General features: G+C 34.0%; 92 protein-coding genes and 1 tRNA gene (2 of these 93 cut by a window edge). 44 read left to right on the forward strand and 49 right to left on the reverse strand.

What is annotated here, in order from left to right; genetic code table 11:
- The 14 genes from BM296_RS05775 to BM296_RS05840 form a co-directional block, all read right to left on the reverse strand.
- Window positions 1-420 carry the 5' end (the start) of a hypothetical protein gene (locus tag BM296_RS05775; protein WP_091902047.1) on the reverse strand. It extends 519 nt beyond the left edge of the window, so 420 of the gene's 939 nt are visible here — the first part of the coding sequence; the start codon lies at window positions 418-420; the stop codon falls past the left edge of the window.
- Window positions 421-644: 224 nt separating this feature from the next.
- Window positions 645-1547: a glycosyltransferase family 2 protein gene (locus BM296_RS05780; protein ID WP_091902048.1), complete on the reverse strand. Its 903-nt coding sequence runs from the start codon at window positions 1545-1547 to the stop codon at window positions 645-647.
- Entirely contained in the window at window positions 1547-1936 is a 390-nt protein-coding gene (locus BM296_RS05785) for a putative colanic acid biosynthesis acetyltransferase (RefSeq protein ID WP_245786967.1), read from the reverse strand. The genes BM296_RS05780 and BM296_RS05785 overlap by 1 nt, the downstream gene beginning before the upstream one ends.
- A 191-nt stretch (window positions 1937-2127) precedes the next feature.
- Window positions 2128-3267 carry a polysaccharide pyruvyl transferase family protein gene (locus tag BM296_RS05790; protein ID WP_091902050.1) on the reverse strand — a complete coding sequence of 380 codons (1140 nt, stop codon included), beginning with the start codon at window positions 3265-3267 and terminating at the stop codon, window positions 2128-2130.
- Window positions 3264-4442, reverse strand: a complete 1179-nt coding sequence (locus BM296_RS05795) for a glycosyltransferase (RefSeq protein ID WP_091902052.1) — start codon at window positions 4440-4442, stop codon at window positions 3264-3266. Before BM296_RS05795 ends, BM296_RS05790 begins: the two co-directional genes overlap by 4 nt.
- Entirely contained in the window at window positions 4439-5356 is a 918-nt protein-coding gene (locus BM296_RS05800) for a glycosyltransferase family 4 protein (protein ID WP_143099044.1), read from the reverse strand. Before BM296_RS05800 ends, BM296_RS05795 begins: the two co-directional genes overlap by 4 nt.
- 162 nt (window positions 5357-5518) lie before the next feature.
- Window positions 5519-6589 (reverse strand): acyltransferase family protein, encoded by a 1071-nt coding sequence (locus BM296_RS05805; protein ID WP_091902055.1) that lies wholly within the window; start codon window positions 6587-6589, stop codon window positions 5519-5521.
- Between the two features lie 153 nt (window positions 6590-6742).
- A complete protein-coding gene (locus tag BM296_RS05810; protein ID WP_091902057.1) occupies window positions 6743-7999 on the reverse strand; it encodes a WcaI family glycosyltransferase in 1257 nt (418 codons plus the stop codon).
- A gap of 258 nt (window positions 8000-8257) precedes the next feature.
- Complete coding sequence (locus BM296_RS05815) at window positions 8258-9253, reverse strand: acyltransferase family protein (RefSeq protein WP_091902059.1); 996 nt, start codon at window positions 9251-9253, stop codon at window positions 8258-8260.
- Window positions 9254-9345: 92 nt separating this feature from the next.
- Complete coding sequence (locus BM296_RS05820) at window positions 9346-10920, reverse strand: hypothetical protein (RefSeq protein ID WP_091902061.1); 1575 nt, start codon at window positions 10918-10920, stop codon at window positions 9346-9348.
- A gap of 46 nt (window positions 10921-10966) precedes the next feature.
- Window positions 10967-12340, reverse strand: a complete 1374-nt coding sequence (locus BM296_RS05825) for a lipopolysaccharide biosynthesis protein (protein ID WP_091902063.1) — start codon at window positions 12338-12340, stop codon at window positions 10967-10969.
- Window positions 12341-12391: 51 nt separating this feature from the next.
- Window positions 12392-14686, reverse strand: coding sequence for a GumC family protein (locus BM296_RS05830; RefSeq protein ID WP_091902064.1), 2295 nt, complete (start codon window positions 14684-14686; stop codon window positions 12392-12394).
- A gap of 117 nt (window positions 14687-14803) precedes the next feature.
- A complete protein-coding gene (locus BM296_RS05835) occupies window positions 14804-16150 on the reverse strand; it encodes an undecaprenyl-phosphate glucose phosphotransferase (RefSeq protein WP_091902065.1) in 1347 nt (448 codons plus the stop codon).
- 541 nt (window positions 16151-16691) lie between these two features.
- Window positions 16692-17171, reverse strand: a complete 480-nt coding sequence (locus BM296_RS05840; protein WP_091902067.1) for a UpxY family transcription antiterminator — start codon at window positions 17169-17171, stop codon at window positions 16692-16694.
- A gap of 242 nt (window positions 17172-17413) precedes the next feature.
- On the opposite strand from BM296_RS05840, the gene BM296_RS05845 reads away from it, so the two are divergent.
- From BM296_RS05845 to BM296_RS05860, 4 genes are all read left to right on the forward strand, one after another.
- Window positions 17414-17680 (forward strand): hypothetical protein, encoded by a 267-nt coding sequence (locus BM296_RS05845; RefSeq protein ID WP_091902069.1) that lies wholly within the window; start codon window positions 17414-17416, stop codon window positions 17678-17680.
- Window positions 17681-18700: 1020 nt separating this feature from the next.
- Window positions 18701-20551: an IPT/TIG domain-containing protein gene (locus BM296_RS05850; RefSeq protein WP_177214922.1), complete on the forward strand. Its 1851-nt coding sequence runs from the start codon at window positions 18701-18703 to the stop codon at window positions 20549-20551.
- Window position 20552: 1 nt separating this feature from the next.
- On the forward strand, window positions 20553-22616 hold the full coding sequence (locus BM296_RS05855) for an IPT/TIG domain-containing protein (RefSeq protein WP_218157865.1): 2064 nt from the start codon (window positions 20553-20555) through the stop codon (window positions 22614-22616).
- 109 nt (window positions 22617-22725) lie between these two features.
- Window positions 22726-22947 (forward strand): hypothetical protein, encoded by a 222-nt coding sequence (locus BM296_RS05860; RefSeq protein WP_091902075.1) that lies wholly within the window; start codon window positions 22726-22728, stop codon window positions 22945-22947.
- 26 nt (window positions 22948-22973) lie between these two features.
- Here the strand turns inward: BM296_RS05860 and BM296_RS19695 are convergent, their stop codons facing one another.
- Window positions 22974-23384, reverse strand: coding sequence for an integrase core domain-containing protein (locus BM296_RS19695; protein ID WP_091902077.1), 411 nt, complete (start codon window positions 23382-23384; stop codon window positions 22974-22976).
- Here BM296_RS19695 and BM296_RS05870 point away from each other — a divergent pair.
- From BM296_RS05870 to BM296_RS05880, 3 genes are all read left to right on the forward strand, one after another.
- Window positions 23344-23640, forward strand: coding sequence for a helix-turn-helix domain-containing protein (locus BM296_RS05870; RefSeq protein ID WP_245786969.1), 297 nt, complete (start codon window positions 23344-23346; stop codon window positions 23638-23640). The genes BM296_RS19695 and BM296_RS05870 overlap by 41 nt on opposite strands.
- Entirely contained in the window at window positions 23634-23852 is a 219-nt protein-coding gene (locus BM296_RS05875) for a hypothetical protein (protein WP_091902081.1), read from the forward strand. The genes BM296_RS05870 and BM296_RS05875 overlap by 7 nt, the downstream gene beginning before the upstream one ends.
- A 131-nt stretch (window positions 23853-23983) precedes the next feature.
- Complete coding sequence (locus tag BM296_RS05880; RefSeq protein ID WP_091902083.1) at window positions 23984-24829, forward strand: rolling circle replication-associated protein; 846 nt, start codon at window positions 23984-23986, stop codon at window positions 24827-24829.
- Between the two features lie 493 nt (window positions 24830-25322).
- Here BM296_RS05880 and BM296_RS05890 read toward each other — a convergent pair whose 3' ends face one another.
- From BM296_RS05890 to dnaE, 7 genes are all read right to left on the reverse strand, one after another.
- A complete protein-coding gene (locus BM296_RS05890) occupies window positions 25323-26852 on the reverse strand; it encodes a hypothetical protein (protein ID WP_091902086.1) in 1530 nt (509 codons plus the stop codon).
- A gap of 252 nt (window positions 26853-27104) precedes the next feature.
- Window positions 27105-27731, reverse strand: a complete 627-nt coding sequence (locus BM296_RS05895; protein WP_091902088.1) for a hypothetical protein — start codon at window positions 27729-27731, stop codon at window positions 27105-27107.
- Window positions 27732-28052: 321 nt separating this feature from the next.
- Window positions 28053-28271 carry a hypothetical protein gene (locus BM296_RS05900; protein ID WP_091902090.1) on the reverse strand — a complete coding sequence of 73 codons (219 nt, stop codon included), beginning with the start codon at window positions 28269-28271 and terminating at the stop codon, window positions 28053-28055.
- A 500-nt stretch (window positions 28272-28771) separates the two neighbouring features.
- Window positions 28772-28845 (reverse strand) — tRNA-Asp (locus BM296_RS05905).
- 72 nt (window positions 28846-28917) lie between these two features.
- Complete coding sequence (locus tag BM296_RS05910; protein WP_091902092.1) at window positions 28918-29847, reverse strand: DUF58 domain-containing protein; 930 nt, start codon at window positions 29845-29847, stop codon at window positions 28918-28920.
- Between the two features lie 119 nt (window positions 29848-29966).
- A complete protein-coding gene (gene trxA, locus BM296_RS05915; RefSeq protein ID WP_027065108.1) occupies window positions 29967-30284 on the reverse strand; it encodes a thioredoxin in 318 nt (105 codons plus the stop codon).
- A gap of 212 nt (window positions 30285-30496) precedes the next feature.
- Entirely contained in the window at window positions 30497-34933 is a 4437-nt protein-coding gene (gene dnaE, locus BM296_RS05920) for a DNA polymerase III subunit alpha (protein WP_091902093.1), read from the reverse strand.
- A 412-nt stretch (window positions 34934-35345) separates the two neighbouring features.
- Between dnaE and BM296_RS05925 the strand changes: the two genes are divergently transcribed.
- The 8 genes from BM296_RS05925 (at window position 35346) to BM296_RS05960 (ending at window position 45880) form a co-directional block, all read left to right on the forward strand.
- Window positions 35346-35921 (forward strand): 30S ribosomal protein S16, encoded by a 576-nt coding sequence (locus BM296_RS05925; RefSeq protein WP_027065106.1) that lies wholly within the window; start codon window positions 35346-35348, stop codon window positions 35919-35921.
- Between the two features lie 13 nt (window positions 35922-35934).
- Entirely contained in the window at window positions 35935-36462 is a 528-nt protein-coding gene (gene rimM, locus BM296_RS05930) for a ribosome maturation factor RimM (RefSeq protein ID WP_091902095.1), read from the forward strand.
- Window positions 36463-36652: 190 nt separating this feature from the next.
- A complete protein-coding gene (locus BM296_RS05935) occupies window positions 36653-39004 on the forward strand; it encodes a PSD1 and planctomycete cytochrome C domain-containing protein (RefSeq protein WP_091902097.1) in 2352 nt (783 codons plus the stop codon).
- Window positions 39005-39006: 2 nt separating this feature from the next.
- The gene (locus tag BM296_RS05940) at window positions 39007-40500 is read left to right on the forward strand and encodes a DUF1501 domain-containing protein (RefSeq protein WP_091902099.1); all 1494 of its coding nucleotides are present in this window, start codon (window positions 39007-39009) and stop codon (window positions 40498-40500) included.
- Window positions 40500-41534 carry an NHL repeat-containing protein gene (locus tag BM296_RS05945; protein ID WP_091902101.1) on the forward strand — a complete coding sequence of 345 codons (1035 nt, stop codon included), beginning with the start codon at window positions 40500-40502 and terminating at the stop codon, window positions 41532-41534. The genes BM296_RS05940 and BM296_RS05945 overlap by 1 nt, the downstream gene beginning before the upstream one ends.
- On the forward strand, window positions 41531-42337 hold the full coding sequence (locus tag BM296_RS05950) for a chitobiase/beta-hexosaminidase C-terminal domain-containing protein (protein WP_091902103.1): 807 nt from the start codon (window positions 41531-41533) through the stop codon (window positions 42335-42337). The genes BM296_RS05945 and BM296_RS05950 overlap by 4 nt, the downstream gene beginning before the upstream one ends.
- A 1-nt stretch (window position 42338) precedes the next feature.
- Complete coding sequence (locus BM296_RS05955) at window positions 42339-44396, forward strand: chitobiase/beta-hexosaminidase C-terminal domain-containing protein (protein WP_091902105.1); 2058 nt, start codon at window positions 42339-42341, stop codon at window positions 44394-44396.
- Between the two features lie 35 nt (window positions 44397-44431).
- The gene (locus tag BM296_RS05960) at window positions 44432-45880 is read left to right on the forward strand and encodes a sulfatase family protein (RefSeq protein ID WP_091902107.1); all 1449 of its coding nucleotides are present in this window, start codon (window positions 44432-44434) and stop codon (window positions 45878-45880) included.
- Window positions 45881-45912: 32 nt separating this feature from the next.
- Here the strand turns inward: BM296_RS05960 and BM296_RS05965 are convergent, their stop codons facing one another.
- The 5 genes from BM296_RS05965 to BM296_RS05985 form a co-directional block, all read right to left on the reverse strand.
- Entirely contained in the window at window positions 45913-49173 is a 3261-nt protein-coding gene (locus BM296_RS05965) for a VCBS repeat-containing protein (protein WP_245786970.1), read from the reverse strand.
- A 191-nt stretch (window positions 49174-49364) separates the two neighbouring features.
- Window positions 49365-50846: a SusD/RagB family nutrient-binding outer membrane lipoprotein gene (locus tag BM296_RS05970; RefSeq protein WP_091902111.1), complete on the reverse strand. Its 1482-nt coding sequence runs from the start codon at window positions 50844-50846 to the stop codon at window positions 49365-49367.
- A gap of 9 nt (window positions 50847-50855) precedes the next feature.
- A complete protein-coding gene (locus tag BM296_RS05975) occupies window positions 50856-53960 on the reverse strand; it encodes a SusC/RagA family TonB-linked outer membrane protein (RefSeq protein ID WP_091902114.1) in 3105 nt (1034 codons plus the stop codon).
- A gap of 147 nt (window positions 53961-54107) precedes the next feature.
- On the reverse strand, window positions 54108-55232 hold the full coding sequence (locus BM296_RS05980; protein WP_091902116.1) for a family 10 glycosylhydrolase: 1125 nt from the start codon (window positions 55230-55232) through the stop codon (window positions 54108-54110).
- The gene (locus BM296_RS05985) at window positions 55216-56319 is read right to left on the reverse strand and encodes a carbohydrate-binding family 9-like protein (protein WP_091902118.1); all 1104 of its coding nucleotides are present in this window, start codon (window positions 56317-56319) and stop codon (window positions 55216-55218) included. Before BM296_RS05985 ends, BM296_RS05980 begins: the two co-directional genes overlap by 17 nt.
- A 337-nt stretch (window positions 56320-56656) precedes the next feature.
- Here BM296_RS05985 and BM296_RS05990 point away from each other — a divergent pair, with 337 nt between their 5' ends.
- From BM296_RS05990 to BM296_RS06005, 4 genes are read left to right on the forward strand one after another with little or no spacing between them, the layout of a single operon-like run.
- Window positions 56657-57742 (forward strand): sensor histidine kinase, encoded by a 1086-nt coding sequence (locus BM296_RS05990; RefSeq protein ID WP_091902120.1) that lies wholly within the window; start codon window positions 56657-56659, stop codon window positions 57740-57742.
- Window positions 57739-58452 carry a LytR/AlgR family response regulator transcription factor gene (locus BM296_RS05995; RefSeq protein WP_027065092.1) on the forward strand — a complete coding sequence of 238 codons (714 nt, stop codon included), beginning with the start codon at window positions 57739-57741 and terminating at the stop codon, window positions 58450-58452. The genes BM296_RS05990 and BM296_RS05995 overlap by 4 nt, the downstream gene beginning before the upstream one ends.
- A 35-nt stretch (window positions 58453-58487) precedes the next feature.
- Window positions 58488-59201, forward strand: a complete 714-nt coding sequence (locus BM296_RS06000; protein WP_091902122.1) for a tRNA1(Val) (adenine(37)-N6)-methyltransferase — start codon at window positions 58488-58490, stop codon at window positions 59199-59201.
- 55 nt (window positions 59202-59256) lie between these two features.
- On the forward strand, window positions 59257-60435 hold the full coding sequence (locus BM296_RS06005) for an acyl-CoA dehydrogenase family protein (RefSeq protein ID WP_091902124.1): 1179 nt from the start codon (window positions 59257-59259) through the stop codon (window positions 60433-60435).
- A gap of 131 nt (window positions 60436-60566) precedes the next feature.
- On the opposite strand, the gene BM296_RS06010 is transcribed toward BM296_RS06005, so the two are convergent.
- The 6 genes from BM296_RS06010 to BM296_RS06035 form a co-directional block, all read right to left on the reverse strand.
- The gene (locus BM296_RS06010) at window positions 60567-61928 is read right to left on the reverse strand and encodes a GH1 family beta-glucosidase (RefSeq protein ID WP_218157866.1); all 1362 of its coding nucleotides are present in this window, start codon (window positions 61926-61928) and stop codon (window positions 60567-60569) included.
- Window positions 61925-62944 (reverse strand): glycosyltransferase family protein, encoded by a 1020-nt coding sequence (locus tag BM296_RS06015; RefSeq protein WP_091902126.1) that lies wholly within the window; start codon window positions 62942-62944, stop codon window positions 61925-61927. Before BM296_RS06015 ends, BM296_RS06010 begins: the two co-directional genes overlap by 4 nt.
- Window positions 62941-63804, reverse strand: coding sequence for a UDP-2,3-diacylglucosamine diphosphatase (locus tag BM296_RS06020; protein WP_091902128.1), 864 nt, complete (start codon window positions 63802-63804; stop codon window positions 62941-62943). Before BM296_RS06020 ends, BM296_RS06015 begins: the two co-directional genes overlap by 4 nt.
- Before the next feature lie 229 nt (window positions 63805-64033).
- Window positions 64034-66331, reverse strand: a complete 2298-nt coding sequence (locus BM296_RS06025; protein ID WP_091902130.1) for an FdhF/YdeP family oxidoreductase — start codon at window positions 66329-66331, stop codon at window positions 64034-64036.
- An 81-nt stretch (window positions 66332-66412) separates the two neighbouring features.
- Complete coding sequence (locus tag BM296_RS06030) at window positions 66413-66778, reverse strand: DUF7009 family protein (RefSeq protein ID WP_091902132.1); 366 nt, start codon at window positions 66776-66778, stop codon at window positions 66413-66415.
- A gap of 266 nt (window positions 66779-67044) precedes the next feature.
- On the reverse strand, window positions 67045-67974 hold the full coding sequence (locus BM296_RS06035) for a nucleotidyltransferase family protein (protein ID WP_245786971.1): 930 nt from the start codon (window positions 67972-67974) through the stop codon (window positions 67045-67047).
- A gap of 92 nt (window positions 67975-68066) precedes the next feature.
- Between BM296_RS06035 and BM296_RS06040 the strand changes: the two genes are divergently transcribed.
- Complete coding sequence (locus BM296_RS06040; protein WP_091902134.1) at window positions 68067-69419, forward strand: Gfo/Idh/MocA family protein; 1353 nt, start codon at window positions 68067-68069, stop codon at window positions 69417-69419.
- A gap of 3 nt (window positions 69420-69422) precedes the next feature.
- Here BM296_RS06040 and BM296_RS06045 read toward each other — a convergent pair whose 3' ends face one another.
- The 4 genes from BM296_RS06045 to BM296_RS06060 form a co-directional block, all read right to left on the reverse strand.
- Window positions 69423-70610, reverse strand: coding sequence for an AEC family transporter (locus BM296_RS06045; protein ID WP_177214924.1), 1188 nt, complete (start codon window positions 70608-70610; stop codon window positions 69423-69425).
- Window positions 70611-70728: 118 nt separating this feature from the next.
- The gene (locus BM296_RS06050; protein ID WP_027065083.1) at window positions 70729-71919 is read right to left on the reverse strand and encodes a pyridoxal phosphate-dependent aminotransferase; all 1191 of its coding nucleotides are present in this window, start codon (window positions 71917-71919) and stop codon (window positions 70729-70731) included.
- A gap of 28 nt (window positions 71920-71947) precedes the next feature.
- Complete coding sequence (locus tag BM296_RS06055; RefSeq protein ID WP_143099048.1) at window positions 71948-72448, reverse strand: hypothetical protein; 501 nt, start codon at window positions 72446-72448, stop codon at window positions 71948-71950.
- Window positions 72449-72478: 30 nt separating this feature from the next.
- Complete coding sequence (locus tag BM296_RS06060; protein WP_177214925.1) at window positions 72479-75421, reverse strand: TonB-dependent receptor; 2943 nt, start codon at window positions 75419-75421, stop codon at window positions 72479-72481.
- A 535-nt stretch (window positions 75422-75956) separates the two neighbouring features.
- Here BM296_RS06060 and BM296_RS06065 point away from each other — a divergent pair.
- Complete coding sequence (locus BM296_RS06065) at window positions 75957-76427, forward strand: Lrp/AsnC family transcriptional regulator (protein ID WP_091902140.1); 471 nt, start codon at window positions 75957-75959, stop codon at window positions 76425-76427.
- Window positions 76428-76431: 4 nt separating this feature from the next.
- Here the strand turns inward: BM296_RS06065 and BM296_RS06070 are convergent, their stop codons facing one another.
- A complete protein-coding gene (locus tag BM296_RS06070; RefSeq protein ID WP_091902142.1) occupies window positions 76432-77823 on the reverse strand; it encodes a Gfo/Idh/MocA family protein in 1392 nt (463 codons plus the stop codon).
- 231 nt (window positions 77824-78054) lie between these two features.
- Here BM296_RS06070 and BM296_RS06075 point away from each other — a divergent pair, with 231 nt between their 5' ends.
- On the forward strand, window positions 78055-78513 hold the full coding sequence (locus tag BM296_RS06075; protein WP_027065078.1) for a COG2426 family protein: 459 nt from the start codon (window positions 78055-78057) through the stop codon (window positions 78511-78513).
- Window positions 78514-78618: 105 nt separating this feature from the next.
- Window positions 78619-78972, forward strand: coding sequence for a hypothetical protein (locus BM296_RS06080; protein WP_027065077.1), 354 nt, complete (start codon window positions 78619-78621; stop codon window positions 78970-78972).
- 185 nt (window positions 78973-79157) lie between these two features.
- Here the strand turns inward: BM296_RS06080 and hutG are convergent, their stop codons facing one another.
- From hutG to hutH, 4 genes are all read right to left on the reverse strand, one after another.
- Window positions 79158-80114 carry a formimidoylglutamase gene (gene hutG, locus BM296_RS06085; RefSeq protein ID WP_091902143.1) on the reverse strand — a complete coding sequence of 319 codons (957 nt, stop codon included), beginning with the start codon at window positions 80112-80114 and terminating at the stop codon, window positions 79158-79160.
- 172 nt (window positions 80115-80286) lie between these two features.
- Complete coding sequence (locus tag BM296_RS06090; protein WP_091902145.1) at window positions 80287-82287, reverse strand: urocanate hydratase; 2001 nt, start codon at window positions 82285-82287, stop codon at window positions 80287-80289.
- Between the two features lie 125 nt (window positions 82288-82412).
- Window positions 82413-83660, reverse strand: a complete 1248-nt coding sequence (hutI, locus tag BM296_RS06095) for an imidazolonepropionase (protein WP_091902147.1) — start codon at window positions 83658-83660, stop codon at window positions 82413-82415.
- A gap of 4 nt (window positions 83661-83664) precedes the next feature.
- Window positions 83665-85239, reverse strand: a complete 1575-nt coding sequence (gene hutH, locus BM296_RS06100; protein ID WP_091902149.1) for a histidine ammonia-lyase — start codon at window positions 85237-85239, stop codon at window positions 83665-83667.
- Window positions 85240-85323: 84 nt separating this feature from the next.
- Between hutH and BM296_RS06105 the strand changes: the two genes are divergently transcribed.
- Both BM296_RS06105 and BM296_RS06110 read left to right on the forward strand, forming a co-directional pair.
- Window positions 85324-86226, forward strand: coding sequence for a LysR family transcriptional regulator (locus BM296_RS06105; protein ID WP_091902151.1), 903 nt, complete (start codon window positions 85324-85326; stop codon window positions 86224-86226).
- A 79-nt stretch (window positions 86227-86305) separates the two neighbouring features.
- Window positions 86306-86863: a nitroreductase family protein gene (locus tag BM296_RS06110; RefSeq protein WP_091902152.1), complete on the forward strand. Its 558-nt coding sequence runs from the start codon at window positions 86306-86308 to the stop codon at window positions 86861-86863.
- Window positions 86864-86865: 2 nt separating this feature from the next.
- Here the strand turns inward: BM296_RS06110 and BM296_RS06115 are convergent, their stop codons facing one another.
- Window positions 86866-87381, reverse strand: a complete 516-nt coding sequence (locus tag BM296_RS06115) for a DUF456 domain-containing protein (protein ID WP_027065070.1) — start codon at window positions 87379-87381, stop codon at window positions 86866-86868.
- Between the two features lie 144 nt (window positions 87382-87525).
- Between BM296_RS06115 and BM296_RS06120 the strand changes: the two genes are divergently transcribed.
- The 18 genes from BM296_RS06120 (at window position 87526) to BM296_RS06205 (ending at window position 102916) form a co-directional block, all read left to right on the forward strand.
- Window positions 87526-87888, forward strand: coding sequence for a BlaI/MecI/CopY family transcriptional regulator (locus BM296_RS06120; RefSeq protein ID WP_027065069.1), 363 nt, complete (start codon window positions 87526-87528; stop codon window positions 87886-87888).
- On the forward strand, window positions 87885-89351 hold the full coding sequence (locus BM296_RS06125; protein WP_091902154.1) for a TonB family protein: 1467 nt from the start codon (window positions 87885-87887) through the stop codon (window positions 89349-89351). Before BM296_RS06120 ends, BM296_RS06125 begins: the two co-directional genes overlap by 4 nt.
- Before the next feature lie 3 nt (window positions 89352-89354).
- Window positions 89355-90494 (forward strand): tetratricopeptide repeat protein, encoded by a 1140-nt coding sequence (locus BM296_RS06130; protein WP_143099049.1) that lies wholly within the window; start codon window positions 89355-89357, stop codon window positions 90492-90494.
- Between the two features lie 42 nt (window positions 90495-90536).
- Entirely contained in the window at window positions 90537-91013 is a 477-nt protein-coding gene (locus tag BM296_RS06135) for an energy transducer TonB (protein WP_091902157.1), read from the forward strand.
- Window positions 91014-91018: 5 nt separating this feature from the next.
- Window positions 91019-91573: a crossover junction endodeoxyribonuclease RuvC gene (gene ruvC, locus BM296_RS06140; protein ID WP_027065066.1), complete on the forward strand. Its 555-nt coding sequence runs from the start codon at window positions 91019-91021 to the stop codon at window positions 91571-91573.
- 98 nt (window positions 91574-91671) lie between these two features.
- On the forward strand, window positions 91672-92037 hold the full coding sequence (locus tag BM296_RS06145; protein ID WP_091902159.1) for a four helix bundle protein: 366 nt from the start codon (window positions 91672-91674) through the stop codon (window positions 92035-92037).
- Window positions 92038-92096: 59 nt separating this feature from the next.
- Entirely contained in the window at window positions 92097-93230 is a 1134-nt protein-coding gene (gene hemW, locus BM296_RS06150) for a radical SAM family heme chaperone HemW (RefSeq protein WP_091902161.1), read from the forward strand.
- A gap of 79 nt (window positions 93231-93309) precedes the next feature.
- Entirely contained in the window at window positions 93310-94056 is a 747-nt protein-coding gene (locus BM296_RS06155; protein WP_091902162.1) for a cyclase family protein, read from the forward strand.
- Window positions 94057-94058: 2 nt separating this feature from the next.
- Complete coding sequence (locus BM296_RS06160) at window positions 94059-94418, forward strand: DUF4260 domain-containing protein (RefSeq protein ID WP_027065062.1); 360 nt, start codon at window positions 94059-94061, stop codon at window positions 94416-94418.
- The gene (locus tag BM296_RS06165) at window positions 94411-95031 is read left to right on the forward strand and encodes a DUF4230 domain-containing protein (RefSeq protein ID WP_027065061.1); all 621 of its coding nucleotides are present in this window, start codon (window positions 94411-94413) and stop codon (window positions 95029-95031) included. The genes BM296_RS06160 and BM296_RS06165 overlap by 8 nt, the downstream gene beginning before the upstream one ends.
- Before the next feature lie 24 nt (window positions 95032-95055).
- The gene (locus BM296_RS06170) at window positions 95056-95451 is read left to right on the forward strand and encodes a Dabb family protein (protein WP_091902164.1); all 396 of its coding nucleotides are present in this window, start codon (window positions 95056-95058) and stop codon (window positions 95449-95451) included.
- Between the two features lie 9 nt (window positions 95452-95460).
- A complete protein-coding gene (locus tag BM296_RS06175; protein WP_091902165.1) occupies window positions 95461-96003 on the forward strand; it encodes a GNAT family N-acetyltransferase in 543 nt (180 codons plus the stop codon).
- Between the two features lies 1 nt (window position 96004).
- Window positions 96005-96358: an MmcQ/YjbR family DNA-binding protein gene (locus BM296_RS06180; protein WP_027065059.1), complete on the forward strand. Its 354-nt coding sequence runs from the start codon at window positions 96005-96007 to the stop codon at window positions 96356-96358.
- Between the two features lie 131 nt (window positions 96359-96489).
- Window positions 96490-97107, forward strand: a complete 618-nt coding sequence (locus BM296_RS06185) for an ExbD/TolR family protein (protein WP_091902167.1) — start codon at window positions 96490-96492, stop codon at window positions 97105-97107.
- Between the two features lie 4 nt (window positions 97108-97111).
- Window positions 97112-97594, forward strand: a complete 483-nt coding sequence (locus tag BM296_RS06190) for an ExbD/TolR family protein (RefSeq protein ID WP_091902168.1) — start codon at window positions 97112-97114, stop codon at window positions 97592-97594.
- Between the two features lie 89 nt (window positions 97595-97683).
- Window positions 97684-99456, forward strand: coding sequence for a MutS-related protein (locus BM296_RS06195; protein ID WP_091902170.1), 1773 nt, complete (start codon window positions 97684-97686; stop codon window positions 99454-99456).
- 98 nt (window positions 99457-99554) lie between these two features.
- Window positions 99555-101906: a DUF3426 domain-containing protein gene (locus BM296_RS06200; RefSeq protein ID WP_143099050.1), complete on the forward strand. Its 2352-nt coding sequence runs from the start codon at window positions 99555-99557 to the stop codon at window positions 101904-101906.
- Between the two features lie 8 nt (window positions 101907-101914).
- Complete coding sequence (locus BM296_RS06205; protein WP_091902174.1) at window positions 101915-102916, forward strand: metal-dependent hydrolase; 1002 nt, start codon at window positions 101915-101917, stop codon at window positions 102914-102916.
- Window positions 102917-102919: 3 nt separating this feature from the next.
- Here the strand turns inward: BM296_RS06205 and tamL are convergent, their stop codons facing one another.
- The 5 genes from tamL to BM296_RS06230 form a co-directional block, all read right to left on the reverse strand.
- A complete protein-coding gene (tamL, locus tag BM296_RS06210; RefSeq protein ID WP_317041480.1) occupies window positions 102920-105244 on the reverse strand; it encodes a translocation and assembly module lipoprotein TamL in 2325 nt (774 codons plus the stop codon).
- On the reverse strand, window positions 105234-110240 hold the full coding sequence (locus BM296_RS06215) for a translocation/assembly module TamB domain-containing protein (RefSeq protein WP_091902175.1): 5007 nt from the start codon (window positions 110238-110240) through the stop codon (window positions 105234-105236). The genes tamL and BM296_RS06215 overlap by 11 nt, the downstream gene beginning before the upstream one ends.
- 518 nt (window positions 110241-110758) lie before the next feature.
- Window positions 110759-111862 (reverse strand): DUF4407 domain-containing protein, encoded by a 1104-nt coding sequence (locus BM296_RS06220; protein ID WP_091902177.1) that lies wholly within the window; start codon window positions 111860-111862, stop codon window positions 110759-110761.
- Between the two features lie 113 nt (window positions 111863-111975).
- Window positions 111976-113946: a M56 family metallopeptidase gene (locus BM296_RS06225; protein WP_177214926.1), complete on the reverse strand. Its 1971-nt coding sequence runs from the start codon at window positions 113944-113946 to the stop codon at window positions 111976-111978.
- Window positions 113947-113981: 35 nt separating this feature from the next.
- Window positions 113982-114347 (reverse strand): BlaI/MecI/CopY family transcriptional regulator, encoded by a 366-nt coding sequence (locus BM296_RS06230; RefSeq protein WP_091902179.1) that lies wholly within the window; start codon window positions 114345-114347, stop codon window positions 113982-113984.
- 220 nt (window positions 114348-114567) lie between these two features.
- On the opposite strand from BM296_RS06230, the gene BM296_RS06235 reads away from it, so the two are divergent.
- Window positions 114568-115146, forward strand: coding sequence for a PhnA domain-containing protein (locus BM296_RS06235; protein ID WP_027065050.1), 579 nt, complete (start codon window positions 114568-114570; stop codon window positions 115144-115146).
- A gap of 108 nt (window positions 115147-115254) precedes the next feature.
- On the opposite strand, the gene BM296_RS06240 is transcribed toward BM296_RS06235, so the two are convergent.
- Window positions 115255-115343 carry the 3' end of a dipeptidase gene (locus tag BM296_RS06240; protein ID WP_091902181.1) on the reverse strand. It continues 1303 nt past the right edge of the window, so 89 of the gene's 1392 nt are visible here — the last part of the coding sequence; the start codon falls outside the window, past its right edge; the stop codon is at window positions 115255-115257.

Consider the following 115343-nt stretch of genomic DNA (forward strand, 5'->3'; position numbering starts at 1 on the left):
TACAACTAAAAACATAGCAGCTGCATTAAATGTGCCTTTCTGTTTTAAGTAAGCAGCACAGTTATCAGGACCCCAACTACCAACTGAAATGTTTAACATTTGATAGTTAGGCATCTGGTTATTGAATATAGATGTTGCTATATTATTTTGGTCGGATTGAGTACCGCCTGACAAAACAGAATCACCTAAACCAAGTATCGTAATTTTTGTGCTATCAGGTTCGTTACTTCTTTGCGAGAAAGAATTAATCTGAATTTGATTTCCAAAACGGCTATTATCTTGGTTAGGAGCGAAAATATATTCGTACTTGCTACTTTCTTGATAAAGTGGAGCATGACATAAACCTAAGAAAAAGCGCAGTGAGAATTCGCTTATTAAAATAAAAATTAAACCGCGAAAAATAATTTTAGTTTTAATCAAAGTGTATTTTAATTATATGCTATAGTTTAATAAAGTGAGAAACAAATATTTTTTACTTTTTAATAACTCTATTTTTGATAGGGGGTGACAAAAAACCTGATTATTAAATATAAATAATTGTTAACACAAGTAATTTATATACACATATTTGAGAAGCAATTTTTTATAGTTTATATTCTGTTTTAATCGATAAAGTGTAGGGAAGAGGAAGAAAATTGAATTTATTATAATCTTATATTATAGTTCTGATTTAAGAATTTTTTTATTTTTACTTTATCCGAGCCACAAGCCTTTTTTATTTCAAATACTTTTGCATCTACTAATGTTCGGTACCACCAGCCTTGTAAAAAATGCCATAGAAAACCTTCTTTGCCTTGTGTAAAACCAAATTTGAAAATATATCTGTAGATAAAGTAGATAAAAGATCGCCAGAATAGTGGCATGCTGGCATACTTCTCTTTCTTGTCCCGTTTAGATTGCGCATCATCAGACATTGCAAGTGTTACAGTTTGATTTGATGGTTCTATTAGTTGGAACTCCAAATTCAGTAACTCTACTGCTTCTCGAATAGAATAATTATTATGTTTTTCTATCCACCAACCTAGAGGATTTAAGTTATGATCAATGAAATAACCATCAAACATTATGCTTTCGCCCTCTGTAAGAACAATATGTTCATCCATCCAACGGTCTTCGCAAACTCCTTTTTGATAACGAAACATTCGCAACATATACATCTGAATCATACCTTTAGTCATCAACTTGTCTAGAAAATACATTTTCCTTTCAAATACAATACCCGAAATATTTGCTTTTAGTTTGTGCGTTTTTTCGTTGATTTCAAATATTAACTCATCTGTTAAATATTCATCGGCATCTAATCGAAATACCCATTCTGTTGTAATTGGTAAATTTACTAGGGCCCAATTAACTTGTTTTGCATGATTATTTTCCCATTTATTTTGGTATACTTTTGCTCCTAATGATTCCGATATTTCTACAGTTTTATCTGAAGAGTAAGAATCTACAATGTATACGATTTTAGAAAATCGTTGTGCATTTTTGATGCAACGCTCAATATGCTTTTCTTCATTATAGGTCAGAATAAATGTAGAGATTGGTGGCATTAGTCTTTAATTACGCGTTTCTTAATAAATTTTGAAGGATTACCACCTACAATTGTCCATGAGTCAATATTTTTAAAAACGCATGCTCTCGCTCCCACAATAGCGCCTTTTCCAATTGTAACACCTGGTCCTATAAAAGCCTCAGCAGCAACCCATGCGTTTTCATCTATAACAATTGGAGCTACGAATAAATCATGAGATTTACTTGTGTAATCGTGGCCAGATGCACATAAAGAACTATGCTGCGAAACCGTCACATTCTTCTTTAATGTAATTCTTCCTTGATTATAACAATTAACCCCCTGTCCTATACAAGAATAGTCACCTACCTCTAAATTCCATGGGGCCCATATCTTTACATTGGCATGGACGATACTTTTATAAGACACTTTTGCTCCAAAGAGTCTCAGAACAAAAATTCTCCATTTTCGAAAAAATCTAACAGAAAAGGGTCGAAAAAATAATAAACTTATAGTTATCCACACCAATCTTCCCATCTTATTCGAAAAAGAGAATTGATGTCTAGTCTTTGCCATGTTGTAGTCATCGCTCATAGTCTAATCTTTATTTACGTTAATAATTAACCTAGTGACCGTTTTAGAAACTCTATTGAAATATCTATTTGATTGTCTAATTTTGACTTCACATCATGAAAATCTATACTCTTCAACTGTGTCAAATCAACATCATCTCCTTCTTGCAATAAACGATTTTTAAGACCGACAATATTCATTAGACTTTCTTGTCTACTATTATTATTTTTACTCGTTGGGGTTATCGTATAAAATGGTTTTTCAAAAATCAAAGAAAATATACTTCCGTGAAATGAAGTGGTTAAAACTACACTTGCACCATTATATAAACCTAGAAATTCTGCTGGACCAAAATCTCTAATATTCAATATTTTGTCATCTGATTCTAATGGCATTTCATTCTTACAAATACGGATGATTTTATAACCAGTGTCTTTTTGGATTTTATAAGCCAAATCTTCAGCGTATTTATTCTTCTTAAATATAAAAACCAAAATATAAGGTTCAGATTGTTTGTAGGGAATCATTAAATTTTTCCAATCATTTTTTGAAAGTAAAAGAGTGGGGTCTACAACGTGTGTAGCATTCTTTCCTGTGCTACTTTTTATTATATCTACGCCGTCTGCTTCCCTGGTACTAATATGTTTTAAATTATTAATCCACTTTTTGTATTGAGGGTAATAGACTTCGTTTATACTGCCTACACCAAAGCTGGATGCATATGAAACCTTATTAGATTCATTTGGTGCAAATGTGAGAAAGTAAGGTGCTATGTTGGTCCCATTATTAGGATTCCAAACCTGATCACTACCAACGATATAATTCTCATATTCTGGTTTAGCATTATATAATTCCGAATAGCTCCTATATGCCTTAGATGTTGCTGTGTGCTTTTTATGAAAGTCATCAAACCGTTGCTTTCTCCTCTTTGCTATTTCAGGATATTTTAATGCACTATATTTATCCAGCCATTTTAAAACTAAATCTTTTAATTTATTTTTAGCTGAAGTCTTGATTAATGGTCGAGATGAATTTTCACTTTTATATTCTGGATTCTTGTAATAGAGGTAATTAATAATTTCATTTTCATAGCCCATCTTTTTAAGTTTATGGTGTAAGGCAAATGCCTGCAACTCGGCACCATAATTATTGACATTGAGTATTGTAATTATTCCTATTCTTTTCATTCGGCTAGTTTAATGCTAATTCCTTTTATATATTGTTGAGCTGCTTGCTCCATAGTAAAACATGTGTGGTAAACTTCACGTGCGGCTAACGCCATCTCTTCTTTCTTTTCTTTACCTAAAAAAAACCATTGTTTTAGGAGGTTATAAGTATCTTCTTGAGTATCGTTCTTTACTATACCGCCCAGTCCTTTTTCAATTTCCCTCCATATATTTATCTTATTACTGATTAAAACAGGTTTATTGCAAGCCAAGGCTTCCACAACGGCTATTCCAAAATTCTCTTGGTGGCTAGACAATACAAAAGCTTCACATTCATAAAAAGCGCCCCATTTGGCATCCCCACTTAACATACCCGCAAATATGATATTTGGCGAGGCAGTCCCTAATGTCTGCATTTCTTTACCGTACTCATGCTCATTAGGTCCGGCAATAATTAATTGCGGCACCTCTTCTAACTCTTTTTCTAATTTACGGTAAGAGTTGATGAGCATGTCTATCCCTTTTTTAGGATGTATTCTACTTAAAAATAGAAGAAAGGGTTTTCCATTCCATTTTGGTACATGTGAGGTAAAAGCTTCACGCATACCTTCTTTTTTAGCTGATGGCGGCTGTATGCCATACCCTACGTTTATCTCTCTTTTGGGTTTGTAATTGGAGAATGTGGTGCGAGCGAGCAACAATTCTTCTTCACAAGTAAATAGTATACCGTCTGCTTCGTTCACTACTTTGTTTTCTATCACTTTCCAATATACGTCATTACGCAATGCCTTTAACTTCCTGTCTTTTGCTGTTTGGAAATAGGGGTCCAGCATACCATGCGTCATGACATAGATCTTAGGAGATACATTATGTGTCTTTCTATATACTAACATGGCTTTTATAGCAGCATGGCTTTGGTACAACCATAAACCGTTTACTACCACCGCATCATACTTGCTAAAATTAGCCAGTAACCAAGGAATGAGGTCTTTGTGGTATCCCCAAAGTTTTTTGCTTTTACCTAAGGGATGAATTACGAATGAATCTTGCCCTAAATAATCTGACTCAGGATCATCCAAACAAACTACTTCACTCTCAATACCCATTTTCTTCAGTTCTGGAACAGTATTACGTATACCTTGGCATACACCACCATGTTTTGGGTCCATACTTGCTATCACTTGAAGTATTCTCATTTTTCACTCAATTTTTGGTATAAGTCTAGATATTGTTTTGCTATCGTTTCTACAGAAAATCGTTTTGCATTTTCTATTCCTAAATCAATTAAAGAATTCCTGTAGTCGGTATCTTCAATAACTTTTAAATATGCCAATCTTATAGATTCTATATTACTAGGGTCTACATAAGCTACTGCGTTGGCACTTACCTCAATGATTGGCTCTATTTTAGAGGTTACGACTACTCTCCCGGTTTTATGTCCTTCAATGACGGGCATACCAAAACCTTCATATTCAGATGGAAAATTTACGATGTCACACTTTATGTATTCTACCATTATATTTTCGTCTGTTAGATTATACTGATTTGAGAAATCTATCTTATGATTATTAAGAAGCTTTAGCTGATTATCATTTAGCTTTCCAATAATTCTTAAGTGACAAGGTATACCTTCTAAAGCCAAAATTGTGCGGTCTAAATTCTTGTTCCAACCTGTTCCGATATGCAGAACAATAGGTTTCGCACTATTAAATGGTTTTAAGACTTGTTCGAATTTTGGGTCTATTGCATTATATATAACGGTGAGTTTATCCGTTTTCATTTTTTTTAAAATGGATTCTTTAGTTTGATTGGAAATACATACCACTTCATCTGCTATTTTAATGGGAATTTTAAGCCAAAATAACCATTTGTAAAATCGCTTAATAGGATTTTTTACGTTGTCTAAAAAAACCAAATCATGAATGGTTAAAACAGTTTTTGTGTTTTGTAACGCCATTAGGACATCATGAATATGACCAGTAACGTGGTTAATTGCTTGTTTGTCCCTTTTTTTATAGGAATAAATATTGTTAATAATTACGTCAAGTGGCATTGAACCTTGATTTGGAACATTATGTGTTTGTACTTTTTCTGATTTAGAAATTTCCACAATTAATGTTCTGAACACTCTATGTATAGAATGACCAATCTTGGGATTTCGAAAGAAAAAATTAATTTTCACTATTATTTAATTCTTAAATTAAAGAAATGTCGGGCGTAGCAAATAATAAATATTTTCTATTCTTTATTGAATGCTTTGATTAATTTAAATTTATCTACCTCCAGTTATGATAGAGTACAATTTATGTGCATTTTTTTTAATAAAATAAGCCAATGTTATGCTTATAAGTATTGTAATTATTGGAGCCAAAATATAGGCTGAAATTGATGATATTTCAGAAGCTCCCAATAAATTTTGAAAGCCTTTTCTAAAAATACTTAACAAAGGTTCGTGAAAAGCATATAGAAAGAAAGAATATTGAAATATCGGAAAAATTTTACTTCTCGATATATCTGTATTCTCAAATTTATAGTCATAACACCCCCATAAACTTAGTACACCAATTAATATACTTAGTTTATTCAAGCCTATTATTATACATTCATTTTCAACTTTATATAGAATTAGCGTAGTTTTTACCAAAACTATAGTTATCCAGAATAGAATTAAAAGAGCATAGTTTTTTTTAAGAATTGGTTGATACAAGCTAATTTTATTAATGGCTATGTATAAACCAACCGTAAAAAAGAAAAGCGCTTCATTTGAAAAAATGACAAAGTTGAATTCAAATAACCATGTACATAAAAACAATACTAGACTTATTGTTTTAAAAACTTTAATTAATCTATATAAGATTGGTGATAGAAGAATAAGAATTATTAAGTCTCTTACAAACCATAATTGATAGGGTACCGGATTTATAAATATGGCATTAAGCAATTTAAGTAATGAGTATTCTACAATTAACTCATTATTGAAGTAAGGTCTAGAAATTGGAATGGTTTGTAGAATAAAAATAAATGCTAAACCATATAATGACCAAAACAAATAGGGGACTACTAAGGTTTTTAGTCTTTTTTTAAATTTTGGCAGAAATGTTTTTAATTTTCCATTTGTTAAATTTAAAAAAAGTAAATACCCCGAAATGATAAAGAATAATGGCACCGCAATTATAGTAAACCCTTTACTAATAGCGTTTTGTAAAAACCAATTTATATCTTGATCTGTTTGGACTATTTCAGTATTATACTTTATACCAACATTATAGGAATGTAAAAATACTACCATAACCATTAGAACAAATGAAATGGATTTTAGTTTATCGCTTAAATACTTATTCATTCAATATACGATTTGGTTTGTTTTCTATTAGTAAATTGGATGGTGTATGCTAATAATAGTTTACGTGAATACAAATTATTTTATCTAAATTTAATTTAACTATTATTGCCTAATTTGTTTAATTAATCGATGAGAGGCAATATTTGTTTACCATTAAGCTGTGATTTCTTCGATAAAATTATCCATAATAGTATCAATAGCTAAATATTGTTCAGCATATGTACGAGCTGCATTTTTAATATCTCGATTATCTAATGCACCAAGACCTATTAGAATACCTTTATCTAAAGCTTCTTGATTTTCTGGAGCAACTAAAATACCCATTCCATGTTTGCTAACTACGCGATATAAACTAGATTCTGGGTTCGCCGTGATTAATGCCAAACCACCTACGGCTAGTATAGTCGTTAATTTAGATGGCATCACTAAATCACTAGCTTTTTCTTTCTGAATGACTAGATGTATATCTGCAATATTTAAAAATTTATTGAAGCATTCTTTTGGTTGCAAAGGCATAAAATGGACATTGTTTAAATTCATAATTTCTGCCTTTTCTTTTAAAACTTCTTTGTAAGGGCCTGTTCCACAAATTATGAACTGTAAGCGTTGATGTGTTACTAAGTTTTTTGCAGAAGTTAGTATGGCATCCAGACCTTGTTTTTCCCCTATACCTCCGGAATATAACACAATATAATCGGTAGATTTAAATCCGAATTCTTCTTTTAGTTTAGAGGCATCCTCAATGGGGTAAAATTTTTTGGTTTCTGTCCAGTTTGGGAAAAATGAAATTGGTTTGTCAGCTTTACGTTCAATTCTTTCGATCATGCCATCAGAGATACTACTGATGATATCAGTGTTTTTATAAATGTATTTTTCTATACCATATAATGCTTTTATAAGCTTTGGAGACTTAATCATACCCAAATCTTGTGCAGCCTCTATTTGCATATCTTGAACATGATGTATATGTTTGGCACCTTTTATTTTTTTGTATAAAACACCAAGTAATCCGAATTGAAAAGAAGGTGCTATAGTAATTATTTTACTGTATTTTTTGGCAAATAATAGCGGAATACCTACTAAAAATGCTGACATAGAGAATGAGGTATCCAATATCATCCGTTTAGCGCCACTTGGCTTGTTAGGTACATACATTGGGCAACGAATTACTTTTAGTTTACCACCAGACTCAAAATTAGTGATCTCTTTCTTATACCAAAACCGATTTTTTCGAAAGGGCTCTTGAATTTTCCAATATGGATAATATGGATAAGAAGTAAGAACAGTACATTCGTGCCCTTTTTCAGCTAGCCAATGCATCATTTCCCCAGAATATTTTCCGATACCAGTAAGTTCAGGTGAGAAATTGTAACCTACGAAAAGTATACGCTTAGTGTTTTTTACTTTCATAAAAAGAAGTTATGGGGGATATTTAAAATAAATTATTTTGAATGTTTACTTTAGAAAAATTGAGTGCTGATTAAAAAAAATAAATCTTTTTCTTTCTTAGTTCTTTAGCAGTAAGTTTAAAATTTTATAAAACCCGCAGGGTGTGCGTCTTAAAGTAAACAACATTTTTAAGTTGCTAATGAATATTGATTATAATAGTATTTTGGAATATGAGTACATATTATATATCATGATAACACTAAAACATGTTAGTTCTGATTAACCTAAAAATTTAATAAGCTTAGTCTTATGTAGAAAATTAGTGATTATCAAAGTTCCAGAGAATACTATCATTACTGTTAATAAAGAAAGACAAATTCTTAACCAAGCAGGAAGTAATATTATGCCTGTAGTTATATTAGAATAATCAATTAATTCTTTTAAAACTATAATTAATAGTGGGTTGCTAACAAATATAACCAGAGTGTTTTTAGCTATGAAATCTATCAGGGTATGGAATTTTTCAGATAAATTAAAATTTGCTGATTTCAAGAAAGTAATACAAAATAAAATTGAAAAAAGTAATGTTCCTAATGTAATATAATCAAAATGGGCTATGTGGTTTTTACGTAAAATATATATTTCTAGCCCAATTAATAGAGGTGATATGATAAATATTTTCGAAAATGATTTTATTTTATTTCTTGCTAATGCAATACCTAAGAATACATACGGTACCCAAAAATAAAAAGGACGGTAGCCTAATTTTTTTAAAAATTCTGGAACAATATTAAAATAATATTCAAATACTATATAAATCGAAATCGAAATCAAAACAATTACTACCTGTAGAAATTTAGAGTTATACATTTTTCTCAAAATTGGATAGATAGGAATAAGTTGGAATAATAAGATAAAAAAATATTGACCAGCCCAGCCATAACCTGAAAAATATTTAGAAAAAAAAGTTTTGATATTTAGCGAACCCCAGTCTACAAATAAAAAAAAATACAGCACACTCCATATCATAAAAACTCTAAATAAATGTAAGAAGCGTTTTGTTAGATATTTTATTCTTTGTTTAGGTACTTTTTTAGAAATCGATTTTTCTAAAAAGTATGCCCAAAGAATTATAAAGCATGGTACTGCAAATCTAAAAATGTCACTTAAGAAAATTAGGCTATCCTCTTGTCCTAAGATTGGATATGAATGGATATAGACAACACCAATTATTGACATACATTTTAGAGTATCTGCATTAATATTGCGGGACATTTTTATCGAATTTAAGACTCTAATAATAGATATAGATGAAAGATTAAATTAATTATTGAAGCTTATTCTTTTGACAAATCAAACATCTAGATTTATTGAGTTAGGTTATATTTCGGACTTATTATTTGAAAGATTTTTCTTATTATCATATAAATTATCATGTAGGTCACAATATTCTGTAGAAAACCTCTCATAATATAACTAATGTCACTCGATATTCCATTTGCATTTCTAAACATTCCTAGAAAACTGAAAATACTCATTATTGCTAATGGAGCGTATTTTAAATTGTTGCGGTTATAGTAGACAAAGGTGTTTAATAGCTTAAAGACGATAAAGAATACTATTGCTTGCAAAGGAAAATACCAATATCCAAATGTAACAAGACCGTCACCAACATGACTGGTAACTCTATAACCACCTAAACTTTTGCCAGATAGTACGTCTCCCCTAGAAAATTCAAATAATGATTTATTATAGTTAATATCGAAAAATTTGAGAATAGTAGAAGGTAATTGACCTATAATTCCGTTCTTAAGTAAATCAAGCATTTGTTTATTAGCGTAGCCTTTTTTCTCTGCCAAATATAGCGTCTCATCTGTTATACGCATATTGGCGTATCTCGCTAATAAAAAATTGTCGACATAATGTTCTGACCAATCTTGATGATAATTGGTCAATGGCTTATATTCTTTTTTATTTTTTTTCTCTTTCAAACGAGCCATTAAACTTTTGTTTTGCAAAATTTCAATAGTCTTTTCAAATGCTTTTAGTTTATCGGCATTGTTTCGTTGTTCAGCATTATACAACATAACATCTCTAGTATGTAGCATAGCTGTTGATAAGTTACTCAACATATTTAATACAAGAATGATAAGTATTCCACCCCCAATTAACTTAAAAGGAGAAATAAGTTTTGTTAAGTTGATATTTTTAAGGATAACATGTAAGAAGAAGAGAAGGCCAATTGTGCCGATTGGCGTTATGATTAAATGTCTTTTATTAGACGCTATGTTTAAAATGATTACAAGAATACTGTAAGCCCACACTATTTTTTTATGTTTGTATTTTAATTTTATAAGGTCTGGGAACAACAAACAGATTGGGGCGAACATTAAATATTCTAAACCTATTAAAAACTTACCGGCAACATCACCATATTCAGCTGCTCCCGTACTTAGGTTATAAGCTTTTATTATAAAACCTATTAGACCCATAGCCCAAATTATGCGAATGTTAATCTCATAAAAATTTACTTTTTGTAAAGTCTTTTTTATTAGGTTATTTTGAAATGATACCTTGTTAGGGTTACATGCGAAATAAAAGGCTATTGAGGAAACCAAAAATAATATGATTTCGCTAATAAAGGTTTGGTATGGGCGTTCAAAACCATAGGTTATTGGTTTACCTTCTGCTAGGGTTGCTATTAAAGGCAAAAAACGATACATGAACATAGATAGGTACATGAGAAAAGCAAATGGGAAAAGTCGAATATATTCTTCTTTAAAGAAATATGAAAACACCATATAGCTAATTATTGCCATTACGCAGCCAAAAAAATTTGGTACAGAAGGGAAGAAAATTAGCTCGCCAATAACCCCAACTACAAGTAAGACCCGTAGTACCCAGTTTATTTGTCTTATGCTATGATTTTTTGAGTTTATCATTCGATCAATGTAATAGTTGTAGACTCTTTTTACTACAAATACCTTCTTAGTTTTTTAAACTTTTAAGTTTACTTTTTAGTTGCTGATTTAACGATGTAAAATCTTCCAAACCATGTTTAAACAGTTCTCCAATAGACATATGCATAAGTTTACAGCCTAAAGGAAGGATTAAAATCACTAATAATATATCTAGCATAAGGGCACCTAATGCTGCACCGACCAAACCAAGGTATTGAGCAAATACATATGTAAAAGCAACAGAGATTACAGCACTTACTATACCGAAAACGCCCATTTTTTTAGGTTGATTTACCGCTCTGAATACCATTTCTGCACTGTACCATAATGCATTGAATATTAAACCTGAAATACTTATGTACCACATTGCCTTAGGTAGGTATAATTCGTTTTTAGTCCAGATGGCATAAAACCAAGGTCCGAATAATGCTAGTAGTATGCACCCTATAATTGACATTAGAAATACACCTAAAATTGAAATGCGAAATATTTTTTTTGCAGTTTCCCATTGGTTCTTGCCAATATAATATTGTAACTCAGGAAAAACAGTGGGCTCGACCAAGTATAAAAATTGATTAAATGAACGACTTAGTGTTCTTACAGTATTGAATATGGCAACAGCTTCTGGTCCTAAAACAATTCTTACAACAAATGTGGAGCCTTGAAAATAAATAATTTGCCATACTGGAAGCATTAAATAGCTTAGCCCTTTTGAAGTAATATCTTTTAAAATTGCTTTATCTTTTATTCCTTTATGTGTTTTGAAAAGACCTATAACTTTTCTTCCTTTTAAGCCATATAATAGTATAAAGACTAGTATTACTATAAATTGGGTGAGTGCAAATTCAATAACCCCGTACCCTAAAACCAAGACCAATAAACCTGTGCCGATTAGAAATGCAGATTTTAAGGTTATCAGATTTATACTTAGTGCTGCTTTTTGTGCTGCTCTGTAATATGCTTCCATTAGCTGCAAGTAGAACATGAGTAATTGTGCAACTATCATGAATGAGACGGCTATTATGGCATCGCTTTTTTCGATTAACGATTTTTCAAAAACATTGAAATAATCTAAAGCTACAATAGTCAATGCACTGACCAAAATAGCTACAAGAATCATAATTGTAATAATGTAGAAACCAGTTTTGCTTATGCTTGCCGCTTTTTGCTGATCTCCAGATGCATATGTCAATACAAAGCTATTACCTGCTGCAGAACCAAAGCCTAGATTACTGAAAGCCATTACACTTGGTATAATAGTAAGGGTTAGCCATTCACCGTAATAGGCAGCACCCCATGCCGTAATAAAAAAGGGTACTAAAAATAACTGCTCTACAACCCTAATTATTTTTTGTAGAATCGAAGCTAAGCCGTTACTTAGTATTCTATTTTTTAAGGCCATGTATAACTTTTAGTTGTACTAAGATTACAATTAAGGTCTGTTTGTTATTTGCTAGTTATAAGTTTCTTTAGGATCAGTTTCGTTTAATAAAATCATACAATTGTTAAGCTTACTGTTTTTGTAAATATTGTCTACTATACCAATATGCTCTTTTTTAGTAAAGTCTTTTCTAACTACATAAATGGTGCTATCAACAAAAGGATTTAATGCATAAGCATCAGATACTAAACCAATTGGTGCTGTATCTATAATAATTCTGTCAAATTCGCTTTTCAATTCATTAATTAAAATTCCGACACGTTCATGTAATAATGTAGTGCTAATTTGCCCTATTACCATACCAGATCCCATTAACTTTAAATTCTTTATTTCATTGTAATTTTGAAATAATGAATCTTTGTCTATTCCTTTTTTAATGATGAAATCGGTCACACCTATCTTTTCATCCAAATTAAAGCAACTCATTAAAGTAGGTTTTCTTAGATCTAAAGAAAGTAAAGCTACTTTTTCTCCTATAGAAGCTAGAGACAAGGCTAAATTAGAGGCGATAAAAGTTTTTCCTTCACCTTTAACAGAAGAGGTTATCAGAATAGTCTGGTTTTGTTGATCATGTTTTAGATATTCTAAATTAAAGCGTAGTAGTCTAAACAATTCTAAGGTATGAGATTGTTCTTCACGTTCTTCTTGTTTAGCAACGATTAATTTGGAACCTGAATGTTTTGATATTTCACCAACTACGGGAGTTTCTGTTAGATTGTTAATTTCTTCAATAGAAGTTATTTGAGTATTAAATGCATTCTTGAAATATATTGCTGAAATAGGTAGAAAAAGACCTAATAACAAGCCTGCTAAATAAGTCAGTTTTTTATTAGGACTAATTGGGTAGATACCCGCTTTTGGTCGATTAACAACTCTTGTAGAAGAAGCTGGCACAGCTAATGATAATACTTCTTCTTCTCTTTTTTGTAGTAGATAAAGATAAAGACCTTCTTTAGTGCTTTTGTCTCTACTAATAGTTAATAATTGTTTTTCCATACCAGGTACTCGTGCTAATTGAGCGTCATATCTATTTGCATTATCTTGTAGATTACGTTGAGCCAAAGAAAGCCCATTTTTAGAACTTTGCACATTTCGTAATATCGATTGACGAAGATTCGAAAGATTGGCATCAAGCTTTACAATCATTGGGTTAGAGGTAACTGCTGATTGAGATAGATTTTGACGTTCTACTAGAGTAGAATTATAAGTGCTTATTTGATCTGTAAGTGTTCTGTCATTAATTGAAAACCCACCCCCTATTGAATTTTCAATGGTACTGTTTAATAATGTTTGTTCAATTTGACTTAAAATATTTATTTGGCTTTGATAGTCGGAGGCCTTTTCTTTATAGTCATTAGCTTGTTTTATATAGCTGTCAGCATTGCTAGCAACATCGGTAACAACATTTTTAGTTTTAAAGTCAACAACAGATTTTTCTACATTTTCAATTTCGCCAGATAATAATTTAAGTCGATTGTCAATAATTTTGATAGTATTTTCAGCTAATTCATTCTCGTATTTTATAGTTCTTTTTATGTAAGTGTCAATCAACTTAGAAAGAATGTCTTCGCCTTTAGTTTTATGAGACGAAACAAATGTCATTCTAAGGAGACTGCCAGTGTCATTATCAGGATATACACTTAGGTTATTTAAGTATTCACCTACTAATTTTTCTTTATCAGCTAAGACAAAGATCATTGGGTCAAATTCCGTAATATTTCTTACTTCAGGTTTTTTTAAAACTGTAATTGTACCGTATTTTGTTTTTATGGTTTCACCGAAAGCATGTGTGCTGGTAATTTTTTCTTTCTCAAATTCTGTTTTCAATTCGTATGAAGTCTCATCAATAAAAATTAAATCAATGAAGAGGTCATAGGGTACTATATCAGTGTTTTCATCAACTAAGATTTGAACAGGTACATCTTCACCATAAATTTCTACATCCTTTATGCTCCCTTTATGATAAAATTTAATGTTGAAAAAATTATCTGTGATTACTTCCTCCATGATACCAGAAGATGTGATAATGCCAATTTCATCTTCTAAACTTTGTGAAGTTTTAATTAAGCCAAAATCTCGAAAACCTTCAATATCTCCAGTATTTTTTCCAGCACTGCTGTTTTTTAGGAAAATGGTACTGTTAATTTCATATTGGTTTACTGCTTTATATCTTAAGTATAGAAAAACAAGTGCTAAACAAATGATAATTGAAATTGTAATAAGCAGCCAGTGTTTGAAATAGGACTTAAAAACTTGACCTAAATTTTTATTCTCAGAAGTTTTTAAATCAAAATTGATATCATTCATCTTTATGGATATGTCTTTTTAATGCAAACTTAGAATTTGCCTTGGTATAATGCACAAACAAGTTCTTATGCATTTGTTATTTTGTTGATAATAAATGTAGTGAAGTTTTGAGCAATTTTAATACGCATTCTTATCAGCAACAAAGATATTGGTAACGGTGCGTATAATTATTTGAATATCTAATAGTATAGACCATTTTTCCATATAAAATATGTCATAACGAACCCTATTTATAATATCAGATTTATGTATAATTTCACCTCTATATCCTTTAACTTGTGCTAATCCGGTAATACCAGGTTTTAAAAAATGACGTACCAGATATTTTTCTACGGAAGTTTCATATTGCCTGGTATGTAATTCCATATGTGGTCTTGGGCCTACAATACTCATATCACCCTTTAATACATTAAAGAATTGTGGTAATTCATCAATACTAGTCTTTCGTAATATTCTACCTAGTTTGGTAATACGCATGTCATTTTTGGTAGCCATTTTCGTGTCGCTATCCTTATTTTTAGCCATAGATCTAAACTTATAGCACCAAAAGGTATTCTTGTTAACACCATGTCTTTTTTGTTTAAAAAACAGCGGTCCCTTTGAATCTAGTTTCATTAAAATGAATACGACTGGAATTAACCAAGATAGCACAAAAAGTATAGCAAAAGAAGAAAATATTATGTCAAAAATTCGCTTGAGAAGGTTTGAGTATTCTAAGTCTAAAGGTGAGGCCCTTAAATTTAATACGGGTACAGAATCGTACAACTCTATTGACATGGCTCTAGAAAACAACTCTTTATTATCGGGTATTATTTTTATTTTTTTTAGGCTGTTATCTGCAATATTCATAAGATGCTTAATCTCATCTTTACTTAAGCGAGAGGCTAAACAATATACTTCTTCAACATTATTCTTGAATATGTAGTCATAACTGTTTTCAATAGTACCTAAGTATGTAGGACTATTGGATTCAGAATTATCAAAATAGCCCATATATCTGTAGCCATATTTAGGGATATCAAAAATGCGTCGAATTTTTTTGAGGTTCTTATCTCTGCCTATAACCACCGTTCTTGTATGAACATATTCTTTGGTTCTGACAAGATTTCTGGACCAGTAGAAAATTATTCTAAATAACATTAGTAATGAGCAGATTACAAGATAAACCAAGAACAGGTATTGCCAAGAATATGAGTAGGGTTTCAAAAATGCAAAGGATGTAAAATAGACTAAACCAAATAGTAAATAAAGTTTAAAGAAATTTTTAAGGCTTTGACCAAAACTTTCTCTTCTTGCAGTAGGATAAAAATCTAAACTATAGGTAATCAAAAACCATGATATATTTAAAAAAATAATACTGAAAGTGTTTAAATAGGTTGCAGGCGTTAAAGCATATAAAGTTATATTAACAATCAAAATATGTGCTAAAAACGATAGTGGAATAACAAAAAATGACTTTTTCAATTTGCTAAGGATAAAGTTTGATTAAGGACGGTAATCTTGCGACTATAATAGGCTTTAAAATATAAATATGGAATTTATTCTATTGGCTACTTTATGAAAAAGGGATATGGATTCTTTATTAAGAAAATATCTGAATTTTTAAAATAGGATATAGCGCTCCGCATCGTAAGCCCCATTTTCTAGAACCTACCTTAGGTGTGCATTTTAAAAACGAAGTATACCTAATACTTCATTAAACTTTTACGGGGGAGTAAATTGCAGGAACAAACTTAAGTAGCATAAAGTTACATTCCAAAAAATATCGATAACGAAATAGGGATTTATGAAAAAGAAATTTTAAATCTCTATTTACGTGTACTTTGGTATAAATTGATAATTAATATTGTCATTTTCTAAGTGTAATTTTTAAATTGATTAGGATGAGATAAAGATTGATATGCTGTGATGCATTTAGTTCTCAACAAAGGATAAAAAGTAAAATATTTTGAAATAATATGAATGGTTTTAAAAAGGTGTCATAACTATACGTGGAGATGAAAACTTATGCCAAATCTCTAATTTTCATATTAAGAACAATACCCATACCTTCAAGAACCAGTCTTACGCGTTTTTTACCTACTTCTATGACTTCGGCTTTTTGGTCTTTTAACGCCCCATATTTAATGGCAACTTTGTCTCCTGATTCTAATTTGCATAGACTGTAGTTTTCTACCGTATCATTAGATAACCACTTTTTTAGTGTCTCCATCTCTATATCTCGCACAACGGCAGGTTTGCCAAGCCAGTACAAGTATCGTACAACACCGGGTACTTCAAATACTTTCTTTCGATCTAATTCTGCGATTTGTACAAATACATAGGATTTGAATAAGGGAGCTTCAATAGTTTTTTTTCGGTCACTCCATTGTTTAACCTCCTTAACCATCGGGCAGTAGACTTCAATTTTATGACTCAATAGTCTTTCTGCTACCTTTTTTTCATTCTTAGGTTTTACATAAAGTACATACCAGTTTTTCAACATAAATATAGATAAGGGATTCTCTAATATGGTAACTATTTTTTTGCTGTTGTAGTATTTTAGAAGCTCTAAAATAAGAATTTTGCATTCATACAGGTATTGTTAAAGGTTAATGAGTTAATTATAGTTTTTTAAAGTTAGTACAGAATATTTAAGCATAAATACAATATGTAAGAAAAAGATTACTTTAAAATATACTATTTTAGTATTGGTGTCGTTTTATACTAAACCCCAAATCAATACTTATGACATTTTTAAGCCTATTCAAATCTGTGGTCTTTAAAGAAAATACTGTAACACTATCTGAAACTGAAGTTTCTAACGAGTTAAATCTATTGTTGAACGATTTAACTATCGACAGTCAAAAAGATGAAGAATTTTCTAGTGCTCGTATAAGTGACGAATCTGTATTTGAGGTTTCTGATCGAGAAAGACAAATTGAAGAAAACCAAATTCTATATGCTCAAATAATGAATGAGAGAATGCTAAGAACCAAGAGGAAATTGATTTAAATCTTTTAAGTTACTCATCCAATATTACTTTAAGCAAAGCTAAAATTATTTATATACGCAAAAAGCTCTCAATTTCTTGAGGGCTTTTTTAGTTTTGGATCTCGGTAGAGTCATGACATGTAGGAACTCGAACCCTCGACCCTCTCGGCTGAGCTGAGATATGTATTCTAAGCTATTTTATAAGGATAGGTTTTTGCTTGAAAAGCCACAGTAAATATTGTTTATGTTGTTTTTTAACATATTCTCTTTTATAAGCGCTTCTTTATTAGGATCTAATTCTTCTGCATAAACCAGTTTCCACGGTCTTTTGTTTTTGGTATAAGTGGTTTAGCCTTTATTATGTTGTTCTAATCTCAATATGTAGTTTGTAGAATATCCTTTGTAGTAGACATCATGCGAAATAGAATAAATAATGTAAACGTAGTGGTTGGTCATAAAACAGTTTATAAACGAAAAAAGCTCTCAATTTCTTGAGGGCTTTTAGCGGTCTGGACGGGACAAATACCAATTAAAATTGGATTTGGACATTGCATAAAATACTGTGAAGATGATAATTAGGAATAAGATAATAGCAAAAGCTATCTGGGTGTCTTTAAGGTAGTACCATGTATTGATTCGCTTCTTGAATTTACCAAAAGCGTCGAGCCAATCTATTATTTTATCTATTAAGTTCAACCTTAAAGAAGTTATAGCTTGAACTAAAATTAATGAAAAGAAAATTGGGCTTTTAGAATTGTTGTACCTGTTAAAAAAATAAGCCTCACAATTGCTTAAAAGACTTATCATTTATTTGGTGATCTAGAATGGAATTGGTTTATTTTTTCAAGAACTAATATTAAAGACCTACAAATATTAGATTTTCATTATAGTTTTAACTTCACAATACGAAACTTTTATTACCCTACAATTTTATCGGGAAACCATTTTGCTTTAAAAGCTTATTCTGGGTTTTTAACGATTAATCTTGCAAACGTTCAAACTAAATATGATTTTTGAATTGTTTAAATGAAAATTATTGCCATGAAATTTCAGCTAATTGTTCTCTTAATACTTACTTTTTTATCCTGTAGTGAGCCTGAAGAAATTATTTCAGAGCCAGACAACCCAATAATCGCCGAAGAACCTAAAGAACAGGAACTAACTGAGAGTCAAAACGACTCTTTAACCATAAACTCTGTTTTTCCACAACTTGCAGATTTAGGAGATACTTTAAATTTAAAGGGTAAAAACTTTAGCAGAGATGTGCGCTTAACTTTAGGCTATAAACAATTGAAAATTCTTTTCAACAATGACAGTATAATTCAATTTGAACTACCCTATTTTGGCTTTGAGCCAGATAGCCTAAATATCAAAATAGACAATCGTGATACGATAATCGATTATAAAAACGCCTTTCAACTATATCTTCCGGAAATTGATTCAATACCGAGTAACTTTGGACTTAAGGACACCGTAGTAGTTTATGGAAAACACCTAACCAATCAACCAGAGGCAAGAGACGGAATTATTGAACTTAACAATAATAGAATTAGTGTGTTAGATCATAACAAAGATTCTATTCGGTTTATTCTACCGTACAACGTAAACAAACATGAGAATAACTTGCTACTTAAAGCTCAATTGCGAGAATTATCAAAAGAGAAAGCTGTTATCATACAAGATCCAGTTATTTCAGGAGTTTCTAAGGATAGTCTGTTGATTGGAGAAAGTATAACTATTTACGGTTCTAATTTTTTTGAATTCAAAGATTATTTACATGAAGTATATATTGGTGAAAAACGAGCAGAAATCGAACAAGTTTATGGGGATTCTATAATTGTAAAAGTTCCATTGGGACCTTATGAAGATCGAGATATTGATGTTGTAACAGTTAAAGTCGTCGATAAAGAGGTGACCCAAGATTTAGGCCTATATTTAAAGAACATCTGGTATTTATACGGATACAAGAGAAACGGTGAAATCTCTAGAACTGCAGGTCTTGCGCAAATCTCTAACGAAAGTTTCTACCACGATAATGCATATTACTTTAGTGTTTATGACTATGATGATAAGGTTGTGAATTCTACACCAAATAACTACCGTCTTTATAAATATACACCTGAAAATAACACTTGGGAGAAACAAATTGATATTCCTCTTTCCGTTGCCGGGAGACCCGAGCAAATCCAAATATTTCCGAAAGCTAATGGAGAGCTGTATTTATATGTCAATAGAGAGTTTGATAATTTTTACAAATATAATTTTTTAAATGGAGAGTTATTGAAACTTGAAGATTTCGATTATGACTCATATTTAGGAGATGTTATAGGATTTTATCAAAATGATAGTTTTTATTTTGGTGGTGGGTATGCAAATAAATTTTCTGGTACTTCAGTTTTTAAAAATAGAAAATTTTGGAAGTATTCAGAAGTGATGGACTCTTGGACGAATATTTCTGAAATACCTGATGTGCCAGGACAATATCAATATTCATCTTATTCGAATTATTTTGAAAATAATGGTAAGATTTATATCTGTAATGGAGATAAGGCTTATGAAACCTGGGAGTTTACGCCTGATGAAACCTGGGTACGGAAGGCTGATTTAAACAATCCAATTAGTCAAACAGTGTTTACACAGATTGGGGATAAAGGTTTCTTCTACCATTATTTGGATAGATTGTTTTATGAGTATGATATAACAAATGATATATGGTCAAGGAGGGAGGCGCTTAAAGTGGAAGGGTATAATCTGTATAGAGAAACCATGTTTGTCCATGATGGATACGTTTATCTTGTTGGGTCACAAAATAGTTATACTCCGGATTATACTGATTTTTTCAATTATGATCATATTATTTTACGAACTGAAATTTCAAACTTTACCAATTAAAGTGAAACAATATTTCATCCTTTTTATTTGCTCATTTCTTCTTTTTTCATGTACTGATGACGATTCTAATGAAGAAGTAGTTCAGACAGAACCCGACCAAGAAATAAGCGAGCCCCTAAAAGTTCTGAATTTTGAATTGGAATTAGAAGTCTTTGATGAGGGAGGTATACTACTAGAGGCTTCTGCAGACGAATTGGATGCCACCAAAATTACTGAATATGGCTTTTTAATCTCCCAATTTGAAAATCTTACTTTTGAAAATTCTCGAATAATCGAATCTGATGGGTTGGATACCAATATGTTCACTCAAAACGTTGAAAACGATTTAGATTTTAATAAAGAATACTATGCTGTTGCATACATTAAACAAGCCGAAAAGTATGCTTATACAAAAGCAGAATCTTTTGTTTCAACAGGCAGTAAAACTCCAGAAATAAGAGCTATTTCGCAAGCACATATCGGTGATACTTTAGAAATCAGAGGGGTAAACTTTTCGGCTCTTTCTAATAGAATAAAGGTTTTATTTGATGAAGAACAGAGTGTGGTACTGGAATCATCAGACACCATAATTAAGTGCATAGTTCCCGAAACCTTGAAAATATTTGACCCAAATGTTTCAGTGGAACTCTTTAATAAGTCTACTAATTTTGATAATTTCTCATTGTATAGGCCAGCTATCGAGAGTATTTCAAATACCTTAGTCTCAATAGGTGACACATTAACTGTTTATGGTAAACACTTTGATTTCCAAAACCAAAGAAACTCGGTTATAATAGAAGAAAGGCAAGCAGAAATTTTATTCTCTTCGAGAGATTCAATAACATTTGTATTACCGCAGCCTTTATCTTTTTCCAATAATTCTTTCATCCTTAATTCACAATTGCAAAATGTTGCTTCTGAAATATCATTTACTATCAAATCTCCCATCATAAATGAAACTCCTTTAAGTTTTCGTTCTTTTGAAACCATTGAGATTATGGGTGACGAGTTTAGTCCAAATATTGAAGATAATATTGTTTTATTCGATGGTCATGAGGCCAGAATATTAGAAGCTACTAAAACAAAACTCATGGTTAGAGTGCCAATTGGTCCTTATGATGATAAAAACCCTATCCTTCAAATTAAAGTTATGGACCAAGTCTATCAATTTGAAGAGGACCTAGAGTTCATTGACACTTGGTTATTGTATAAAGAACTTCCTGATAGTTATTTTTCACACTTTATTGATAATAATAATACTGCATACGTTTTTACTGAAGATGATACGAACTCAAGATTTCTTGTCAAGACTATGGATTCAGATTTAAATTTGTTGTCTTCTTTTAATATAAACTACCCTAGAACAAGTATGCGAGACGAACCATACTCCATTTTATTTAATAAAGACTCAAATCGAGTGTTTTTCTATTTTGGCGAAGAAGAAGAGCATAATTTTTATGAATTATTAATGGATACTAAAATGTTGGTTGAAAGAGCTAATTATCCGGATACACTTAGAACAGGGCCTGCTATATTTACTATAGATGGTTTAATTTATATGGGACTTGGTAATTATTATGGTTCTAATCCTTATGGTGATTACGAGGCTTTTTCTCATTTTTGGACTTATAATGATCAGACGGATATATGGATTCGAGTTGCAGATTTTCCTGGTAACTTAAATCGACGAGATAGTTCAGTCTTTGTTATAAATAATAAAGGTTATGTTGGTAACGGGGCTACTTCAACCGGTCATTATGATTTTTGGAAATTTTCTCCCGTAGCTAATGAATGGATTCGAATTGATAACTTCCCAGATATAAGAAAAAATTCAGCCTCATTTGAGTATAATGGTAACGGCTATGTGATTTTTGGTGGATGGTTAAGTTCTTTAGATGATGTCTTTAAATACGTACCTAACATAGATGACTGGTTAGAACTAGAAGATATTAATGAGTTTTATTTTCAAGATTACGGTAGAGCACCTGAAAAATCGACCGCTCTAAAATTTTCAAATGCTATTTATTTAATTGTAAATAAATATCCTAAAGATTTATGCTTTAAAGTTGATTTAGGTAAGCTTTAGATAAGCTGATAATTAAGGAACATAGAAAAGTTTATTATGTCGGTTTACTGGTTATTTTGGGAGTATTTTTTTTAACATTCTAGTAAGATTGTTTATCAAATCTTATCGAATGAAAATTATAAAATATTTGTTGTTTTGGTCTATCATAATCCATTCATGTAAATCGGACGATTCCGTCAATATAATGGATGACGTTGTAAGCTCGGGCCAAGACCGAAGTACTGAAAACGAGGAGGATGAAACAAATAATGAAAACCAAGATACTGTTAATGACCCTATTTTGAATAGGTCTCCCAAAGCATTTAATCTAATTTCAATTGTCACGTCCTAAAATACGGCTACAGATTAATATTAGCTTTAAGCGGCATATTGATGCACGTAATTAGGTGTTTTATAATCTAAAGATAAATGCAATCTTTTAGAGTTGTATAGTTTGATTGCATTTTTGGCTGCTTTTTTAGCATGTACCACGCTGGTAAAGGTTTGGTCTAGATAAAATTCATCTTTTAGAATACCGTTTACCCTTTCGGCTAGGGCGTTTTCATAGCAATGTTTTTCTTCAGTCATACTGATTTTAATTTTCTTTCTTTTCAATACTTTAGTATACACATTACTGCAATATTGAATACCCCTGTCGGAGTGATGAATAAGCCGGTCAATGTTCTTGGCATTGTAAATGGCTTTATTAAGAGCACTTACACACCCTTTTTGTTCTAGGTTATCACTTATGACAAAAGTTATGCTAAGTACATTAGAGCTTTCTGACATTAAAAAAGTAGTTGAAGAAGCTTTAGAAAACAAACTGAAAAATTTAAACCAACCTGAAAAGGAAAGTTTAAAACTCCTATCAAGAAAAGATACTGCTGAACTTCTCTGTATCTCTTTGCCGACACTTCACGACTGGACGAAAACTGGAATTGTCAAAGCACATCGCATTGGTAATAGAATTCTGTACAAACTTGATGAAGTTACCCAAGCCCTAAAATCTATACAAACTTCAAACGGAAGGGGGCTGTCATGTTAAAACAGAAAAATGATTACTCCGTTATTGTGTTTTTTGAAGAAGGAACAAAGCCTAAAAAATGGCAATATGTTCATAAGCTTAATGGCTTTTCAATGTTCTTAAAAAAGAAGCATCCTACTTGGAAGTACATGAACGTTTATAATCGTCGTGCGGGAACTTACATGCGAAGATTTCACCGAGATAGTTTCGTTCCGCCATTCATCACAGAATAACAGTCTTTTTTTTAACCTTTAAAATCTTTGCGTTTCTTTTTTTTAACCTTTAAAAATCACCTTTTAATGGTTTTAATAAATGTACAACGATTCAGATTCCAGAGATTAAAAACAACCTTTAAAATTTTAAAATGATAGTCAAAAATTCATACGGCATTAGCGTTGCCTTTTCAACACGCATGTATGGGGTTATTCCCAAGGATGAATTTTCAGGTTCTTCTTTACAGCGTAAGAAAAAAGAGAAAGAACCCGAAGAGGAAAAGCCAAAATCAAAAAGTACCAATAAGAAGTCAAATACTCCAAAACCTAGAACACTTTCCAGACGTTCAAAGCAAAAAATAAGAAAGAAGATTACTTGTTTTGCTCGTTGTTATAAGCGTTTAAGTTTCGTCACCCTTACCTTTTTGAACAAGGTAGATGATGAGAAGGCAATTATTATTCTTCGCAAATTCTTAGATAATGCCAAAAAGCGAAATAACGATTTTCAATATGTGTGGGTTGCTGAAAGGCAAACCAAGAATGACCAGTTTAAGGGGAACGTCCATTTTCATATTATCACCAATAAATATTGGAAAATTCAAAAGTGGTGGAACTATTGGATTGATTTACAAATTAAAAACGGTGTCAAACCTAGAAATGAAAAATTTCGACCTTCTAGTGCCTTTGATGTAAAGCAATTGAATTCTAGTAATATTAAATCTATTGCTTCTTATGTTACAAAGTATGTGACCAAGAACAATGCAAAATTTAAGTGTCAGGTATGGAATTGCTCTAAACGTATTTCAAGGCTGTATACTGATTTTTATACTACAGTTGAGTATGTAGAACAGTTTGAAAGATTAAATGCCATAAGAGGTACTTTCAAGGTCAAAGACACAATGGAACGTACTTTTTTAGAGGTAAAAAGTATAGACTTAAACAGGAGGACATTACCACTTTATAAAAGATTAGACGATAAGAATAAAGCAGTAAAATAGAAATTATGATAAATCCAAATTATAAATACGACCATCAAATTAACGACGCGATATTATTAACACTTGATAAATCAAGTATTTACCAAAACATTAAACTGCCAGAATCACGCTGTGGTGATGTAACGGAATTTCTCCACAATCAATATGATATTGTGACTTATGATTTCAACAATTATTCTATGTATATAATAACTACATATGCCGGAATGCCCTGTTGTCAAATGTTAGTACTTAATAATAAAATCTATTTGGAAGAGTATAGAGATAATCTATACAAATACTTGAAAAGACCAATCGCAAATCTGCTAATTGATTATATAAGTGATTAATTAATAAAAGAGCCTGTAATTTTTTATAGGCTCTTTTATTATGTCTGAATGTTTTTTATGAAATTGCGAATTTGTATAAATTGAATCTTTTATTTAATATTATTTCTTCTTTATAATTAATCTCGATTTATATTTTTGAACAATTTTTAAATCCGTTGATATTTTTAAAAAGGAGTGTTTTTTATAGATTTAATTTCGTCAATATCTACTCCAAAATGGTACTTAAAAGTTTCTCTTATAATAGGTGCGTTTTCATCATTTCTTTTATTAAAGAGCCACTTATAATCAAGTTTGAAATCCCCATCTTCTGAAATCCATTTTAAGATAAGTTCGTATAATATTGTGTGTTGATAGAAATTGTTAAATGTTTTGTATAACGTTTCTTTATCAACATTTTTTTGAATTACTGGTTTAATTTCACCGTCCTCTGAATCAATAAATAATGCTTTATGTTTTTCAAATAACTGAATAACCTCATTGGATTTGGCATTGGGAATATGATGTCCAATCCAGCAGAAATAATGTGGGTTTTCATATTTGTCTTCTTGAAATCTTAAATATTTTGAAAAAAATAACCTAAACGGCATGTTTACATTTTCATATAAGTAATTCGATTCTTCCTCAAGCAATTTAATAATGGATTCGTTTTCTTTCCAGTTGAGAACATCTTTAATAGAAGAATAACTGCATTTACACCCAATTTTTTTATTCAGTAATTTGCTAAGGTCAATGTATGTTTGCTTAGATAAATCAGTGCACTTGGTTAAGTAATAATCTTTATTTTTATTTATTGCTTTAGCAATCCCTATAAATCGTATGCCTGGGTCATTTTTATTTATAAAATTTTTATAGTCATATATGTCTAAAGGGAAACCATTGTTTGGATTAATGGAAATATCACACACAAGTAGAAAAAGACCAATAAGTGGGTCTTCCAAAAAAAATGGTCTCTCCTCTTCTAAAATCTTCAAAAATATATCAAACGCTTCGATATAGATTCCATACAACATCCCATTTTCTATAAAATCTTTGAAAATGATTTTATTTTCTTTAAAGACATTTTTAAGGTACAATATTTGGTTAAAAATAGCTTGACCTTCATAAATTGCTTTTATTCCTAATGAGGAAATTGCATAATCTGATTCGGTATGAAAACCGTTAACTTTTTCTTGTTTTAGTTTCTCGAAATTTGGAATCCAGTCGTTCATTTTTGGTAGAAAATCAAAATCTTGATCCAAAGTTTGTGAGTATATAAAGATTGAATTAGTCCAAAGTATCATGTAGGAATGACCAACATTGAGGAAGAATCTTTTGTCTTTAATAATTTGATGAATATTTTTATTATCTAGGCTGAACAATTTCGCATATTCTAAATCATAAAAATTGTTAGTTAGAATGTTAAGTTCTGGGATGTCAGATTTGCCATTTTTTTTATAATATTCCTCATCATATTTAAGTAGTGACTTGTATTTTATTTCTTTTTCTACTAATTTTTTTAAATGACCAAACGAACTAATAGCGTTAGCTGGGTATGAAGTGCTTAAAAGAAAACCGAAATTAGAACCAATGTGTTGCCACCAATGGATATTCTCGTGTAGATATGTCGAAAAGGCTTGTAACTTCTCTGGAGTTATTTCTACTTTTGAATTGAGTTGAGATCTAATGTCATCTCTTAGTCTAATAACAAATTGCATAGTATTGTAACACCCTTTAAACGAGGAATTGTAATTCAAAGTTTCTTGCTCTTTCGTGGTAAGTAGATTACTGTTGAATTTCATTTAATTTGAATGAATTTTAGATTAGGACTTTCGATGCTAAATGTTATTTTGTTCGTGCACTCGACAATAGCTTTTTACTTAGCTTAATTTGAATCCATACATTTTATGTTTAATTCAAGCTCGCTATTGCAGTCAAATGTTGATTTAACTATTTATTCTTTCATAGATTTAATCTTTTAATTCAATGAGAGACAAGAAGCTGTTTGGGATAGCATTAATTATTTCATGAGCATGGTATTTGTGTGGATTTATAATAACTATACCTTCTAAATTATTTTGGATTTTGTTCTTATGCATAAAGTAAAAATCGCCTTCAACCGTTTTGTTTTCTCCACTTTTTAAAACAATCGCTATTATTTTATAATATTCATAATTTTCAGCTGGCTGGTTAAGTGTAGGTTTTAAATCACATTGTCTTTTTAATATAAACCTACATTGATAAAGGTCGTTTTCTATTGCAATATTCTTGTTTTTATTAGGATTAAATATTTCATTTAAGTAATGTTTAATAATGAATTCTAAACCTTGAAACCAGATTAATTTATCTAGAGTAGAGTGATTTTGAATAAGGTTATCGTCTAGACCTGTTGTTCTAATTAATTCAAATTTCGTATCATCTACAGCAGAGCCTTTCTCTGAGCAATAACTACATACTATTTCCTCATTAATCAAAACTTCTTTAAAAGTGTTAATTCCAATATATGCTTCATCAGGTGCGGTTAAGGGAAAATGATTGGTTGAACAGTTTCTGCATTTACAGCAAATTACTTCAAAGCTGATTTTTCTATTGGTCATATGTTTTATATAGTTTCCTCGGTTTAGCAAAACATAATACAGAGGTAATCAAACTTTTTGTTTGTGAATTATGTTAAGGTTAACTGCTTTTTTTGATTTAAAGCGAAAACAAAGGTTATAGTGATTCTATAAGTATTGAATAAGTTTTTAATCTAGATTTTAAATTATGCTTTTTTGCCATATACAGCAAATGTTGGTCCATCTAAATCTTTGTTTTTAAAGAATACATCTATCTTGTGTAGTTCTTTAAGGTCTTGATTCATTAACGATATTAATTCCTTTTTAAATGCTCTAATTTTTTCATAATGTAAAATCCCGAGTTCATGATTTTTTTTTCTTCATCTCTGAGGGTAATTCCTCCTTAATATAGTTAGATATATTATTGAAAAGAAAAATATGTAATTCAGTTACTTTTTGTTCAGTTTTATTTCCTAACCAAAATGAATTGTCCAATAAGTTGATCAATTGATATAAATAGCTGTTAAAAAGTTCGTCATCAAATAGAATTGCATGAATTACGTTGTCTTCAATCTGGGTCATATTCGATAATTTATTAACATATTCAAACTTTCATATGCTATAAGTCGTTTGTCTAAAATTTTTTTATAGTAATCTTTTTTATAGTTAGAGTTGTGAAGTCTCCAATTAAATATAGAAGTAAATATTGCTGATAAAATAGAACTTGAGATTATAGCTAAAATGATTTCTAAGTAGGACATTTAAGTTTTGATTAAATATTATCTTTTCTTTTAAACCAAACTTTTACGAGGTAAGTTAAATAGGTTGGATATGTATTGCAACAAGTGAATATGTTCAATGATTATATCGTACTTGTTGGGACTAAGATATTAAATAGGTGAGAAATTACTCTAATGAATTTGAAGTATCTTTCATTTATACATTTCAAATAAATCATATCCTAAAATAGACATTCTATAAAATATTAAAGAATTTTAATTTTAGTCGTCCCCTCATTCATCCCCTAAAAAGAAAAAAGCCTTGTAAACTTAGTGTTTACAAGGCTTAGCATAATTGCTTTGCGGTCTGGACGGGACTCGAACCCGCGACCCCCTGCGTGACAGGCAGGTATTCTAACCAACTGAACTACCAGACCGTGGCGTTTAGCGAGTGCAAATATATGTAGTTATTTGTATTGCGCAAACATTTTTTTTACTTTTTTTTCTGTCTAGAGAAATTTATTTCTTTCTACAAGAAAAGTATTGAGCACTGTAGAGAAATCTCGCTGTATATCTATGTCAACATATTTGATTTTATATTGAGCGCATTTCATTTTAATATCAGATAGATACGTAGTAATTCGTTCGTTATATGCTTCCTTGATATTGTCTGCATAAAGGTCTAAATGCTCCCCCGTTTCTACATCAACAAATCTTTTAGGTGTATTTTCAAAATCGAAAAATAATTCACGTTGCTTGTCCATCGGATGAAAAAGTACCACATCATGCTTGTTATATTTTAAATGACGTAGAGCTTCGAACAATTCTTCATCATTTTTTTCTGTTTGAAACATGTCCGTAAATAAAAAAATGAGACTTCTACGCTTAATATTCTCTGCAATTTGATGTAAGTAGGTGTATGTTTTGGTCTCTTTTGGTGGGTTTTTTGCCAGGCTCACTTCATTCAATTGTGCTAATAGCATTTGAAAATGACGTTCACTTCCTTTTTCAGGAGCGTAGTAGTTATATGCATCAGCGTAAATACTTAAACCTACTGCATCACGCTGCCTTTTAAGCACGTTCATTAATGCGGCTATAGCTAATACGCTAAAACCAATTTTATTTAAAGAGTCAATGCTTAAATTATCTATTTTCGGATAATACATAGATGCTGAATTATCCAATATCATATGGCATCTTAAATTTGTCTCTTCTTCGTAACGTTTGGTGTAGAGTTTGTCTGTTTTGGCAAAAAGTTTCCAATCTATATGTTTGGTGCTTTCGCCATTGTTATAGATTTTGTGTTCCGCAAATTCCGCAGAGAAACCATGAAAGGGACTTCGGTGTATGCCACTGATAAAACCTTCTACTACTTGGTTGGCAAGTAGCTCTAGATTTGAAAATAGGGTAGACTTGTTTAATTCTGATTGTAGATTCACAATATTAAAGATAGTAAAGACAAATCAACTATAAGGATAGGTCTAAATAAAATTGACCCAAATAAAAAGAGCTGACATATGCCAGCTCTTTTTATTTATAATATTATACTTAGTAGTGCTTACAAAGCTGCATCAATAGCATCTGTGTAAACTTTCTTAGGTGAAACACCTACTTGTCTGCTTACAATTTCGCCATCTTTGAATACTAATACGGTAGGTATGTTACGTACCCCGTATTTAGCAGCAAATTCTTGATTTGCATCTACATCAACTTTACCAACAACAGCTTTGCCGTCATATTCAGTACTAACTTCGTCAATGATAGGACCTACCATACGACAAGGACCGCACCATGCTGCCCAAAAATCTACTACTACTGGTTTATCGCTTTTTAAAACTACCTCGTCAAAAGTAGCATCTGTTATTTCTAATGCCATCTTATTTACTTTTATTGATTATGCAAATTTAGTCAATTATTCTTCTGTTTCCTTACGGGCTTACAATTCGTTTTACCTATAACGGTATCAAGCTAATTTATTAATCTTTATCGTTATTTTCTTACTTTTTGCTGCTACATGAAAGTTATAAGTGTGTCAAGATTTCATTGATTTTTCATTAAAATCATGTAAAAATACCACAAGAGGTATGTCTAATTCAGCTTAAAGTGAACGTCTTGTTTTTCTAAAAGTTGTAATAACTCACTTGAAATATGCACTTTTTGTTTCCTACTATTTAAATTCACTTTTATTTTTTCTTCCATCTCATAAACAATAAAATTGATAGCGTGCTCTCCTTTATGATTGGTGAATGTGTCTTTTAAAGCTCTTACTTTTTCTTCTTTCAGATCGGCAATGTTCAGTTTTATGGTAAGCTTTTTAGCGTAGGTTTCCATTACTTCCTGTAATAGCATGAAGCTATTAAATTGCATTCTTGGGTCCCCTTTTTTGCCAGTATCCTTATTCATCCACCCATCACGAACAAATAACTTCACGTAGGCGAAGGAATTGATCATTAAGAAGTGCCTAAATTTAAGATACTCCTCCCCAAATATTCTAAACTCATAAGAATCCGTATAATCTTCCATGGTGAAAGCTGCCCAACCTTTTCCGTTTTTGGAAACCCTATGTTGCACGTCTGTGATTACCGCGGCGAACGTAAGTTCTCGGTTTACATAAGTAGGTAAATCATGCACACAAGCTATGTTTGCATTACAAAATGCTTTTACTTCGGTTTTAAAATCATCTAATGGGTGACCGGAGATGTAAATACCAACAACTTCTTTCTCCCTTCTCAGTTTTTCCATCGTACCCCATTCTTCACATGGTGGTACTACAGGTTCTGGTATTTGTACTTCGCTGGCATCACCAAATAAACTTACTTGACTAGAGTTTTCGCTCTCTTGAAATTTGGCACCATACTTAATAGTTTTTTCTAAAAATGTGACCCCATCTCCCTCATCATGAAAATATTGTGCTCTGTGAGTGTCTCCAAAAGAATCAAATCCACCGGCAACTGCTAAACTTTCAAATGCTTTCTTATTGGCGGCACGTAAATCAATTCGTTTAGCAAAATCGAACACAGATTTATACGTTCCTTCTTCTTTTCTATTTTCTACAATAGTCTCTACGGCACCTCGACCAACACCTTTTACTGCGCCCATTCCAAAACGAACAGCACCGGCATCATTTACCGCAAATTTGTAATACGATTCATTGACATCTGGACCTAATACATCCAATCCCATACGTTTACATTCTTCCATGAAGAACGTAACTTGTTTAATGTCATTCATATTATTACTCAGTACCGCAGCCATATATTCGGCAGGGTAGTGGGCCTTGCAATAAGCAGTTTGGTATGCGATCCAAGCATAGCATGTAGAGTGAGATTTGTTAAAGGCATAGGCTGCAAATGCTTCCCAATCTTTCCAAATTTTTTCTAATTTATCGGCTGCATGGCCTTTTGCAGAAGCTTGTTCAATAAACTTAGGCTTCATTTTATCTAGAACATGCTTTTGCTTTTTACCCATTGCCTTACGCAAGACATCGGCTTCACCTTTTGTAAAGTCAGCCAATTTTTGCGAAAGCAACATCACTTGCTCTTGGTATACGGTGATACCATAGGTCTCTGCTAAATATTCTTCACAAGCATCAAGGTCATAAACAATTTCTTCAGTACCATGTTTACGGGCAATGAAACTTGGTATGTACTCCATTGGACCAGGACGGTATAATGCGTTCATTGCAATAAGATCTGCAAAAACAGTAGGTTTAAGGGATCTCATGTGTTTCTGCATTCCGGGAGATTCATATTGGAATACACCAACTGTTTCTCCTCTTTGAAAGAGCTCGTATGTTTTTACATCATCTAATGGAAAATTCTCTGGATCTAATTCAACACCATGTTTGGCTTTTACAATTTTAACGGTATCCTTGATTAAGGTTAGCGTCTTCAATCCCAAGAAATCCATCTTCAATAACCCCGCATCTTCTACGACCGAGTTATCAAACTGGGTGCAATACATTTCGGAGTCTTTCGCCAAAGCTACCGGAACGAACTTAGTAATATCATCTGGGGTGATAATTACACCACAAGCGTGTATACCTGTGTTACGTACAGAGCCTTCTAGAATATATGCTTGGTTTAAAGTTTCAGATTCCAGTCCGTCACCTTCAGAAATCGCCAAAAGTTCATTTATCTTAACTAAATCTTCTGCCCTAAATTTTGCCTTTAAGATTTTTTCATCAACCCCAATAATCTTTTTTAGCTTAGACATATCGGGTATCAACTTCGCCATGCGGTCAGAATCTTGCAAAGGCAAATCTAAAGCACGAGCCGTATCTCTAATTGCAGATTTGGCAGCCATGGTACCGTAAGTGATAATCTGTGCTACTTGATTTGAACCATATTTGTCAATTACATAATCCATCACACGACCACGTCCTTCATCATCAAAGTCAATATCAATATCGGGCATACTTACACGATCCGGATTTAGGAAACGCTCAAAAAGTAAATCGTACTTAATTGGGTCTAAATTCGTGATCCATAAACAATAAGCAACAGCGGAACCTGCTGCAGATCCACGCCCAGGACCTACAGATACATCCATAGCTCTTGCGGCCCTTATGAAATCTTCCACAATCAAGAAATAACCAGGGTAACCGGTTTTCTCAATAACTTTAAGCTCAAAGTCTAGTCGTTCATCAATAGCAGGTGTTATTTCCCCGTATCTTTTTTTGGCACCTTCATAGGTGATGTGACGTAGAAATTTGTTTTCCCCACGTTTACCGTTATCTAGTTTGTCTTCTTCAAATTGAAATTCTTCAGGAATGTCAAAGGCAGGTAATAATACATCACGTGCTAATGTAAAAGTTTCAACCTTATCTACAATTTCTTGAATATTGATGATTGCTTCAGGAATATCCTTGAATAGCTCCTTCATCTCTTCCGATGATTTAAAGTAGTATTCCTGATTTGGTAAACCGTAACGATATCCACGACCACGACCTATAGGTGTAGCTTGTTTTTCTCCATCCTTTACACATAAAAGGATGTCATGAGCATGGGCATTTTCTTTAGCTGTGTAGTAGGTATTGTTTGTAGCGACTAATTTTACATCGTGTTTTTTTGCAAATTGAATCAATACTTGGTTCACACGGTCTTCATCTTCTTGACCGTGGCGCATGATTTCAATATATAAATCATCACCAAAAGTTTCTTTCCACCAAATTAGCGCTTCTTCAGCTTGGTTTTCACCAACATTTAAAACTTTGCTAGGTACTTCACCGTATAAGTTACCGGTAAGCACCATTACATCTTCTTTGTATTGCTCAACAACTTTTTTATCTATTCGGGGAACGTAGTATTTTCCGCTGACAAAGGCGATAGAAGACATTTTAGCCAAGTTTAAGTACCCTTTTTTACTCTTGGCAAGCATTACTATTTGATACCCATTGTCTTTTTGTGATTTATTGGTGTGGTCTTCACAAACTTGAAATTCACAACCAATAATAGGTGTAATCTCTATTTCTGGCTCTGGTAATTCGTTTAAAGGTTCTTGACCTTCTTCTAAAGTTCCATTCTGGGTAGCTTCATATCTTTTAAGATTTGCTTCATTTCTAGAAACAACACCTTTATTATGATTAATGACACCGTTTACAAAGTGAAAGGCACCCATCATATTCGCATGATCCGTCATTGCAACCGCAGGCATTTTAGCTTTAGCGGTATTGGCGATTAAATCTGGAATACTTGTGGTGGACTGTAATATAGAGAATTGAGTGTGATTGTGTAGATGTGCAAAATTAGCGGTCTCTAGCGTAGCTAAGTTCTCTTGAATTTCTTCTTGAGAAACTCCGCCAGTATCTTTTGCCCAAAGTGCATCGGCAATTTTTTTCGATGCTTTTTTAAGGTTTATGTGCTTTAAACCAATAAGCTCGATCTCTTTCGGATTCGCTTCAGAGAAATTCTTAAAATAATCTGGTTGAACATCTAATTGTTCAATGGTGTATTGCTGCTTACGGATAAGTTCAAGAAAACAACGTGTAGTTGCCTCAACATCGGCAGTCGCATTATGCGCTTCACCGAACGGTTCGCCAAATAAAAATTGGTGTAATTCTGTTAGCGTAGGAAGTTTAAATTTACCACCTCTACCACCGGGAATTTGGCAAAGTTGGGCCGTATGTTCGGTACAGGTATCTAAAATTGGTAATTCTTGTAATGGGTTTTCAACACCTAACCGGTGAAATTCAGCCCCCATAATGTTAAGGTCGAACCCTACATTTTGCCCGACTATAAATTTTGTTTTGGACATGGCAATGTTGAACTTCTCTAATACTTCAGATAAAGAAATACCTTTTTGCTCTGCTAGTTCAGTAGAAATTCCGTGAATTTGCTCTGCATCATAAGGAATATTGAATCCGTCAGGGCGCACCAAATAATCTTGATGTTCAATACAATTACCCATTTCATCATGCAACTGCCATGCAATCTGTATACAACGTGGCCAGTTGTCGGTGTCCGTAATAGGTGCATTCCAGTTTTTTGGAAGACCGGTAGTTTCGGTATCAAATATGAGGTACATAGCGAATTTTCTGAGTGTTCAACGCGGTCAGATGATTGACCTAAAAAGTGCCTATAAAATTACTAAAAAGGACTTGTTTGATGAAGCAGAGTTGCTAAGAGTTATTAACGAATGAATTTATTGGGTTTTTTTTGATGATTATTTCATTGAAATTCACCTTCTTGTAATTTCATGTATTAGTCTAGAACCGATAGCATTTATTGATGTTTTATGAGTTTTAAGTTTCTTGTAAATTTTAAATGAAATATTTTTCAGTAATCACTGTTTAAATAACTGCAATTGTTAATTGTCAGTTCGTTAAAATCAATTATATTTGCACCCGCTTTGAGATTAGCTTTGCTGGTTGATGGCGAACGAGTTAAAAAAATAGAATTAATAATCAAGGGTCGGGCACCCTACAAATTAATGTGATATGCCAGTAAAAATTAGATTACAAAGACACGGTAAAAAAGGAAAACCATTCTATTGGGTAGTTGCTGCAGATGCAAGAGCTAAAAGAGATGGTAAATTCTTAGAGAAATTAGGTATCTACAATCCTAATACCAACCCTGCAACAATTGAACTTAATGTTGATAGTTCAGTAAAATGGTTGCAAAACGGTGCACAACCTACAGATACAGCAAAAGCTATTCTTTCTTATAGAGGTGTACTTTTAAAGCATCACTTATTAGGTGGTGTTCGTAAAGGAGCATTAACAGAAGAGCAAGCAGAAGAAAAGTTCAACACTTGGTTAGCTGAAAAAGAGCAAGCAATTGCTGATAAAGTTGGTGGTTTAGATAAAGTGAAAGCTGATGCTAGAGCTGCTGCATTGAAAGCAGAAAAAGAAGTAAACGACAAGCGTGCCGCTGATGCTGCCGCTGCTGCTTTACCAGAAGTTGCTGAAGGTGAAAACGCTGAAGCTGAAGTAGAAGCTGTTGAAGCTGCTGGTGAGCCAGAACAAGCTGTTGAAACTCCAGAAGCTCCTGCTGCTGAAGAAGATAAAGCATAATTTTTAAGAGACGATGCGCAAGGAAGATTGTTTCTACCTAGGTAATATCGTTTCAAAATATAGTTTCAAAGGGGAGGTGCTAGTAAAACTAGATACCGATGATCCCGAGATTTACGAAAACATGGAATCAGTATTCGTTTCTTTAGGAAACAATCTGGTTCCATTTTTTATTAAAAGATGCCGCCTCCATAAATCAAACTTACTTCGTATAGATTTTGAAGAAGTGAAATCAGAATCTGATGCAGATCGCATTATGAAATCTGGACTCTATTTGCCTCTTACTATGTTGCCAAAACTTACCGGTAATAAATTTTATTATCATGAAATAGTAGGTTTTACTATGATAGACGCTGTTCATGGAGATATTGGTATTGTGCAAAGCGTAAATGATACTACGGCACAAGCATTGTTTGAAGTACAAAAAGAGGATAAGCAACTGCTTATTCCCGTAAGCGATGATATCATTACCAAAGTAGATCGCGCCAACAAAAGTATTTTTGTAAAAACCCCCGAAGGTCTGGTAGACCTATACTTATCTTAATAGTACAATACCCGCTATTTATTATTAGTCTTTTACTAATAGTAGTGAGATTTTGTAAGACTGATAATATTTTAATTCATTTTTGAGAATTCTAATATTATTTAGCTTCTTTACTTCGTTATTGGTCGAATTTTAACTGTATGTGGTTGGTAAACTTTGTAAGTTCATGACAGTTTAAAAACCACCACTAATGACCAAGAACTTTACGACTGATTTTTTCAGGTTTACCACCGTAGCTTTTATCTGTTGTATTTTGTTGAGTTGTTCTTCTAAATCTGAGAAGACAATTGCTTTAGCAAATAATAGTACTCAGAATAGTGTGCCGGAAAAAATCGATTTTACCTTTCATGTAAAACCAATTTTATCTGATCGTTGTTTTAAATGCCACGGTCCAGATAAAAATGCGGTTGAAGGCGACCTTTCTCTACATTCTGCCGAAGAGGCTTACAGAGCTTTAGGTAAATTAAAAGTTCATGCTGCAATTGTGCCAGGCGACCCTTCTAAAAGTAGCTTGGTGGAACGAATTTTTACGGAAGACAGTAATTTAATGATGCCCCCACCAGAATCTAATTTGGTTTTGGAAGATTTTGAGAAAGCCATCCTAGAAAAATGGATAGCGCAGGGAGCTGAGTATAAAACACATTGGGCGTTTATTCCTCCAGCTCCACAAGAAGTGCCTAATAATGAAGAAAGTAACGATTGGGGTACTAATGAAATAGATGCTTTTGTTCTTAGTAAGTTAACGGAGAAGAATATGAGTCCGAGCGATAGGGCTTCTAGTGAGAAATTATTAAGAAGGGTTACGTTCGATTTAACTGGACTACCACCTACTATAAGTCAGCTAGAAGAATTTAAAGCAGATCCATCTAAAGAAAAGTATGAAGAAATAATAGACTCATTATTATTGTCTGTGGACTATGCTGAGAATATGGCTGCAGAATGGATGGATATTGCAAGATATGCCGATACTCATGGATATCAAGATGATTTTGAACGTACAATGTGGCCTTGGAGAGATTGGGTAATTCATGCATATAAACAGAATATGCCTTATGATCAATTCGTAACATATCAATTAGCTGGGGACTTGTTACCCAATGCCAATTTAGAACAAATATTAGCTACCGGTTTTAACAGGAATCACAAAATAACTGCCGAAGGTGGGGTGATTCCTGAAGAATACCGGGTTGAATATGTAGAAGATAGAAATACAACGTTAGGTACGGCATTTTTAGGTCTTACCTTAGAATGTGCCCGTTGTCATGATCATAAATATGATCCTATAAGTCAAAAGGAACATTTTCAATTTTATAGCTTTTTTAATAATATTCCTGAAAAGGGATTGTTGGCTAATGCAGCGGAATTACCAGAACCATATATAAAAGTAACCTCAAAAGAAGTAGATGATATCTTAGGATTTATCAATCTTGAAAAAAGTGAAATGAAAGAGGTGCCTGTAATGGTGATGAAAGAAATGGATAAGCCTAGGTCAACTTTTATATTGGAAAGAGGAATTTACGATCAATATGGTGCTGAAGTGTTTCCTGATACTCCTGAGTCCATTCTTCCTTTTGATGAGTATCCTAAAAATAGATTAGGCTTGGCGCAATGGTTGTTTGAAGATAAACATCCACTTACGGCCAGAGTTGCAGTTAATAGATTGTGGCAGCGTATGTTTGGTAGTGGTATTGTAGCTTCATCGTTCGATTTTGGTAATCAGGGGTCGTTACCTACGCATCCGGAGTTACTAGATTTTTTGGCTATTAAATACAAGGATGAAGGTTGGGATACGAGAGCAATGTTGAAATATATTGCCATGTCTGAAGCCTATCAGCAGGATACAAAATCAACAATAGAAAAATTAGAACAAGATCCAGAAAACAAATATTTGGCTCGTGCATCTCGTCTACGTCTATCTTCAGAGTCCATAAGAGATCAGGCTTTAGCGTTTAGTGGATTATTAAATAAAGAAGTTGGCGGACCAAGTGTTAAGCCATATCAGCCAGAAGGTATTTGGGAAGAAACTACCGGTGGAGGTGGTGGTAGCACGGCTTCTTATACTCTAAGTGAAGGTGATGATGTCTACAGAAAAAGCTTGTATACTTTTTGGAAGCGTACCGTGCCACCACCAAGTATGATGACTTTTGACAGTAGTTCTAGAGATTATTGCTCGGTAAAACGACAAGAAACAAATACGCCGCTACAGGCATTGGTTTTACTAAATGATCCCCAAATGGTAGAAGCTGCTAGGGTTGCTGCAGTGGGTGAGATGATAGCAAACCCTAATGCTGAAAATGAACAGATAAAAACATTATTCTACAAGGCTACATCTAGACTGCCAAACGAGATTGAAACCCAGTCTTTAGTGGATTATTATGATGATATGTTGGCTAAAGTAGAAAGCGGTGAAATCTCTGCAGAAGAATATTTAAGTATCGGTAGAAGCGAAGTACCAACAGATATAAACAAACAAAAGTTGGTCGCCATGACGTTGACGGCACACACAATATTGAATTTAGATGAAACTATAAATAGAGGCTGATTATGAGCGAAAAGAAAATAGTTGAGGAGCGGTCCCTTATATTAAATAGAAGGTCTTTTTTAGGTAAAGCGGCAATGGGTGTTGGCGGAATAGGTCTGGCATCTTTATTGGGAACCAATTTATTTAGAAAAGGTGAAAATGGTTTGTATACTGCCGATAGTGGTCCTGCGGGTGTAAAAGGAGTGTTAGATTCTTTACATCATCCATCGAAAATAAAAAGAGTTATATACCTGTTTCAAAGTGGAGGACCTTCACAATTAGAATTATTCGATTATAAACCACTACTAAATCAACGTAGGGGCGAAGATTTACCAGAATCAATACGTAATGGACAACGTTTAACGGGTATGACTTCTGGGCAAGATAACTTCCCTTTGGTTGGCTCTAATTTTGGTTTTCAACGTTATGGCCAAAACGGGACTTATATAAGTGATTTGTTGCCGTATACTGCTAAAATGGTAGATGATATCTGTATTGTGAAGTCTATGTATACAGAGGCCATTAATCATGATCCAGCGGTAACCTTTTTTCAGACTGGATCACAACAACCGGGTAGACCAAGTATTGGTTCATGGCTAAGTTATGGTTTAGGTAGCGAAAATGAAAACTTACCTGCCTTTACAGTATTATTATCAAGAGGTTCTGGTAGACCAAATGGTCAGCCATTATATACTAGACTATGGGGTAATGGATTTTTACATTCCCTTCACCAAGGTGTGCAATTTAGGGCGGCTAAAGATCCAGTTCTTTATCTTAATGACCCTAAAGGTACTACTGCCGATGTTAAAAGGTCAATGTTAGATAAATTGGCTGAACTCAATGATCAACATTATCAAGAATCTAACGATCCAGAAATTCAAAGTAGAATAGCACAGTATGAAATGGCTTATAGAATGCAAACTTCTGTGCCAGATGTAATGAATACTGACGGTGAACCAGATTATATTTATAAAATGTACGGTTCAGATGCTAAAATACCTGGTACGTTTGCTGCAAACTGTTTGTTGGCTAGGCGCTTGGCAGAAAAAGATGTTCGCTTTATTCAATTATATCACATGGGGTGGGATCAACATGATAACCTACCTGGTGCTATACAAAAGCAAGCCAAAGATGTAGATCAAGCATCTGCTGCATTAATTGCTGACCTAAAACAACGTGGTATGTTAGAAGACACGTTAGTGGTTTGGGGTGGCGAGTTTGGAAGAACAAACTATTCTCAAGGTTTACTTACAGATACTACTTATGGTAGAGATCACCACCCAAGATGCTTTACCATGTGGATGGCTGGTGGCGGAATTAAACCTGGTATTGTTTATGGCGAGACTGATGAATTTGGATATAATATTGTAAAAAATCCTGTGCACGTACACGATTTTCAGGCTACTATGCTTCATCAATTGGGTATTGATCATGAAAAATTCACCTATAAATATCAAGGTAGACGCTTTAGACTTACCGATGTAGAAGGAAAAGTAATCAACGATATTTTAACGTAATGGAGAGAAGAACCTTTATAAGAAATACTGCTGCTGCATCTGCGGGATTGTTAACATGTTCCTCTGTAGGTGCAAGCTTACTCGAGTATAAAGATGCCATTATTGGTCACGGTAGTCATAAATATAAGATAGATCTAAATTGGGGAGCTTTGAATCCTAATTACTATCCTGTGAACGATTGCCATGAAATGGTACAAGATTCTAAGGGCAGAATTTTACTACTAACCAATCACACCAAAAATAATATCATAGTTTACGACCGTTCCGGTAAACTGTTAGAAACCTGGGGGACAGATTATCCTGGTGCTCACGGGTTAACATTGAATGTTGAAAATGGCGAGGATTTTCTTTATATATCAGACAACAGCAGGCATGAGGTTATAAAGACAACTATTGACGGGAAGGTGGTACAAATTTTTACCTATCCTAAAGAATCTGGAAAATATAGCGCTAAAGAACAATATATACCTACCGAAACTACCATAGCTGAAAATGGAGATGTGTATATAGCAGACGGTTATGGTACTCAATATATTATGCGTTATAATGCAAAAGGGGAGTTGCTGCAGACTTTTGGAGGGAAGGGAGATGCTGACCATTTATTTAATAACGCTCATGGTATTTGTATGGACACAAGAAATGGGAAAAACCCAGAGCTATTAATAACGGCTAGGCAACAGAATAAATTAAAACGTTTTACGATGGATGGTGAATTTATAGCGAGTATAGATTTACCTGGAGCTTTTATTTGTAGACCCGTAATTAAAGATGATACTATTTATTTGGCAACGATTTGGTCTGGTGATGGATCAGATGGTACAGGCTTTATTTCTATTTTAGATAAAGATAATAAGCTGATTTCTGCACCAGGCGGATGTAAACCGGTTTATGGTAAGAATGGTTTAAATCCGATGTTTCAATCTATTAAAATATTTACTCATCCGCACGATGTTTGTGTTGATGAAGATGATAATTTGTATGTAGCGCAGTGGAATTCTGGAAAGACATACCCTATAAAATTGAATAGAATATGATGAAACGTACATTCTATTCTTTGTTCGCAATAATTATGTTGTGTCAGGCATGTATTTCTCAGAATACGGTGTATGCATCTACTGATATGTTTCAATTATCTGACCCGCGCATAAATGTTTCGGCTATTTTTTTTGAATCACATACTACGGTAACTATCAATGTAGATTTAGCTAATTCTGTAGTAAAATATGCTATAGACGGTAGTCCTGTTAATCAGAATTCTAAAGTATATACTACACCGTTGAAAATGACGGAGAGTGCTGTAGTTAAAGCGAAAGTTTTTCATCCGGATTATTTGGAAAGTCAGGAGGTTCAAATTGAAGTAGTGAAAATTGCGAATAAAAGGGTAATTAAAGAAATGGTATTATCTACAAAGCCTAACGATAGATACCCAGGTTTGGGCTCTGCGGGTTTAATGGATTTTACTAAAGGTAGCGCTCAATTTGGTGGTGATAAACAATGGATGGGTTTTCAAACAGATACTATTTCCGCTGAATTGAAACTTGATGAAAATGTTGAAATTTCTCAAGTTATTATTAGTGCTTTGACAAATCAATCTAACTGGATTTTTGCTCCTGGAAAAATTGAGGTTTTTGATGATGGAAAAATCGTTGGTACAACAACTTACCCTAAGAGTGATAAAGAAACTTCAAATAGCGCAACTTTTCTTAGTGTTCCTTTAGTAAAGGGCAACTATGATAAATTAGAGGTTGTGGTTTATCCATTAAAGTCAATACCGGAATGGCATCAAGGAAAAGGTACTACACCATGGGTTTTTATAGACGAAATAATTATACAATAGCATGATTCAATTAGGTATACAAATAGGGCATCTTCACCCGCTTTTCGTTCACTTGCCCATTGGTATTATTATGCTTGCCTTTATCTTAGAAGTATATGGTAGAATAAGAGCAAAAAAATCTTTTAGTGAGGTGGTTGAATTCACGCTATTAGTTGCGGGTATTACGGCATTATTGTCTTTAGGTACAGGTTGGCTTTTAGGTGAAGAAAGTGGCTATGATGAAGATTCACTTTTTTTACATAGATGGATGGCGGTAGCCTTTACCGTTACTACAGTATTACTTTATTTAGTGAAGCGCAGTAAAATAGGTTGGGTAAGCAAAACATACATCCCAATGTTCTTGATGGTACTTGGCTTAATTAGCCTAACCGGACATTTTGGTGGGAACATGACCCATGGAGAGGATTATTTATTTATTGAGGAGCAAGAAGAAATTGTTATAACCAATATACAGGAAGCTCAAGTTTATGCTCAAGTTATTCAGCCAATATTAGATGATAAATGTGTTAGCTGTCATAATGCTAACAAAGCAAAGGGAGGCTTGTTAATGAGTAATCCTAACGAGATAACTAAGGGTGGAGATAGCGGCAGTCTTTTCGATACCATTTCTGGAGAAGAACATTCGTTATTTTTAGCGCGAGTTCATCTTCCTTTGGAGAATGAAGACCACATGCCGCCAAAAGGTAAGGTTCAATTGACCGATAATGAAAAAGCATTGTTAGAGTGGTGGATAGAAAATAAAAATTGTTTTGAATGTAAAGTAAACGAACTGCCAAGAGAAGAGAAAATGATTGCTGTTTTATCTTCGTTAGAAAAAGATACTTCTGCTATTGCGGTATTAGCCAAAGAAGCGCAAGAAGTGCCAAAAGAATGGATACTAGGAGTTAGAAGTGCAGGTGTATCTGTACAGACTCTATCTGCAAAAAATCATTTAATAGCTGTTTCCATGGCTAGTATGGATTCAATAACCGCGGATCAATTAGAGCTGCTAGAAGAGTATGCTCCTAATATTATTGAGATGGATTTTGGATTCAGTAATTTTAATGACGAGCTAATGTCTAGCTTAAGTCCGTTCAAAAATCTACTTAAATTGAAGTTGCAACATACCAAGGTAACGGATGCTATTAGTGAAGAATTAAACGAATTTGAATTATTAGAATCTTTAAATCTTTATGGTACTGCCATAACCGATAAATTGATATTTAAGTTAAAGGATAATAAAAAGCTTCAGAATATATATTTATGGAAAACAGATGTAAGTACAGACGGGTTAGTCCAACTCCAAAAAGACTTACCTGGTATCACTATACAGCAAATAGGAGCTGATGTTTTTAAGGCAACTGTTTTAGATCCGCCAACTATCATTAGTGAGGCTAGTTTTTTTTCTGATAGTTTAAAAATCAGTATAGAAAGTCTTTTTGACGGTACGGACGTATATTATACGCTTGACGGTACTGTACCCACAGAATCATCTTTGAAGTACGACAACGATATTATTTTAACAACTACCGCTAATGTAAAGGCAATAGCGGTGAAGAAGGAGTGGGAGCCAAGTTTTGTAACGGAAAGAACGTTTATCAAGAATAATATCGCTTACGCAAATGTAAATCTACTGTCGACCCCTAACGAAAAATATAAAGGACAAAAAGGTAAAACCTTAATGGATCAAAAACGTGGTTCTACAAATTTCGTGGATGGTAATTGGCTAGGTTTTGAAGGTAAACATCTAGATGCTATAGTAGAATTAAAGGAACAAAATTCAATTTCCAAAGTATCTATAGGAGCATTGTCTGCACCTGCCAGTTGGATTTTTTATCCAACTGCATTTGTAGTATCTGTTTCAAATGATGGTACAAGTTTTAAAGAGATTGGCAGAAAGAATATGGGAGAAGAAGATCCAAATGCAGAAGTAAAACTTACTTTTTTCGATTTAGATGTAACGCCAACCAATGCCAAATACGTAAAGGTGTCCATTAAAAGCCCACTAAAGAACCCTAATTGGCATACGGATCCAGGTGGTAAAAGCTGGATTTTCATTGATGAGGTGGTGCTAAATTAAATTTTGTCTATCCATACTGCTAAATCTTATAAAAGATGAAAAAATATAATATGATTACTAAATTGAATTGTTTACTCGTACTATCAATTTTTATTGGACAGCAGATAATAGGTCAAAATGCTAATGTAAAAGAGTCTATTCAACCAAATATCATTTTAATATTTACGGATGATCAAGGCTATAATGATGTAGGTGTTTTTGGTGCCGATGATATTGAAACTCCGAATCTTGATCAAATGGCAAAAGATGGGGCAAAGCTAACTAATTTTTATGCCGCCCAAGCAGTTTGTTCAGCTTCTAGAGCTGGAATCTTAACAGGCAGTTACCCAAACAGAATAGGCGTACATAATGCTTTTATGCCTAATAGTAAGGTTGGGTTAAACCCAAGTGAGACTACCCTTGCCGAAATGTTGAAAGATAATGGATACGCTACCGCTATTTTTGGGAAATGGCATTTAGGCGATGCACAAGAATTTATGCCGAATAATCAAGGTTTTGAGGAATATTATGGAATACCATATTCTAATGATATGTGGCCCTTGCATCCACAACAGGGACCTATTTTTGATTTTGGACCTTTACCTTTATATGAGAATGAAAAGGTGATAGATACGCTTACGGATCAAACGAATCTTACCACCAGAATTACAGAGCGTAGTGTAGATTTTATAACAAGGAATAAAGATAATCCGTTCTTTTTGTATGTTCCGCATCCACAGCCACATGTGCCTCTTTTTGTCTCCGATAAATTTAAAGGTAAATCCAATCGAGGGCTTTATGGCGATGTAATTATGGAGTTAGATTGGTCTGTTGGTGAAATTATCAAGGAAGTAGAGAAAAATGGTTTAACTGAGAATACAATTATTATTTTCACTTCAGATAATGGTCCCTGGTTAGCATACGGAAATCATTCTGGTAGTGCTTTGCCATTTAGGGAAGGTAAAGGAACCGGATGGGAAGGCGGACAACGAGAACCTTTCTTAATTAAATATCCAGAGAAAATAGAAGCGGGTATAACTATTGATGCGCCTGTTATGGCAATTGATATACTGCCTTCTATAGCAGAGGTAACGAATGCAGCGCTACCAACTAATATAATAGATGGCAAAAGTGCATGGAGCCTTTTTACCGGAAAAACAGATAAAAGCCCCCAAGAGGTATATTTCTTTTATTACAGGGTAAATGAATTGTTTGGCGTTAGGTATGGTAAATGGAAATTATATTTTCCACATAGGTATAGAACAATGTATGGTCAAGAGCCGGGAAAAGATGGTTTGCCTGGTAATTATAAGATGATAGATTTAAACCAAATAGAATTGTATAATTTGGAAACCGACATTAGCGAAACAATGGATGTTGCAGCAAAGAACCCCAAGGTAGTCGCTACCATTCAAAAATTGGCAAATGATATGCGAAATAGACTGGGAGATTCTCTCTTGGATATAGAAGGTACCGAGAATAGATTACCTGGTAGAATAGACTAATTCATTTCTAAATTATCTAACAGCTGTAATTGCTACTTTTGAAGTTCAAAAAACTGAAGTGCATCATTGTTGTTTCCTACTAAATAATAATCCTTTTTATTATTGGTAATCGTTATTAATTTTTTGGCATCTTTAGCGGCATAAAAACCAATTTCTGAGCCACGCTTTTCGGTAAAGCTGCCTTTTCCATCACCTAATAACAAGACACCTGTGCCAGCGTCGTTTCTAGGGGTTTCTATTTCCGATACATATAAGTTACCTACAGCAAGAACATCTAACGATCCATCGCCATTAAAATCGCTTATAAGCATGTCGTTGAGGTTGGTTAACTGAGCTAAGTTTGGTAAGTTGGTCATTTTAAATTTTCCATCACCAATATTCTCAATATAGACAGAAGCGAAAGTATCTGCGCTGTAATGCAACGAGTTCTTTAATTTTTCCTCGCCGTAAACATCTTTTAATTCCATGGATGCAAAAGCGTCATACTTTACAATTTTTTTCTTTAAATCTGGAATCTGCTCAGAGGAACAAGAAAAACCTCTAAGTGGGTAATGCTTTTCTTTATTATAATAGCCTAGAACAATATCTGCGTTGCCATTGGCATCAAAGTCATTGTAATACACATCAAAAGGTTTATCAGAGCTAGTTTTGTATTTGTAATTAAGGCCTAAATTACCAGCTATATAATCCATGTCGCCATCATTGTCAAAATCTCCTTGTTCTATGCTAAACCACCACCCGTAAGATGATTTAAAATCTTCCATTTCAAGTTTTGATAAGCTTCCATTGTTGTTTTCGAAGATGGTGATAGGCATCCATTCACCAACTACAATTAAATCTAAATCACTGTCATTGTCATAGTCGCTCCAAATAGCATCGGTTACCATTCCCATGTTTAATAACTGTGGGGATAATGATTCTGTTTTGTTTGATAATTGTCCGTTATCATTAATAAGCAACATACTAGATGCCGGATTAGGGTATTGCTGTGGTGTGTGTCTAGCGCCTATAAAAAGGTCCAAATCGCCATCACCATCATAATCTGCTGCTTTTACAGTAGAACCACTAATTCTAGCGCTATTTAAAATTGCACCTTTTTTAAAAATTCCATTACCTTGGTTTAGATAAATTCTGTCAGTGTAATGGAAATCGTTTTTTGGGTATTCGTTACCACCGCTTACCACATACAAATCTGTAAATCCATCATTATTAATGTCTACAAAAAGAGCGTCGATATCTTCATATGCCGCTTCTTTTTTCCAGAATGCCGTCTCAATTTCTTTGAAACTTCCATTTTGTTCTTGAACAAATAGAGAAGGGGATTGATTTGCGGCACCACCAATATAGAAATCATCTAAACCATCATTATTAATATCACCAGCAGTTAATGCTGGTCCGAACTGCGATAATTTATGAGGTAGTAAAATCTGTTTTTCAAAATCATCAAAGCTATTTTCTATATGGTTGAATTTAGCCGGAAATGATGAAGTCCTATCCGCAAAAAGGTATTTGGAAGATTCTTCTGTTTTCGGTGTTATTTTTTTAGAATCACTAGATGAAATTTTTAAGATTTGATTTGTCTGAATGTTCTTTTTACTAGTAATGTTTCCATTAGGCCATAGTACGGTAAGACTATCTATTTTATTAAGATTGTTTAGTCCAAAATGTAGGGTAGATTCACTTGTAGAATAGATGCCCCTAACATTGGTAGTTTCTAAAGTCTGCACACCTTGTGAGGTGTAAATTTGAACTCTAGCGCCAAAGGTAGGTTTGTAATTATCATCAACTAATTCAATTCTTAGAAAATTTCGGTCGTTAGCCGTTTCAGAGTTGTTTCTGTAAATGAAAGCCTCGTTGTTTATGTTGTTTACTACTAAATCTAAATCACCATCATTGTCAAAATCTGCATATGCAGAACCATTGGAAAATGATTCATCATCTAAACCCCATTCTTTTGAGCTGTTTTCAAATTCAAGTTCTCCTTTGTTTTTATAAGCATAGTTTCTTAAAGGTTGGGAAGGGACCATGCTTACTGCTTTTTCTAGGTCAACTACGTCCCATATACTTTTAATGTTCTGTGCATTAGGGTTTTTCTGAAGCCAATTTGCCCTAGTAGTATTTATGTAATTAGCTACGTTTTTATCAGCATCGGTATTTCTAATATCTCTTAAAAGACCGTTGGTTACGTAGGTGTCTTTTAACCCGTCATTATCAAAATCAGCGATGAGGTTAGACCAGCTCCAATCGGTTGCTGCCATACCGGAAAATTGTGCAATGTTACTGAAGGTTTCATTACCGTTGTTAAGTTGTAACGTATTGTACATGTATTGGAAACCCCCACCATCTTCTACAACCTTCCAGAAAGAACCAATGTTCATTCCGCTCATGTTAGATTTTAATCTAAAGTTGTCTTCCGAGACCATGTCAAGTACAAAAATATCTAGGTTTTGGTCGTTGTTAATGTCCGCAACATCAACACCCATACTGTAATAAGAAGTCTGTTTTAAAGCACTTTTTTCAATACTGGAAAAAGTACCGTCTTGGTTGTTCATGAATAAAAAATCTGGAGCATAAAAATCATTGGCAACATAAAGGTCTGTCCAGCCATCATTATTTATGTCACTTGCAGAAACAGCATTGGGGAATCCGGTTCTATCGACTCCTGCCATTTTAGAAACATCTTTGAAAGTGTCTCCGTTATTTTTATAAAGTTTTAATGCATATTCAGGTATAAGAAGATTATCTGCATTGTGGTATTGAGAAAGACTACCAGGATTTGGTGGTTGCGTTAAAAGAAATAAATCTAACAACCCATCTTTATCATAATCTAAAAAAGTAGCATGTCTTGTTCTTTCAGTATTTGCTATCTGATATGCTTCTGCCTTTTCTTCAAATGTACCATCACCTTTGTTGACGAATAATAGGTTTCTTCGCCATTCAGGATTTTCATCATAAAGCTCTCTACTGACATAAATATCTAAATGTCCGTCATTATTAATGTCCGCAACGGTAACGCCGGTTGACCACCCGTCAAAATTTATGATACCCGCTTCTTCAGTCTTGTCAATGAAGCTTAAATTACCTTGGTTGATGTATAATTTGTCTGGCACCATATTGCCTGCAAAAAAAATATCTTGAAGCCCATCATTATTAAAATCGCCAACACCAACACCGGCACCGCCATAGAAGTTGGCGTATGCAAAAATGTTTTTATCCTTATCGTCTTTTATACGGTTGTTAAAGTCGATTCCTGTTTCATCAGATTTTAGTGAAGTGAAAAGTTTTTCATTCACTTCAATTTCTTTAGTGGTAGTGTTACAGCATATTAGCAGTAAAGAACAGCAATAAAATAAAAGCCTGGTTTTCATGATTACAAGATACTATTTTACACAAAAAAAAGGAGAGTTTCCTCTCCTTTTCAAACTCAATATAAATTAACTCAACTATTATGAGAGGTTTCACTCAAAAACCTGTCGTAATATTGTTATTGTGCATCCCACCAAACTCTAGTGGTAAGAACATCTGGCCCTTGAGCTGCTACTGCAGCTGCATAATTATCAGGGTTAGTACTTTGTTCACTCTCAGAATACGTAAGTCTTCTTGGTATAGTACCATTGGTAACATTACCAGGGTAGTTTACAGGGGTAAGATTAGGGAAACCTGATCTTCTCCAGTTAGAAAACGTTTCATATTCATTTAAGAATGTTGCTGCCCAATATTGGGTATTTATTTGCTCTATGGCATTTGCAGCATCATATGGGTTCGCAGTTAAATAAGCTGTAATGTCTTCATCAGCTATAACTGCATCTTCTCCATATAGAGATAAATGTTTCATAGCAGCGGTAACACCATTGTTATAGTGTGTAGCGGCATCACCAGCAAGACCCCAACGTACATTTGATTCTGCTAACATAAATTCCACTTCGGCATATGTTTGGAAAATCATTGGAGTTGTTTCTCCTGTAATGATACTTCTATTTGGTTCTGCATAAGCATCTGTATTGTCCTCACCTGTTAACTCCAATAACATTGGTGAATCTAAACCATTAGGAAAACCTATTAGATCTTCAGGAGCAGTACTACCATCACTTCTTCTTGCTGCCAAAATTGGTAATCTTGGGTCATTACCACCTTGTAAAAAGTCAATGAAAGTCTTACTCATTCTTGGATTACTGTCTGCTGTAAAAACTTCTCCTATTCCATTTTTGTTGTCAGCGTCATGTTGAAGGTAGAAAATATCTTCATTTGAAGTCATTACACCACCAGCGATAGCTTTGGTTGCCCAAGCTTGTGATGCTGCTGGGTCAACTTTTATCAATCTAAGGCCTAAACGTAACATTAATGAATTTGCTAGTTTTTTCCATTTAGCTTGGTCACCTCCGTAAACTACATCTGCAGATCCAAACTCTGAAGTTCCAGTACCTAAAGCGGCAGCTGATTCTTCCAATTCTTTTAATAAATCTGGATATATTTCACTTTGTGCATCATATTTTGGAAGGAAAATACCGTCTATTACAGCTTTACCAGCTTCACTATAAGGTACATCACCATATAAATCGGTTAGTCTTGAATATGCAAAAACACGCAATATTCTTACAATAGCCTTCATTTCTTCCGGGGCACTCTCTTCTTCTAATTGAAATTGCAAATCTTCTATAGATTTTATGGCGTTGCCATAATAACGATCTAATAAAGAAGAAGCATAGCCTCTGTTCCAAGTATATTTATCTCCACTCCAGTATCCTGCAGTTGTAGAAATATGCTGCATCATTGTTGATTGGTAAATCATACCAGCTCTCCAATTGTCATATCGCTCACTAGAGATAAATTTTATAATAGCAGTTAGCTTATTACTAGCTGCAACTTGACTAGGTTTGGTAGGATTGACATTCAATTCCTCAAAACCATCGTCACATGCACCAACAAAAAGTAGTGCGAACATTAGTATAAATATTGATTTTTTCATAGTTCTCTTTTAAAACTTTACATTGATAGTTAGACCATAACTTCTAGCTGAAGGAACCCCGAAATATTCTAAACCTTGAGAGTTACCTGCAGTATATGCACTTTCAGGATCGATGTTATCTACACTTCTTTTAATGTAAAATAAGTTAGAAGCGATAAGGGAAACATTTACATCTGTTAAGAATACATTGTCCAAAGATTTCTTTGGTAATGAATACCCGATGCTCATTTGTCTGAATTTGATATAATCTGAATCTTCAACGAATTCTTCAGCGATATCATTTATTTCACCATAGTAAGTTTCTAAATCTTCTGGTGCAACAGTTGTTGTAAAAGGTTGCCCATTTGCAACATCAATACCTGAAACGGTTAAACCATTTTCTCGACCTTCTAAAGTGTTTTTATGTAATCCTGTTCCATAAAGTATAGTATTGGTTCCAGAAAAAATCTGACCACCAAATTTACCATCGATCAAGAAATTTAAATTGAAATTCTTATACCTAAATGAGTTTGTGAAACCAACTGTTAATGGTGGTACACCTTCACCTAAAATTTTACGTTCACCTTCTACCGCTCTAGGAACACCATCACCGTCTATTTCATAAACGATAGTACCATTATCATCACGTTCGTAAGATACACCTACGATAGTACCGTAAGTTTCGCCTACGATATGTGTAATTCTAACATTTTGAGTTCTTGGCTCATCTAAATTAACATCAGAATCAACATTATCTGTAGCAACAACTAAACCTTCGTTGTATGCACCGTTAATTGTCGTATTCCATGAAAAGTCTTTTGTTTGAATAGGAGTACCACTCAAAAGAAATTCAACACCTTTATTTGAAACCTTACCTAAGTTAGCACTTGCGCCAGAGAATCCAGAGTACTCAGAAGTGGCAACATTTACAATGTCATTTGTAGTTTCATTGTTATAGTAAGCGAAATCTAATGAAAGTCTGTTATTGAATAATCTCATATCCAAACCAATTTCAGTTTCGTTTTTACTGAATGCAACAAGATTTGCGTTTGGAACCGTACTACCAGAAATTCTACCTAATGGTTGACCTTGAATAGGGTTTCCGAATATTTCATAAGTTAACGCAAGAGAATAAGGATCCTGAGCACCACCGGCAACTTCAGAATAACCACCTCTTAGTTTTAAGAAGCTTACGAAATTTGGTAAGTTCAAAGCATCTGATAAAATTAAACTAGCATTTATAGATGGATAAAAATCATCATTAGGCGTTGTCTTTCCAGGGAAAGATAAGGTAGAGAACCAGTCATTTCTACCTGTAAAAGTTACGTAAGCCCAACGATCGTAAGACAATTCTAATGAACCATATACAGAACCAATTTTTCTTTCAGAATATTCTCTGCTTCTTGATTGGCTAACAGTGTTACCTATATCTTCTAAACCAGGAACAATAAAATCATTACCACCTAAGAATAAGTTTTCAGATTTTACGTGGTTGTTGTTCGCTCCTACAAGAGCAGAAATTGCAAACTTGTCTGTAATGTTCTTTTCTGCAGCTAATATTAAATCAGCATCAACTTGGTTATATCTTCTTTCTTCTTCATTGATACCACCTAAAGGTTTGTATGCTGTACCAAATGGCTCTACAGATGTTCTTCTGATAATGTCATTATCTATACCAACTCTACCGGTTAGGGATAACCAATCTAATATATCATAACGTAAAGAAGTAGATGCTATAATTCTATTTCTTACATCTTGATTGTTGAAGTTATAAGCAGCAAAATATGGATTCGTAGAGAACGTGTTGTTTGAAAAGCCTCTTTCACTTCCATCAGGATTTGTTGATGGTTGTAATGTTGTTACATCAATATTACCTGGTAACAATGCAACTGAGAAGTTTGCGTTACCTGGTGAATCTGAAAGTCTAGGTCTATTCTGAACCTTTTCTATAATATATTTAGCATTAACGTTACTTGTAAGTTTCTCGCCTAAAATTGCACTAGAGTTAATAGAAAATGATTTTCTATTTAAACCTGCATTTGGCAATACATCTTCGTTTGTTAAGTCTGATGCAGAAAGTCTATACGTTAAGTTTTCAGAAGCATTGGTGATTGCTACAGTATTAATAAATGTAGTACCAGATCTGTAAAATTTATCTACATTATTACCTGTGTATGAGTATGGTCTAGAAACACCATCAAACTGAGGAGTACTAACACCGTCGTAAGCCTCACCCCAAGATGAAGTGCCTGCTTCAAGGGCAGCTTGCTGCGACCCTGGTCTTACACCTCTTACACCTTGACCGTATTCTTGTTGAAAGTCTTGTAAGTCGGTATTTACTTTATCAAAAGTTACCGAGCTACTAAATTCAACTCCAAAACCTTCTTGTCCTTTACCAGATTTGGTTGTAACGATAATTACACCACCTGCAGCACGAGAACCGTACAGTGCAGAAGCCGCACCACCTTTAAGAACCGAAATAGATTCGATATCATCAGGATTTAAACTAGAGATACCATCTCCACCATCAGATCCACCCCATAAACTAGCAGAGCCATTGTTTCCATTACCTATAGGAATACCATCTACAACATATAAAGGTTGGTTATTACCAGATAATGAACTTGCTCCTCTAATTACAACTCTACTTGAACCAGCAGCACCTGTTGCATTTTGAGAAATGTTCACACCCGCAATTTTACCTTGTAATGAGTTGATTGCGTTTGGTGTTTTAACCGTAGAAATTTCATCGGCATCAACCTCTGTTAAAGAATAACCTAATGCTTTGGTTTCTTTACGAATACCTAAAGCCGTTACTACAACTTCATCTAATTCGCTAGCATCTTCAGCGATTGAAGTGTTTACTGTTGACCTTCCATTAACGCCAACTTCCTTAGTCTTGTACCCTAAAGAGGAGAAAACTAATGTTGCGTTTGCATCAACGCTAATTGCATAATTACCATCAAAATCGGTAGAAGTTCCGTTCGATGTGCCTTTTTCAACTACGTTAACACCCGGCAAAGGTGATCCTGTATCATCTGTGACAACACCGGATACGTTTTTATCTTGACCTGTTACTCCTTGAAAAAAAAGCAGTAATGTAATGGTCAAAAAACTTAAGAATTTTTTGTTCATAAATGATTGAGTTTAGTTAGTTTGTATAAAATACGAGGATAAGTTGAGCTATATTCCATCTAATGTTCAAAAATTTCGACTAATAACTATTGTGATAAGCTTAACAACGTGTTAATAAAAAGTAAATTTTTAAATATTAAACATTAATCATGGGTTTTGTGATGCACTAATAACACGCCATTGGTCATCTGTTATAGCAGGTCCATCAAAGAAAGAAACTCCCTTTGCACCATTGCTTTTAGCTTGGTAAATAGCTTCTTTTAATTGCTCAGGGGTCATTTCTGGTACATATATACCAGTATGTAGTTCTGTATCTTTTCCTTTTAAATCTTCAACACCTTGTTTGGTAGCATACCCGATCCAATCTATTTCTTCGTTGTAGAATACATTGTAAATCATTGGTAATACGGCATCTACTTGCCATTTATCCCATCGTTGGCGTACCATGTGATCTGCCATTTCTGGATAAGGAAATACGGCGGCGGTTAATTGTTTGCCATTCTCATGTGTAATTTTGTATGCCTCGTCAACAATAGCTTTAACCTTATTCAATCTAAAATTTTTCCATTCCATATCTATCGCAGGATTTCTGAAATCCTTAGGATTCTTATGGTGTTCTTTTTCAAATTCTGACGTACAAACATCACAATAGCAGAAGTCATATCTCGCTAATTCTGTCTCTTGTTTTAAATCATATTTGGGTAACAAACCAATTGGAAGGAAAATATCGGAATATCTAATATAATCTAAATGGAAACTAGCTACGCCTTCTACTTTAACTAGACCTTCTATTAAACTAAGTACATGTTCGCGCGATTCTTTTCTGGTTGGGCAAAGCCATTTGTAATAACCAACATAAGGTGGTTCGTCAAAACAAGATTTTCCATCTCTACTTACAGCGTACCATTCTGGGTGTTGTTCCGCAATTTTATCTCCGGGGCGGTTCATGGTAAACATCCAAGCATGTACTTCTAAATTATGCTTTTTTGCAATAGGTACAAGTCTAGCAAGTAATTCTGGGTCTCCATACGTATTTATTAAAATAGCATCTAGACCATTGTCTCCATACTTTTCAAATTCTTCATCAAAAGATTCGTCGGTTCTAGTTTTTTCTGCAGTAATCCAAGTCCATAACTTAAATGATTCTTCTTTGATCGTAGAAGATTTTTCAGTAGTTGAGGATGCTGTTTTTTCTTTTTTTGATTCGCATGAAATAGTCAAGGCGAATATAAAAAGGACTATAAATTTTAAAAGTTTAGTTGGTTGTATCATTATATGTTTCGAATTTTCCGTCTGTGTGTATGACTAGTTTTTTGTTGGTGAAAGGGCTTTTGATCCAAATGTCAAAACCAAAATTATTCTTTTCTAAAATAGCGGTAACTGACTTTCCTAATATTAGTTTAGACTCTTTTTGAAGAATCCCTTTTTTTAAAATCCACCCATCTTCGGTGCTATTTTTATTTATTTGATTTCTATATAATTCATACAAATACCATTTAATATGCTCGTCTTCTGGTACGGTGAAATCAGTAGTAGCTCCCATTGAATTTTTATCAAAATAGACATAACCCCAATGTTCTGGCTCATGCATATTAATAACACCTTGTGGAGACCATACCCAGTTGTATTCTGGTAAAAACTTGCCTGATGGGTCTTTTTTTCTACTATAACGACCATTTTTAAGATCAAAGTCCCAATTTACACGCGAAAAATTCATTCTCCAAAAGTCATTTTCTGGTATATTGGTGGTTCCCCCCGGGGCAGTTGTAAATGACCAAGGAATAGCAATTTCTATAGTCCAGCCTTCGTCTATGTCGGTAGAATTATTCAAAGTTCCTTGTACTTGAACAGCTGATTTTAAGCCTTTAAAATCCCATCCATCCATAATATAACCGTTATTTCTATAAGGTTTAGATAGGTATAGGTCCCAAATTGTATTTAGAGCGTTCATTTCAAACTCATAATAATTATGAGTGTCGCCATCTGGGTCAAAAAAGATTTCAAAATCATTATTGTAAAAAATAATAGTGTCTTTCTGTTTTAAGGTAGCCCAAACATGAGGTTCTTTTAATTTTACAAAGAAATAAATATTGGCATCGTCCCAAAGCATTTTAAACTTTGTTTCGTATGTTGGTTTTTTATCCCCTTCTATATCTATAAAGTTGCTGGACCATGCTGTTTTTTGCCATGAAGATTCGTTCATTTTGCCATCAATTTTAATATTTTCAATGGTGTTATGAGCCACGTAAGTTCTTGGTGTTTCTTGTGCTAGCATTGAAATTGCACCTAAGTATAACATAAACAATAGTAGTGCTACTGCCTTTTTAGCTTTCAATGATTTTTTATTGAAAATTTCCATAATCTTATTTTTTAGCACTTAAAGTCTTAACTTCTTTAAAATCAACAACTCCGAGCTTTTTTTCAATCTTATTTTTTATCGATTTAATATGAGATGAAGTTTGAATAATGTTGAATTTTAATCAATCAACTTAACCCTTTTATTAAGCTCATTTTAAAATGAAGCTGTGCAAATGTTGTTTTTAAGTACATTTAACAACATATTTGAGTTTTCGTTATTCTGTATATTTAGATTGAATATTTTCATAATTATTAGTAATCTGAATATTTTTAGCCTAACAACTAAAGATTAGTGCCCAACGTCATATTATTGAAAAGTATTAGAGTTTTTAAAACCTATGGATGTTAGATTAAGAAAGTTTTTAAGTAGGCCTAAGTTTTTTGGCACAAGTGAGATAAAACCTTGGCATCATATTTTGTTTTGGTTGGTCTATTTTGTCTTCAATACTTTTCGTTGGACTTTTATTCACGATGATTTTTTACTTTCCTTACGTACCAATTTAATTGGTTTTCCTATACATATGTTCTTGGCGTATTTAAACGCGTATTATTTAATGCCAAAATTTATATACACTAAAAAATATGTTCAGTATACAATATGTATTCTTGCATCATTGTTTGTAATGTTATTGGCCAAATATAATCTTACTTATTATTTGGTAAGTACTAATGTAATGCCAGAGGGCTTAGAGGTTATTAACACTTTAACAATTGGTTATGCGGTACAAACCATGATCGGTGAGGTCTATGTAATATCGTTTTTTACAGCTATAAAATTAACGGTAGATTGGCTTAGGGAGAGTAGTAAGCTTCATGATTTGGAAAAACGACAATTGAAAACCGAGCTTCGTTTTTTAAGGTCTCAAGTATCTCCACATTTTTTCTTTAATACCTTGAACAATATATACTCTTTAACTTTGGAGAAATCTGACCAAGCACCAGAGGTCATCTTAAAGTTGTCTGAACTTATGAGGTATTTGTTATATGCCACTAAAAAACAGCGACAAGATTTAACAAGTGAAATCAATTGTATTAGAAATTACATAGATTTGGAACGTATTCGTTTTGATGATTCTTTAAAGATAGATATGAATATTTCTGGTAATCTAGATAATTGTAAGATTCCACCTATGTTATTAATACCTCTTATAGAAAACTGTTTTAAACACGGTGCAAGTAAAAATATAGGAGAGATGAAAATTAAAATTGATATAAAAGTAGATGAGTTTTTTATGGATTTTAAAGTCTCTAATTCCATACCAAATGTCAATAAAGAATTTGTTTATCCTGTAAAAAGAGGTGGTATAGGCCTCTCTAACGTTAAAAAACGTTTGGAGTTGGGATATGGTAAAAATGATTATGATTTAAAAATTTTCGAAGAAAATAAAATGTTCAACGTTTTTTTAAAGCTAAAGGTAATATGATTTTGAAAGTGATAGTAGTAGATGATGAGCCATTGGCAGTAAATGTGATTAAAAATTATATACTTCGTGTTAAAGAATTGCAGTTAGAAGGCACTTTTTCCAATGCCTTAGATGCGTCCACCTTTTTAAGGGATAACGAAGTGGATATTATGTTCTTGGATATTAATATGCCATTTTTAGACGGACTGGAGTTTTTGAGTACCCTTCATAAAAAACCTTTTGTCATTATGACTACTGCTCATGAAGAACATGCACTTAAAAGTTTTGAGCTTGAAGCTATAGACTATTTGGTGAAACCAATTTCATTACCAAGATTCTTTAAATCTGTAGATCGTGTAATTGGTTTAAAGAAAGGTGCCAATAATGGTACATCAGATAAAGATGAAAAGCCTTCCATTTTTGTAAAAGTGGATAAAAAGAAATTACAGAAGATTTATCTAGATGAAATAATGGTGATAGAAAGTCTCAAAGATTACATCAGAATTATAACACCAACATCTAAGTACATTATCCATAGAACATTAAGTAGTTTTACTGATGAACTGCCAGGAGATAATTTTATTAGGATTCATAGGTCTTATACCATTGCTGTAGACAAAGTAAGCGTGGTTGAAGGTAATAGTGTAGAAATTGGCGGTATCAGATATACCATTGGTAGAAGCTATTTGACAGATGCGAAAAGTAGAATATTAAATAACCTGACCGACTAAACATCTAGTTCAATCAACTACATATTTAATTTATTGTGAGCGAGTTATTTAAGTTTAAACAGTTTGAAATAAATCAAGACCGTTGTGCTATGAAAATTGGTACAGATGGCGTTCTACTAGGTGCGTGGGCTAACCTAGATAACGCTCCTGAGACTATTTTGGATATTGGTACTGGTACTGGGGTAATTGCATTAATGTTGGCTCAAAGAGGCGCGGCAGAAGTTATTGATGCTATTGAGATAGATGCAGCCGCATATGAACAATGTGTTGATAATTTCGAATTATCACCATGGGGAGATAGATTGTATTGTTATCACGCCGGTTTAGATGAATTTGTTGATGAGATTGACGATAAGTATGATTTAATTGTTTGTAATCCTCCATTTTATTCAGAAACAGTTACATCTGGTAATTTGCAACGTGATCAGGCAAGGCAGAATGAGTTTTTACCTTTCAGTGAATTGTTAGAAGGAGTTTCTAAATTGTTATCTGACAATGGTACTTTCGCCACCATTATACCTTTTAAAGAAAAAGAGTCGTTTCTAAAAATGGCTACTGAATTAGGTTTGTTTGTAAACGAATGTCTTCATGTAAAAGGCAACCCTACGGCAGAAATTAAGCGTACGTTGTTATCCTTCTCACGAAATGATTCACCAAGTAAGGTGACTGATTTAATAATTGAAACAGACCGACATGTCTATACTACTGAGTATGTGGAGCTGACTAAAGATTTTTATTTAAAAATGTAACTTTAGTATTACATATTGTTATATTTCTTTAATTATCTTTGATAAAAGCATTGTTATGAGACCAGATTTATTTGAAGCACCAGATTATTATAATTTAGACGATTTACTATCTGAAGAACATTTGTTGGTACGCGATGCTGCGCGCCAATGGGTGAAAAGAGATGTATCTCCTATTATTGAAGAATATGCCCAAAAAGCAGAATTCCCAAAGCAGATTATTAAAGGTCTTGCAGAAATTGGTGCTTTTGGTCCTTACATACCAGAAGAATACGGTGGAGCAGGGTTAGATCAAATTAGCTACGGACTTATCATGCAAGAAATTGAAAGGGGAGATAGTGGTGTTCGTTCTACGGCTTCTGTACAATCATCATTGGTAATGTATCCTATTTATACTTATGGTACAGAGGAACAACGTAAGAAATATTTACCAAAATTAGCTTCTGGTGAATGGATGGGGTCTTTTGGATTAACAGAGCCTAACCACGGTTCTAATCCAAGTGGTATGGAAACTAAATATAAAGATATGGGAGACCATTATCTTTTAAATGGTGCCAAGCTTTGGATTTCTAATTCACCTTTCTGTGACATTGCCGTTGTATGGGCAAAAAATGAAGAAGGGCGTATTCATGGATTAATTGTTGAGCGTGGTATGGAAGGATTTACAACACCTGAAACACATAACAAATGGTCATTAAGAGCTTCAGCTACTGGTGAGTTAATATTTGATAATGTAAAAGTGCCTAAAGAGAATCTTTTGCCAAATAAATCAGGTTTAGGAGCTCCATTAGGATGTTTGGATTCTGCTAGATTTGGAATATCATGGGGTGCAATTGGTGCCGCAATGGATTGTTATGATACTGCCTTAAGATATGCTAAGGAACGTGTACAATTCGGTAAACCTATTGCAGCTACACAATTGCAACAAAAGAAATTGGCAGAAATGATAACAGAAATAACCAAGGCGCAATTACTGGCGTATAGATTGGGACAATTAAAGAATCAAGGTAAAGCTACTTCTGCGCAAATATCAATGGCGAAAAGAAACAATGTAGAGATGGCTATAAAAATAGCTCGTGAAGCAAGACAAGTATTAGGTGGTATGGGTATTACTGGTGAGTACAGTATTATGAGGCATATGATGAATTTAGAAAGTGTTATTACTTATGAAGGTACGCACGATATTCATTTATTAATTACAGGTGCCGATATTACGGGAATGCCTGCTTTTCAATAAATTAACAGTTTGCTGTAATAGGCTTAACATACCATACGAAAACAAAAATTATCTTTGAACTGCACGGGTAAGATGTGTGTATGTTTTTTGAAATAAGCTATAGCCGATGGGAGCATCGGCTTTTTTTATGCTTAATTTTTAGTAGAAAAAAACTCACTAAACCATTTTCCAGATTCTTTGATAGTCCGTTTCAAGGTATTAAAATCAATATGTACGAGACCAAATCTTGGAAAATAACCTTCAGCCCACTCGAAATTATCTGTAAAGGTCCAAACAAAATAACCATGTACATTTAATCCTTCTTTCTTAGCTTTAAAAACTTGATTTAAATACTGCTGAAGAAAGTTTAAACGTTCAGTATCTGCAATACCGCTTTTTACTACTTTGTCTTTAAAAGCGGCGCCATTTTCTGTAATGATAATTTTCTTTATCTGTGGATAATCGCTGTACTTCTTAATCATGTTATAAATACTAGGTGGATACACCTCCCAGTCCATTAGCGTAGTTTTTACATTTCGTGTGCTCGCTTTTATAATTTTTGCTCTTATGTATGGCACTAAAAGACTGTACTTGACTTTTTCCCTTGTATAATTTTGAATACCGATGAAATCAAAATCGAACTTACAATCTAACATATCGGTTGGTAGAATATATGGTTGTAGTTTCTTTAAAACAGTTGCATCGTCAGTTGGGTATCCCAAGCCTAAAACGGGTTCAATGAACAATCGGTTTAATAGGGCATCAACCTTAATAGTTGTTTTTTGATCTCTTTTGTTTTGTCTGTACGGGTCAATTTGAGAACATGAAAAAGTGGATCCTATTTGTGCGTCAGGTATTAATTGGCGAAGTAATCTGCCGCCTTTAGCTTGGCAAAGAACTGCATGATGTGCTGCTGGCAAGAAATTTTTTAAACCTTTTTTTCCAGGAGCATGTACTCCTAGAAAATAACCGGCTCCAGTAAAAACCATAGGCTCGTTCAAAACCATCCAATGTTTTACTCGGTCGCCAAAAGAATTGGCGCAGAGCGTTGTGAATTCCGAAAACCATTGAATAATAGTTCTATTGGTCCAACCTCCTTTCTCTTCTAGAGCTTGTGGTAAGTCCCAATGATAAAGTGTAATCCAAGGTGTTATTCCTTGTGCTAGGCAAAAATTGATAACGTCATTGTAGAATTGTAATCCCTTTTCATTCACAGTTCCAATACCATTAGGTAATACTCTTGCCCAAGATATTGAGAATCGATAGTTATTTATATTCATTGACTTCATCAACAGAATATCTTCTTTGTATTTATTGTAAAAATCACAAGTGGTATTGGCATTTTCCCCGTTATAAATCTTTTTCGGATTTTCGGTAAATTTGTCCCAAATGGATTGTCCTTTGCCATCAGAATTATGACCACCTTCAATTTGATAAGCAGCAGTAGACACTCCCCATGTAAAATTTTCCCCAAAATGGGATGCCTTCAGAAAAAACTCTTTTTGTTTTTTCAATTTGATACCGACCTTTCATTGCAGATTACAGAGGCTTCCTCTAATAGTTGAGAAACAATTTTGTCGGTAATATCTGGATAGTCCACTAAAACAGTAGAATCTGAATCTACCCATTTTTTTAATTTATCTAAATGTTTCTTCTTGAGAGATTTGATCATAGGTACTCCCATTTCTGATAAAGCTGCTGCATTACATTGTTGTTCATATTGCCCTTTCATTGGTATTACCAATAGTTTCTTTTGCATGAACAGACTTTCTGCGGGCGCTTCAAAACCAGCACCACATAAAACACCTTTGCTAGTAGCCATACTATTTATAAAGGCTTCATTGGTAATAGGTTTAATGTGAATGTTTTTACTGAAGTATTCATAGTTATTATGCTTTGAGAATACCTCCCATTTTGTGCTTTTCATTTGACTTAAAAAGTTCAATAATTTTTCATCACTGTATGAAGGAAGGTAGACAGTATAATGTTCACCTTTTGAAATTTCAGCAGAGCGTATGTCATTTCTAATAATGGGTGTATAAATGTTGGATTCATAAGATTTAAAATGAAGCCCATATTGATGAGTGGTGGGGGCATAATTATTCAAAATCCATTTACCCATTTTATCCTTTTTCTTAGGTTTTGGAGCTTGGGTAGATAATACAGCTGCTTGATGACTAAAACTATAGCATGGTTTGTTTTTTAATTTACATGCCCAAGCTGTAACAGGTTCAAAATCATTTATAATTAGATCATAATTTTCAATCGGTATACTTTTAATTTCTTTTTGCAAACGCATAGAATTTGCTTTGTAATAGGTCTTCCAAATGTCTACTCCACCTTTTTTGCCAAAAATAAAGCTCAAGCCTTTTAATTGATATTTAATAGGATTAGGTAGCTTGATGTCTGCCTGTATTCCACTAACCAATAGGTCTAATGAAATATTATGTTTTAAAAGCGCAGGAATTACATCGCGAGCCCTACTTAAGTGACCATTGCCCGTACCTTGTATTGCGTATAATACTTTCATTTGGTTGCTTGGGTCATTCCACTAATTTTAAATTCTTCTAAAAGACTAGCAAATAGTTCAGCTTTCTCTAAAACATAGGTTTCTTCCTTGATATCTTCTGTATGGTCAATTACCAATTGATCATCGAGGTAGGAGTATAGTTTCCATTCTCCCTCATAGTATTCTAAGGAAGTTAAATTCTCTATCCAATCACCTGAATTTAAATAGGTGACCTCGCCTTTATCGGTTTTTATTTTACGTATTTCCGGTTGATGAATATGCCCGCATATCACGTAGTCATACCCATTTTCTATTGCAATTTCTGCTGCAATCTGTTCAAAATCGTTTATAAACTTCACGGCAGATTTTACGCCGTTCTTTATTTTTTTGGACATTGAAATAGGACCCTTACCCATTTTCTTGCTGATAAAGTTTATCGCTCTATTTAAAAGGATCAAGAAATCGTACCCTTTAGCGCCTAGCTTTGCAACCCATTTGGAGTGTTGCATGGTAACATCAAAAACATCACCATGAAAAATCCACGCTTTTTTATCCTCTAAAGGAATCACCATTTTATTAACGATACTAAGAGAGCCCATATTATTTCCTGAGAATTTCCTTAAGAGCTCATCGTGGTTACCGGTTATGTAATGAACGGGAATACCTTTGGCTACCCATTCAAGTAAAAGCTTTATCACCTTCATGTGAGATTTAGGCCAATAACGCTTGTTAAATTGCCAAATATCTACAATGTCACCATTGAGGATAACTTCTTTTGGCTTAATAGATTTTAAATATTTTAGAAGTTCTTTGGCGTGGCAACCATATGTTCCTAAATGAACATCTGATATGACTACGATGTCTATCGATCTTTTTTTCATAAGTATAATGCAGGTTCCTTTTTCTTAATTTTTGACAGAAGTAGAATCAGCATATACTTGAAGTTTTTTACAAGAAAAGCTAAAATGAAAAAGGTCAATTTGATAGATTTCATATACTGAAACTTATGACCGTAAAGATTCAATAAATCTATTGATGAAAAGGTTATTACTAACTTATGTTTGAGTTATGGGAGTGTTAAACTATTGACTATGAATGTATTTTTGTTAACTATTTCTTTACCAGTCTTACCTTTATAGACTTGCTAATTGGTGTCTTACTTCTTTCCGCAAAATGATTGTAAGGTACTAGCACGTTCGTCTCTGGAAAATATGAAGCTAAATTACCAGATGGAATGTTATAAGGTACAACCTTAAAATTATGTGCTGTTCTAACCTTATCATCATACGTACTGGTAATATCCACTACATCTAATTTGTTAAGTCCAATCGCTTTCATGTCATTTATATTCATGAAAATTACTCGTCTTGCATTATACACGCCTCTGTATCTATCATCTAAACCGTAAATAGTCGTGTTGAACTGATCATGAGAACGAATGGTCATCATCATATACTCATCTTTTTCAAGGTCGTGATGAGGTAATCTATTGATAGAAAACTGCGCTTTGCCATTTGGTAACATACTAAAGTCTAGTTCTCTTACATTGTTTGGCAAATAATATCCCGCTCCTTTAGAGCGTTCTTTCGTTTTGCTAAACCCTTTGGCTACTTGATCAATTTGTGTTCTGATCAAATCATAATCTTCACCTAAAGTTTTCCATTTCATGGGGTGGTCGTCACCAAAATAAGCATGCCCAATATTTGCTATTATTTCTGGCTCGCTCATAATTGTATCTGCGGCAGGTTTAAGAATCCCTTTAGATCTTTTAACCCTGCCCATACTATTTTCTACAGTAAAGTGTCTTGCCTTACCATCTTTTATGTCTTTTTCAGATCTGCCAATAGTAGGTAAAATTAATGCTGTCTTTCCGGTAATTAAATGTGTTCGGTTTAATTTGGTGCTAATCTGTACGGTAAGATCACAATTTTGAATTCCCTTTGCAGTGTACTCCGTATCAGATGCCGCCATTAAAAAATTACCGCCAAGGCACATAAATATTTTTGCATTGCCTTCATACATTGCTTTCATAGAACCCACAACATCTACACCTTCTTGATCTGGAGGTGTAAATCCTAAGTGTTTTTTAATACGCTCATTCATTTCTTTATCAATGAAATGTTGTATACCTACGCTTCGGTCTCCTTGTACGTTACTATGGCCGCGAACAGGGCAAGTACCTGCATTTGGTTTTCCTATCGCTCCTTTTAATAATAGAAGATTTATGTATTCTCTGATGTTTTCTACTCCATTTTTATGTTGAGTAAGTCCCATTGCCCAACATACTATAATCTTAGATTTATTTGCTAATAGCACTACTGTTTCATTGATTCTTTCTTCAGATACTCCTGTTTGTTTTAAGAGATCTTCTGAATCGTAATTTTTTAAATCATTGATTAAAGCATCGTAACCGTCTGTATATTTTTCTATAAAAGCATGATCAAATACATCTTTAGATTGTTGGTCTAGCACAACTAGTTTTTTCAATATCAATTTTACCAATGGTATATCTTGGTTGATATTGACAGGCAAATGGATGTCTGCCATATCTTCACCACCACCAATCCAACCGTTAAGGTGTTGCGGATTTTTAAAATTGACCAAACCTGATTCCTCAAGCGGATTTATACTAATAACCTTACCGCCATTTTGCTTACATTTCTCTAACGCAGATAGCATTCTGGGGTGATTCGTACCCGGATTTTGACCGGCAATTAAAATTACTTCTGCTTCATAAAGATCTTCTAACGTAGTTGATCCTTTACCAATGCCTAAAGTTTCCCCTAATGCAACACCACTACTTTCATGGCACATGTTAGAGCAATCTGGTAAATTGTTGGTACCTAATGCACGGGCAAACATGCCATATAAAAAAGCAGCTTCATTGCTGGATCTACCAGAAGTATAGAAAATAGCTTCATCTGGGTTATCAAGTTTTTTTAATTCAGATGCGATTAAATCAAAAGCGGCTTGCCATGAAACAGGTTCGTAATGAACACTACCAGGTTTTAAAACCATTGGTTCTATTAAACGTCCAAATTTATTAAGTTCATAATCAGTTAACCGAGAAAGATCTTCAACTGAATTTTTTTGAAAAAAACCGGAGCTTATTTGTTCTCTAGTTGCTTCATCTCCTAAAGCTTTAGCACCATTTTCACAATATTCAGCTACGGGAGATGGATGTTCTGGATCAGGCCAAGCACAACTAGGGCAATCAAAACCGTCTTTTTGATTCATGCTAAGTAATGTACGCATGGATCTAAGTACGCCCATTTCCTTAAAAGTATGCTTTAGTGCCTCACGTACGCCTAAGTAACCTGCAGCATGTGTAACAGGTTCTTTAATTTCAATATCTAGAAATTCCTCTGATCCTCTAAACGATACGTTGCGTTCGGTTTTGTTGTCCATACTTTAAACTTAATAAATGTTAGAGTAATGGCAGTGTACATTTCTATTAAAATGTACTTTATACAATTATAAAATTACGCTTTAGCTTAATTTAGGGTTTGGGTAGTTGTCAGATTGATCTTCAATAGTATTATCTAAACACGTAAAATCTTTCTCTAATAGCAAGTATAAATCGTTTCCTGAAGTTGTTTTTATAGTATGGTCAAATGTTATTATGTCATTTGAAAACCAAGACTTACCATTGGCTTCCGGCATTTCTAAAACTATACTATTATTTTCATGCTTGATGCTTAAATTTTCTGCTTCACTCGTAAGAACTACACCATAGCTAAATTTTGTAGTCCCAAAGTTCGTGGAGTCATAAATCTTTCCATTATTTGAAAGTGCTTGCACTTCAGTTTGTGTCAGTCGAAACCGTATGGAATCACCTTTTATTCTAATTTTCATAGCTATAAATTGAGTTCACAACAAAAATAGACCATCTCACCACATTATTTAAGGTGTTGACATCAATTTGTTTTTAGTACTTAACCTTACTACTATATTTACCATGTAATAAAAAACGAATTAAAATTTTTTCATTTTCATATAGTGTTCTCGTAAAAGAGTCCAATCTCAAAAGATTGGACTCTTTTTAGTTTAGGTCAATTTTGGGTATAAAAAAACCCGTTAAATAAAATTTAATGGGTCTTAATATATTTAAGTGAATACGCTTATTTCCAAATAGGAGCAGGGTATTTACCTGAATCAGATTTTTCTTTTAAACTGTTCATTGCTTTTTCTTTATCACTAGCGTAAGTAACGCCAAACCAATCTCCACCAGAAGGAATACACTTCACTTCAATTTCTTTAGCTTGTAACATTTCTTGTATCATAAAAGGAATGTAAAGCTCGCTATTTGCAATACGATCTTCATCTTTTAAGAATATTCTAAATTCAGATTCTATCTTATCAAAAATAGATGGTCTACAAACCCAGAAATTCATACTAGCTTGTTCGTCACCGGTAAATTCTAAGTTAGTATCCTCGTCAACGATATTATTTTCTTTCTGTACTAGTTTTAATCGTTCTTGTACAGCTACAAGATTATCACCTTTAACTTCACATACACCTCTAGATACAGATCCATGTTCAGATAAGGTATCTTTCAATGTATATCCTAATAATGCATAGGCATCATTATCCGATTTCATGAAGTCGGCTGCTTTTTTGTAGGCAGATTGACCGTAAAAATCATCGGCATTGATAACTACAAATGGTCCGTCGATTACTTTTCTTGCGGTCCACACTGCATGTGCCGTACCCCATGGTTTTTTACGCTCTCCTGTAAAAGTTACTCCATCAGGTAAATCTGTAAGTTCTTGAGCAAGAACATTAAGCTCTATGTTGTTCGGTATTCTTTTAGAAAGATGTTCCTCTAAAAAAGCAACATTTTCTTTTTTTGTGATAACCACAATTTGTTCAAAGTTATTTTGGATGGCGTCATAAATGGCAAATTCCATTAAAAACTCACCGTTAGGACCTAAATCATCAAATTGTTTAAGTTTCCCATATCTACTACCGCTACCGGCAGCCATTAAAAGTAATGTCATGATTTCTGTATTTACAGGATCAAAAATAGCGAATGCTATTAAAAATTCCATCAAATATTAGATGTATCCTCATTAAAGTTGATGATAAGTTAATGTGGATCAAGAACTTTTTATAAATTCAAAGTTCATAATCATCGCACATAATGACAACAAGAAGAAATTTTATCAGAAATACATCTATAGCAGGTTTAGGTTTAGTTGCAGTACCTGGTTTTGCCAATAACAGTTTTAGTGCTGCAGATAAACTAAATGTAGGTTTAATCGGTGTAGGCTTAAGAGGAACTAATCATTTACAGAACTTACTGTTGCGAAAAGATGTGAATGTGACTGCTATTTGCGATGTGGATGATAATAGAATTGCCATTGCGAAAAAACATATTGCCGACGCTAAAGGTAAAGCGCCAAAGGTATTTGGGACCAATGATTTAGATTATAAGAATCTACTGGCACTACAAGACGTAGATGCAGTTATTATTGCCACTCCTTGGTTATGGCATACACGTATGACAGTTGATGCTATGGAAGCTGGTAAATATGCAGGAGTAGAGGTTTCTGCATCTAATACTTTAGAAGAATGTTGGGATTTAGTGAATACCCATGAGCGAACCGGTACGCATATGATGATATTGGAGAACGTAAATTACCGTAGAGATGTACTTGCTGTACTTAATATGGTAAAGCAAAATGTTTTTGGTGAAATGGTACATTATAGATGTGGGTATCAGCATGATCTAAGACATGTAAAATTTAATGATGGTAAAACGGCTTATGGTAAGGGCGTAGAATTTGGTGAAAAAGGAATTTCGGAATCTAAATGGCGTACCAATCATTCCGTAAAGCGAAATGCGGATGTATACCCAACGCATGGTTTGGGACCCATTGCGGTTATGGCAGATGTAAATCGCGGTAATCGTTTTGTGTCAATGACATCTCATGCATCTAAAGGTATTGGCTTACATAATTATATTGTAAAGGAAGGTGGTAAGGACCATGCCAATGCAAGTGTCAAATTCAAACAAGGCGATGTTATTACCTCTACTATTGGTACTGCTAACGGAGAAACTATAATTATTACTCATGATTGCAATTTACCAAGACCTTATTCTTTAGGATTTCGTGCGCAAGGTGCAAATGGACTCTGGGAGGTAGACGGTAATCGAATTTATGTGGAAGGAAAATCTGAACCACATAAATGGGACGAAGCACAACCTTGGCTAGATACCTATGATCACCCATTATGGAAAAAATATGGTGAGTATGCTTTAAATGCCGGTCATGGCGGAATGGACTTTTTTGTACTGAACTCTTTTGTAGAATCTGCAAAACAAAATATCGCACCACCATTGGATGCTTATGATGCGGCTGCCTGGAGTGCGGTCACACCACTTTCAGAGCTTTCTATTGCCAATAACGGTGAGCCTCAAGATTTCCCCGATTTTACTCGCGGTCTTTGGATGAAAAGAACACCTTATCAGTGGATGAAAGAAATGTATTAGAATTTAGCTTGCTTTGGCTTCGTTCAAAGTTTTCTCCTCTTCATAGTTGCCTTTAGCAATGGTCATTTTAGATTTTCTTTTCAATAGTTTGCTAGTAATTTTACGTTCTCTGTCTGCTCTAAAACTGGTGGTTTTGAAAATATCTGGGGCAAAGGAAATCGCTAAAATAATTAAGCCTAAAGCAAGTAACGTAATCGGATTTATAAAGTAATCGCTAAAAGAGAATATACCTATAATTAGTAGTGTTGAAAATGGTAGAGAACATGCTAAGATGTTTAAACCGAAGTTAACATCAAAAGTAGGATTCGGTTGTTCGTCTTTGTCTTCCATTGACTGTATAGCGCTCATATGGGCAAATGGCCAGAAACTACATGCGCTTTGAGGAAATACAACCAATAATAAAATCATAGCCGGAGTTAAAGCGGGTATGGCATATGCAAAAAGTCCACTAAGTAAAAATGCAAGTCCCATTCTTCGAAACAACATAGAAATTATCAATTTAAATTCTCCTTTGTTGATTCTAACCGCCATACCAATAAATAGCAGTACTAACGGAGTCATTAAATCTTTAATGCTCAAAGCTGTATTTTGAAAGAATGTAGGTAGAGATGAAAGATTCAATCCAAAGCCCAACATGACTAAACCTACTACTATGACGATGTTTATAGGTTCATTGATGAGAGATATAAACAGCCCTTTTAATTTGGCAGAAGATGATTCTTGTTTTTCTACAACAGCGTTTTTTCGATACCAGTGCATGGCTAGCATGTAAAGAAGTATCAGAACAAAAATTTTATTTCCAATATCTGCAAGTGCAGCCAATGCTAAGGTATCGTCACCTAAGTATGCTACAATAAATGGAAAGCATGAAAGACCAGGTGCAGTAGATGGTAAAAGCATCATCAAGGTCCGTTTTTTACTTTTCTCTTCTTTATGTAATGATGCCGCCAAAAAATATTTAGTAGCCAATAACATGAGAAGGTTAAAAGTTAAAGCTGCTAATGGAAAAACTAATAGGGTGCCATTCAGCTCTATTTTTAAGAGGGCTACGAAAATAGTCGCTGGTAAAGCCACACTTAAAATAAGAACTTTTACTCCTTTTAAATCTTGTTTGGCTACTTTCTTTTGTAAAAGCACGCCAAGACCAATGATCAATATTAATTCGAGGGTTTTTTGTAGTGCAAAATTCATTTTTCGAGTGTTTTGGTTTGAGTAGATAGATGAATTATGAATAGTCCGAAGGAGTTGAATTCAGGTTTTTTGTGTCAAGGCAATTATCCTTTCTTCCAACTCCTGGACTAATTCAAACTTAAACTAGCACTTTTTCAAGGGCAGCTGTAAACAACTTCATTTCATCCATAGTACCCATGCTCACACGGCACCAGTTTTTACCGTAGATTTCAAAAGCTCTTACACCAACACCTTCGGCGGTCATTTTTTCTAAGAAAGGTTTACCGTCCATTTCTATTGGGAATATTATAAAGCTTGTAGATGAAGGCACATATTCAAAACCTAATCTATTAAGGTTTTCATATACATATTCTCTACATTCCTTATTCAGTTTTCTCGATTTATCTTTAAAGGCTACATCTTCCATACTGGCCATTGCAGCATAAACAGATGGTAATGAAATACCCATACCGCCACGCGTAATTTTTTGAATAATATCTAATGTTTCAGGTTGTGCAACTACATAACCAACTCGTAAACCTGCCATTCCCTGAATTTTAGAAAAAGTACGTGCAATGATTACATTTTTACCCTCATTGATAAGTGAAACCATACTTTTTTTAGCAGCATCATCTAAAAAACCTAAGTATGCCTCATCAACAAAAATTGGAGTCTTTTCTGATACACGAGAACAAAAATCTACCAATTCTGCGTGGTCGGTCATGCTACCTGTTGGGTTATTAGGGTTACAGATATAAACCAATTTTGTATCATCATCTACAGCAGCTTCCATTGCTGCTAAATCATGAGACCAGTCTTTTTTCAGCGGAATAGGTTTCCATGTTGCGCCAGTAGCTTCTGCAACTTTGATTAATGACATATACGCTGGATCTGCAGAAACTATATTCCCTCCATTTTGAAAGAAAACCATGGCTGTTTTTTCCAATAGATCAGATGACCCCGGACCCATCATAATATTCTCTTGTTTAACACCTTCTTCTACAGCAATCTTATCCATTAATTGATATAGTTCTTTCCAAGCATATCGGTTTCCTTTTGGTGCATATTCTTGCATGGCAGAAACAGCCATAGGTGAAGGACCGTACGGATTCTCGTTTGCATTTAATTTTGCTGCAAGCTCTAGAGGTTGCGTTGGTGCATATGGTAAATACTCTTTGAAAAACGGAGTGTACGGTATGTTTCCTTTTGCATCTAAAGCAATAGGTTGCGAGGGGAAAGCCCCGTAGGTCAAATAAGGTGCTGCCATTACACCTGCTGCTGTGAGAACGCCTCTTTTAAGCCAATCTCTTCTGTTTACATTTGTTTTCATATTGTGCTATGTTTAAGTTAAAAAATCTCTAATTCGTTTCAACAGGATCTGCATTGATTCCTAAATCTCCAGTAGCAACTATTGTATCATCACTAGGGCTAAGGCTAATGCTTACATGGGCATCTAGCGTCATAATAGAATCATAGAAATCGGTATCTGTTATGACAAAAAATTTATTAGTCATAAATTCACCCGTACTTCCACTTACATCGTCTAATGCTATAATAGTAGTGCTACCCATATCGGCTGCGCCATCTACTATTAATGCAGGGTGCATTTCACCATCAATTGTATTGTATAATGATAATTGGACCAAGGTTTGATCTAAGGTTGTTTCGTAAAAAACAATTCTTCCATATACATTAGAACCCATGGGGTCTGTTGAAATAACGCTATACGCTATGTAGTTATCTAAAGTTCCTCCACCTTCGGCAGTTGTAAGTACTGGATCTAAACGCTCTTGCTCACAAGAGATCAACAAGCCAAAAATCATTGTTAATAATAGTATGTTATTTATATATTGTCTCATAATTTTATTTTTAACGGTTTAACTAGTTGATTATAGGCTAAATGTTAGTCTGCCAAAATAATATGAACCTGCTGAACCTTGCTGATACTGAGAGTAAAGGTTAAAGGTGCGTAGCTCATATCTTATAATTTCTGGATACTCATTGAAGATGTTGTTACCACCTACAGTTAAACTAATCGCATCAGAAAATTTATAAGTAAGTCCTATATCCGTTGTAAATTCTGGTGTAAAATATTGATCGGCGTAATCTGTTGTGCCGTCTAAAAGAGTTCTAGTTCTACTATCTCTTGTTTGTACAGATCCGTAACGTGTACCTCTTAACATTGCAGAGAACTTACCTACAGAGTAATTCAACGTACCGATAACTTTTGAACTTGGTGTACCTGTTTCAAATTGTCCAATAAGAGAACGGCTAACATAAAGGTCTACCAATTCATCATCTGTAAGTGTGGTGTTCAAATCTGGCACATTAGCTCCTTCAAATTTATTTTCTCTAAAAGTACCTGCAAGTACTAAACCTAGTTTACCAGCACCAAGATTAGTGTTATAGTTAACTACTGCCTCAATACCCTGGGTACTAACATCGCCACCATTAATTCTAAAACTAGCTAAACCACTACCAATAATAGGTTCTAGCACAGGTGCACTAGCAGAATCAAATTCACCGGTTTCAAAAATTCTGTCTAAAATGTCAATTTTATAGGCATCTAATGTAATATCAAATTTTCCAATTTTCGTAGTAAATCCAAGACTTACGTTTCTTGATCTTTCTTCTGTTAATTGACCTATTCCTAATGCTTTTGCTGCAGAACTACTATTAGGATAAAGTGTACCGTCAAAAGGAGTTAGACCTAAGAAGAACGTGTAGCTATGAGAGTAATTTAATTCTTGTAAAGAAGGAGCTCTAAAACCACTACTGTATGAACCTCTAATAGCAAAATTTTCTCCAATTTTATAACGACCCGATATTTTACCTGTCATTACATTACCAAAATCTGAATAGTTTTCTACACGTACAGCTCCAGATAATAATAGATTCTCATTAACATCTAATTCCATATCTAAATATGCAGCCATTACAGATCTCCAACTATCACTCTCGTTTTCAGGTGCAAAACCTCTAAAACACTGACAGTTCAATGCATAATTTTTAACTAATAACTGGCTTACACCTGCATATTCTAAAATTTGTGGGGCACCACTATCATCTACATATGGGTTTCCGCCAAGGTCTTCTAAAGGAAATCCGTCAGGACCAACCAAAGCTTGATTATCCTCTGTAGCGGTTACTACACCGTAAGTGCCAGATGTCCAGCTTTCTTCTTGTCCTGCTTCAATAGCATAGTTTTCAAATCTAAGTTCTCCACCAAATGCAACATTTAATCCAGATAAGATATCCTCATAGAAATGCGATGCATCTAAGTTGATCGTATTTTGTAAAAAGCTATGCGTACCCAAGTTCATGTCTGTAGGTGAACTTGGACCAATACTAGCGTTCCACGTATTGAACATACCAAATTTTGCGGAATTATTACCGAAGGTATTACTTAGGTCAAATTCGTAATCTCCTAACATACCTGTTATACCGGTTGCAAGAGAAATATTATATTGGTCATTATATATTTGTGGTCTAAATCCGTTAGGGTATAAATCAAAACTTGCTCTATCAGATTGTGCCGCTCTCCTGTAAAAACAGCTATAAGCATCTGAATATTGATAACCTACATCGCCAAATGCATAAAAGCTTGCGGTATCTGAAAACGGAGTTTCTAAGTTAAATGCGAAACTCATATTTGTTTTTGCCGGTAGGCCAGAATACGTAGCTACATCTATTTGTTCAATATCTCTAGCGTCCATTAAACCTCTTACGGTTTGTAAAGAAGCTATAGATGCAGCATCGCCCGCAGCTTGTGCGGCAATTAGTTCTGGGTTTGTAATTATTGGCAAACCTTGTGTTGTTGTTCTGCCATTAGATAGGTACAGGTCATCATAAAGTGGTGCTCTGTCGATACCTAATACTGTTGGTCTAACAGTACGTTCAGATTGTGCTACCATTATTGAAGCATTGAAATAGCCTCCGTTCTCAAAACCGATACCGTAATTACCATCAAATTGAAAATTCTCACCATCCCAACCATCTAAAGAACGTGTTAGTTCGCGCTCACCATCTGTTAGGTCAGATTCGTCATAATTGGGTTTGTTCGTGTAAGCACCAGCGGTTAAACTACCAGTAAACTCACCAGTACCTTTTTTCATTACCATGTTTATTACCCCTGCAATGGCATCTGAACCATATTGTGCAGAAGCGCCATCTCGTAATATCTCAACACGTTCTACTCCAACAGATGGAATAAAACGCATATCTACACCAGGACCAGGTGTTCCTGTTTGGTTACCTGCGAGTATTGCCGAAGCATGTCTTCTTTTTCCATTTACAAGTACAAGCATTTGACTTGCTGCCAAACCTCTTAAACTTGGTTGGCTTACAAAGGAGGATAAATCACCACCACCACTGGTAAATGCGGTAAATGATGGTGCTGCTGCAGCTAACATTTGTGAAATGTCTTGCTGTGGCATGTTGATAGCATCTTGTGCTATATTAATAACGTCTACAGGTACAGGAGTGTCAAGTTTTGTGCGTCCTTGTCTTCTTGACCCCACTACCACTGTCTCTGTCAATTGTTGAGCAGATTCTACCAGTGTAGCGTTTATTGTTGTTTTACTATTAACTGGAATTTCTAATTTGGCATACCCTATAAAGGAGTACACTAAAATGGCGTCACTATCTGCAGTAATGGAATAAAGACCGTCAAAATCTGTAATGACACCTTTTGTGGTTCCTTTGACCAAAACGTTCACACCGGGCAATGGGCCTTGAGCATCTGATACTTTACCGTTAATTGTAATTTCCTGTGCTTGTGCTACGAATAGTGTAAATAGTAACAAGAAGGTTAATGTTAGAATTTTCTTCATAATCATGTGAGTTTAGTTGTTGCTCAATAGTATGCCTACCTAAAAAGCGTTTCTGTGGTTAACAGAAATACTAATGGGGGAATACATTATGCGTAAAAGAAAAGTTCCGGACACTTTACAGGTCAATAAATCAGGTTATTAAGTGATTATATGACTTAGACAATATTATAAAATGTTAAAGAAATATAAAAACTTCATACTTGGCTAAGTGTCTGTAATAAAGTATGTTGTGAAGTTTTATTTTAAAAAATAGTTAGGTTTTTTTTAAAAATCTATTGATAATGCAGCTTTTTGTATATATAGGGTTCAAAAAGTGTCAAATTTATATTATTGCCTAAAAAAGTGCTTTTTATTCTTTTGTCAATTTGATTAGGGAATAATAAGTAATACCTCATTTTTTGGTCTTTTTATTGTCATATTTTTACTAAAAAAACTATAACTATAAATTAAATTTGTTAAAACAGGCTAAAACCTTATAATAGTTCAATGATAGTTGAATTTTTATGCAGTTAATGATTTTAAACTTTTAAAACAGATGAGGAATAAATTAGACCAAGTTGATTTTAATATTTTAAATATTTTGGCAGAAAATGCACAGACACCTTATACTGATGTTGCCAAAAAATTGATAGTTTCTCCAGGTACGGTGCATATGCGAATGCGTAAGATGAGAGAAATGGGCTTAATAACTGGTGCAACCCTAAGTCTGAACTATGCTAAAATGGGATGGAAGATGACCATATTCCTTGGTATATTTCTAAGTGAAATAAGTATGTTTAAAAAGGTAATGGAGCAATTAAATGATATAGAAGAGGTGGTGAAAATACACCACGTTACCGGCAAATACGACATTTTCATCAAAATGCATGCAAGAGATAGTTTCCATTATAAACAAGTTTATCAAGATGATATACTTGGCATTGCTGGTATACGTGGTATAGAATCATTTATTTCAATAGAAGAGAATTTAGAAAGACATATTCAATTTGTTGAAGTAGAAGAATAATAAATTATAACAATTTCATTTCGGTTGGGTTCCAATCAACTGGCTGTTTTCTAGAGTAACTTTCATTTGCCAATAATGCAGCTCCGGCAGCTCTAAGACCAAATTTTGGGTCTTGTATTACTTTACCGTTTGTTCTTATGTTGGTAAAGAAATTATAAAAATGATCATAATGTGCTCCCTTATAATCTCTTGGTGCTTGCCAAGTAGTTGTACCAGTGGCTAAATTGCTTAATCTGGTATCTAGTTTTTTAGAGGCGTATTCTTTTTTTATTTGTGCTTGCATGTCTTCAGTAAAGGAAATTAAAGAATACCCACTTGGTTCCATACCCAGCTTTGAGCGTTTAACAGTAACTGAATTTTGACCTATTTCCATTTCACCTTCGGTGCCAATTAGTTTAAAGCCACCACCACCGCCACTACCTGCAATGAAGTTAATACGAAAAGCAGCGTTAAAAGGCGCATGTGTTTCTGTTTTTGGATAATCATAAAGGGTAATAGATACATCCGGCACATCTCTACCATCTTTCCAATAACGGAGGCCGCCAGTCGCCAAAGCTCTATTTGGTCCATCAGAACTTATAACATAGTTTAATGTAGAAAATGCATGGACAAATAAATCACCTGCAACTCCGGTACCGTAATCTTGATAGTTTCTCCATCTAAAAAAACGATTGTTGTCATAAGCTACTTTTGGTGCACTACCCAAAAATGTATCGAAATCTACTGTTTCTGCATCCGCATCTGTAGGTATTGGATATTGCCAAGCTCCTTCTGACGAGTATCTATCATTATACATATCTAGCATAACAATATCACCAATTGCTCCATCTTCATACAATTCTTTTGCCTTTTCATTACCTAAAGAAGACATTCCTTGGCTACCTATTTGACAAATTTTGCCAGAACTTTTTTGTGCTTTTATAATTTCTTGTCCTTCATTAAAATTTTGTACCATTGGTTTCTCACAATATACATGCTTACCCGCTTTTAAAGCGGCAACGGTAATAGTTTGGTGCCAATGGTCTGGTGTAGCAATTAAAACAGCATCAATATCTTTTCTATTTAGAATTTCGCGATAATCTCGTGTCACGAAAATATTTTGTCCCCATAGCTCTTTTGCACGTTCAAGTCTTCCTGTATATAAATCGCATGCTGCAACTATTTTAACGCCATCAACCTGTAATGCAGATTGTGTGTCGTATATGCCTTGAATACCTGTACCTATTAAGGCAATGTTAATTTGATCATTATTTGTATAGTGCTCAAAAGAATAATTTCTTTTTAATATTTGAATTTTATTTGTAGCGGCAGCCAGTAAAAATGGTGATGTACTTATTGCAGCTGAGGTAAGCGAAGCGCGTTTTATAAACGATCTTCTCGTATTTTTTTTATTCATGTTTTGGTTTGAGTTGAAATTAGTTGTTGTTAGCTACTAAAAATACCAAATTATTATGGTGCATAAGGTAGCCTAAACGTGATTATCGGGTAATGTTACAATTTCTAGATAACATATATATTAAAATGAAGTCGTTGGTCTTTATTATTGACCAATGAGCAATATTTATGATTTAAATGGCATAATCTTTTTTTAGATCAACGTAATTTTGCATTCGCTTAAAAAAGAGATTTGTTGAAAGATTTACTTATAGCAGCACTTTGGAGCATCTCCCCATTAGGAGAGGCTAAGGTGGGTATACCTTATGGTCTTCTTCACGGGGCAAATATTTATATGGTCTTCGTAGTATGTTTTTTAGCTAACGTTATGGTTTTTCCTATCATGATGTTTTTTTTGAACACCGTTAATAGATCGTTGCTTAAGTGGCATTTTTATAAAAAGAATGCACTTTTTGTAGCAAGAAGAGCAAAAACAGGCTCTGGCGATAAGATAAAAAAATATGGTTTTTATGGACTCATATTTTTTGTAATGCTGCCTGTGCCTGGTACTGGTGTATACGCGGGTAGTATTGCTAGTTATCTTTTTAAGTTTGATAGAAAAAAAGCATTCTTGGCTAATACTATAGGTATATTTTTATCATCTTTAATTGTTTGGGCCACTACTTTATTGACCATGAAGGGTATGGCTTAAACCAATAAGGTCTTTTGATTTTATCTTTACATTTTGTGAATAACTAAACCTTGTAATAATTCCATTACCAAGCTTAGCCCTTTAAATTTGCAGCTTTTTTAAGCTATGGATACCCTAAAGATTGGTGATAAATTATATAATGTTGAACAGGACGGATTTAACGATTTTGCAAGATATTCCTTTTCAGAAGTAGTACGACTTACCGAAACTTTGGCGGTATTAAAAAATGGAGTTAGGCTTATTAATAGACCTAAACAATCATACATAATGGAAGATGTTGGCTATTCTGTTTCTCGTAACAAAGGTTCGCATTGGCATATTGTTTCTTTAAAAGCTATTAGAAATGCACAGATTGAAAACGAAAAAATTAAGGTGCATGATTGGTTCGAATCAAAGCAATTTACTTTTAAAGAGAAGCAATATATTTATAATCTTTTTAAAGCAGATGAGACCCAGTAAAATTCAGAGGCAGCTTAAGTTGTTATAAGAAATGAACAGACCGTTTTTTTATTAAAAAACCTTTATTACCTTTGCAAGGTTGTGTTGTGTCTCAAAGAATATTTGAGGCAATTGTGTTTATCGGATTACACCGATAGAACCCAATGAAAGGCTTTCCATTAAGGGAGGCTTTTTTTGTTTTTACCCTATAGTCTATGAATGATGTAATGTATTAAAGAGGCTGCTAGTTTTGCGGTTTGGTCATCAATATCATAGGTAGGGTTAAGTTCCACTACATCTACACCTAACAATTTGCCAGAATCGATGATTAGTTTTAGACTTTCTAATACCACATCTGGTGCAAATCCCATAGGTGATGCTGCGCTAACTCCGGGTGCAAATGCCGAAGAAAAACCATCTAAATCTATTGTTGTGTAAACATAGTCTACATCTTCCATAAATTGAATGAGCCGTAGTTGAACGTGCTCTAAATAATTTATACCAAAATGTTTTTGCAGAAGATAATTCACTTTGTGCTTTTCTGCAAACTCGAATAAATCTTTGGTATTGGCATCTTTTCGGATACCAAGCGCCATATATTTTATAGCCTCATTTTTAGCTTCATGTTCCAGTGCAATTTGATAAAATGGTGTACCTGAATTATTCCCATTGGTATTTGCCCTAAGATCAAAATGGGCGTCGAAATTGATAATACCTAGTTTTTCGCCATTTTTTAAATGTTTGGCTAATCCGATATAATGACCATAGGCAAGATCATGACTACCTCCTAGTATAATAGGCATTGTGTCACTTTCTAATAAAAATGAAACAGCCTTAGCTAAATCATTTTGTAATTTTTCTAAATCTTGATTTTCACATTCTAAATTTCCAAAATCTACTAATTGGGCTACTTCGCTAAGATGGTTAGACATTTTACCTAATTCTTTACGAATAGCGTCAGGACCCATAGCTGCACCAACCCTGCCTAAATTTCTCTTTACACCTTCGTCACTGCTATAGCCTAATAAAGCAATGGTCTTCGTATTAGTAGCTGTAAAAGACTCTTTAATGCTTGATAATTGTACTTTCTCGTGCAGATAGAGTTGCTGATTAGAAGAACGTCCTTTCCAATTTGCTTTATCCGCTAACTTATAGTTTGACATATAATCCTAAATTTAATGAATTATAAAATCTTGAATTTCTTGAAATTCGGGGGAACCTTAAGATTTTACATTTTCTGACAACAGAACTGTAAAGTAATACTAATCTTACATTTTTAAAATATTAAAAAGTAATTAAGCTAATTTTTATAGCAATAAAGCAATCACAACCACCTTAAAATAAATTATCTAAAAGCTTATTCTCAACTAATGTTGGTATGGTAACCTTTAGTGTTTTGGTTCTGTCCATTTCCCTTTGTAAAGCAAACATTGCTTCTTTATTCCTCGCCCAGCTACGTCTTGCAATTCCGTTATTTACGTCATAAAAGAGCATGTTTTTTAGCTTTCGTTCCGAATCTTTAGATCCATCCAATACCATTCCGAAACCTCCATTGGTGACTTCGCCCCAGCCAACTCCGCCACCGTTGTGTATAGATACCCACGTTGCACCTCTAAAACTATCGCCAATAACATTGTGTATTGCCATGTCTGCCGTGAATTTGCTGCCATCGTAAATGTTACTTGTTTCTCTATAGGGAGAATCTGTACCACTAACATCATGGTGATCTCTCCCCAAAATTATTGGAGCACTTAATTCTCCATTATCGATAGCTTCGTTAAATGCCAATGCAATTTTTGCCCTACCTTCCGCATCTGCGTATAAAATTCTGGCTTTTGAGCCAACCACCAATTTATTTTGTTCTGCTTCAGATATCCATTTTATATTATCTGATAACTGTTGCTGAATTTCTGTCGGAGCATTTTTCTTAATTTCCTTTAGTACGCGCAGTGCAATCGCATCTGTCTTTTGTAAATCTTCTATTTTTCCTGAAGAGCATACCCAGCGAAATGGTCCAAAGCCATAATCAAAACACATGGGACCTAAAATGTCTTGAACGTAAGACGGATATTTAAAATCAATATTATTTTCTGCCATAACATCTGCACCTGCTCTTGATGCTTCTAATAAAAAGGCATTTCCGTAATCGAAGAAATAGGTACCTTTTTTGGTATGTAGATTTATGGCATCGGCATGTCTGCGTAACGATTCTTGAACACTTATTTTGAAAGCTTCTGGATTCTGATTCATCATTTCGTTTGCTTCCTCAAAAGATATCCCGGAAGGGTAATAACCACCTGCCCATGGGTTATGTAACGATGTTTGATCAGAACCGAGATGTATGAAGATGTCCTCCTTAAAAAAACGCTCCCAAACATCTACCACGTTGCCAATAAATGCTAATGAAACTATTTCTTTTTTAGATTTGGCAATTTTGGTTCTAGTTACTAAAGTGTCTAAATCTTCAATTAACTCATCTACCCAACCTTGCTCATGTCTTTTCTTTGCTGCAAGCGAATTTACTTCTGCACAGATTGTGATGCATTCGGCTATGTTGCCAGCTTTTGGTTGCGCACCACTCATTCCGCCTAAACCTGCGGTTAAGAATATTTTTCCATTGGGATTTTCATCCACCTTCAATACTTTTCTAAAAGCATTCATAACTGTTATAGCAGTGCCATGAACAATGCCTTGCGGACCTATATACATATAAGAACCCGCAGTCATTTGACCGTATTGTGTTACGCCAAGTGCATTGTACTTTTCCCAATCATCTTGTTTGGAGTAATTCGGAATCATCATTCCGTTGGTGACCACAACTCTTGGAGCTTCTTTTGATGAGGGAAACAAACCCATAGGATGCCCAGAGTAGATATGCAAAGTCTGCTCATTCGTCATTTCAGACAAATACTGCATGGTCAATAGATATTGTGCCCAATTTTGAAAAACGGCACCGTTACCGCCATAGGTAATTAGTTCTTGTGGATGTTGTGCTACCGCTGGATCTAGATTATTCTGTATCATGAGCATGATAGATGCAGCATGACTTGTTTTTGCCGGATAATCTGAAATAGCTCGGGCATGCATATCATATGATGGTTGAAAGCGATACATATAAATTCTGCCATACGTCTGTAACTCTTCAGCAAATTCAGGAGCCAAAACAGCATGCCAGTCCGCCGGAAAATAGCGTAGCGCATTTCTAATTGCCAATTGCTTTTCTTCTTTAGAAAGTATTTGCTTTCGGTTAGGCGCGTGACTTACCGCTGAAGAACGCTCCTTTTTTGAAGGTAATTCAGTAGGTATCCCCATCTGTATTTGTGCTTTAAAATCCATCTTTATATTTTTAAGTCTAGAATATTTTAGCAGGTTTTCGACTGCGCTCGACCAGACATTTATTTTATAATTTTAACCAACAACCAACAACCAACAACCAACAACCAACAACCAACAACTAACAACTACTTATGCCTATCAAAAACCAACGTTCCATTTTTCCAAACCATACATGGTTTTAGATTTCCTTGATAGTATAGAATATCTTGGTAATTATCTGAGTGAAATACGGCTAGATCAGCTAAAAGTCCCGCTTCCAATTTTCCTCTGTCTTCTAGTTTCAATGCTGCTGCAGCTCTTAAAGTGATTCCTGCCAAGACCTCGGCATTTGTTAATTTTTGAAATGTTCCAAGAATACTGGCTTGGGTCAGTAAATCGCCCATTGGTGCAGAGCCAGGGTTGTGGTCACTCGCGATTGCAAGTGCCGCGCCTGCATCTAACAGTTTACGAGCTGGCGTAAAGTCGCACCCTAAGCCTATTGAAGCTCCTGGTAGTGCAACAGAAATAGTATCGCTTTGTGCTAATAATGCTATTTCTGTATCTCCGCTTGCTTCTAAATGATCTGCGCTTATTGCATTAAACTCAACAGCTACTTTACTGCCACCTGCAGAAAATTGGTCTGCATGCACGGCAATATCAAAATTCATTTCACTGGCTTTTGAAAAATATGCCTGTATATCATCCGCAGAAAAAGCACTTTGTTCTATAAAAGCATCAATACGGTGTGTTAGATTTTCTTCTTTAAGAATGGGGAACAGCTCCTCACTGATCATTTTTAAATATTCGATCTCTGAACCATCAAAATCTTTGGGTAGCATGTGTGCCGCCAAGCATGTAGAAATTAATTCAGGCAATGCTTCATTATCGGCATTTTTAATAGCACGAAGCATTTTCAGCTCTTCTGCAACTGTTAGTCCGTAGCCGCTTTTAACTTCTAGGGTAGTCGTTCCATTTTTAAGATGACGATTGGCTCTTTTAATAGTGCTTTTGGTCAATTCTTCTAAGCTAGACTTCCTGGTTTGGGTAACGGTATCCCAAATTCCGCCACCCGCATGTGCAATTTCTAAATATGATTTTCCGGCATTTCGCATGGCGTAATCTTTAGCGCGAGATCCGCCAAAACAAATATGGGTATGTGCATCAACGAAACCAGGTACACAAACGTGATTTCCTTTTAAAGGATGAATCTCTGCTTCTGGATATGCTATTTTTAAGTCCTCAAAATTACCTGTGGCTAAGATGAGGTTGTCTTCAATTAAAATTCCACCATCTTCAATAATTTCAAGTTCATGGTCAGAAATGGCTCCTTTAAGATTTATACCTGTCATTGGTATAATCTGTTTAAACGGACCTATTAGTGTTCTATTTTTCATACAACTAGTAGTTTTCGAACTCTTCTGAGTGTTTTGTTTTTAAAGATATGTTATGTTCTGCTTGAACACGATCTATTACTTTAAGTATTGTCTGATCTTTAATCATAGCAATACCCTTCTCAATATCATCTGCAAAAACACGGTCTTTATCTGCAAAAGCAACATGTTCACGTACCGCATTATGTACTTCGTCTAGAAAAACACCGGATTTTAAAGGTTTTCTAAATTCAAATGCTTGTGCTGCCGTTAATAGTTCAATTGCCAATATCTTCTCAACATTTCCAATAACCTGCAATGCTTTTCTACCACCAATAGACCCCATGCTTACATGATCTTCTTGACCTAGAGAAGTAGGAATACTATCTGCACTTGAAGGGAAACAAAGTCCTTTGTTTTCACTTGCCAATGCTGCAGTAGTATATTGCAAAATCATGTATCCGGAATTTATGCCGGTATCGTTCATCAATAATTTTGGCACTCCAGGACTATTTCCTTCTAAAGATAAATAAATACGTCTGTCCGAAATGTTCCCGATTTCTGATGCGGCCAAACAGGCATAATCTAATGCCATAGCTAACGGTTGTCCATGAAAATTACCACCGCTAATGGTCAGTTCTTCATCAATGATTACTGGATTGTCCGTCACTGAGTTTAATTCAACTTCTAATAATTCTTTAAGGTGTAACCAGGCAGTTCTTGATGCGCCATGAACTTGCGGAATGCAACGAATAGAGTAGGGGTCTTGTACTTTTTCGCAATCTACATGCGCTTCCATAATCTCAGAGCCCTTCAGTAATTTTTTAACCCGTTTGGCTACATGTACGTTGCCTTTAAATGGACGAAGGGCATGCAGTTCATTGTAAAATGGTTTAACTGAACCTTGTAAACCTTCTATCATCATAGCACCAATAACATCTGCCTGTGCCAAAATTGAATGAAGTTGGGTAACTACTTTTACAGCATGTGCAGCTATAAATTGAGTTCCGTTAATAAGAGCAAGTCCTTCTTTTGGACCAAGTGCTATTGGTTCTAGTCCTGTCCGTTCAAAAAGTGTTTTCGTTGTAATGGTTTCGTTGTTATATTCCACTTTTCCCAGTCCAATAAGCGGTAGGAATAAATGGGAAAGCGGCGCTAAATCTCCCGATGCACCAACTGATCCTTGAGAAGGTACTACCGGAATAGCATTATTATCGATATGCCAGATAATTCTATTTAAGGTTTTTAATGCGATACCCGAATAACCTTTTGCCAATGATTGCGCTTTAAGTATTAGCATCAATTTGGCGATATCTTTTGTTATTGGGTCACCAACACCTACACTATGACTTTGAAGTATGTTGATCTGTAGAATATTGGTTTCTGATTTTGAAATCTTAGTCGTACATAAGGGTCCAAAGCCAGTATTAATGCCGTAAACAGGATGCCCCTTGTCTACTATATTCTGCACAATTTCCCAGCTTTTGGTTATTTTATGTTCAGTAGTTTCAGACAGCACAGTAGATAAATTACCATTAACAATCTGCATGGCCTTACCTGCGGTTAGCCAATCTTCACCTAATTTAAAAGACTGCACGTTCATAGCTTTCTGCTTTCATTATTTAAATTAAAATTAATAACTATTTTTAATACCTGGTAATATCAATTTTGTCATCAATCCATAACTATGAGTAATCAAATAGAATTACGTCATCTTACTTATTTTCTAGCGGTAGCGCAAGAATTACACTTTAGAAAGGCTGCAGAAAAGTTGTTTATATCACAACCCGGACTAAGTAGACAGATCAAGCAAATGGAAGATATTCTCGAAACCCAATTGTTTGAACGAAATAAGAAAAAAGTGGCGTTAACACCCGCCGGACATTATTTAAAAACTGAGGTGGAATATATATTCAACCATCTTGAAAAGGTAGAACGGCAATTGAAATTAGTGGGTGATGGAAATAGCGGGGAATTAAGAATTGGATTTTTAGGTTCTGCAATGCAACAGGTGATACCACAATTATTATTACAGATAAAGGAAAACTATCCTAAGGTAAAAACATCTTTGGAAGAACTATCTAATTTTGCTCAAGTGGATGGGGTTTTAAATGATCAGTTAGATATGGGTTTTGTACGTGTATCAAGAGTTCCTAGTACTTTAGAAATGAAAACGGTATTTACCGATACCTTTTCATTGGTTTTACCAGAAAGATATCCAATACTTACAAGAGAATTTGAAGGAATGCATCAATTCGCAAATGATGATTTTATATTGTTCAGTCAGGCATATAGTCCGTTGTACTATGAAACCATTATAAGTATTTGTAAGGATGCAGGTTTTGCTCCTAAAATATCACATAAATCTGTACATGCCCATACTATCTTTAAATTGGTTGAGAACCATATGGGAATAGCCATTGTACCCACTTCTTTGCAAAACGGATTTCAAATGCGGGTGAAATTTATTGAGCTTAAGAATATACCTCAGCGCGCAGAATTATCTGTTATTTGGAAAAAAGAACATACAAATCCTGTTCTAAAGAACTGCATGGAGCTACTTTTAGATGAAAAGAACAGTTATTTATAATAGATTATTTTAATAATTATCTAACACCATTTTAGATGGTTAAGGTTTAATTTTACATGAATCGAGAAAAAGATAACAAATGATATTTGATATAATAAAGAAGAGACGTTCCGTGTTTCCGGTACAATACAATGATAGCCCTATTGCAAAAGAGGATATTGAAAAAGTATTGGAAGCAGGTAATTGGGCACCCAACCATAAGTGTACAGAACCATGGCGTTTTAAGGTAATACAAGGTGATGCTAAAAAAAGATTAGGTATTTTCCTATCTAAGAAGTATGAGGAATTGGACCCAAAGCCAAAGGCTATGAAGGTTAAAAAACTTCAAGAGAATCCGCAAATGGCAAGTGCTATAATTGCAATTTGCATGCAAAGAGACCCTAAAGAATCTTTACCAGAATGGGAAGAAGTAGCAGCGGTAGCTATGGCAGTTCAAAACATGTGGTTACAATGTACTGAAATGGGTATTGGATCGTATTGGTCTTCACCGGGACTCATAAAATATATGGATGAATTTTTGAGTCTTAACGAAGGCGAAAAATGCCTTGGTTTTTTCTACATGGGCAATTTTGATGGCGAATTAACTGAGGGTAAACGAGAGCCAATTGCATCTAAAACAGAATGGATAACCGAGTAAGTTTAATTAAAGTAAGGAAATAAGGCATTACTATGTTCCCAAGCTTTTGAAATGAATAAGCCTAGAAAAACTATGGCTACCATAAATTTCAAAAATGTACCCGTTAAGAATCCTAAAAAAGAACCAAAAGCCGCTTTCGTAGCGGTTTTTTTGTCCGCCTTATTTAATAATTCTCCTACTAAAGCACCCACAAAAGGCCATATAATAATTCCGAATGGCCCTAGTACAGGAAATATTAAGGCAACCAACAATCCTACGGTGGTGCCAATAACTCCCGCCTTTGTGCCTCCAAATTTCTTGGTTCCTATAGCTGGTATTACGTAATCTAGTCCAAAGACTATTAAAGCAATGGCAAGGGTAATGCCCAAGAATGTCCAATTCATGGTAATTGCACTGGTAGAGTACAACAAAAGTAAACCTACCCAACTAATTGGTGGCCCAGGTAACACTGGTAAGAAGCTTCCTAAAATGCCTACGAGCATTAAAATGAATCCTAGAACTAATAAAAATATATCCATTGTAAAATTTAACTATTGCCTATAAGACTAATATAGGTTGCATTTGTTACATAGACATCAATCAAACATAACTTTTTCAACTATAAAATTAGTTTAAACTAAATATTTAGTTATATTTGAACATCAAACTAAAAGATTAGTTGAATGAAACAGTTGACAAAAGCAGAGGAAGAAGTAATGATCGTGTTGTGGGAATTACAGAAATGTAACGTAGCATCGATTATTGAAAAATTACCTGAACCGAAACCAGCATATAATACCGTTTCTACAATTGTTCGGATTTTGGAGAGCAAGGGTTTTGTGGATCATGAACAGTTAGGGAAAGGGTATTTGTATTTCCCCTTGGTAATGAAATCAGATTACAGTAATCAGTCTATAAATAAACTGGTAGATGGCTATTTTCAAGGCTCTTTTAAGAGTATGGTTTCTTTTTTTATGAAGAAAAATGATATGAGTCTTTCTGAATTGGAGTCGGTATTGAATGAAATTAAAAAGGAAAAACCATGATACAGTATATTTTGGAGTGCATCGCCTTTCAGCTACTTTTCTTGGTTATTTATGACTTTTTTCTAAAGAAGGAAACCTTTTTTCAATGGAACAGAGTGTATTTGATCGGAACCTTTGTTTTGTCTTTGATTTTACCATGGGTAAAAATAGAAGCTTTTAAGCAGCAAGTGCCACAAACATTTGCGCGGTATCCTGAATATTTATGGGGATTGCAAAACGAAGCAGTTGTAGTTGATAGTAATGATGCAACGTGGTGGAATGTTACTTGGCAAGAGGGTATTCTTTATGGTGGAATGCTATTGGCATTACTGCTTTTTGGTTTAAAAATTAGACAATTATATCTCTTGAGAAAAAGCGGGGAGAAAGTTATATATCCCTTATTTACCCAAATAGTAATAACAAATAGTAACATTGCTTTTTCATTCTTTAAATCCATTTTCATTGGAGATAAAGTATTGAAGATGAAACATGATACTATTATAGCCCATGAATTGGTACATATAAAACAAAGGCATACGTACGACTTGTTGTTCTTTGAGTTTATGCGAATTGTAGGCTGGTTTAATCCGCTAGTGTATGTATATCAAAATCGTATTTCAGAATTACATGAGTTTATTGCCGATGCTCAAGTATCAAAAGAACATAAATCCGATCATTATGAGCAGTTATTAGCTCAAGTATTTCAAACAGAACATATATCATTCATCAATCAATTTTTTACACAATCATTAATCAAAAAACGAATAATCATGTTACAAAAATCAAAATCAAAAAAAGTATGGCAGTTGAAGTATTTACTATTAGTGCCTATGGTGTTAGGGATGTTGTTGTATACTAGTTGTGAAGTTGACCCTAAATCTGATAGTAAAGAAACAATCGATAGTACTAGTTTAAAATCAAGTTTAGAATTTTCTTATGCCGTTGTTGACGAAGCCCCAATTTTTCCTGGGTGTGAAGATGCAGACGATAAACGAGCTTGCTTTAATGAAAAAATACAAAAGCATATTAGTAAACATTTTAATTATCCGCAGGCTGCTCAAGATGCTAATATAGAGGGTAGGGTAAATGTTATGTTCAATATAAATTCTGAGGGAATTATAGAGAATATTAAACTGCGAGGCCCAGATAAATTACTCGAAGATGAGGTTGAACGTATTATTAAAAGATTACCAGAAATGACACCTGGGAAACATAAAGGTAAAGCTGTGAACGTGCCTTTTTCGATTCCGGTTCAATTTCAATTACAAGAGGATAATACTGCGAATATGGTTTCTGAAATTTCAGATGATACGGAAATGGAGCCATTGTACTATGTTAATGATAGAAAAATTACTAAACTAGAAATGGAAGCTATTGATCCAAATACTATAGAAAGTATTTTTATTCTTAAAGACCAAAAAGCAATAGATAAATATGGTGAAGAAGGTAGAAATGGAGTAGTTGAAATTAGAATTAAAAAGTAATAAGTGAAGCACCTTATTTTTTCAATTCTACTATTGTTAATGTTTAAAGCCGAAGCGCAATCTTCGGCTTTAGCTGTTGCAGATAGTTTATACACCATTGGTAATTATTCAAATGCAATTAATGAGTATTCTAAAGTTGGCGGACTTTCTTCTGCCCTTCAAATTGCAAGAAGTTACAACGCTATTGGTAATTATGAAAAAGCTATTACGCAATACCAATATGTAGTTGGAGAAGATGTTGAACATCAACTCGCTCAATTTGAACTCGGAAAATTACTGCTGAAAGTAAAAAAATTTGAAGAAGCAAAATCTGTTTTTACTGATTTATCAATTCTCAATGAAGGCAATCCTGAATTTCAATATTACTTAGGCGAAGCTTATAAAGAACTAAATAAAGCAGATGAGAGTCTAGTTCATTATAAAAATGCTGTAAGCTTAGATAGTACCCATCTTAGAAGTTTGTTTCAGCTTTCTAAATACTATACCATTAAGCAAGAGCGAGACAAGGCCTTAAAGTACATAATGCAGGGTTTAGATTATTATGAGAATGATGTATCCCTCATAAATTTGCATGCACTTGTTCTTTTTAATGATTTTCAATTCGAGAAGGCAATTCCACTATTTGAACAAGTTTTAGAACTAGGGGAAGACAAGGACTATGTTTATCAGAAATTGGGTTATTCTTATAATAAGAATTGGGAGTTCGAGAAAGCAAAGCAAACTTATAAGGTGTTGTTGAATAGAGATGATACCAATTCACAAACCTATTTTGATTTGGCTAGCGTTTATCAAAAGGAGAACAAATTAGATAGTGCCAAGATTTTTATCAATAAGGCAATGGATGCTCAAAAGCCGATTTTTGTACAAGGTTATATTGAATTAGCGGGTATAGCCCATCAGCAGAAAGATTTAAAAACAGCATTGAAATTTTACCAAATGGCTCATCAAGAAGATAAGTCAGACGCTCGTATTTATTATAATATTATAACGGTGTACGATCAATTAGGTTCTGATCTTGGTAAGAAGTTGACGTATTATCAGAATTTTCTAAAGCAATATCCTAATGAGCATCCATTCTATTATGAAACTGCTAGAAAACGAATCTCAGAATTAAAGGAGGAAATCCATTTTAGCAAAGAATAAACTCATCAAAAAAATCGTAATTTCACCAGTAGAACAGGTGTAATGAAACGATTAATTTACTTTCTTCTTTTTTTAGGTGTTAGTTCTTGTTCGTTTTTTGAATCTCAACAAAAACGAACCCAAGAACAGATCGATGAAAAAATGCTCGGTATTGATTGGAGTACTGTAGATTCATATCCGTTGTTCGATTCTTGTGACGAAGGGGTTACTAAAGACGAGCAAAAAAAATGCTTTGAAGAAACTTTGGCGTCTCATTTTCAAGAAACTTTAAGCGAGTTTGAATTTACGCTTACCGATAAAGAGAGTGAGATTGTAGAAGTTATTTTTGTAATTGATACCATGGGTAGAATCAATGTCATTAATATTGAAAAAGATGCGTCTGTATTAACCCAAATGCCAGAATTTGATGGTGTTATTACGCAAAGTTTAAAGAATCTTCCTAAACTTGCACCCGCTATAAAACAAGCAATTCCGGTGAATACCAAATACCGGATTCCTGTTCAATTAAAAACAAACTAAGCACTTTGGCGAACGAGAAAATAATATTGGGTATTGACCCAGGTACTACTATTATGGGTTTCGGACTCATAAAAGTGGTAGGTAAAAAGATGGAGTTTATTCAAATGAACGAACTACTACTTCAAAAATATAGCGATCCATACACCAAACTAAAGCTCATATTTGAGCGTACCATTGAGTTAATTGACACCTATCACCCAGATGAGATTGCAATAGAAGCACCTTTTTTCGGTAAAAACGTACAGTCTATGCTCAAACTAGGTAGGGCGCAAGGGGTTGCCATGGCAGCAGGGTTATCACGACAAATACCAATTACAGAATACTTACCCAAAAAAATTAAAATGGCGGTTACAGGTAATGGAAACGCCAGTAAAGAACAAGTGGCAAAAATGCTACAAAGCGTATTGGGTTTAAAAACATTGCCAAAGAACTTGGATAGTACAGACGGTCTAGCTGCTGCCGTTTGTCATTTTTATAATGAAGGTAGGGTTGAGATAGGTAAAAGTTATACTGGTTGGGATGCATTTGTAAAGCAAAATGAGAAAAGAGTTAAAAAATAGTTTTCAGTGCCAGTTGGCAGTATCAGTTATCAGCAATAGCGTTAAGTAATAGGTTTACATATTTAGAAGTAGTACGCGGTAAACAGTAAAAACAATTTATGCAGTTTCAAGATTTATTGGCTTATAAAAAGTCTTTTGCATTAGCAATGAAGATTTTTAATATTTCAAAATCCTTTCCTAAAGAAGAGAAATATTCCTTGACTGACCAAATTAGACGTTCCTCTAGAAGTATAAGTGCTAATATTGCAGAAGCATATCGTAAAAGAAGTTATCCTAAGCTTTTTGTAAGTAAGTTGACAGATAGTGACGCGGAAAATTCAGAAACTCAAACCTGGCTAGAGTTTGCATTTAAATGTGACTATATTGACCAAATAACATTTAATGATTTTATAAAAGATAGTGAAGAAGTTGGTAAGCTGTTAAACTATATGATTAATAACCCAAGTAAATTTGGTTCAAACTAATAACTGTAAACTGTTTACTGAATACTGGTACTGCCCACTGAAAACTGAAAACTGAAAATATGTCCGGTATCTACATCCACATTCCATTTTGCAAACAAGCATGTCACTATTGTGATTTTCATTTTTCTACCACTATGGGGAAGAAAGAAGCGATGGTGAGTGCATTATGCAGAGAATTGGAACTACGTAAAGATGAGTTCTCTAATGTCCTTGTAGAGACAATCTATTTTGGTGGTGGTACACCTTCTGTTTTAGAGACTGAGGAAATTGAGCAGCTGATAACTGCGGTTCGTGAGCATTATGATGTTGTAGACAATCCGGAAATTACGTTAGAAGCCAATCCTGATGATTTATCTGAAGAAAAAATAATTCAACTCGCAGAAAGTTCCATTAACCGTTTAAGTATTGGTATTCAATCGTTTTTTGAGGAAGATTTAAAACTGATGAACAGGGCTCATAATGCCTTAGAGGCAGAAAAAAGTCTTCAACTGGCTAGTGAGTATTTCGATAATATTTCAATTGACCTTATTTACGGCATGCCAAATATGACTTTAGAGCGTTGGAAACGGAATATCGATAAAGCACTTGGTTTCGGTATTCCGCATATCTCAAGTTATGCCCTTACGGTAGAGCCTAAAACCGCACTGGCGAAGTTTGTGGAGGATGGATTGATTACGCCCGCCACCGATGAAGAAACCCAAGAGCATTTTAACTTGTTAAACGATACTTTATTGGCAGCAGGATTTGATTGTTATGAAATATCTAATTTTGGAAAACCAGGGTATTACTCTAAGAATAATTCTGCCTACTGGCAGCAGAAAAAATATATAGGTATTGGTCCGTCCGCACATTCTTTTGACGGCGTGCGTAGAGGGTGGAATATTAATAACAATCCGAAATACATAAAATCTATAGAACAAGATATAGTTCCTATGGAGGTTGAGGTGCTTTCTGCTACCGATAAATATAATGAGTATGTAATGACAGGGTTAAGAACGATTTGGGGAGTTTCGCTCACGAGAATTTCTGAAGAATTCGGACTTAAATTTAAAGATTACGCCTTAATGCAAGCTGATAAATTTATAGAACAACATCTATTATATATTGAAGATGAAATCTTGAAAACTACCAAAAAAGGCATGTTTTTAGCTGATGGCATTGCTGCAGATTTGTTTATGGTTAACCTAAAGTAACGCTTAAAAAGTTGTAATTTCCTTACTTTAAAGCCAATGTAATTACCCTTTTATTGGCTTATTGATTGACTAAGAGTATATGAAGACTACTATAATTTACGAAAACAAAAATTACCACATAGACCTATCTCAACCCTTAGATGTTTCCATACCTATTACCGGTAAAAAGGATAATGTAAACGCTTGGTATGTTAAAGCACCAACTATAGAGCCTCATAGAGAAGCTAATTTTACGGGGAGTATATTGGCGGGGTCGAGTACTAATTTTTATGATATTTCTTTCAATCCACATGCGCATGGAACACATACCGAATGTGTAGGGCATATATCAAAAGAACATCAATCTGTAAATCAGAATTTAAGGGAGTTTTTCTTTATGGCTGAGGTAATCACTATAACGCCTTTAGAAAACAACCAAGATTTAGTAATTACAAAAGAGCAATTAGAGACAGCATTAAAGAATAAGAAGCCAAAAGCATTGGTAATAAGAACGCGCCCAAACCTAGAGGTGAAGATTCATAGACAATATTCAAATACCAATCCGCCTTATTTTTTAGAAGATGCCATGGTATTTATAAGGGAGTTAGGTGTTGAACATTTATTAATAGACCTGCCCTCTGTAGATAAAGAAAAAGATGGCGGTGAACTATTATCTCACAAAGCATTTTGGAATTTTAATGGGGATATACGTTTAAGGGCAACAATAACCGAATTTATTTTTGTGTCAGATATTATTATTGACGGACCTTATTTTTTAAACTTGCAAGTGGCACCTTTTGAAAATGACGCAAGCCCAAGCAGACCGGTGCTTTATAAAATAAAATAATTATGAAAAATTTACTAAAACTAGAAGAGCTAGCATTAATGATACTTGGTATTTTTATGTTCGGGTTACTAGGCTATCAATGGTGGTGGCTGCCAGTTTTAATATTGACTCCAGATATTTCTATGTTGGGCTATATTGCGAATTCAAAAGTAGGTGCAATTTGTTATAACTTATTTCATCATAGAGGAGTAGCCATACTTTTATACTTTGTGGGAATTTATTTAATGTTACCCATTATACAATTAATTGGCACAATTCTTTTTATACATATAGCGATGGACCGTATATTTGGCTATGGACTCAAATATGAAAAGGGGTTTAAGTTTACTCATTTAGGTGAAATAGGAAATAAAAATGGATAACATTTTCGATACCATTCTCGGCTTAGTTTTAGGTGCTATTGGTATGTACTGGCTTTTTAATTTTTTTAAAGGCAAAAAGAGCAAAGAGATTACTACACATCAATCAACCGTATTATTAGAAAAGATGAAGAGCGTTTGTAAGTTGATATCTGTAGAGGGTGAGTTTGCTGAAATCTATAAATATGAAAACGTAAAAGATTTTTTGAGTTTGGTAAGTAGCAAAAAGAAAGCGCTTGTGGTGATAAAGGCAAAAGCCCATATTGGGTATGATTTAAGTAAATTGCTAATGCATGCAGATGAAGCTAATAAAAAGATAATTCTAGATAATTTTCCAGAGCCCGAAGTTTTGAGTATTGAACCGGAATTGGAGTTTTATGATATTAAAAGCGGATTCTTTAATTTCTTTGCGCCAGATGATTTAACCAAACTTAATGCAGAGGCAAAAACACATATACGTGAAAAAATACCAGAAAGCGGATTGATGGATACCGCTCGAAAAGAAGCATTGCAAACAGTTTTAATAATGGAAAAAATTGTTGAGACTATAGGGTGGGAGTTGGATTATTCTGCTCTTAAAATTCCCCAAAAACAAATTGAACTACTAGAAAAATAACACCAAACAACTTAGATTTAAAAAATGAAAAACGTAATTTGTATCCTTGTATTAACACTAATGGCCACTATAACTTTTGGTCAAAATGATAAAGAAATGACAGAATTCGATTCTAATTTTTCCCATACCGTATTTTTCTGGTTGAAAAATCCTGATAATCAGGCAGACCGTACCGCTTTTGAGACTTCATTACGTAAGTTTTTGGATAACTCCGGTTATGCAAAAACAAAATTTATTGGTACACCTCCAAGAGCTAGCAGAGATGTGGTAGATGGTTCATTTACCTATTCTTTAATTGTAAGTTTTGATTCTGCAGAGTCTCAACAAGCTTATCAGGACGAAGCTCCGCATAAACTGTTTATTGCAGACTCGGAAAAGCTGTGGTCTAAAGTAATCGTTTACGATTCAACAGGAATCTAAAATCAAACTATGACTTTTAGAAAGGCTGCCGAAGTAGATGTTGAGAAAATAGCAACGTTACATTCGGTAAGCTGGCAGCAAAATTATAGAGACTCTTTTAGTGACCATTTTTTAGATAATCTGGCATTCGAGAATAGATTGATTGAATGGAAAAAGCGCTTTGAGCATCCGTCAGATAATCAGTTTGTTTTTATAGCAGAGGAAGATGGCGAGTTCTTGGGTTTTATGTGTGCCTATTTCAATCATGATGTTCAATATGGAACATTGCTAGATAATTTACACGTAAGTCTTAATACTCAAGGAAAAGGTATAGGTACAAGGTTAATAGCAGCTTTAGCGGAAGAAATTGTACAACGAAATGGAGAGAATGGCTTCTATTTATGGGTGTTAAATACCAACATTGCTGCAATTAAATATTATGAAAAGATAGGCGGCGTCGCAATTGAAACTGTTGAATCTAACGATATAGGTGATAAGACATTTTTAAAGATTAGATACTATTGGCAGAATGCCTCAGAGTTTTTAGAAAACGTAAGAGTCAAAAGATCATAAAATGAATGTTGAAGAATACCGAGAATACTGCATTTCTAAAAAAGGAGTAACGGAATCCTTTCCTTTTGATGAGACAACGTTGGTATTTAAAGTCATGGGTAAAATGTTTGCCCTTTGCGGGTTGGATAATGTTCCACTACGAGTCAATTTAAAGTGTGATCCAGACAGAGCAATAGAACTTCGCGAAACTCATGACGGTATAATTGAGGGCTGGCACATGAGTAAAAAACATTGGAACACTGTTTACCTAGATCAAATATCTAAAGAACTTACGCTAGAGCTTATTGATCATTCTTATGATCTGGTCGTTTCTAAGTTAACCAAGAAGGTGAAGTCGCAGTTAGAAGCACTATAGTACTAGGTATCTAAAGCCTTGTATAATTAATAAGAAAAGCCTGTTCCCTCACTCAAAAGTATCATTCACTCATTCCTACTTTTTTTCAGTTCCTATTTTTTGGTACTTAATAGTGTATAAAACCACTATTCATGAAAAACCACAGATCTCCACAAGAAGTAAATGCCGGTTCTATGGCAGATATCGCTTTTCTATTATTGATTTTTTTCTTGGTCACCACTTCTATAGAGAATGATGCTGGACTTAACCGTCTAATGCCTTCGAATGATAATGAAGCTATTGTTGATATCAGAGAGCGAAACCTTTTTGAAATTAGTATTAATAATAGTGATCAAATAATGGCAGAAGAGGAAATCATAAATTCAAAAATCCTTAGAAAGAAAGTAATCGCCTTTATAGATAACGGTGGTTATACATTGGGTATGGATGGATATTGTGATTATTGTAAAGGCGACCGTTTACTAGATTTATCTGAAAATCCTGATAAGGCTATTATTTCTATAAAAACACAACGCAATACAAGCTATCCGGTTTATGTAGCTGTACAAAATGAAGTGATTGCAGCTTATAACACCTTGCGTAATAGAGAAAGCTTACGATTGTTCAATACCCCTTATGAAAGCATTTATTCTGATTATTACAATGAAGAGATCAGTGAGGACCAAAAAGGGCAATTAAAAGAACGTCTTGAAATTATAAGAGCACTTTATCCGCAGAAAATTCTAGAACCAGAAACAGTAAATAACTAACACCATGATAAAATTCAACAAGTATCGATCTAGTAAAAGCTTGCCGCCTGTATCAACAGCATCATTACCTGATATTGTTTTTATACTTCTCTTTTTCTTTATGACGGTTACCGTTATGAAGAATCAGAATTTATTGGTGGAGAATACCTTACCAACCGCAACTGAAACTGAAAAATTGGACAAGAAAGACCGAATTATAGAAATTTATGTGGGTAGGCCTACTGCAGAAGCCAAGACCAATTTGGGAGATGAGCTCAGAATTCAAATGGATAATAAATTTATCACCGTAGATGAAGTAGGCGACTATGCCCTACAAGCCTTGTCGTCAATGCCAGAGCATTTAAAAAGTGTAGCAACAGTATCTATTAAAGCGGATATTGGAGTGAAAATGGGTATTATAGAAGACCTTAAAAACGAACTTCGTATGGTGAATTTATTGAAAATAAACTATACCACTTATGAAGGTGCCGCTGTAGATAATTTATAGAATGAAATGAATGTTTTAAAAACTGCTTTCCATTTATAGAAACCACTTTCTAAGGTTATCTTTGCCTTTTCTATAATAGGTTGATATTCATGAATAATTTAGAGGAATTTTACACCCAACGCGTACAAAAGTTTGATGAGCTTATAGAAGCCTTAAATAAGAAACTATTTTTATTTAGCACGCTGCGGTTACTAATCTTTTTAGGTACCATCGCTGCACTTTATTTCGCTTCGGTAAATGCAAAATATGTAGTTGCCGTATTATTTGTAGGTATACCATTGTTCTTATTTTTAGTAAGTAAGTACACAAATCTAAAACTTCAAAAAGCTAAAATTGAAGAGTTGCGAAATATCAACTTGGTAGAATTGCAAGTGCTAAAAAGAGACTTTTTTAAATTGCCTAACGGAAAAGAATTTGCCGATGACATTCATTTTTTCAGTCAAGATATAGACTTGTTTGGTGAAGGTTCTTTTTATCAAATTTCTAATAGAACAAAACTTGCTGAGGGTAGCCTTTTATTGGCCGATATCTACAAGGAAAATTCAATAAAAGATATTGAAGAAAAACAAGAAGCTATTGTTGAAATTGGAAGGAATGTAGATTGGCGACAAGAATTCTCAGCTATGGCCGCTCTAACTAAAACAGAAACATCTACCCATACTATTGTTAAATGGTTAAAGGATTATAAGCCATTTGTGCCCAAAGCAATGAAATATATTCCTTTGGTTTTTTCATTATTGTCAGTGGCTATTTTCAGCGCTTATTTTTTAGACCTGTTGCCAGAATCCGCATTAATTTTTTGGTTGGCCTTAGGTATGGTCATTGTAGGTGTCTTTACCAAAAAAGTAACAAATTTGGGACAGAGTGCCACCAAAATGAAATCTACGTTTGATCAATATAATCAGTTGTTAGCTATGATAGAGCAAACTGATTTTACGACTGATCTATTGAAGAAACAGAAGTTAAGCATCTTAAGTAACGGCGATGATAATTCTAAAGTGCTCAAAAAATTCGCGTCTCTTTTAAGTAACCTAGACCGTAATAATAATCTTCTGTATTTAATATTTGCTAATGGGTTTTTTCTACGGTCACTAACAGATTGTCTTGCTATAGAAAAGTGGATAGATGAACATGGTAAAAGTGTAGAAATATGGTTCAATACCATTGCATTCTTTGACGCCTATAGTAGTTTAGGGAATTTTGCTTTTAACCATCCGAATTTTACATATCCGACGATTACAAATGACGGAGTGGTATTGAAATCTAAAAATGCAGGTCACCCGTTATTAGACCCAGCAAAAAGTATATTGAATGATATTACTATTGATGGCGGACAGTTTTTTATCATTACTGGTGCAAATATGGCTGGTAAGAGTACATTTTTGAGAACGGTATCACTGCAGATTATGATGGCAAATGTAGGGTTACCAGTTTGTGCAGAAGCAGTAAGTTATTCCCCTATAAAACTAATTACTAGTATGCGTACCACAGATTCATTGACAGATGATGAATCGTACTTCTTTTCAGAATTAAAACGACTTAGTTATATCGTAGATGAAATTAAGACCGATCGCTATTTCATTGTTTTAGATGAAATCTTGAAAGGAACAAATAGTACCGATAAGGCTTTAGGTTCAAGAAAATTTGTAGAGCGATTGGTAAAAAGTAAATCTACAGGGATTATTGCTACGCATGACCTAAGTCTTTGCGAAGTCGCTAATGAGCACCCAGCTGTAAAAAATCATTATTTTGATGCTGAGATAATAGATAACGAATTACATTTCGATTATACTTTTAAGGACGGAATCTGTCAGAATATGAATGCTTCTTTTCTCTTAAAAAAGATGGGAATAATTGAGTAAGAATTAATTATTACTAGATTTAAAATTGTAAACTTTTTCGATAGCCTTTTATGCAGAGAATTCCATTTTTATTTCTTCTACTATTTACAAATGTATTAATGGCACAAACTGACATTGGTAATAATCTGGTAAAGGATAAATTTTTAAAATATTTTGAATTACCAAGAGAGACCGTCTTTCTGCATACCAATAAAAGTACCTATATCACAAATGAAGAAATATGGTTTAAAGGTTATGTTTATGATAGGCATAATAGCAAGCCGTTTCAACAGAGCTCTGCAATACATCTTGGACTATATAATCATGAGGGTAACCAACTTAAAACATATCACTTTAGGGCAAAAGACGGATTCTTCAAAGGTAATATAGAGGTAGATTCGGTGTTTGCTAGTGGCACCTATTATCTACGGGCAAGTACCAACTGGATGAAAAATTTTAAAGAAGATGATTCCTATCTTCAAAAAATTGTAATCCTTAATGAGGAACCTTTAAAAAAACCAGTAGCTGCTACAGGATACGATATTCAATTTTTACCGGAAGGCGGAAATTTCATAGTAGACGCTCCTAATGTAATGGGGGTTAAGGTTACAGATAGTAATGGGTATGGGGTAAGAATTGTTGAAGGATCGATTTTTGATATGAACAATGCCCAAGTAGCTCGATTTTCTACATCAATTTTTGGACTGGGTAAATTTAATTTCAATCCTAAAGCAGGTATGGCTTATGTCGCTAAATTAAAGTTTAGTGATGGCAGTATGCAAACTGTGGAAATCCAAAAAGCTGAAAATAAAGGAGTGTCTTTTAGTGTTAAAAATGTTGATAAAGACCGCCTTATAATTAGTTTAACTACCAACAATGCCACAAAAGAGTCTATTCAAGAAGAACCATTTTATTTATTAATTCATAGAGATGGTCATGCAAATAGAATTCCTGTTACGTTTCCAAAAAACAAACTATTCGTTTCAAAAATTTTAAACAAGGACATTCTTAGTAAGGGTATGAATATCTTAACCCTTTTTGATGCTAATGGTAAACCCATTGCGGAAAGATTGGTGTTTAACTACGCAGATTTGTTAGATGGAAAATTAAATGTAAATAAGTTGGTTGTAGAGGGCGATTCTATAAAGATTCAGCTAAAACTGCAAGAGCCATTTAATGATTTACATAATTTAAGTGTCTCCGTTTTACCAGGTAAAACCATGTCTTACAATCAACAGAATAGTATTTATAGCGCATTTTATTTAAAACCTTATGTAAGGGGGTTTATTGAAAATCCCAGTTATTATTTTAAAAATGTTACAGCAAAAAAGGAAAACAATTTAGATTTATTGCTAATGACCCAAGGTTGGTCTAAATATGATTGGAATGATATTTTTAAAGGACCGCCAAATCAATTTTATGAATTTGAAAACGGAATAGATTTAGAGGGAACTATTAACAGTAGGGATATTTCATCAACCAATAAACTATTGGTAAGTTTTCCTGACGATAGAAGTACATACTTAGATATATTAGATAATAGATTTCTTATTCAAAAGTATTTTCCTGTTAAAGGCGAAGTATTGAATTTTGCCCTTATTAGTGACAATAAGAAATTGACACAACCCAATATCGATTTAAATATAAGATTAGGTGTAATACCTACTAGAATCAATACCGTCCGGAAAGAAAAAGTAGAGCGTATTGTTGCAGATACTGCTAAAGAAGTAGCAGTGCCAGACTTAGTTTATGCCGATAATACCATTAGTTTAAATGAAGTTACGGTGGTTGATAATAAAATTAAAAAGACTGTAGAGAATAACGTCTTTATTCCAAAGTATTTAAAAGGCAAAATGACCGAGGTTACTGAAGATATTGAATTTAATTTCCCTCTAATTAGTGATATTATTAGATCAAGAGGTTATTATGTAAGGGAAGAATTAAGTTTTGGTAGTACAGACAGGGTAATTATTAGAACTAGAACTGTACAGTCTTTTGATTCTAAAAGGTCAATGCCAGTGCCCGTTATTTACTTGGATAATGTACGTTTAACAACTTTTGATTTATTATATAGAATGCCAACCAATGAAGTAGAAAGCTTTTTAATTGACAAGACGGGCGCTGGTGAAGGTGTAAGAGGTTCAGCAGGAGTAATTAGAATTTATACAAGAAGAAGACCTAGAGATTATGATGCTCAGTTTGGTAAAGATGTGAACGTTTTAAACTATAAATTAAAGGAAGGGTTTGAACCTGTCAAGAAATTTTACACACCAAAATACAACTCTTATCTGTCTGATGAATTCGAAAATTTTGGTACCATACATTGGGCGCCTGAATTAAAGATGAATGAAAATGGAATTGCTACTTTCAAAATATTAAACACATTACAAAGAGATATTATCTTTTATATAGAGGGTATGAATGCAAATGGTAATTTAATTTCATCAGAACAAAGTCTTATAATCGAATGATATTTTAAATGGATTCATTAACACAAATTGTTCTTGGCGCAGCCGTTGGGGAAGCGGTACTTGGTAAGAAAGTAGGGAACAAGGCCATGCTTTATGGGGCTATTGCAGGTACGATACCCGATTTAGATGTAATTACGCGGTATTTTTTAGATACGGTTACAGCTACCGAATGGCATAGAGGAGTAAGTCACTCCATTTTCTTTTCAATAGTGTTTGCACCCATATTCGGTTGGTTGGTGTGGAAAATTAATAAAAAAGAATCCGCTACTTGGAAAGAGTGGTCATGGCTCATGTTCTGGGGGCTATTTACGCACCCGGTTTTAGATGCTTTTACTACATGGGGAACCCAATTGTTTTGGCCTTTTAAAACCCGTTTAGCATTTCAAAGTGTTTTTGTAATAGATCCACTTTATACGGTGCCATTCATCGTATTTGTTATATTGGCGATGTTTCAAAAACGGACTTCTGATAAGCGCAATAAGTATATAAAACTTGGACTATTAATTAGTACTTCGTATTTAATATTGACTTTGGTTTTAAAAGGAGTAGCTTTTCAAAAATTTGAGCAAGGGCTTGAAACTCAGAACATATCTTATCGAGAAATAAATACGCGTCCAGCACCTTTGAATACAGTCCTTTGGATGGCTAATATAGAAACGGATGATGCGTACTTAATGGGCGACTATTCCTTTTTCGATACACAGCCTATCTCGTTTACATCGTATCCTAAAAATCATGAATTACTAGGTAAATGGTCTAGTAACGATAAAATAGAGCGACTTATAAAAATAACCGAAGGCTGGTATACGATTACCGAAAATGACGGGCACCTGTATTTTAACGACCTAAGATTCGGACTCATTAGTTTAGACGAAAATGAAAACCAATTTGCATTCAGTTATAAATTAATACCTGATGGTGATGATTTAATTGTAGAAGAAAGACCGAAGTTCAAAAGAGACGCCAAACGTTTAATGGCTGCCCTATGGAAGAGAATGTGGGGTAATTAAATTTTAAAACGGATAACCAATAGCGAAATTTAAGGTCATGTTGTTATCTGCATTCCCAAAAAATGGAGTATTCCAACGCTCATTTTCTGGTAAATAGGGAATGCGAAGTGGCGATGCCAAATCTAACCGAATCACAAAACTTTGAATATCCAATCGAAGTCCGAAACCAACACCTGCCGCAACTTCTGTTAACCAATCTTTTTCAAATTTACCGTCGGTAAACAATGTTTGAGAAAAACTACTCGTCAATTGATCATCTTCAATCTCAGAATAATCACCTGTTAACCATACATTACCTGCATCAATAAAAAAGGCTCCTTTTAAATAAGAGAATAAAGGAAAACGATATTCCACATTAGCTTCTAGTTTTAAATTACCAGATTGGTCAAAATAGTCTGTAGTGGAGTTTTCGGTTTCTGCGTTGAAATTACCGGGTCCTAATGAGCGTATGTTAAATGCACGAACACTATACGGACCCCCAGAATAAAACTGCTTTACAAACGGTAAAGTGGTACTATTGCCATAAGGTACTCCCCAACCTGCATAAACGCGAGAAACTAAAGTTTGTTCTTTTTTCCATCGTAAGTATAGGCGAACGTCGGCATCTACTTTTGCATATTGGGCATATTCTGAACCGAAAATAGTACCGGATCCACCACTAACAAGATTTAACATGTTTCCTGCTAAATCAAAATTTGTATTAAAATAGATTGGGGTTTCTTTTCCAAGATTAGAGACTTCATCATAGGTGAAACTATATAACAGACCGGCAATAAATCGTTGCTCAAAACTTTGACTTAAAAACGGATTGTCATCAAGTATGGTTTGAAATTCATCTGTGACATTAGACAATTTCGAATAATTAATGCTAATAGGGTCTAGTGTATGATATACGTATTGATTTTCTTTCCAAGTGTACCCAAATGAAGCGTTAACCGAACCTAATGTAAACAGTTGGCTACGTTGTAAAAAATCTACTCCTAATGAAATTTTAGTTTTAGGTACAGCATATTTAAACCTAATAGGTGAAAATGGTATGGACCTGGGTATAACTAAATCTGCGCTTACACCACCAGCAATACTACTTAGGCTAGAATTGCTACCACTGGATAGTTGCGATTCGTAACTGAAATTGGCTGAGATACTGAATGTTTCCCCGCCATTAAACACATTTCTATTTGTATGGCTCAATAGAATACCAGGACCGGTAAAACCATTAGATTTAGATACAGCTTGTAGCTCCGCTCTAATAGAGCGTTTGGTTAATGGCGCTAAATATATACTCGCAGCTAAAGAACCGCCATTACCGTCTGTTGCAGTAGTGTCCAACTCAGTGTATTGTATGTTTACATACTTATAACTGCCTAATGCAGACAATCTGTTACTCGTTTGTTTTGAGGTATTGGCATCGTACAAATCACCTTCATTGAAGAGCAAGTAAGATTCTAGTAGTTCTGGTTTAAAATACAGTTCTTTCTGTACAAAATCTATACTGTCTACCTGCGTAACATTCTCTTTTGTCAAGGGCAACGTATCTCCTTCAATAGAATAATTAGGGTAAACTGTTATGGAGTCAATAGTGTAGGGGATAGAAGCGCGTGCGGGGACATCTTTTTTAAGTCTTAGAAAAAGATCGAACTTTCTATTCTTGTATTGATTTGTGTCTGCTTCAAAAATTAAAAGGTCTTCTTGACTATTATAAAATCCTCGTTGTTTAAGTCCGTTGTTTAATAGTGCTCTTTCTGCTTTTAGTAAATCTAAATCAAATCGGTCTCCTTTTGTAAGAGTTGTTTCGGGTAGCATTTTCTCAATTTCTTTGTAGATAGGCAAAGAGTCAGATTCTAGATTGTAATTTTCTAGAACATATGGCTCAGGTAAACTTGCAGAATAATTAACCGAAGCAAAATTACCGTCAATTATCGTTTCAGATTCTGATTGACTATAGAGAAATCCGTTATTATCTAACCTATTTAATATTAATTCTTCTACACGCTCTGGGTTTACATCTGAAAAATAGACAGGTTCTTCTCCAAAAGATTTATTCAAAAATTTATAAAGGAACCCTGGTTTTTCTCGTTGAGCCTTGTAATGAAAAAATAGGGCAGGCTTCATTCCTAAAAATGTGGTGTTAGGGTTGGGTTCAATAAGACTTAGTAATTCTGCTTCTACCTCTTTCTCATCTTTTATATTGCTCTCTGTTTTAATATCAAGGGCCGCACCAGTATATAATTGTTCACCCTCAGGAATATATTTTTCAATACCGCAGGAGTAAGCCATCAAGAATACCAAGCAGAATAAGGTTTTATATGTAAGATTATTATTTTTCAAGGTTCTCCTGTTCTTCTTTTTTCTTCAAATCTTTTTTTGAAGGTTTATCTTCGGTATTTTCTTTTTTAATGGGACTAAATAACTGACTAAATTTATTGAACTCACGATCAAAAATAAAGGCTACACCAGTAACAATAAGCTGCCCGTCTATTATATTTTGATATTCTTGTCTTCTAAAGCCCTTAAGTCTATACGTACCCTCTTCGCTTAACAGATATTCTAAAGTTACATTACCTATAATTGGAGTTTCGGTTTCACTTGATGAAGCACTGCCTTCTACATCTACTGCACTACCGGCAGTCACAATTAATCTGTCGTTAAAAAGCTTTTTACTGGCATTAATGTTTAACTGTGTCCGGTTTTGGGCACTTCCACTTTCATAATCTTCAAAACTATCTAAATCAAAACCTAGCTTAAAACCTGTTTTGCCCAGTAATTTGTCAGAAATTGTATTCAACTCATTAGAAAGAACCTTGTTTACATTGTTTCTGGCAATAGAAATTGCACCGCCACTACTACCATCACTACCCGTTGTTGGGTAAAACCTATTAAGAGCCAATAATGAGAATATCTGTTTGTTCAATTCGGATTCTTGCTCATTTAATTGCTGAATACGCCCATAGACGGCACCTCCAAAACTACCTTGGGCACTTTCTGGCATATCTAAGGCGAAGGATATTTCTGGTTGTGTTAGCTGCCCGTCAATATTCAAATAAACCAAAAAATCTGTGGCTTGCTGGTACGATCCAGATACGTTACTATCTTGCCCGTAACTTATAGATGACATTAATGAAGAAGCCGAGGTTTCAATTTCATAGATGGCCGTAACATCCATTTTAGCGTCATAGGGATCACCGCTCCAAATTATACTACTGCCTTTTTGTAATTTAAATTCTCTACTTACCAAATTGTACAAACTAGTTCTGTAGAATCCTGAGTTTAATTCCAATCTCCCCGATAATCTAATGTCTTGATTAGGGTCTATATTTAAATTAAGCGTTGCAGCACCAGACGCCTGTAACTTATCTTGTGTTTTTTCATCAAGTACTACTGTAAACTTCGCCTCATTTCCTATTTCTAGTATCGTGTTTATATCCATTCCAGCAAAAAAGGAATTCGATTTTTCGCCATCGTTACGGGTGAGTATGGCTTCAGGATTTTCACGGTTTACAAAAATTACAACTCCATCTCGCTCTTGAATGTTTAATTGGTCTTGAGGAACAACATAGGTAAGGTCTGTAATATCACGTACACGTATTTTTCCATCTATAATAGGTAATTCTAAATTTCCTTTTACAGTTAAATCTGCCTTAATACTTGCAATTCCGTATACGAGTTCATCATCTCCTTTTTTGGAATTTAATATTCTAAATTGATCCGTTTTAACGGAAAGATCAAAACCGGGATTATTAAAACTCTTTGTAATTACATTTCCGTCTACAGTTAGTTCTCCTTGGTTAATATCATTTATAGTAAATGAGTTGAACGTAGTTTTGTCTTGGTCTATATCTATGAATTGATTGTCTATGGATAATGCAGATTTATATGCTGCCAGTGTGAGACCAAAATCGTTGAAATTTATTCTTCCGGAATACTTAGGTTCAGCAAGAGTACCATTTACTAGCAAGCTACCATCTAAATAACCTTTGGCATCGGTTAATTGTTTATTAGAAAAACCTTGTATAATATTGGCTTCTAGTTTTTGAATGTCGAGCTCCATATTTAAATCTGCCCTATTTTCTTTAGCGGTATAATCTCCTGTTAATGTAAGCTCAGCACCTCCATCTTTTAATGCTAAATCAAAATCATAGTCTGATAATGATTTAGAAGATGCATCTAACGTTAAAGTACCTAACGGACTTTGCATTACCTGAAAATCTTTAATGTCCATATTTGCTACTAGACCAGATGCGGAATAAGGGTTTAGGATAACAAAGTCTCCTTCCACTTTTCCTTTTGCCAATGCCTCATCAGGATTAAAAAAACTTAGAAAGGTTTGTAGTTGAAAGTTCTCAAATAAAATGCCAATATGTTCTGTTTGCATTTTTGGAACCTTATTGGAGATTTCCATTTTCTGGGAATTTCTACTCAAGATTACATTTTTAAAATCTGAAAAGGATTCGGCTATAACGATGCTATTATCCTCAGGAATCTCCCATTGCTTTTTATTTAAGATCAAGTCATCGGGATTAATATGAAGCTTTAATGTATCTTTTTGAAAAACCAGTGAAGATTTAATTTTCATTATTTGAACCGTGTCATTTTTAGAAGTAAAATCTAACAGCAACTCTTTGTTTTTAAGACTGCCAGTTACATAGGTTTGCTTTAGGTTAATTGGATCATAAATTAAATCTGCTAGACCCGCAGAGAACTTTAGGTCTAATGAATCGCCTTTTACAAAAGCATTTAAACTATCAACCGAACTACCAGCGTACGCTATATGTGGTACTTTAATTTCGGCAGAAATTTTACGTTTTCTTGAGTTGAAACTTGCATCTATGTTCAAGGAATCTAAATCTTCTACTCCGTCAAAAAATACCTTAGATAAAACAGGAGTAGGTATAACGGCAAGCGCTAGCTTAGCTTCAATGTTTTCATCAGATTCAAAAGTAGAATCTTCTGTAGAGAAGTAATGTTCTATTTGTCTTTTTAGTGCATTTGTAATTCGGTTTGGAGAGGCGTTAGATGCTAATTGACCAGTTAAAAAATTACTGTTGATGGTGACATCGGTAATAGAGTCCTCTATATGGGCTTTTAATACAATGGAAGATACTTGGTATTGTTCATTGTCGGCAATGGCTATACCATCTTCAATATTTGCGTTTACTGTAAAATTAGATGGCGTGCCAGTATAATTTCCATTGATATTGGCAGCAATTTTAATATTGTTTTTTGTAAGTCCTAGTTTTTGTAAATCTGCACCTATAATATTTGAAGAAAAAATAATATCGTTCACTTGCGATGAAAGCACAAGGTTAGAATTGACCTTCATATTCAAATTAGGGTCATCTATGTTTGCTGTAATTGTACCACTACCATCTTTAAGTTTTCCTGTAATGGCTATCTCATTATAAGCATAACCGCCATATTGAATTTGAGAAATACTGCCATCTATATCCGCATTGAAATTGTTTAATTCAGAACCTGATCCTTTGCCGTTTATTTTAAGAGATAATTTCCCTAATTGTTCGTTATGTAAAAGTTTCCCTAATTGAAGACTGTCTAAAGAAATAGCACCATTGAATTTTATGTTTTCTCCATAATTTACAAGTGCATTAATTTGTGCTGATCCTTCCGGAATTTTGATATTAAGATTAGGTCTCACCCAAGTAAGTCCGCCAGATAAACTTCCTTCCATGTTGATGGTTTCAGGAATGGAAATACTTAATTCTTTAGATGATATTATTTTATCAACAGCTTTTTTAGTGCTTTTGAAGCTAATATTGTTCAAATCGTATGAAAGGGAATCTGTATCGGTAAGATTTCTAATACTACCATTTGCGGCTATTAAAGTTTCAGGTCCCCATTGTAATTGGGTATTAAAATCGTTTACTTCTTTTAAACTTCCTTGCGCATTTAAACTTCCAATTATTGGGTGTATTGAAAGCGAATCTAAGTACTGGTTTTGTACTAAGGTTGATGATAATTTCTGAACATCTTCTATCTCTAAAATAAGGTCTGAGATGGAGGCTGATAAAGTGGTTTTTTCAGGACTTCTTATCGCTTCGTTCAATGAATTGAAATTGATGTTTAGGTCTGCCTTAGCAGAACTTTTATTCATTTGAAATACCATATTTGAAAGAGAGGCATCCGTATCTGTTAGTCCGGCTTTAAATGCTAATTGGTCCAAACGTATTCCACTTGGTTCTGAAAACGAGAATTTAGTAACACTTAAATTAACCTTTTCAGGTTCGTATTTAAGATTTTTAGCTAGAAGTTGAAACTGTTGAATTTTAAATGCGTTTGGGTTAAAAGCGTTTACATCTTGCTTTTGATTATTTAAAGTGTAGCTAATTGTGTTTTCTGCTAAGTCTATATTATTTGCGGCAATTATAAATTCTGGCCATTTAAATTCTTTATTTTTAGTGGTAACGGTATCTTCAGACTCAGCGTTGGTCAACTGAAGATGTATCAGTGAATTTTGAAAGATAAGGTCATTTGTCTCGTATCTGTTTTTAGAAACATCTGCCAGTATTTCTGTTAATTCAACAGTTCCAAGATTCATGTTTGTATTTATCCCATCTGGTTTACTGTTATAAATGATATTTAAATCATTGAGATTAAATTCATCAACAGTTATAAATGGTAGTTTGCTAGTAGCGGTATCTTCAGTTACTGGAAAAGGATGAGATTGTAGGTAAGTGAATTTAGTATTATTTATAGCTAAATCATCCAATGCGAACTTCATTGCATCTAGGTCAAATTTAGTAACATCTAACGCTAGATCTCCCAAGACAAGTCCAATATTAGTTCCTAAATAGGCGTCAGTATAATCTAGTTTCCAATCGGTTAAATCTAAACTACCTACAGAAATATTCATAGGTTCTGCTGCGGTGGCAGTAGTATCGGTTGGTGTTGTTAAAGCGTCTAAAAGAAAAATGAAGTTGAACTCTTCTGGATTGTTACCTCTACTGATGTTTGCCACTACACCTTCAGAAACAACACCGTCAATTGAAAGTTCATTTTTAAAAATTACAGGGTATAACGGAATGTCTGCTTGAAGGGATTTTGAATAGAAAAGCGTGTCACCTTTGGTATCTTCAAGGTAGATGTTTTCTGCTTGTATATCACCAGAGAACGTAAGGTATATAGTACCAACTTCCACCTTCGTATTCGTTTTATCAGAAATGTAAGAAGTGACTTTGGATACGATTAAATTTTGAGCCCAAGGAGTTCTTACAACCAAAACCAAAATAAAAAATAGAAGTAATACTCCGAGAATTATTTTTCCTAAGAGTTTTATATATTTTTTAATTTTTTGATTCTTTTCGGTCATATGGTAAACACTAAAGGATTGAATTCTATCATTCAATTTTCAACTATGATATTCTATGAACCTAGTTGTGCCATAAAACCTGTAACGATTATAATTAGTAGTACTATTATTATCATAAGGTTATAGAACCTTCTCTTCTTTTTCTTGGTTTCTTTAAGTGATGCCATAAAATGCAAAGTTAAGTCTACCAATATATAAAATTAGCTTATTTGCAACGAAGATTATCGGTATTCAACATTATGAATGTAGCGTACTAATCTAATATCGAACAAATACCTACAGATGAAATGATTCATCGATACTTATTGTTCATTCGTCTATACTTAATTTGACTTAGTCTAAAGCGACAAATTTTAAAGTCACGTGCGCAATATCTTTGAAGTGTAATTAATGATTGACGAATAAGTTTAGTGTTACTAGTTCAAAATTAATTCTAGAGGCTAAGCCCATAAAAATTTTAATAGTTGTTCAGGTAGTTCCCCCAAACCGAAGAAGGCCAGTAGAAATATTGGTCTTTTTTATTTTAAGCCTTTTGTTTGAATGTTATGAAAACTGTCTGCTTGTAAACGTAGCAACTCTTCTGCTTTTTTCTTTTTGTATCCGTAAAGTTCTTCTTCTCCCTTTAGATCTTCATATATTTTCTGATTTATTTCACTATCAGTTGAAGCGATGAGTTTTCGTTGGGCCAGTTTTTGTTCGACCCAAGTAGAAAGAACGCTTTCTTCCTCTTCTAATTTAATATCATATTCACCTTTAGGTGCTAATAATTTGGCAATTATAGGAGAAGTTTCAATTGCTAAGAACAAAAGAAAAATAAAGAATGATGGTAGCCATGGCAATTCGTCTAAAGCGGTAATTCTTGCCATTAGACCATCAAAACCATCTATAATTGGTTGTGAATTTTTGACTACTTCTGCATATTCAATATCTAATGTGGCAATTTGAGATTCTAAGCCTGTTATTTTATCGGAAGTTGCTATTTTTAATTCCTGTAGTTCAGCAAGTGCAGCATCATGTTTTTCTCGTTTCTCAGCATATACAGGACCTTTGCCTAATAATTTAGTACCTGCGGTTCCTTCTGCTTCATTTATATAAATATCATACATTGCATTGGTCTCTGCTTCTTTGGTAAGGACTTCTGCTTTTAAAAGAGCTATGTCTTGATTTAATTGCTCAATTTTTGGAGTGTATTGCAAGGCTAACTGATCTTTGTTCGCCAACGTAAGCTCATTTTTTTGCTCCAATAAGACTTGATTGATTTCTTTCTCGAAAATTTTCATTTCCAAAGGTTTCGATATAACGATTGCAATGATTACCGCTAGAATAATACGGGGTGTAGCCTGTAAAAATTCTTGACCAATATTATCTCGTTTTTTAATGGTTGAAACGATAAAACGATCTAAGTTAAAAATTAGAAGTCCCCAAATGATCCCAAAAAATACAGCGGCATATACATTGTCAAAGACGGTAAATAGGGCATAACTACTTGCAATAAATGCCATAACAGCTGTAAAGAATACGGTAGCGCCTATACCTGCATATTTGTTTTGTTCTCCTTTAGAGCAGGTGTTTAATAGTTCTGCATCCGCACCTGAGCAGATAATAAAAAATTTTTGTAGCATTTTAATTTGTTTTTTGATTGATGATGATGTCTACTGGATGAACGTAACTATTCCATTTTTGGTACGCAAAAAGCCCTCGAAAAGAGGGCTTTAACATATGTTTGACGTTGTAGTTATTTGATTGTTACAGGTTCTTTGGTAATTCTTACTTCTGCTTTGCCATTTTTCGCTATAGATTCCATATTTAACTCCTTGTTTTTCTTTAGCAGGTCAATGGCTTTATCAGACGAGACTTCTTTGCCTTCGTAGAAGAACGTTGCTCCTTTTTTCGCCATATCAATAGCATAGTCTAACGGGGAAGGCGGAGTAGGAGGTGGTGGAATATTGCTTATTTCTTCTTTTTTGACATTAGGACTTGGTGGTGGAGGGATATCACTTTTTTCCCCTCTATGAACCAAAGGTGCATTTGGTGCTGGTGGAGGCTCAGGGAAATCAGGAAAAGGTTGCGCTGATATCTTTTGCTCATCAGACATTATTTCATAGATATTAGTTAGCTTATCAACATCAGATTTCATGATACGAATATTACCGCCTTTTGATATCATGGTATTGTATTTTTTTGCTAAGATATTATAGTCTGCCATTTGCGTTTTTGTAGCAGTTTCTTGATATTCTTTTTTCTCGTTAAAAACTGTAATGCTTTTAGTTCCTAGCTTCCTAAGTTCCTTTGATATGCTGTCTATTAAAACTGAATCTAAAATCTCTTTTGTGTAAATCTGAACTCCTAATTTTTTTTGATTTATGGCAGCTGTATATTTTGAATTTAATTTTTCTGAAAGTTCAGCAAATTGAATTAGTTCATCATTAAACCATATCTCGTTTTCATTTTTAATTTCTAACCATGCAATTTCTAGTAGTGGCTCGTTATAAATATCTAGTTCAAATTCTTTGAATACATTTTTCCTACGAATTACTTTTGCCTCTTCTACTGTTTTACCATTATATACACTTGGTTTATGTCCGTTTATACTCGATGTTTTATTGCTAAAATGTTCTATTTTAGTAATACCAGTATATTGAATTTCTGATTGAACCCGTTCAATTAGCTTATACTGATTTTCATCATAAAGAATATTGGCAGTTAGGTAATTCCTAATGATATAAGGTTCTAAGTTTTTGTTTATTTTAAAAATCTCCTTTGACAAATTCTCTAATAATACAGGATGATCATTGACTAGTAAATTTCCTGTTTCAGTGATTTCTATGTTTATATCCTTAATTGTTTTGTGAGCTATTATATTTTTTTGACTAAATCCGTAAAGCATGATTGCTAATAGGGGTAACAATAATAAACTTCTTATTAGAAAGCCCTTTTTCGATGTTTGTTTTTTCATGATGATAAATCGTTTTTTGATTGATGAATAATTAATGGCATTTGCAATGCCAACTGATTGATGAACATTATAGCTGCCGTTTGATAAGTACGACAGTAAGGTGTGTTGATAATTTAATTGGTCCTCGTGATTTTTAAGTACAGCGCTATCGGCTAGAAATTCATGATTTAGTTTTATACTCTTTTTAAAAAAATATAATACAGGGTTAAACCAGAATAACACTTGTAAAAACTCTATTAGCAATACATCTAAACTGTGTTTTTGTAAGGCGTGTGTTTCCTCATGAAGTAGTACAGAATTGGGAATGCTTTTGGTTTCAAACTTGTGTTTATTCAGAAAGATGAAATTGAAAAAGGTATGAGGTGGAAGTTGCTGTTTTAGTAATACGTTTGTAATAGAATTTTGCTTCAGTTTTGGGTTGTTGCGTATACGAGACCATAACTGTATGAGATGGCGAATGAATCTAAACCCGAAACCAACAACGCCAATTCCATAAATTGTCCAAAAAACTAATGACCAATTCAAAGGTGATTGCGCAACTTCTTTAGCTATGTTTTGATTCTCAATATTCTGTTCTATAGCTAATACTTGGGTAGAAACATCGCTAGGTTCTATCTCAATATATTCGGTAAAAACTATGCTAGGTATTATGAATGAGGAAACCAATGTTGCTATTAAAAAAAAACGTTTAAACTGATGCATGCTTTCGTTTTCTAACAATACCTTGTAGAAAGTTAGAAAGATTGCCATACAGGCGGTAGATTTTAATAGGAAGATAATCATGCTTATTTTTTTAAGATTTCATTATCTATTAATTTTTTTAATTCTTCCAATTCTGCTTTGCTTAAATCAGTTTCTTGGGTAAAAAAAGATGCGAACTGACTGGCACTATCGTTGAAAAAATTCTTAATTAATCCGTTAACATGTTTAGAGAAATAGTCCTTCTTTTTTACTAATGGAAAGTATTCTCTACTTCTGCCAAAGCTCTTGTAATCAATGAACTTTTTATCGGTCATTCTTTTCAAAAGCGTAGCAACGGTTGTTGTTGCCGGTTTTGGTTCTGGATAAGCATCCAACAAATCTTTCATAAATGCTTTCTTCTGTTTCCAGAGAATATTCATTAATTCTTCTTCCGATTTGGATAATTGCATTTTTCTATAAATTTAGAGCGTGTTCTACAAACATAGAATAAATATTTTAATTCTACAAGTGTAGAGATTGAATTAATTTTGCCTTAGGGATAGTAGTGAAAAGCCCGCATTCGCTTTTTGCGAAGCGTACTTGTAATGTATAGCCCGACCCCAATTCTTTGGGGAAAGACCCTAACGCCCCATGAAAAAGATGTAAATTTGAAACCTAAAACAACCAATAATGAGTGTAAAAGATGATTTGGAAGCACGTAGCGGTTCCACATGTGAGCTTTGTACAGGTACCAATAATTTAGAAGTTTTTGAAGTGGAGCCAGTTTCTATTAGTGGAGTAGATTCAAGTATTTTGGCATGTGAGACTTGTCGTACTCAAATAGAAGATCCGGAGCAAATGGATGCCAACCACTGGCGATGTCTTAATGATAGTATGTGGAGCGAATATGATTCTGTAAAAGTAGTTGCGTGGAGAATGTTATCTAGATTAAAATCTGAAGGTTGGCCTAAAGATTTATTAGATATGATCTATCTAGAGCCTGAGGCTTTAGTTTGGGCAAAAGCAACAGGAGAAGGTTTAGCAGAAGCAGATAAGATAATTCATAGAGATGTAAATGGCGTAATTCTAGAAAATGGTGATAGCGTTGTTTTGGTAAAAGATTTGAAAATAAAAGGATCTAGCCAAGTTGCCAAACAAGGTACTGCAGTACGTAGAATTTCTTTAGACCGTGAAAATGCAGAATATATTGAAGGTAAAGTAGGACCAACAATGACGGTTATAATTACTAAGTACGTTAAGAAAATATAGTTGTTGGTAGTTAATTCTTAGAATTAATATATCATCAACAAAAGATACTGCTACAATAAAATAAACGTCTTTGCTCGCAAAGACGTTTATTTTTTAATTTACTGTCAACTATTTCTTGGACATTTCAGTGAAATATTCATAGAAGTAAGGAATGGTTTCAATTCCTTTAAAGTAATTCCATACCCCAAAATGTTCGT

The sequence above is a fragment of the Maribacter stanieri genome, from assembly GCF_900112245.1.
In the GTDB taxonomy this organism is placed as follows: domain Bacteria; phylum Bacteroidota; class Bacteroidia; order Flavobacteriales; family Flavobacteriaceae; genus Maribacter; species Maribacter stanieri.

What these genes read in the sequence shown, in the direction of transcription:
- BM296_RS05780 (WP_091902048.1), bottom strand. Translation starts at nt 1,547, where the DNA reads ATGCCACCAATCTCTACATTTATTCTGACCTATAATGAAGAAAAGCAT.
- BM296_RS05790 (WP_091902050.1), bottom strand. Translation starts at nt 3,267, where the DNA reads ATGAAAAGAATAGGAATAATTACAATACTCAATGTCAATAATTATGGT.
- BM296_RS05795 (WP_091902052.1), bottom strand. Translation starts at nt 4,442, where the DNA reads ATGAGAATACTTCAAGTGATAGCAAGTATGGACCCAAAACATGGTGGT.
- BM296_RS05805 (WP_091902055.1), bottom strand. Translation starts at nt 6,589, where the DNA reads ATGAATAAGTATTTAAGCGATAAACTAAAATCCATTTCATTTGTTCTA.
- BM296_RS05810 (WP_091902057.1), bottom strand. Translation starts at nt 7,999, where the DNA reads ATGAAAGTAAAAAACACTAAGCGTATACTTTTCGTAGGTTACAATTTC.
- BM296_RS05815 (WP_091902059.1), bottom strand. Translation starts at nt 9,253, where the DNA reads ATGTCCCGCAATATTAATGCAGATACTCTAAAATGTATGTCAATAATT.
- BM296_RS05820 (WP_091902061.1), bottom strand. Translation starts at nt 10,920, where the DNA reads ATGATAAACTCAAAAAATCATAGCATAAGACAAATAAACTGGGTACTA.
- BM296_RS05825 (WP_091902063.1), bottom strand. Translation starts at nt 12,340, where the DNA reads ATGGCCTTAAAAAATAGAATACTAAGTAACGGCTTAGCTTCGATTCTA.
- BM296_RS05830 (WP_091902064.1), bottom strand. Translation starts at nt 14,686, where the DNA reads ATGAATGATATCAATTTTGATTTAAAAACTTCTGAGAATAAAAATTTA.
- BM296_RS05840 (WP_091902067.1), bottom strand. Translation starts at nt 17,171, where the DNA reads ATGTTGAAAAACTGGTATGTACTTTATGTAAAACCTAAGAATGAAAAA.
- BM296_RS05845 (WP_091902069.1), top strand. Translation starts at nt 17,414, where the DNA reads ATGACATTTTTAAGCCTATTCAAATCTGTGGTCTTTAAAGAAAATACT.
- BM296_RS05850 (WP_177214922.1), top strand. Translation starts at nt 18,701, where the DNA reads ATGAAATTTCAGCTAATTGTTCTCTTAATACTTACTTTTTTATCCTGT.
- BM296_RS05860 (WP_091902075.1), top strand. Translation starts at nt 22,726, where the DNA reads ATGAAAATTATAAAATATTTGTTGTTTTGGTCTATCATAATCCATTCA.
- BM296_RS05870 (WP_245786969.1), top strand. Translation starts at nt 23,344, where the DNA reads ATGACAAAAGTTATGCTAAGTACATTAGAGCTTTCTGACATTAAAAAA.
- BM296_RS19695 (WP_091902077.1), bottom strand. Translation starts at nt 23,384, where the DNA reads ATGTCAGAAAGCTCTAATGTACTTAGCATAACTTTTGTCATAAGTGAT.
- BM296_RS05875 (WP_091902081.1), top strand. Translation starts at nt 23,634, where the DNA reads ATGTTAAAACAGAAAAATGATTACTCCGTTATTGTGTTTTTTGAAGAA.
- BM296_RS05880 (WP_091902083.1), top strand. Translation starts at nt 23,984, where the DNA reads ATGATAGTCAAAAATTCATACGGCATTAGCGTTGCCTTTTCAACACGC.
- BM296_RS05890 (WP_091902086.1), bottom strand. Translation starts at nt 26,852, where the DNA reads ATGCAATTTGTTATTAGACTAAGAGATGACATTAGATCTCAACTCAAT.
- BM296_RS05895 (WP_091902088.1), bottom strand. Translation starts at nt 27,731, where the DNA reads ATGACCAATAGAAAAATCAGCTTTGAAGTAATTTGCTGTAAATGCAGA.
- BM296_RS05900 (WP_091902090.1), bottom strand. Translation starts at nt 28,271, where the DNA reads ATGACCCAGATTGAAGACAACGTAATTCATGCAATTCTATTTGATGAC.
- trxA (WP_027065108.1), bottom strand. Translation starts at nt 30,284, where the DNA reads ATGGCATTAGAAATAACAGATGCTACTTTTGACGAGGTAGTTTTAAAA.
- dnaE (WP_091902093.1), bottom strand. Translation starts at nt 34,933, where the DNA reads ATGTACCTCATATTTGATACCGAAACTACCGGTCTTCCAAAAAACTGG.
- BM296_RS05925 (WP_027065106.1), top strand. Translation starts at nt 35,346, where the DNA reads ATGCCAGTAAAAATTAGATTACAAAGACACGGTAAAAAAGGAAAACCA.
- rimM (WP_091902095.1), top strand. Translation starts at nt 35,935, where the DNA reads ATGCGCAAGGAAGATTGTTTCTACCTAGGTAATATCGTTTCAAAATAT.
- BM296_RS05935 (WP_091902097.1), top strand. Translation starts at nt 36,653, where the DNA reads ATGACCAAGAACTTTACGACTGATTTTTTCAGGTTTACCACCGTAGCT.
- BM296_RS05940 (WP_091902099.1), top strand. Translation starts at nt 39,007, where the DNA reads ATGAGCGAAAAGAAAATAGTTGAGGAGCGGTCCCTTATATTAAATAGA.
- BM296_RS05945 (WP_091902101.1), top strand. Translation starts at nt 40,500, where the DNA reads ATGGAGAGAAGAACCTTTATAAGAAATACTGCTGCTGCATCTGCGGGA.
- BM296_RS05950 (WP_091902103.1), top strand. Translation starts at nt 41,531, where the DNA reads ATGATGAAACGTACATTCTATTCTTTGTTCGCAATAATTATGTTGTGT.
- BM296_RS05955 (WP_091902105.1), top strand. Translation starts at nt 42,339, where the DNA reads ATGATTCAATTAGGTATACAAATAGGGCATCTTCACCCGCTTTTCGTT.
- BM296_RS05960 (WP_091902107.1), top strand. Translation starts at nt 44,432, where the DNA reads ATGAAAAAATATAATATGATTACTAAATTGAATTGTTTACTCGTACTA.
- BM296_RS05970 (WP_091902111.1), bottom strand. Translation starts at nt 50,846, where the DNA reads ATGAAAAAATCAATATTTATACTAATGTTCGCACTACTTTTTGTTGGT.
- BM296_RS05975 (WP_091902114.1), bottom strand. Translation starts at nt 53,960, where the DNA reads ATGAACAAAAAATTCTTAAGTTTTTTGACCATTACATTACTGCTTTTT.
- BM296_RS05980 (WP_091902116.1), bottom strand. Translation starts at nt 55,232, where the DNA reads ATGATACAACCAACTAAACTTTTAAAATTTATAGTCCTTTTTATATTC.
- BM296_RS05985 (WP_091902118.1), bottom strand. Translation starts at nt 56,319, where the DNA reads ATGGAAATTTTCAATAAAAAATCATTGAAAGCTAAAAAGGCAGTAGCA.
- BM296_RS05990 (WP_091902120.1), top strand. Translation starts at nt 56,657, where the DNA reads ATGGATGTTAGATTAAGAAAGTTTTTAAGTAGGCCTAAGTTTTTTGGC.
- BM296_RS05995 (WP_027065092.1), top strand. Translation starts at nt 57,739, where the DNA reads ATGATTTTGAAAGTGATAGTAGTAGATGATGAGCCATTGGCAGTAAAT.
- BM296_RS06005 (WP_091902124.1), top strand. Translation starts at nt 59,257, where the DNA reads ATGAGACCAGATTTATTTGAAGCACCAGATTATTATAATTTAGACGAT.
- BM296_RS06015 (WP_091902126.1), bottom strand. Translation starts at nt 62,944, where the DNA reads ATGAAAGTATTATACGCAATACAAGGTACGGGCAATGGTCACTTAAGT.
- BM296_RS06020 (WP_091902128.1), bottom strand. Translation starts at nt 63,804, where the DNA reads ATGAAAAAAAGATCGATAGACATCGTAGTCATATCAGATGTTCATTTA.
- BM296_RS06025 (WP_091902130.1), bottom strand. Translation starts at nt 66,331, where the DNA reads ATGGACAACAAAACCGAACGCAACGTATCGTTTAGAGGATCAGAGGAA.
- BM296_RS06030 (WP_091902132.1), bottom strand. Translation starts at nt 66,778, where the DNA reads ATGAAAATTAGAATAAAAGGTGATTCCATACGGTTTCGACTGACACAA.
- BM296_RS06035 (WP_245786971.1), bottom strand. Translation starts at nt 67,974, where the DNA reads ATGGAATTTTTAATAGCATTCGCTATTTTTGATCCTGTAAATACAGAA.
- BM296_RS06040 (WP_091902134.1), top strand. Translation starts at nt 68,067, where the DNA reads ATGACAACAAGAAGAAATTTTATCAGAAATACATCTATAGCAGGTTTA.
- BM296_RS06045 (WP_177214924.1), bottom strand. Translation starts at nt 70,610, where the DNA reads ATGAATTTTGCACTACAAAAAACCCTCGAATTAATATTGATCATTGGT.
- BM296_RS06050 (WP_027065083.1), bottom strand. Translation starts at nt 71,919, where the DNA reads ATGAAAACAAATGTAAACAGAAGAGATTGGCTTAAAAGAGGCGTTCTC.
- BM296_RS06055 (WP_143099048.1), bottom strand. Translation starts at nt 72,448, where the DNA reads ATGAGACAATATATAAATAACATACTATTATTAACAATGATTTTTGGC.
- BM296_RS06060 (WP_177214925.1), bottom strand. Translation starts at nt 75,421, where the DNA reads ATGAAGAAAATTCTAACATTAACCTTCTTGTTACTATTTACACTATTC.
- BM296_RS06065 (WP_091902140.1), top strand. Translation starts at nt 75,957, where the DNA reads ATGAGGAATAAATTAGACCAAGTTGATTTTAATATTTTAAATATTTTG.
- BM296_RS06070 (WP_091902142.1), bottom strand. Translation starts at nt 77,823, where the DNA reads ATGAATAAAAAAAATACGAGAAGATCGTTTATAAAACGCGCTTCGCTT.
- BM296_RS06080 (WP_027065077.1), top strand. Translation starts at nt 78,619, where the DNA reads ATGGATACCCTAAAGATTGGTGATAAATTATATAATGTTGAACAGGAC.
- hutG (WP_091902143.1), bottom strand. Translation starts at nt 80,114, where the DNA reads ATGTCAAACTATAAGTTAGCGGATAAAGCAAATTGGAAAGGACGTTCT.
- BM296_RS06090 (WP_091902145.1), bottom strand. Translation starts at nt 82,287, where the DNA reads ATGGATTTTAAAGCACAAATACAGATGGGGATACCTACTGAATTACCT.
- hutI (WP_091902147.1), bottom strand. Translation starts at nt 83,660, where the DNA reads ATGAAAAATAGAACACTAATAGGTCCGTTTAAACAGATTATACCAATG.
- hutH (WP_091902149.1), bottom strand. Translation starts at nt 85,239, where the DNA reads ATGAACGTGCAGTCTTTTAAATTAGGTGAAGATTGGCTAACCGCAGGT.
- BM296_RS06105 (WP_091902151.1), top strand. Translation starts at nt 85,324, where the DNA reads ATGAGTAATCAAATAGAATTACGTCATCTTACTTATTTTCTAGCGGTA.
- BM296_RS06110 (WP_091902152.1), top strand. Translation starts at nt 86,306, where the DNA reads ATGATATTTGATATAATAAAGAAGAGACGTTCCGTGTTTCCGGTACAA.
- BM296_RS06115 (WP_027065070.1), bottom strand. Translation starts at nt 87,381, where the DNA reads ATGGATATATTTTTATTAGTTCTAGGATTCATTTTAATGCTCGTAGGC.
- BM296_RS06120 (WP_027065069.1), top strand. Translation starts at nt 87,526, where the DNA reads ATGAAACAGTTGACAAAAGCAGAGGAAGAAGTAATGATCGTGTTGTGG.
- BM296_RS06125 (WP_091902154.1), top strand. Translation starts at nt 87,885, where the DNA reads ATGATACAGTATATTTTGGAGTGCATCGCCTTTCAGCTACTTTTCTTG.
- BM296_RS06135 (WP_091902157.1), top strand. Translation starts at nt 90,537, where the DNA reads ATGAAACGATTAATTTACTTTCTTCTTTTTTTAGGTGTTAGTTCTTGT.
- BM296_RS06145 (WP_091902159.1), top strand. Translation starts at nt 91,672, where the DNA reads ATGCAGTTTCAAGATTTATTGGCTTATAAAAAGTCTTTTGCATTAGCA.
- hemW (WP_091902161.1), top strand. Translation starts at nt 92,097, where the DNA reads ATGTCCGGTATCTACATCCACATTCCATTTTGCAAACAAGCATGTCAC.
- BM296_RS06155 (WP_091902162.1), top strand. Translation starts at nt 93,310, where the DNA reads ATGAAGACTACTATAATTTACGAAAACAAAAATTACCACATAGACCTA.
- BM296_RS06160 (WP_027065062.1), top strand. Translation starts at nt 94,059, where the DNA reads ATGAAAAATTTACTAAAACTAGAAGAGCTAGCATTAATGATACTTGGT.
- BM296_RS06165 (WP_027065061.1), top strand. Translation starts at nt 94,411, where the DNA reads ATGGATAACATTTTCGATACCATTCTCGGCTTAGTTTTAGGTGCTATT.
- BM296_RS06170 (WP_091902164.1), top strand. Translation starts at nt 95,056, where the DNA reads ATGAAAAACGTAATTTGTATCCTTGTATTAACACTAATGGCCACTATA.
- BM296_RS06175 (WP_091902165.1), top strand. Translation starts at nt 95,461, where the DNA reads ATGACTTTTAGAAAGGCTGCCGAAGTAGATGTTGAGAAAATAGCAACG.
- BM296_RS06180 (WP_027065059.1), top strand. Translation starts at nt 96,005, where the DNA reads ATGAATGTTGAAGAATACCGAGAATACTGCATTTCTAAAAAAGGAGTA.
- BM296_RS06185 (WP_091902167.1), top strand. Translation starts at nt 96,490, where the DNA reads ATGAAAAACCACAGATCTCCACAAGAAGTAAATGCCGGTTCTATGGCA.
- BM296_RS06190 (WP_091902168.1), top strand. Translation starts at nt 97,112, where the DNA reads ATGATAAAATTCAACAAGTATCGATCTAGTAAAAGCTTGCCGCCTGTA.
- BM296_RS06195 (WP_091902170.1), top strand. Translation starts at nt 97,684, where the DNA reads ATGAATAATTTAGAGGAATTTTACACCCAACGCGTACAAAAGTTTGAT.
- BM296_RS06200 (WP_143099050.1), top strand. Translation starts at nt 99,555, where the DNA reads ATGGCACAAACTGACATTGGTAATAATCTGGTAAAGGATAAATTTTTA.
- BM296_RS06205 (WP_091902174.1), top strand. Translation starts at nt 101,915, where the DNA reads ATGGATTCATTAACACAAATTGTTCTTGGCGCAGCCGTTGGGGAAGCG.
- BM296_RS06215 (WP_091902175.1), bottom strand. Translation starts at nt 110,240, where the DNA reads ATGACCGAAAAGAATCAAAAAATTAAAAAATATATAAAACTCTTAGGA.
- BM296_RS06220 (WP_091902177.1), bottom strand. Translation starts at nt 111,862, where the DNA reads ATGCTACAAAAATTTTTTATTATCTGCTCAGGTGCGGATGCAGAACTA.
- BM296_RS06225 (WP_177214926.1), bottom strand. Translation starts at nt 113,946, where the DNA reads ATGGCAATCTTTCTAACTTTCTACAAGGTATTGTTAGAAAACGAAAGC.
- BM296_RS06230 (WP_091902179.1), bottom strand. Translation starts at nt 114,347, where the DNA reads ATGCAATTATCCAAATCGGAAGAAGAATTAATGAATATTCTCTGGAAA.
- BM296_RS06235 (WP_027065050.1), top strand. Translation starts at nt 114,568, where the DNA reads ATGAGTGTAAAAGATGATTTGGAAGCACGTAGCGGTTCCACATGTGAG.